General features: G+C 71.1%; 96 protein-coding genes and 6 pseudogenes (1 of these 102 running past the window's edge). 58 read left to right on the top strand and 44 right to left on the bottom strand.

What is annotated here, in order from left to right:
* Together AQI70_RS30390 and AQI70_RS30385 are read left to right on the top strand one after the other, a co-directional pair.
* On the top strand, positions 1-819 hold the 3' portion of the coding sequence (locus AQI70_RS30390; RefSeq protein ID WP_062155668.1) for an iron-siderophore ABC transporter substrate-binding protein. The gene continues 171 nt to the left of window position 1, outside the view; only the last 819 of its 990 coding nucleotides appear in the window; its start codon lies off the left edge, out of view; it ends in the stop codon at positions 817-819.
* A 4-nt stretch (positions 820-823) separates the two neighbouring features.
* A complete protein-coding gene (locus tag AQI70_RS30385; protein ID WP_062155667.1) occupies positions 824-2,890 on the top strand; it encodes an iron ABC transporter permease in 2,067 nt (688 codons plus the stop codon).
* A gap of 153 nt (positions 2,891-3,043) precedes the next feature.
* Here AQI70_RS30385 and AQI70_RS30380 read toward each other — a convergent pair whose 3' ends face one another.
* The 3 genes from AQI70_RS30380 to ctaC all read right to left on the bottom strand — a co-directional run bounded on the left by AQI70_RS30380 (position 3,044) and on the right by ctaC (position 5,204).
* The gene (locus tag AQI70_RS30380) at positions 3,044-3,766 is read right to left on the bottom strand and encodes a hotdog fold domain-containing protein (RefSeq protein ID WP_062155855.1); all 723 of its coding nucleotides are present in this window, start codon (positions 3,764-3,766) and stop codon (positions 3,044-3,046) included.
* Positions 3,767-3,880: 114 nt separating this feature from the next.
* Positions 3,881-4,093 carry a hypothetical protein gene (locus tag AQI70_RS30375; RefSeq protein WP_062155666.1) on the bottom strand — a complete coding sequence of 71 codons (213 nt, stop codon included), beginning with the start codon at positions 4,091-4,093 and terminating at the stop codon, positions 3,881-3,883.
* Between the two features lie 136 nt (positions 4,094-4,229).
* On the bottom strand, positions 4,230-5,204 hold the full coding sequence (ctaC, locus tag AQI70_RS30370; protein WP_062155665.1) for an aa3-type cytochrome oxidase subunit II: 975 nt from the start codon (positions 5,202-5,204) through the stop codon (positions 4,230-4,232).
* Between the two features lie 283 nt (positions 5,205-5,487).
* Between ctaC and AQI70_RS30365 the strand changes: the two genes are divergently transcribed.
* On the top strand, positions 5,488-5,946 hold the full coding sequence (locus tag AQI70_RS30365) for a DUF4383 domain-containing protein (protein ID WP_062155664.1): 459 nt from the start codon (positions 5,488-5,490) through the stop codon (positions 5,944-5,946).
* Positions 5,947-6,022: 76 nt separating this feature from the next.
* Here the strand turns inward: AQI70_RS30365 and AQI70_RS30360 are convergent, their stop codons facing one another.
* Positions 6,023-7,513: an FG-GAP repeat protein gene (locus AQI70_RS30360; protein WP_062155663.1), complete on the bottom strand. Its 1,491-nt coding sequence runs from the start codon at positions 7,511-7,513 to the stop codon at positions 6,023-6,025.
* Between the two features lie 312 nt (positions 7,514-7,825).
* The gene (gene katG, locus AQI70_RS30355) at positions 7,826-10,015 is read right to left on the bottom strand and encodes a catalase/peroxidase HPI (protein WP_062155662.1); all 2,190 of its coding nucleotides are present in this window, start codon (positions 10,013-10,015) and stop codon (positions 7,826-7,828) included.
* Positions 10,016-10,421: 406 nt separating this feature from the next.
* On the opposite strand from katG, the gene AQI70_RS30350 reads away from it, so the two are divergent.
* The 3 genes from AQI70_RS30350 to AQI70_RS30340 all read left to right on the top strand — a co-directional run bounded on the left by AQI70_RS30350 (position 10,422) and on the right by AQI70_RS30340 (position 12,969).
* Positions 10,422-10,910: a flavin reductase family protein gene (locus tag AQI70_RS30350; protein WP_062155661.1), complete on the top strand. Its 489-nt coding sequence runs from the start codon at positions 10,422-10,424 to the stop codon at positions 10,908-10,910.
* Positions 10,911-11,065: 155 nt separating this feature from the next.
* A complete protein-coding gene (locus AQI70_RS30345; RefSeq protein ID WP_062155660.1) occupies positions 11,066-11,806 on the top strand; it encodes a VOC family protein in 741 nt (246 codons plus the stop codon).
* A 182-nt stretch (positions 11,807-11,988) separates the two neighbouring features.
* Positions 11,989-12,969, top strand: coding sequence for an alpha/beta fold hydrolase (locus AQI70_RS30340; RefSeq protein ID WP_062155659.1), 981 nt, complete (start codon positions 11,989-11,991; stop codon positions 12,967-12,969).
* Between the two features lie 79 nt (positions 12,970-13,048).
* Here AQI70_RS30340 and AQI70_RS30335 read toward each other — a convergent pair whose 3' ends face one another.
* Positions 13,049-14,107 carry a PucR family transcriptional regulator gene (locus AQI70_RS30335; RefSeq protein ID WP_062155658.1) on the bottom strand — a complete coding sequence of 353 codons (1,059 nt, stop codon included), beginning with the start codon at positions 14,105-14,107 and terminating at the stop codon, positions 13,049-13,051.
* A gap of 249 nt (positions 14,108-14,356) precedes the next feature.
* On the opposite strand from AQI70_RS30335, the gene AQI70_RS30330 reads away from it, so the two are divergent.
* Together AQI70_RS30330 and AQI70_RS37915 are read left to right on the top strand one after the other, a co-directional pair.
* On the top strand, positions 14,357-14,785 hold the full coding sequence (locus AQI70_RS30330) for a hypothetical protein (RefSeq protein ID WP_062155657.1): 429 nt from the start codon (positions 14,357-14,359) through the stop codon (positions 14,783-14,785).
* Positions 14,786-14,889: 104 nt separating this feature from the next.
* Positions 14,890-15,174 (top strand): annotated as a pseudogene (locus AQI70_RS37915) (flotillin family protein); the annotation flags it as partial.
* Positions 15,175-15,188: 14 nt separating this feature from the next.
* Here AQI70_RS37915 and AQI70_RS30320 read toward each other — a convergent pair.
* Positions 15,189-17,108, bottom strand: a complete 1,920-nt coding sequence (locus AQI70_RS30320; RefSeq protein ID WP_062155655.1) for an NAD(P)-binding protein — start codon at positions 17,106-17,108, stop codon at positions 15,189-15,191.
* A 117-nt stretch (positions 17,109-17,225) separates the two neighbouring features.
* On the bottom strand, positions 17,226-18,467 hold the full coding sequence (locus AQI70_RS30315) for a cation:proton antiporter (protein ID WP_062155654.1): 1,242 nt from the start codon (positions 18,465-18,467) through the stop codon (positions 17,226-17,228).
* A 299-nt stretch (positions 18,468-18,766) separates the two neighbouring features.
* On the opposite strand from AQI70_RS30315, the gene AQI70_RS30310 reads away from it, so the two are divergent.
* The 3 genes and pseudogenes from AQI70_RS30310 (at position 18,767) to AQI70_RS40410 (ending at position 20,724) form a co-directional block, all read left to right on the top strand.
* A complete protein-coding gene (locus AQI70_RS30310) occupies positions 18,767-19,198 on the top strand; it encodes an effector-associated constant component EACC1 (protein ID WP_244181900.1) in 432 nt (143 codons plus the stop codon).
* A 20-nt stretch (positions 19,199-19,218) separates the two neighbouring features.
* Positions 19,219-19,875, top strand: a pseudogene (locus AQI70_RS40415) (caspase family protein); the annotation flags it as partial.
* Between the two features lie 366 nt (positions 19,876-20,241).
* Positions 20,242-20,724: a YbjN domain-containing protein gene (locus tag AQI70_RS40410; protein ID WP_062155854.1), complete on the top strand. Its 483-nt coding sequence runs from the start codon at positions 20,242-20,244 to the stop codon at positions 20,722-20,724.
* Between the two features lie 133 nt (positions 20,725-20,857).
* Here AQI70_RS40410 and exaC read toward each other — a convergent pair whose 3' ends face one another.
* The 7 genes from exaC to xylB form a co-directional block, all read right to left on the bottom strand.
* Positions 20,858-22,381 (bottom strand): acetaldehyde dehydrogenase ExaC, encoded by a 1,524-nt coding sequence (gene exaC / locus AQI70_RS30300; RefSeq protein WP_062155652.1) that lies wholly within the window; start codon positions 22,379-22,381, stop codon positions 20,858-20,860.
* A gap of 341 nt (positions 22,382-22,722) precedes the next feature.
* Positions 22,723-24,036 (bottom strand): GAF domain-containing protein, encoded by a 1,314-nt coding sequence (locus AQI70_RS30295; RefSeq protein WP_079051546.1) that lies wholly within the window; start codon positions 24,034-24,036, stop codon positions 22,723-22,725.
* A 42-nt stretch (positions 24,037-24,078) separates the two neighbouring features.
* Positions 24,079-24,717, bottom strand: a complete 639-nt coding sequence (locus tag AQI70_RS30290) for an N-acetylmuramoyl-L-alanine amidase (protein ID WP_062155650.1) — start codon at positions 24,715-24,717, stop codon at positions 24,079-24,081.
* Positions 24,718-24,757: 40 nt separating this feature from the next.
* Positions 24,758-25,768, bottom strand: a complete 1,011-nt coding sequence (locus AQI70_RS30285) for an acetamidase/formamidase family protein (RefSeq protein WP_062155649.1) — start codon at positions 25,766-25,768, stop codon at positions 24,758-24,760.
* Positions 25,765-27,261, bottom strand: a complete 1,497-nt coding sequence (locus AQI70_RS30280; RefSeq protein WP_062155648.1) for an APC family permease — start codon at positions 27,259-27,261, stop codon at positions 25,765-25,767. The genes AQI70_RS30285 and AQI70_RS30280 overlap by 4 nt, the downstream gene beginning before the upstream one ends.
* A 273-nt stretch (positions 27,262-27,534) precedes the next feature.
* Positions 27,535-28,746, bottom strand: a complete 1,212-nt coding sequence (locus tag AQI70_RS30275; RefSeq protein ID WP_062155647.1) for an ROK family transcriptional regulator — start codon at positions 28,744-28,746, stop codon at positions 27,535-27,537.
* Positions 28,747-28,761: 15 nt separating this feature from the next.
* Positions 28,762-30,207 carry a xylulokinase gene (xylB, locus tag AQI70_RS30270; protein WP_062155646.1) on the bottom strand — a complete coding sequence of 482 codons (1,446 nt, stop codon included), beginning with the start codon at positions 30,205-30,207 and terminating at the stop codon, positions 28,762-28,764.
* Positions 30,208-30,478: 271 nt separating this feature from the next.
* On the opposite strand from xylB, the gene xylA reads away from it, so the two are divergent.
* Positions 30,479-31,645 (top strand): xylose isomerase, encoded by a 1,167-nt coding sequence (gene xylA / locus AQI70_RS30265; RefSeq protein WP_062155645.1) that lies wholly within the window; start codon positions 30,479-30,481, stop codon positions 31,643-31,645.
* A 463-nt stretch (positions 31,646-32,108) separates the two neighbouring features.
* Entirely contained in the window at positions 32,109-32,378 is a 270-nt protein-coding gene (locus tag AQI70_RS30260) for a hypothetical protein (RefSeq protein WP_062155644.1), read from the top strand.
* Positions 32,379-32,408: 30 nt separating this feature from the next.
* Here AQI70_RS30260 and AQI70_RS30255 read toward each other — a convergent pair whose 3' ends face one another.
* Together AQI70_RS30255 and AQI70_RS30250 are read right to left on the bottom strand one after the other, a co-directional pair.
* Entirely contained in the window at positions 32,409-33,698 is a 1,290-nt protein-coding gene (locus AQI70_RS30255; RefSeq protein WP_062155853.1) for an SWIM zinc finger family protein, read from the bottom strand.
* Positions 33,698-36,547, bottom strand: a complete 2,850-nt coding sequence (locus AQI70_RS30250) for a DEAD/DEAH box helicase (RefSeq protein WP_062155643.1) — start codon at positions 36,545-36,547, stop codon at positions 33,698-33,700. Before AQI70_RS30250 ends, AQI70_RS30255 begins: the two co-directional genes overlap by 1 nt.
* Positions 36,548-36,838: 291 nt before the next feature.
* Here AQI70_RS30250 and AQI70_RS30245 point away from each other — a divergent pair, with 291 nt between their 5' ends.
* Positions 36,839-37,021 (top strand): hypothetical protein, encoded by a 183-nt coding sequence (locus AQI70_RS30245; protein WP_062155852.1) that lies wholly within the window; start codon positions 36,839-36,841, stop codon positions 37,019-37,021.
* 3 nt (positions 37,022-37,024) lie between these two features.
* On the opposite strand, the gene AQI70_RS30240 is transcribed toward AQI70_RS30245, so the two are convergent.
* Positions 37,025-38,419 carry a tannase/feruloyl esterase family alpha/beta hydrolase gene (locus tag AQI70_RS30240; protein ID WP_062155642.1) on the bottom strand — a complete coding sequence of 465 codons (1,395 nt, stop codon included), beginning with the start codon at positions 38,417-38,419 and terminating at the stop codon, positions 37,025-37,027.
* 248 nt (positions 38,420-38,667) lie between these two features.
* Between AQI70_RS30240 and AQI70_RS37905 the strand changes: the two are divergent.
* Together AQI70_RS37905 and AQI70_RS37900 are read left to right on the top strand one after the other, a co-directional pair.
* Positions 38,668-39,420: pseudogene (locus tag AQI70_RS37905) on the top strand (IS5 family transposase); the annotation flags it as partial.
* 530 nt (positions 39,421-39,950) lie between these two features.
* Positions 39,951-41,729, top strand: coding sequence for a reverse transcriptase/maturase family protein (locus tag AQI70_RS37900; protein WP_208607474.1), 1,779 nt, complete (start codon positions 39,951-39,953; stop codon positions 41,727-41,729).
* Positions 41,730-42,251: 522 nt separating this feature from the next.
* On the opposite strand, the gene AQI70_RS30230 is transcribed toward AQI70_RS37900, so the two are convergent.
* Complete coding sequence (locus tag AQI70_RS30230; protein ID WP_062155640.1) at positions 42,252-43,166, bottom strand: hypothetical protein; 915 nt, start codon at positions 43,164-43,166, stop codon at positions 42,252-42,254.
* 135 nt (positions 43,167-43,301) lie between these two features.
* Positions 43,302-43,598, bottom strand: coding sequence for a hypothetical protein (locus AQI70_RS30225; protein WP_062155851.1), 297 nt, complete (start codon positions 43,596-43,598; stop codon positions 43,302-43,304).
* 98 nt (positions 43,599-43,696) lie between these two features.
* On the opposite strand from AQI70_RS30225, the gene AQI70_RS30220 reads away from it, so the two are divergent.
* Positions 43,697-44,593: an oxygenase MpaB family protein gene (locus tag AQI70_RS30220; RefSeq protein WP_062155639.1), complete on the top strand. Its 897-nt coding sequence runs from the start codon at positions 43,697-43,699 to the stop codon at positions 44,591-44,593.
* Here the strand turns inward: AQI70_RS30220 and AQI70_RS37895 are convergent.
* Positions 44,579-44,713, bottom strand: a pseudogene (locus AQI70_RS37895) (PadR family transcriptional regulator); the annotation flags it as partial. The gene AQI70_RS30220 and the pseudogene AQI70_RS37895 sit on opposite strands and share 15 nt — an antisense overlap.
* Before the next feature lie 4 nt (positions 44,714-44,717).
* Between AQI70_RS37895 and AQI70_RS37890 the strand changes: the two are divergent.
* Positions 44,718-44,876, top strand: a pseudogene (locus tag AQI70_RS37890) (alpha/beta fold hydrolase); the annotation flags it as partial.
* A gap of 4 nt (positions 44,877-44,880) precedes the next feature.
* Here AQI70_RS37890 and AQI70_RS30215 read toward each other — a convergent pair.
* On the bottom strand, positions 44,881-45,480 hold the full coding sequence (locus tag AQI70_RS30215; RefSeq protein WP_062155850.1) for a class I SAM-dependent methyltransferase: 600 nt from the start codon (positions 45,478-45,480) through the stop codon (positions 44,881-44,883).
* A gap of 152 nt (positions 45,481-45,632) precedes the next feature.
* Between AQI70_RS30215 and AQI70_RS30210 the strand changes: the two genes are divergently transcribed.
* The 5 genes from AQI70_RS30210 to AQI70_RS30190 all read left to right on the top strand — a co-directional run bounded on the left by AQI70_RS30210 (position 45,633) and on the right by AQI70_RS30190 (position 50,769).
* Positions 45,633-46,406 carry an MHYT domain-containing protein gene (locus AQI70_RS30210; protein ID WP_062155638.1) on the top strand — a complete coding sequence of 258 codons (774 nt, stop codon included), beginning with the start codon at positions 45,633-45,635 and terminating at the stop codon, positions 46,404-46,406.
* A 65-nt stretch (positions 46,407-46,471) separates the two neighbouring features.
* Positions 46,472-49,132, top strand: coding sequence for a sensor histidine kinase (locus AQI70_RS30205; RefSeq protein WP_062155637.1), 2,661 nt, complete (start codon positions 46,472-46,474; stop codon positions 49,130-49,132).
* A complete protein-coding gene (locus AQI70_RS30200; protein ID WP_062155636.1) occupies positions 49,129-49,602 on the top strand; it encodes a roadblock/LC7 domain-containing protein in 474 nt (157 codons plus the stop codon). Before AQI70_RS30205 ends, AQI70_RS30200 begins: the two co-directional genes overlap by 4 nt.
* A 22-nt stretch (positions 49,603-49,624) precedes the next feature.
* Positions 49,625-50,044 carry a DUF742 domain-containing protein gene (locus AQI70_RS30195; RefSeq protein WP_062155635.1) on the top strand — a complete coding sequence of 140 codons (420 nt, stop codon included), beginning with the start codon at positions 49,625-49,627 and terminating at the stop codon, positions 50,042-50,044.
* A 119-nt stretch (positions 50,045-50,163) separates the two neighbouring features.
* Entirely contained in the window at positions 50,164-50,769 is a 606-nt protein-coding gene (locus AQI70_RS30190; RefSeq protein WP_062155634.1) for a GTP-binding protein, read from the top strand.
* A gap of 67 nt (positions 50,770-50,836) precedes the next feature.
* Here the strand turns inward: AQI70_RS30190 and AQI70_RS30185 are convergent, their stop codons facing one another.
* Entirely contained in the window at positions 50,837-51,265 is a 429-nt protein-coding gene (locus tag AQI70_RS30185) for a PPOX class F420-dependent oxidoreductase (protein ID WP_062155633.1), read from the bottom strand.
* 96 nt (positions 51,266-51,361) lie between these two features.
* Here AQI70_RS30185 and AQI70_RS30180 point away from each other — a divergent pair, with 96 nt between their 5' ends.
* The 5 genes from AQI70_RS30180 to AQI70_RS30160 all read left to right on the top strand — a co-directional run bounded on the left by AQI70_RS30180 (position 51,362) and on the right by AQI70_RS30160 (position 54,928).
* On the top strand, positions 51,362-51,775 hold the full coding sequence (locus AQI70_RS30180) for a roadblock/LC7 domain-containing protein (RefSeq protein WP_062155632.1): 414 nt from the start codon (positions 51,362-51,364) through the stop codon (positions 51,773-51,775).
* A 130-nt stretch (positions 51,776-51,905) separates the two neighbouring features.
* Positions 51,906-52,814 (top strand): DUF6397 family protein, encoded by a 909-nt coding sequence (locus AQI70_RS30175; RefSeq protein ID WP_062155631.1) that lies wholly within the window; start codon positions 51,906-51,908, stop codon positions 52,812-52,814.
* Positions 52,815-52,974: 160 nt separating this feature from the next.
* Entirely contained in the window at positions 52,975-53,205 is a 231-nt protein-coding gene (locus tag AQI70_RS30170; RefSeq protein WP_062155630.1) for a hypothetical protein, read from the top strand.
* A gap of 393 nt (positions 53,206-53,598) precedes the next feature.
* Complete coding sequence (locus AQI70_RS30165; RefSeq protein WP_062155629.1) at positions 53,599-53,931, top strand: hypothetical protein; 333 nt, start codon at positions 53,599-53,601, stop codon at positions 53,929-53,931.
* A gap of 1 nt (position 53,932) precedes the next feature.
* Entirely contained in the window at positions 53,933-54,928 is a 996-nt protein-coding gene (locus tag AQI70_RS30160) for a tyrosinase family protein (RefSeq protein WP_062155628.1), read from the top strand.
* Positions 54,929-55,397: 469 nt separating this feature from the next.
* Here AQI70_RS30160 and AQI70_RS30155 read toward each other — a convergent pair whose 3' ends face one another.
* The gene (locus AQI70_RS30155; protein ID WP_062155627.1) at positions 55,398-56,270 is read right to left on the bottom strand and encodes an acyl-CoA thioesterase; all 873 of its coding nucleotides are present in this window, start codon (positions 56,268-56,270) and stop codon (positions 55,398-55,400) included.
* A 19-nt stretch (positions 56,271-56,289) separates the two neighbouring features.
* Positions 56,290-58,803 carry a DEAD/DEAH box helicase gene (locus AQI70_RS30150; protein ID WP_062155626.1) on the bottom strand — a complete coding sequence of 838 codons (2,514 nt, stop codon included), beginning with the start codon at positions 58,801-58,803 and terminating at the stop codon, positions 56,290-56,292.
* 145 nt (positions 58,804-58,948) lie between these two features.
* Here AQI70_RS30150 and AQI70_RS30145 point away from each other — a divergent pair, with 145 nt between their 5' ends.
* A complete protein-coding gene (locus tag AQI70_RS30145) occupies positions 58,949-59,743 on the top strand; it encodes a metal-dependent hydrolase (RefSeq protein WP_004003055.1) in 795 nt (264 codons plus the stop codon).
* A gap of 66 nt (positions 59,744-59,809) precedes the next feature.
* On the opposite strand, the gene AQI70_RS30140 is transcribed toward AQI70_RS30145, so the two are convergent.
* The 4 genes from AQI70_RS30140 to AQI70_RS30125 all read right to left on the bottom strand — a co-directional run bounded on the left by AQI70_RS30140 (position 59,810) and on the right by AQI70_RS30125 (position 64,682).
* Positions 59,810-60,070, bottom strand: a complete 261-nt coding sequence (locus tag AQI70_RS30140) for a type B 50S ribosomal protein L31 (RefSeq protein WP_062155625.1) — start codon at positions 60,068-60,070, stop codon at positions 59,810-59,812.
* Between the two features lie 70 nt (positions 60,071-60,140).
* The gene (locus AQI70_RS30135) at positions 60,141-60,608 is read right to left on the bottom strand and encodes a DUF5709 domain-containing protein (protein WP_062155624.1); all 468 of its coding nucleotides are present in this window, start codon (positions 60,606-60,608) and stop codon (positions 60,141-60,143) included.
* 508 nt (positions 60,609-61,116) lie between these two features.
* The gene (locus tag AQI70_RS30130) at positions 61,117-62,898 is read right to left on the bottom strand and encodes an ABC transporter ATP-binding protein (RefSeq protein ID WP_062155623.1); all 1,782 of its coding nucleotides are present in this window, start codon (positions 62,896-62,898) and stop codon (positions 61,117-61,119) included.
* The gene (locus AQI70_RS30125) at positions 62,895-64,682 is read right to left on the bottom strand and encodes an ABC transporter transmembrane domain-containing protein (protein WP_062155621.1); all 1,788 of its coding nucleotides are present in this window, start codon (positions 64,680-64,682) and stop codon (positions 62,895-62,897) included. The genes AQI70_RS30130 and AQI70_RS30125 overlap by 4 nt, the downstream gene beginning before the upstream one ends.
* A 188-nt stretch (positions 64,683-64,870) precedes the next feature.
* Here AQI70_RS30125 and AQI70_RS30120 point away from each other — a divergent pair, with 188 nt between their 5' ends.
* The 3 genes from AQI70_RS30120 to AQI70_RS30110 all read left to right on the top strand — a co-directional run bounded on the left by AQI70_RS30120 (position 64,871) and on the right by AQI70_RS30110 (position 68,888).
* Positions 64,871-65,638 carry a L,D-transpeptidase family protein gene (locus AQI70_RS30120; RefSeq protein WP_062155619.1) on the top strand — a complete coding sequence of 256 codons (768 nt, stop codon included), beginning with the start codon at positions 64,871-64,873 and terminating at the stop codon, positions 65,636-65,638.
* 51 nt (positions 65,639-65,689) lie between these two features.
* Complete coding sequence (locus AQI70_RS30115) at positions 65,690-67,282, top strand: peptide-N4-asparagine amidase (RefSeq protein ID WP_062155617.1); 1,593 nt, start codon at positions 65,690-65,692, stop codon at positions 67,280-67,282.
* A 175-nt stretch (positions 67,283-67,457) separates the two neighbouring features.
* A complete protein-coding gene (locus AQI70_RS30110; RefSeq protein ID WP_062155615.1) occupies positions 67,458-68,888 on the top strand; it encodes a cation:dicarboxylate symporter family transporter in 1,431 nt (476 codons plus the stop codon).
* A gap of 77 nt (positions 68,889-68,965) precedes the next feature.
* On the opposite strand, the gene AQI70_RS30105 is transcribed toward AQI70_RS30110, so the two are convergent.
* A complete protein-coding gene (locus tag AQI70_RS30105) occupies positions 68,966-69,415 on the bottom strand; it encodes a MarR family winged helix-turn-helix transcriptional regulator (protein WP_062155613.1) in 450 nt (149 codons plus the stop codon).
* A 93-nt stretch (positions 69,416-69,508) separates the two neighbouring features.
* Here AQI70_RS30105 and AQI70_RS30100 point away from each other — a divergent pair, with 93 nt between their 5' ends.
* Together AQI70_RS30100 and mltG are read left to right on the top strand one after the other, a co-directional pair.
* Positions 69,509-71,311: an ABC transporter ATP-binding protein gene (locus AQI70_RS30100; protein WP_062155611.1), complete on the top strand. Its 1,803-nt coding sequence runs from the start codon at positions 69,509-69,511 to the stop codon at positions 71,309-71,311.
* 43 nt (positions 71,312-71,354) lie between these two features.
* Entirely contained in the window at positions 71,355-72,203 is an 849-nt protein-coding gene (mltG, locus tag AQI70_RS30095) for an endolytic transglycosylase MltG (RefSeq protein WP_062155609.1), read from the top strand.
* Between the two features lie 134 nt (positions 72,204-72,337).
* Here the strand turns inward: mltG and AQI70_RS30090 are convergent, their stop codons facing one another.
* Complete coding sequence (locus tag AQI70_RS30090) at positions 72,338-73,423, bottom strand: NAD(P)-binding domain-containing protein (protein ID WP_208607472.1); 1,086 nt, start codon at positions 73,421-73,423, stop codon at positions 72,338-72,340.
* A gap of 351 nt (positions 73,424-73,774) precedes the next feature.
* Between AQI70_RS30090 and AQI70_RS30085 the strand changes: the two genes are divergently transcribed.
* Positions 73,775-74,197, top strand: coding sequence for a secondary thiamine-phosphate synthase enzyme YjbQ (locus AQI70_RS30085; RefSeq protein WP_062155607.1), 423 nt, complete (start codon positions 73,775-73,777; stop codon positions 74,195-74,197).
* A 53-nt stretch (positions 74,198-74,250) separates the two neighbouring features.
* Here the strand turns inward: AQI70_RS30085 and AQI70_RS30080 are convergent, their stop codons facing one another.
* Together AQI70_RS30080 and AQI70_RS30075 are read right to left on the bottom strand one after the other, a co-directional pair.
* A complete protein-coding gene (locus AQI70_RS30080) occupies positions 74,251-74,811 on the bottom strand; it encodes a hypothetical protein (protein ID WP_244181899.1) in 561 nt (186 codons plus the stop codon).
* A gap of 237 nt (positions 74,812-75,048) precedes the next feature.
* Positions 75,049-75,246 carry a hypothetical protein gene (locus AQI70_RS30075; protein ID WP_004003070.1) on the bottom strand — a complete coding sequence of 66 codons (198 nt, stop codon included), beginning with the start codon at positions 75,244-75,246 and terminating at the stop codon, positions 75,049-75,051.
* A gap of 141 nt (positions 75,247-75,387) precedes the next feature.
* Here AQI70_RS30075 and AQI70_RS30070 point away from each other — a divergent pair, with 141 nt between their 5' ends.
* Complete coding sequence (locus AQI70_RS30070) at positions 75,388-75,792, top strand: hypothetical protein (protein ID WP_062155602.1); 405 nt, start codon at positions 75,388-75,390, stop codon at positions 75,790-75,792.
* On the opposite strand, the gene AQI70_RS30065 is transcribed toward AQI70_RS30070, so the two are convergent.
* Positions 75,779-76,249: a bifunctional DNA primase/polymerase gene (locus AQI70_RS30065; protein ID WP_062155601.1), complete on the bottom strand. Its 471-nt coding sequence runs from the start codon at positions 76,247-76,249 to the stop codon at positions 75,779-75,781. The two genes, AQI70_RS30070 and AQI70_RS30065, sit on opposite strands and share 14 nt — an antisense overlap.
* A gap of 316 nt (positions 76,250-76,565) precedes the next feature.
* Between AQI70_RS30065 and AQI70_RS30060 the strand changes: the two genes are divergently transcribed.
* The 14 genes from AQI70_RS30060 to AQI70_RS29995 all read left to right on the top strand — a co-directional run bounded on the left by AQI70_RS30060 (position 76,566) and on the right by AQI70_RS29995 (position 90,527).
* Positions 76,566-77,165, top strand: coding sequence for a DUF998 domain-containing protein (locus AQI70_RS30060; protein WP_062155848.1), 600 nt, complete (start codon positions 76,566-76,568; stop codon positions 77,163-77,165).
* Between the two features lie 56 nt (positions 77,166-77,221).
* Complete coding sequence (locus AQI70_RS30055) at positions 77,222-77,947, top strand: DUF1775 domain-containing protein (RefSeq protein WP_062155599.1); 726 nt, start codon at positions 77,222-77,224, stop codon at positions 77,945-77,947.
* Positions 77,948-78,017: 70 nt separating this feature from the next.
* Positions 78,018-78,224, top strand: a complete 207-nt coding sequence (locus tag AQI70_RS30050; RefSeq protein ID WP_062155597.1) for a hypothetical protein — start codon at positions 78,018-78,020, stop codon at positions 78,222-78,224.
* Positions 78,224-80,515: a heavy metal translocating P-type ATPase gene (locus tag AQI70_RS30045; RefSeq protein ID WP_062155595.1), complete on the top strand. Its 2,292-nt coding sequence runs from the start codon at positions 78,224-78,226 to the stop codon at positions 80,513-80,515. The genes AQI70_RS30050 and AQI70_RS30045 overlap by 1 nt, the downstream gene beginning before the upstream one ends.
* Complete coding sequence (locus AQI70_RS30040; protein WP_244181897.1) at positions 80,512-81,054, top strand: copper chaperone PCu(A)C; 543 nt, start codon at positions 80,512-80,514, stop codon at positions 81,052-81,054. The genes AQI70_RS30045 and AQI70_RS30040 overlap by 4 nt, the downstream gene beginning before the upstream one ends.
* A 156-nt stretch (positions 81,055-81,210) precedes the next feature.
* The gene (locus AQI70_RS30035) at positions 81,211-81,903 is read left to right on the top strand and encodes a hypothetical protein (protein ID WP_079051544.1); all 693 of its coding nucleotides are present in this window, start codon (positions 81,211-81,213) and stop codon (positions 81,901-81,903) included.
* A gap of 259 nt (positions 81,904-82,162) precedes the next feature.
* Entirely contained in the window at positions 82,163-82,855 is a 693-nt protein-coding gene (locus tag AQI70_RS30030; RefSeq protein ID WP_425264645.1) for a sigma-70 family RNA polymerase sigma factor, read from the top strand.
* A 113-nt stretch (positions 82,856-82,968) separates the two neighbouring features.
* Positions 82,969-84,027: an ABC transporter substrate-binding protein gene (locus tag AQI70_RS30025; RefSeq protein ID WP_062155591.1), complete on the top strand. Its 1,059-nt coding sequence runs from the start codon at positions 82,969-82,971 to the stop codon at positions 84,025-84,027.
* Positions 84,028-84,029: 2 nt separating this feature from the next.
* A complete protein-coding gene (locus AQI70_RS30020; RefSeq protein WP_062155589.1) occupies positions 84,030-85,097 on the top strand; it encodes a FecCD family ABC transporter permease in 1,068 nt (355 codons plus the stop codon).
* 19 nt (positions 85,098-85,116) lie between these two features.
* Positions 85,117-85,971, top strand: a complete 855-nt coding sequence (locus AQI70_RS30015; RefSeq protein ID WP_244181895.1) for an ABC transporter ATP-binding protein — start codon at positions 85,117-85,119, stop codon at positions 85,969-85,971.
* A gap of 19 nt (positions 85,972-85,990) precedes the next feature.
* Positions 85,991-86,215 (top strand): hypothetical protein, encoded by a 225-nt coding sequence (locus AQI70_RS30010; protein ID WP_062155587.1) that lies wholly within the window; start codon positions 85,991-85,993, stop codon positions 86,213-86,215.
* A 114-nt stretch (positions 86,216-86,329) separates the two neighbouring features.
* On the top strand, positions 86,330-88,156 hold the full coding sequence (gene asnB / locus AQI70_RS30005) for an asparagine synthase (glutamine-hydrolyzing) (RefSeq protein WP_062155585.1): 1,827 nt from the start codon (positions 86,330-86,332) through the stop codon (positions 88,154-88,156).
* Positions 88,157-88,167: 11 nt separating this feature from the next.
* Entirely contained in the window at positions 88,168-89,430 is a 1,263-nt protein-coding gene (locus tag AQI70_RS30000) for a cytochrome P450 family protein (protein WP_062155583.1), read from the top strand.
* Between the two features lie 95 nt (positions 89,431-89,525).
* Positions 89,526-90,527: an L-tyrosine/L-tryptophan isonitrile synthase family protein gene (locus tag AQI70_RS29995; protein WP_062155581.1), complete on the top strand. Its 1,002-nt coding sequence runs from the start codon at positions 89,526-89,528 to the stop codon at positions 90,525-90,527.
* Here AQI70_RS29995 and AQI70_RS29990 read toward each other — a convergent pair.
* Genes AQI70_RS29990 through AQI70_RS29980 form a run of 3 tightly spaced genes read right to left on the bottom strand, consistent with a single transcriptional unit; the run spans position 90,497 to position 93,378 of the window.
* Positions 90,497-91,504: an ABC transporter substrate-binding protein gene (locus AQI70_RS29990; protein WP_062155579.1), complete on the bottom strand. Its 1,008-nt coding sequence runs from the start codon at positions 91,502-91,504 to the stop codon at positions 90,497-90,499. The two genes, AQI70_RS29995 and AQI70_RS29990, sit on opposite strands and share 31 nt — an antisense overlap.
* A gap of 15 nt (positions 91,505-91,519) precedes the next feature.
* A complete protein-coding gene (locus tag AQI70_RS29985) occupies positions 91,520-92,302 on the bottom strand; it encodes an ABC transporter ATP-binding protein (protein WP_062155577.1) in 783 nt (260 codons plus the stop codon).
* A gap of 2 nt (positions 92,303-92,304) precedes the next feature.
* Complete coding sequence (locus tag AQI70_RS29980; protein WP_208607471.1) at positions 92,305-93,378, bottom strand: FecCD family ABC transporter permease; 1,074 nt, start codon at positions 93,376-93,378, stop codon at positions 92,305-92,307.
* A 329-nt stretch (positions 93,379-93,707) separates the two neighbouring features.
* On the opposite strand from AQI70_RS29980, the gene AQI70_RS29975 reads away from it, so the two are divergent.
* Positions 93,708-95,105 (top strand): FAD-binding oxidoreductase, encoded by a 1,398-nt coding sequence (locus AQI70_RS29975; RefSeq protein WP_208607470.1) that lies wholly within the window; start codon positions 93,708-93,710, stop codon positions 95,103-95,105.
* A 113-nt stretch (positions 95,106-95,218) separates the two neighbouring features.
* On the top strand, positions 95,219-96,661 hold the full coding sequence (locus AQI70_RS29970; protein WP_062155573.1) for a cytochrome P450: 1,443 nt from the start codon (positions 95,219-95,221) through the stop codon (positions 96,659-96,661).
* 5 nt (positions 96,662-96,666) lie between these two features.
* Here the strand turns inward: AQI70_RS29970 and AQI70_RS29965 are convergent, their stop codons facing one another.
* Positions 96,667-99,870: a family 78 glycoside hydrolase catalytic domain gene (locus AQI70_RS29965; RefSeq protein ID WP_062155571.1), complete on the bottom strand. Its 3,204-nt coding sequence runs from the start codon at positions 99,868-99,870 to the stop codon at positions 96,667-96,669.
* A gap of 361 nt (positions 99,871-100,231) precedes the next feature.
* Here AQI70_RS29965 and AQI70_RS29960 point away from each other — a divergent pair, with 361 nt between their 5' ends.
* Entirely contained in the window at positions 100,232-101,710 is a 1,479-nt protein-coding gene (locus AQI70_RS29960) for an MFS transporter (RefSeq protein ID WP_062155569.1), read from the top strand.
* 228 nt (positions 101,711-101,938) lie between these two features.
* Here the strand turns inward: AQI70_RS29960 and AQI70_RS40405 are convergent.
* Positions 101,939-102,031 (bottom strand): annotated as a pseudogene (locus AQI70_RS40405) (DUF5701 family protein); the annotation flags it as partial.
* 577 nt (positions 102,032-102,608) lie between these two features.
* Here AQI70_RS40405 and AQI70_RS29945 point away from each other — a divergent pair.
* On the top strand, positions 102,609-103,043 hold the full coding sequence (locus tag AQI70_RS29945; RefSeq protein ID WP_062155563.1) for a hypothetical protein: 435 nt from the start codon (positions 102,609-102,611) through the stop codon (positions 103,041-103,043).
* A 9-nt stretch (positions 103,044-103,052) separates the two neighbouring features.
* On the opposite strand, the gene AQI70_RS29940 is transcribed toward AQI70_RS29945, so the two are convergent.
* On the bottom strand, positions 103,053-105,062 hold the full coding sequence (locus AQI70_RS29940) for a GDSL-type esterase/lipase family protein (protein ID WP_062155561.1): 2,010 nt from the start codon (positions 105,060-105,062) through the stop codon (positions 103,053-103,055).
* Between the two features lie 228 nt (positions 105,063-105,290).
* Between AQI70_RS29940 and tgmA the strand changes: the two genes are divergently transcribed.
* The 3 genes from tgmA (at position 105,291) to AQI70_RS29925 (ending at position 107,826) form a co-directional block, all read left to right on the top strand.
* On the top strand, positions 105,291-105,482 hold the full coding sequence (gene tgmA, locus AQI70_RS29935; protein WP_004003098.1) for a putative ATP-grasp-modified RiPP: 192 nt from the start codon (positions 105,291-105,293) through the stop codon (positions 105,480-105,482).
* A 14-nt stretch (positions 105,483-105,496) separates the two neighbouring features.
* Positions 105,497-106,453: an ATP-grasp ribosomal peptide maturase gene (gene tgmB / locus AQI70_RS29930; RefSeq protein ID WP_062155559.1), complete on the top strand. Its 957-nt coding sequence runs from the start codon at positions 105,497-105,499 to the stop codon at positions 106,451-106,453.
* A gap of 146 nt (positions 106,454-106,599) precedes the next feature.
* Positions 106,600-107,826 carry a cytochrome P450 gene (locus AQI70_RS29925; RefSeq protein ID WP_062155556.1) on the top strand — a complete coding sequence of 409 codons (1,227 nt, stop codon included), beginning with the start codon at positions 106,600-106,602 and terminating at the stop codon, positions 107,824-107,826.
* 5 nt (positions 107,827-107,831) lie between these two features.
* Here the strand turns inward: AQI70_RS29925 and AQI70_RS29920 are convergent, their stop codons facing one another.
* Genes AQI70_RS29920 through AQI70_RS29905 form a run of 4 tightly spaced genes read right to left on the bottom strand, consistent with a single transcriptional unit; the run spans position 107,832 to position 112,132 of the window.
* The gene (locus AQI70_RS29920) at positions 107,832-108,701 is read right to left on the bottom strand and encodes a sugar phosphate isomerase/epimerase family protein (RefSeq protein ID WP_062155555.1); all 870 of its coding nucleotides are present in this window, start codon (positions 108,699-108,701) and stop codon (positions 107,832-107,834) included.
* Positions 108,698-109,714, bottom strand: coding sequence for a Gfo/Idh/MocA family oxidoreductase (locus tag AQI70_RS29915; protein ID WP_062155552.1), 1,017 nt, complete (start codon positions 109,712-109,714; stop codon positions 108,698-108,700). Before AQI70_RS29915 ends, AQI70_RS29920 begins: the two co-directional genes overlap by 4 nt.
* Positions 109,715-109,736: 22 nt before the next feature.
* Positions 109,737-111,161, bottom strand: coding sequence for a sugar porter family MFS transporter (locus AQI70_RS29910; protein ID WP_062155550.1), 1,425 nt, complete (start codon positions 111,159-111,161; stop codon positions 109,737-109,739).
* An 11-nt stretch (positions 111,162-111,172) separates the two neighbouring features.
* Complete coding sequence (locus AQI70_RS29905) at positions 111,173-112,132, bottom strand: TIM barrel protein (RefSeq protein ID WP_062155548.1); 960 nt, start codon at positions 112,130-112,132, stop codon at positions 111,173-111,175.
* 203 nt (positions 112,133-112,335) lie between these two features.
* Here AQI70_RS29905 and AQI70_RS29900 point away from each other — a divergent pair, with 203 nt between their 5' ends.
* On the top strand, positions 112,336-113,337 hold the full coding sequence (locus AQI70_RS29900; protein ID WP_062155545.1) for a LacI family DNA-binding transcriptional regulator: 1,002 nt from the start codon (positions 112,336-112,338) through the stop codon (positions 113,335-113,337).
* Positions 113,338-113,411: the final 74 nt, after the last annotated feature.

The following is a 113,411-nucleotide window of genomic DNA, read 5'->3' as shown; positions in this document are numbered from 1 at the left end:
AAGGTCATCGGGACCGAGTGGCACGAGGTCGAGATCCTGATATCGCTGGGCGTCGACCCGGTCGGCGTCGCCGACGTCAAGGGCTACAAGACCTGGGACACCGCGGTCCCGCTGAAGAACGAGCCCAAGGACATCGGCACCCGTGGTGAGCCGAGCATGGACACCATCGCCTCCCTGAAGCCGGACCTCATCGTCGCCAGCACCGACCTGCCGCCGGCCGCCGTGAAGCAGATGCGCAAGGTCGCCCCGGTCATCGAGGTGCGGTCCGCCGACGCCTCCGACCCCGTCGGCCAGATGAAGAAGAACGTCGACCTCATCGCCAAGGCCACCGGCACCACCGAGCGGGCCGAGAAGCTCAAGGAAGGCTTCGACGCGAAGGTCGCCGAGGGCAAGAAGGCCCTCGCCGACGCCGGTCTCGGGGGCGCCAAGTACGCCTTCGCGGACGGTTACGTCGTCTCCAACCAGGTCTCGGTCAGGCCCTTCACCAGCGGCTCGCTCATCGGCGCGGTCAGTGCGGAACTCGGCCTGAAGAACGCCTGGACGGTCAAGGGCGACAAGGACTACGGCCTCGGCTCCACCGACGTCGAGGGCCTCACCAAGCTCGGCGACGTGCAGTTCGCCTACATCGCCAACGACGGCGACAAGAGCAGCACGCCGTTCACCGAGAAGGGCGCCCTGGCCAAGGACAAGGTGTGGACGTCGCTGCCGTTCGTGAAGAAGGGCAACGTCCACCGGCTGCCCGACGGCATCTGGATGTTCGGCGGCCCCGAGTCGATGAACCAGTACATCGACGCGCTCGTCGCCGCGCTCACGAAGTAACACCATGGCCGTCACCGCAACAACCCCCGCCACCCGTCCGTCGGCGGCCACGTCCCGGACCGGCGCGGCCGCGGTGACGGCCGCTCTGGTCCTTCTCGACACGGCCCTCGCGGTCGTGGACATCACCCAGGGCACGGCCGCGGTCGGCGCCCCGGAGGTGTGGAAGGCGCTCACGGGCCGGGCCGACCCCGACGACGCCTCCGTCGTCATCGCCTCCCGGCTGCCGAGAATGACCGCCGGGCTGCTCATCGGCGCCGTCCTCGGCATGGCCGGCGCCGCCCTGCAGACGGTCAGCCGCAACGTCCTCGCCTCACCCGACACCCTCGCCGTCAACGCGGGCTCCTACCTCGCCCTCGGCCTGGTCGCCGCCACCGGCGTCTCGCTGCCGCTGCTGGCCTCCTCCGGCGTCGCCTTCGCCGGCGGCCTCACGGCAGCGGCCGTAGTGCTCGGACTGTCGGGCCTGGGCGCGGGCACCGTACGGCTCGTCCTCGCGGGCAGCGCCCTCACCCTCGGCCTCACCGCAGTCACCGAGGGCCTGCTCCTGCTGTTCCCCCAGCAGACGGAGGGCCTCTACCAGTGGAACCAGGGCAGCATCGCCCAGAACGGCTTCGGCGGAGTGCTCCAGATGGCACCCATCGCCGCCGTCGGTCTCCTCGGACTGCTGCTCCTCGCCCGCCGCGTCGACGCCCTGGCCCTCGGCGACGACGCCGCCCGCGGCGTCGGCGTGCCGGTCCGGGCCACCCGCGTCACCGCGGTCGTACTCGCCGCCCTGCTCTCCACGGCGGCCGTCACACTCGCCGGGCCCATCGGCTTCGTCGGCCTGTGCGCCCCCGCCCTCGTCCGCCCCCTCGCGCGCAGGTTCCGCGCGTTCACCCGGACCCGTTCGAGCCTGCCGGCCGTGGGGCTCACCGGCGCGGCCCTGGTGCTCGGCTCCGATGTGCTGCTGCGCGCCGTCGTGCCGGCGGACACCGCGGTCGCCGTGCCGACCGGCGTCGTCACCAGCCTCGTCGGCGCCGTCTTCCTGATCGTCATGGCCACGCGGGTCCGCGACACGGCCGGGGCCGCCCCACCCGACCGGCTGCGCATCAGAAGCAGGGCCGTCTTCCTCGTCACCACGGCCGTCCTGGTCGCCGTGCTGGTCGGCGTGACCATCGCCGCCGTACTGCTGGGCGACAGCAAGCTCCTGCTGGGCGACGTGGTCAACTGGGCCCAGGGCCGGGCCGGCCGGACCATCACCTTCGTCCTCGACACCCGGGTCCCTCGCGTGCTGGCCGCCCTCCTCGCGGGCGCGGCGCTCGCCCTGGCGGGAACGCTCGTCCAGGCCGTCACCCGCAACCCCCTCGCCGAGCCGGGCATCCTGGGCGTTTCCGGCGGCGCCGCGCTGGGCGCCGTCCTCCTCGTGACGACCGTGCCGTCCGTCGGATCGTGGAGCGTGGCCGGAGCGGCGTTCGCGGGCGCCGCGCTCAGTTCCGTCCTCGTCTTCGGGCTCGCGGCGCGGGGAGGATTCCAGCAGAACCGGCTCGTCCTCGTCGGCTTCGGCGTCGCCACCGGAGCCGCCGCCCTGATCAGCCTCCTCATCATCCTCACCGACCCCTTCAACGCGACGAAGGCGCTCACCTGGCTCTCGGGCTCCACCTACGGGCGGACCCTGCCCGACGTGGCGCCCCTCGCGGCCGTCCTCGCGGTCGGCGTGGCCGTCACGGCCCTGCGGCGGACCGAACTCGACCTCGTGTCCCTCGACGAGGACACCCCGAAGCTCCTGGGCCTCAACCTCGCCCGAGGCCGCCTCGGCTTCCTCGCCCTCGCCGTCCTGCTCAGCGCCACCGCCGTGGCCGCCGCCGGCACGATCGGCTTCGTGGGACTCGTGGCACCGCACGCGGCCCGTGCCCTCGTGGGCCGGCAGCACTCGCGGGTGGTCCCGGTCGCGGTGCTCCTCGGCGCCGTCCTCGTCTGCACCGCCGACCTCGTGGGCCGCACCGTCATCGCACCGGCCCAGCTCGGCGCCGGACTCATGACGGCGGTGATCGGTACGCCGTACTTCCTCTATCTGCTGGTGCGCAGTCGCCGTTAGGGGGATGGGGAGAGACACCGTCAGGGGATGGGGAGAGACGCCGTCAGGGGGGGTGGGGAGATACGGCACCTCGTCGCACTTCTCTTTTTTGGGGATCGTCGTCCGCGTCAGGATGCGCGCTGCGGCGCTGCGCGCGCGAGGCCAAGCGGCGGCTCAGTCGACAGGCCTGGGATCGATCCACAACGCCTCGGAGACAGCGCACAGTTCGCCCTCGGCCGTGGCGAGTGCCACGCCCGTCATGTGCTTGCGGCCGGATTCCGACAGCAGCCACGCGTACAGGACGTACGGCTCACCCGCGGCGACCGGCCGCAGAATCGTGCCCGTGAGGGCTGCGGTGACCGCGCCCGGGCGCTGGGTGCCGAGGAAGCGGCCCGCCCAGTTTCCCGGACAGTCCAGGGCGCCCCAGACCAGGTGGTTCGGGAGCAGGCCGTCCGGGTCGGCGAAAGCGCGGGACGGGACCCAGGCGGAGGCCACCAGGCCGCGCTCCGGCACCGGGGTGCAGTGCACACGCAGACCGCGGTCAGCGGTGCGCAGGCCGCAGCCGAAGCAGTCGACCACACCCGCAGGCGGCGCCGCCCGGAACCTCTCGGCCGCGGCGGCCGCCTCGTCCCAGGAGGGCGCGGCAGGCGGTTCGAGCAGCAGCTCGGAGGGGCGCGCCGCGGCGAGGGGCCGCTCGGCCTCGCCCAACTCCACGCCGCCGTCCGCGGTTTCGGCGATCCGCACGGGCACCTCGACCGGCACCGGCCCACGGAAGTCCACCCGTACCGTCGGCGCCCCGGACCTCTCCGCCAGCACACCGGCGACGTAGCCGCCGAAGGCCACCTTCGGGTAGCCGGCGTACAGCTCTGGCACCACGATCGCGTCACTCGTCGTCATGATCCCCACTTCACCACACGCCAGGTCCTCGATCGGCAGGTAAGGGAGCTCCGAGAGACGGCACGGGGTGTCGCGGTCAGGGCGCTGTCGGCTCGCTGTGCGCGCAGGCCGATGTCACCGGGCGCAGCCGACGTCCAGCACTTCGATCACCTCGCCATGGCGGGTGTACACAAGCCAGCACCAGTCACCGAACGCTGCGGCCAGATCCGAGACCTGTGTCTTCTGGTCCGCGGCCACGGCCCGGATGAGCATGATGATTTCCTCATGAACTTCGTCCGGGACCTCGAACAGCACGTTGGCAGCCCGCTGGATTATCTCCACTTTCATCTGGCCCCCTGCGGAAGCAGGAGCGGCGGGAGGAAACTCCGGTCCCCAGGATAAATCCAAAAAGCGGATACGGACTCTTGCCGCTGTTCATTCGAGGGCTCCGAAGCCCACAGAGACCGGGGCGAGCGGGACCAGGTCACAGTTTTCGCGGTTCCGCGTTCCTGGCCGGGTCGGTCAGCGCGATGCCGGCCGGCACGAAGCCGGTCTGCCCACCGTCGGCCAGCTCCTTCAGGTGCTGCCGGTAGCGCTCCGGGGAAGTGACCTTGACGTTGAAGAGCATCCGGGCGTGGTCGACGCCGCAGAGCTCGGCGCACTTCCCGCGGAAGGTGCCCTCACGGCTCGGGGTCACCTCGAAGACGTTGACGTTGTGGCCGGGGAAGACGTCCTGCTTCATCAGGAACGGAAGGACCCAGAAGGAGTGGATGACGTCCCGCGAGCTGAGGATGAAGCGGACCTTCTCGCCCTTGGGCAGCCACAGCGTCGGGCCGGGGTTGCCGTTCTGCGGATTGCGGGTGGCGGGGACGCCGACGTCGAAGACGCCCTCGGCGCCCGCGGGGAAGGCCCTGCTGAACCGGTCGGGAACGACCGCCAGGTCCGGGTCGGCTTTCGCGTCGCCCGTGTCGGCCCTGCCGTCCACGTCCTCGATGTAGTTGAATCCCCAGCTCCACTGGAAGCCGACCACGCTGATGGTGTGCGCGGGTTTCTCGGACAGTTCGAGGAGCTCGGCCTCGTCACGGGCCGTGAAATAGAAGAGCACGGACACGATGAGCAGCGGGACGATCGTGTAGAGCGCCTCGATGGGCATGTTGTACCGGGTCTGCGGGGGAATCTCGGTCTTGGTCCTGGTGCGCCGGTGGAAGATGGCCGCCCACAGGATCAGCCCCCACACCAGTGCGCCGACGGCGAGCGCGGCCGCCCACGAGCCCTGCCACAGGGAGAGGATCCGCGGCGCCTCCTCCGTGACCGGGGTGGGCATTCCCAGGCGCGGGAAATCCTGCCAGGTGTACTCGCAACCAGAAGCGGTCGCCAGGACCAGGCCCGCGGTCAGCGCCTGCAGCAGCCTGCGCGGAATCGGACGCCGCGGCGAGCGGTCACGGCCGTTGGTACGCACGTCGTGCCTTCCCGAGAATTCCGCCCGCCGGTCCGGGGCCGCTGTGGTCGTCTCACTGATCGGCCGGCTGCCGGACGCAGCGGGTGATTTCGATCTTTATGCGGACCAAACGTACTGGGGGTCGAGCAGGGAGGGCGGCCAACGCGCCGCCGACTGGACGCACCGAGACGGACTCCGCCCCGCGTGACGCGGGGCGGGCCTGACCGATAGCGAGACGGGGGCGGGGTACTCGCCACACACCGGGCGCTCGCTGTGACGCGCCTCAAGTGAGAAGGCCGGCACGATGACCACACACACGCATGCGACGAGAGGTGCCCTCCCCGCTGTGCAGCAGGCGGCGCTGCTGGTCGGGGCGGTGTTCCTGTTGGTGGGAATCCTGGGGTTCATCCCGGGCATCACCACGGACTACGACACGATGGAGTTCGCCTCGCACGACTCCGGGGCCGAACTCCTCGGGATCTTCCAGGTATCCATCCTGCACAACCTTGTCCACCTGATCTTCGGCATCGCGGGCCTGGCCATGTCCCGCACCGCCTCCGGCGCCCGTACGTTCCTGCTCGCCGGAGGCGCCGTCTACCTGGTGCTCTGGCTGTACGGCCTGATCGTCGGCCACGACAGCGACGCCAACTTCGTGCCGCTGAACACCGCCGACGACTGGCTGCACTTCGTACTGGGCGTCGGCATGATCGCACTGGGCGCGCTGCTCCCCAGCCGTCCGGCTCCCACCTCCCGAAGCATGTGACCGCCGAGCTCCGGAAAACCTCCGCGGGCGCGCGCCGCCGGTGCCGGCCCACGCCGGGATCCCCGTCGGTGTCGGATCACTCGTTGATCGCCGCGCCGAACCGCGCGTCGCCGCCCGGGGCGCGGAGCGAGCCGGCACCGTACGACCAGGATCCGGCGGCCACCGTTCCGGTGGTGGCCGCGGGAAGGACCCAGATGCCCCCGTCGGAGGTGTTCTCACCAGGCGCCGCGGCCAGCATTGCGGCGCGGCCGTCGCCGTCCGTGTCCGCGAGGCGTACCTGCCCGCCCCAGCGGTCCGCCCGCTCGACCGTGCCCGGCACGCCCGCCGAGTTCTGGTCGAAGGACTTCGCACCGGCCGCGGTCAGCCCGGCGGCCGAGCCGCGCAGCAGCCACACCGCTCCCGCGTCCGCGACGGCGCCGATGTCCTCGCCGGGTGCGCCGACAGCCAGGTCGTCGTACCCGTCTCCGTCGACGTCGGCGAGGGAGAGGTCCGCGCCGAAGCCGTCGCCGAGTTCGCCGGTGCCCGGCACGCCGCTGACGTCCTGGGTCCAGACCTGAGCCACCGTGCCGTGCTCGTCGACCCCCCGCACGCCCTCCTCGCTGCCGAAGTAGACGCCGACCACGCCGCCGGTGAGGGGCTCGTGATGGTCGTCGGGGCGGTCGGGCCGGCCGTAGACGAGGTCGTCGTAGCCGTCGTCGTTGATGTCCCCGGAGGCGGTGGCCGGGCCGCCACCCAGGTCGCGGGCGTAGGCCAGGCCGTCGGCGCCGCCCGTGTACACGGCCGACCGTCCCGTGCCGTCCTCCTCCAGGCTCTGTCCGGAGACGATCAGGTCGGCGTATCCGTCGGCGTCGTAGTTTCCCGTGGTCAGAGCCGCCGGCCGGATCGCGTCACCCCCTGGGGCGCCGGTGGTGTCCACCCGGCCGGTGCCCTTCAGGGAGCCGGTGCCGTGGGTGACCAGGTCCACGCCCCGGAGGTCGGCCACGGCGAGCACGTCGCCCGGTGTGGCGCCGGTGAACCGCGCGGCGGCGACGGCCAGGCCGAATCCGGCGTTCGCCTTCGGTGCGGCGGCCTGCAGGGTGACGCTCCGGGTGGCGCGCAGCCCCTCCGCGGAGCCGTACAGGACGGTCACCCGACCCGCGTCCACGAGGGAACCGAAGTCCTCTCCAGGCGCCGCGACGATCGCGTCGTCGTATCCGTCGGCGTCGAGGTCCCCGGTCTCCACGGTGGTGCCGAAGCCGTCGCCGGGTTCGGCACCGCCCGGGACACCTGAGGTGGCCTGACCGAAGACGGCTGTCCGGCCCCGGTGCGTACCGGTCGCGGTGCCGATGCCCTGCACCCCGCCGTACTGGACGGTGACGTAGCCCGCACCCTTGTGGCCGCCGTCGGTGCCGCCCGGAGCACCGGTGAGGACGTCGTCGTAGCCGTCGCCGTTGAAGTCGCTGTTGCGGTCACTGGCGTAGGTGCCGCCGGGTGTGCCCGCCGAGGCGGCGGGCGCGGCGGCGATACCGGCGCCGGTCAGCAGCAGGAAGGATGCGGCGGCGACGGCCGTGGAACCCCTGTGGGTCATGGTTCGTTTCCCCGTGTGTTCTTGTTCGCGGACTGTTCGGTCCTGAGTTGGATCTCCGATCTCTTTCGACAGTTGTGGCCCACCGATCAGCTGTGACAAGGCGGTGACAAAGGGGGCGACGTGGGCGAAGCGGATGCCGATGGTCTACGGCGTCGGTGGCGTGGGCGGGCCAACCGGCGAGGTCCGCGCTCGGAGTGGCCCCCTGGGTGGCGGGCACGCGTGCTGCGTGGGTGGAGTACGCGTGCCCACCACGGGAGCGCTGGGGGAGCTTTGAGCGATCCGCGTTTCACTGCCCCGGCCGGGGCGTCGGGTTCAGGCGAGGTCGAACCGGTCGAGGTTCATCACCTTGTCCCACGCGGCCACGAAGTCACGCACGAACTTGTCTCCCGCGTCCTGGGAGGCGTAGACCTCCGAGACGGCTCGGAGCTGGGAGTGTGAACCGAAGATGAGGTCGACCGCGGTGGCGGTCCACTTGACGTCGCCCGTGGCGCGATCCCGGCCTTCGAACACGTTCTCGTCCGAAGCCGACGCCTTCCACTCCGTGCCCATGTCGAGCAGGTTGACGAAGAAGTCGTTGGTCAGCGTCTCCGGCCGGTCGGTGAAGAGGCCGTGCGGGGATCGCTTGAAGCCGGTGTTCAGGACCCGCATGCCGCCGATCAGCACCGTCATCTCGGGAGCGGTCAGCGTCAGCAGGTTGGCGCGGTCCAGCAGGAGGGTCTCCGGCGACAACTTCTCTCCCGCGCGGAAGTAGTTGCGGAAGCCGTCGGCCCTGGGTTCGAGCACGGCGAACGTCTCCACGTCGGTCTGTTCCTGCGTGGCGTCGGTGCGCCCCGGTGCGAACGGGACGGTGATGTCGTAACCGGCGTTCTTCGCGGCTTGCTCGACGGCCGCGCACCCGCCCAGGACGATCAGGTCGGCGAGCGAGACCTTCGTTCCGCCGGCATGTGAGTGGTTGAAGTCCTGCCGGATCTGCTCCAGCTTCTGCAGCACCTCGGCCACCTCGGGCAGGCGGTTGACCTCCCAGTCCTTCTGCGGCGCGAGCCGAATCCGTGCCCCGTTGGCCCCGCCACGCTTGTCGGTGCCGCGGAAGCTCGCCGCCGCCGCCCAGGCGGTGATGACCAGCTGGGAGATGGACAGCCCCGAGGCGACGATCCTGCTCTTGAGGGCGGCGATGTCCGCGTCCGAGACCAGGTCGTGATCGACCTCGGGAACGGGGTCCTGCCACAGCTGCGGCTCGGGAACCCACGGGCCGAGGTAGCGCGAGACGGGGCCCATGTCGCGGTGCAGCAGCTTGTACCACGCCTTGGCGAACGCTTCCGCGAGCCTGTCCGGGTTCTCGTGGAAGCTCTTCGTGATCGGGCCGTAGACCGGATCCAGCTTCAGCGCCAGGTCCGTCGTCAGCATCATCGGAGCGTGCCTCTTCGACGGATCGTGAGCGTCGGGCACCGTGCCCTTGGCCGAGGGATCCGTGGGAGTCCACTGCTTGGCACCGGCGGGGCTTGTCGTGAGTTCCCAGTCGTAGCGGAACAGGTTGTCCAGGTACCCGTTGTCCCACCTGGTCGGCTCGGAGGTCCATGCGCCCTCCAGTCCACTGGTGAGCGTGTCGGCGCCCTTGCCGCTGCCGGATGTGTTCCGCCAGCCGAGGCCCTGCTGCTCGATGGGAGCGGCCTCGGGTTCCGGGCCGATGTACGCGGGATCGACCGCGCCATGACACTTGCCGAATGTGTGGCCGCCGACGATGAGCGCGACCGTCTCCTCATCGTTCATCGCCATGCGCCCGAATGTCTCGCGAATGTCGCGGGCGGCGGCCATCGGATCCGGGTTGCCGTTGGGCCCCTCCGGATTGACGTAGATCAGTCCCATCTGCACGGCACCGAAGGGAGTGGCGAGTTCCCTGTCGCCGCTGTAGCGCTCATCTCCGAGCCAGGTGTCCTCGGGTCCCCAGAAGATTTCCTCGGGTTCCCAGATGTCCTCTCGCCCGAATCCGAACCCGAACGTCTTGAACCCCATCGATTCCATGGCACAGTTGCCGGCGAAGACCAGCAGGTCGGCCCAGGAGATTTTCTGGCCGTACTTCTGCTTGACCGGCCAGAGCAAACGGCGCGCCTTGTCGAGGCTCGCGTTGTCCGGCCAACTGTTGAGGGGCGCAAAGCGCTGGGCGCCGCTGCCGCCACCGCCCCGGCCATCGGCGACACGGTACGTGCCCGCGGCGTGCCAACTCATCCGGATGAAGAGAGGCCCGTAGTGGCCGTAGTCGGCAGGCCACCAGTCCTGCGACGTCGTCATCACCTCGAAGACGTCCCGCTTCAGCGCGTCGAGGTCGAGCGTCGCGAACTCTTTCGCGTAGTCGAAGTCCTGGTCCATCGGATTGGAGCGGGACGAATGCTGGTGGAGAATCTGGAGGTCCAGCTGATTCGGCCACCAGTCCCGGTTTGTCCTCGGCCGAGTCGGCGTGGGGGTCGGGGAGGCGATTGCTGGGTTCTCGCTTTCGCTGCCGGACACGTACGTCCTTCTTTCTGTCTCGTTGTCTGCACGCACAACGCCGATGATTGTGATGTGTCGGCGTCCGTATGGTCGCGCACCGCACACCGCGCCGCTACGAAACACGCAGAGCACCCCCGCATAACAAAGATGCGAGTAGAAGCTGCTTTTATGCTCCCGCGTCGACTTCCGGCACAAGTCCCGGCACAAGCCGAATCCGGGTACCGGGATGTCCTGACGGCAAACCGTGTAGGAAGTGGCCGGGGACTCACGCCGACCCAGGCGCACGCCCACTGCGGACCGGATCTGAGCGGTTCGGTCGCGGGCGGCTGAGGGACCGTCCCTCGCCGCTGGGTGGCATGGACCCGCGCTCCGTGGTGAGGTGATGCCGAGAGGCGGAGCCACTGATGACGGGAGCGGCTTGGGCATGGCGGACATGGATGAGTTCGTCGGACGGCTGAACCCCGACATGTGTGTCGTCACGGCCACGGCGGGCGGCGAACGGGCCGGCTGCCTGGTCGGATTCGCCTCGCAGTGCTCCATCCGGCCGGTGCGGTTCGTCGTGTGGCTCTCGGAGGCCAACCACACCTTCCGGGTGGCACGGTCCGCGCAGGTCCTGACCGTGCACCTGCTGGCCCGGGAACAGCATGCCCTGGCCGAGTTGTTCGGCGGGCACACCGGTGACCGGGAGGACAAGTTCCAGTACGTCCGCTGGCGGGAGGGGCACGGCGGGGCCATCGTCCTTCAGGACGCGCCGGCCTGGTTCGTCGGCCGGATCGTCACGCGCGTCGGCGGCGGTGACCACATCGGCTTCGTCCTCGACCCGGTCGAGTGGGGCGAGCGCGAGGCGCACGACGGCCCGCTGCTGCGCCTTGACGACGCCCGTACGATCGCGCCCGGTCACCCGGTGGACTGACCCCGACGAGGTCATCGGGGCCCACGCCGCACTCCCGTGGCCTGCGCGCGGCTGCACTGAACCGAATGATCGGCCATCGCCGCTGGTGAGCGCGTTGATCTCTGTTTGGCGCCGGTGCGGATGCCGATGCGGAGCGGCTGCATAGGATCGCCGGCATGGCACTGCGACCCGTGATGGTGAACATAAAGGCTCTTGATGTCTCGGTGGTCGGCCGGTTCTGGGCGGAGGCGCTCGGCTGGAGCGCCTACAGCCCCGGCGTGACCGTCTACGTGGGACCCCCCGGCGGCTTGGTCTGGCCGGACCCGGTCGTCGTCGGTGTCGACGTCGTTCCCGTCCCGGAACCCAAGACGGCGACAAAGAACCGTGTGCACCTCGATCTCGCCACCACCTCCGCAGCCCATCAGGCGGAGTTGGTCGCACGCCTGAAGGCTCTCGGTGCGACGCCCGCCGACGTGGGCCAGGGCACAGTGCCGTGGACGGTCCTCGCCGACCCCGAGGGCAACGAGTTCTGCGTGCTTGAGCCTCGGGAGACCTACCGGGACACCGGGCCGATCGCCGCGGTGGTGGTCGACTGCGTGGATCCGCGTGCCATGGCCCGGTTCTGGGGCGAGGCGATGGACTGGGCCCTGCACGAGGTGACGGACGATCATGCGGTGTTGCGCTCCGCCAAGGGCGTCGGTCCGTATCTCGAGTTCCTCCGCACGCCCGACGTGAAGACCGTGCCGGACCGCGTCCATCTCGACCTGCTGCCGTACCCCGGTGACGACAAAGCAGCGGAGGTGACCCGGCTGCGGGCCCTCGGCGCCACCGACCTCGACCTCGGCCAGGGCGACGTCCCGTGGACGTGCCTGGCCGACCCGGAGGGCCACGAGTTCTGCGTCCTCGCCCTGTCCTGACGCGAGCCCTGACGACACCCCGACACGTGAACTGAGAACCGAAGGCACCCGGAGGTGCTTTGCCGAAACGGCAACAAGGCTCGTCCCCGCAGCGGCACCCCCGGCATGATCGGTACTGAGCCGCGGCCACGGCGGATCGACGGCGGCCGTGGCTCACGCAGGCCGATGGATTCGGAGGACTCATGACACTGCACGTCACGGACGTCACTCACCGCCTGGTCTCCTCCTCGGCAGGCCGGATCCACCTGGTGGAGCAGGGCACCGGGCCGCTGGTGCTGCTCGTGCACGGTTTCCCCGAGTCCTGGTACTCCTGGCGCCACCAACTGCCGGTACTGGCCGCGGCCGGATATCGCGCGGTCGCCATCGATGTCCGCGGCTACGGCCGCTCCTCCAAGCCCGCTGACACGGCCGCGTACCGGATGCTCGATCTGGTGGAGGACAACGCCGAGGTGGTGCATGCCCTGGGCGAGGAATCGGCCGTGATCGTCGGCCACGACTGGGGCGCGGCGATCGCCGCCAACTCCGCGCTGATCAAACCGGACGTCTTCCGCGCGGTGGGGCTGCTCAGCGTCCCCTACACACCCCGCGGCGGACCGCGGCCCAGTGAGGTCTTCACACAGATGGGCGGGGACGAGGAGTTCTACATCTCCTACTTCCAGCAGCCAGGCCGCGCCGAGGCCGAGATCGAGCCCGACGTGCGCGGCTGGCTCGCGGGCCTGTACGCGGCTCTGTCCGGCGACACCCAGTCCGGCCCGGACGCTCCGGACCCGCACTTCGTCAGCAAGGGCGGGATGCTGCGTGACCGGTTCCCCGCCGGCCGGCCTCCCGCCTGGCTCGGCGAGAGCGACCTGGACTTCTACGCCGGGGAGTTCGAGAGGACCGGCCTGGCCGGTGCACTGAATCGGTATCGGAACATGGATCGCGACTGGGAAGACCTCGCCGTCTTCGACGGAGCCCCCATCGTCCAGCCGTCGTTGTTCATCGGCGGCCGCCTGGACGCCTCCACCACATGGCTGGCCGACGCGATCAACGCGTACCCCGCCACGCTGCCCGGGCTGATCTCCTCGCACCTCCTCGACGACTGCGGCCACTGGATCCAGCAAGAACGCCCCGCCGAGGTCAACCAGATACTCACCGACTGGCTGGCCGCCCTGCCCGCCTGACGCACTCGGGCGGGGCCGTTCTCCTTCATCACCTCACCGCCCGGCTGCGGGCCTTGCTGCGGCATGTACGGCTGCGGGGTCAGAGCTCCTTGGCCGGCCAGTCCAGCAGCCGGGCTCCGATCACCGCGGTCTGCAGCATGTAACGGTGCGCCGCATCGGCGGGGTTGGCACCGGTGAGCTTGTGGATGCGTTCCAGCCGGTAGGTCAGGGCGCGCACGCTGAGCGAGAGGCGGCGGGCGGCCTCGGCGGCCACGCAGCCCGAGTCGAAGTAGGCGGTGAGAGTGTCGAGGAGGGGCCTGGCGCCACCGCGAGCCGTGGTGAGCGGGCCGAGGCTGTTCAGCACGAGGTCGGCCATGGCCTGCCGGTCTCGGGTCAGAACGGGGTACACGAGCAGGTCGGCAGCGTGCAGTACCGGGTTGTCAAGCTCCAGGCGCTCGGCCAGTTCCAAGGCGTTGAGCGCCTCTTCGTACGAGTGGACGACTCCGCCGGGGCCGGGCTGCGCGCGGCCGATGGCGACCCGGCCGCCATCGGTGGCTGCATGGGCCTGCTTGGCGAAGTACGCGAGAACCTCGTCCTGGTGGCCGGGGACGATGCAGAGCACCCGGCCGTCCTTGGTGGTGAGCAGGATGCTGCGGTCGCCGAAGCGGGAGATGAGGGCGCGTTCCACCTGACGGGGGACCGGGTCGCCTTCCTCGTAGGCGGTGGGCCCCTGGGCGACGGCCACGGCGTAGCTGCGGGAGAGGCGCAGGCCGAAGCGTTCGGCGCGTTCGGCCAGGCGTCCCAGGTCGCTCCGGCCGTAGAGAAGGTCGTCGATGAACTCCCGGCGGGCGGCCTCCTCCTGTCGTACGGCGTTGCGTTGGGCGCGTTCGTAGCCCTCGGAGAAGGCGTCTATGACCTGGTGTACGGCGGCCAGGGCGCTGTCGGCCGAGCCGGGCCTGTCCGGCCAGGCCGTGCGGGCGACGGTCAAGTGGGCGCTGACGAGGGCGCGCAGTCCGTGGCCGGCGTCGGCTGCCTGTTCGCCGAGCGCCCGGCGGGAGGTGAGTTCCTCCCGGGTGAGACGGCGGCCCGTGGCCGAGACCTCGGCCAGGATTTGGGCATAGCCGTCCAGATACTGCTCGGGAATCTCCCGTTCCGTCACGTCGCCCCCGGCTTTCTTGACGCGCCGATGACGGTTCCTTAGCGCTTCACCGGCATGCTGACCTTAGTGAACACTGCCGGAAACCGGCAATGCGCGGGCGTGCGCGTGCCGTGCACCATGACGTGCGGGGAGCACTGCGGGGGATTCCGGTGCCGGACACCGGCAGGCGTCCGGCACCGGAACCCTGAGCCCGCGATGCGCCACCGAGCACGGCTGACGAGCACTGCGGGCGGAGAGGGGGGCCGGTTGATGCGGACGACTCTGGCGGTCGCCACCGGCCTGCCCACGATCCTGCTCACCGCCGCCCTCGTCGTGATCGTGTGCTTCTGGCTGCTGGTCGCCGCGGGCTTCACCACGGCCGACAGCTTCGACGCGGACGTGGACCTTCGCGCGTGGGGCATGGGAGGCGTGCCCGTGACGGTCGCCGTCTCCTCGCTGACAGTTCTGGCCTGGCTGCTGAGTGTCGGCGGGACTCTCGTGCTGGTCGCGTTCACGTCGCCGGGACCCGTCACCGGACTGCTGCGCCTCATGGTGCCGGCCCTGGCACTGCTCGCGGCCTGGCGACTGACGCGCCTGTTCGTACGGCCCCTGCACCGGCTCTTTCCCGATGAACCGGGTCTGCCCGAGCTCGGCCCGGCAGGGCACCGCCACGGGGATCACCTGGATCAGGCCGCCTGACACCCGGCGCCATCGGGCCACCGCAGGCCCGCGATCACTCCCTCACGTCTCAACTCCCTTACGCCTCAACTCCCTCACGCTCCAACTCCCTTACGCCTCAAGGACGTATGCGGAAGGTCGACGTGACCTTCACCGGGCAGGTCGTGCTGCCCGTGCTGCACAAGGCCGAGGTGATGGACATCTCGGTGAAGGCCATCGAGATCACGCGGACCGGCAAGGACGGGCTGATCTGCCGGGACAACATACGCGCCGACATCCGGATCACGTTCTTCGTGAAGGTCAACAAGACCGTGGAGGACGTCATCAAGGTCGCCCAGGCCGTCGGCACCGCACGGGCGAGTGACCGGGACACGCTGCAGGGGCTGTTCCACGCGAAGTTCTCCGAGGCGCGCCTCTGCTCGGCTCAGTCCGTCCCAACGGTGCGGTCCGGGCCCGCGCCCTGCGCTCCGCTCTGTGGCTGCCGGCCGAGGAGCTCGGCCAGGCCCTGGCGGGTGGCGGCGACGACCACCCGGTCCTGGGGGCGCAGGACGTACCCCGGGTGAACGTCCCACACGAGTCCGGCAGGGCGATCGGCGTCCTCGTGTGCCGGGGTGGCAGCGAGGTCCGGGAGCCGGTCGTCCGGGGCGGCGGTGTCCATGGCGAGGACGCGCCAGGCGCCGGCCCGGAACGACTCGGCCACGGTGCATCCCTCCAGCTGCGGATGCCCGGCGACGTTCAGGGCGGCGAAGAGCAGGACGCTTCGCTCGACAGGGATGGCCCCGAGGATCTGGCGGCCCATCATGGCGCCGGCGAAGGCGGGTGCGGCGAGCGTGGAGACGCTGCGGCTGCGGGTCAGGGCCTGAGGGTGGGCGGCACGCAGAGTGCGGTACACCGCGGTGGCGAACTCGTCGTCGTACAGGCGCAGCGCGACCCGCAGGTCCGGTTTGACGGAGCGTGCGTACAGGGCCGCTTCGAGGTTCGTGGTGTCGCTGCTGGTGAGGGCGAGCAGGGCGTGCGCACGGTGGATCTTGGCGGCTTCGAGGGCGCCTTCCTGGGTGACGTCGCCGAGGACGGTGGGGACGCGGAGGCGGCGGGCCAGGGGCAGGCCGCGTGCCTCCGGGTCCTCCTCCACGCACACCACCGGGATGTCGAGTTCCCGCAGCCGGGCCAGGACACGGGTGCCGATCTTGCCGAGCCCGAGCAGGACGACATGGCCGGACAGCCCGCGGGGCGGGCGTCGCAGCGCGGAGACCGTGCGGAAGGTGCCGAGTCCCTCCAGGACGGCCGCGAGCAGGACAGGGAGCAGCAGTAGTCCGGCCAGCCCGGACAACAGTTGCAGCACCTGGCGGGCGGTGGGTTCGCCGATCGCGGGGTCACCGATCGCGAACAGGTCCAGGAGGGTGAGGTACGCGGCGTGCAGGGGGTGGTCGTCGGTGGTCAGCCAGCTCGCCACGGCAAGCCCCAGGACGCTGGCGACGAGCCCGGCCAGTGACCAGCGGAGTCGACGCGCGAACAGGGAGGCAAGCGGGAGCCCCCGGCCTGCCAGGCGTCCCGACGGGGAGGCGGCGCCGGTGTGGGCGACGGTTTCAAGGACCACCGTGCCGCGCCCCGTCGCGGCGGCGACCGCGGCCATGTCGGGCAGCAGCTCCGGCCCCTCCCGCCCGCTCGCCTCGGAGCCCTCCGCGCCCGCGGGATCAGTGGTGGTCGACGACAGGAGGGCGAGCGTGCACAGACCGGGGTCGGCCACCTCACCCCGAGCCGGTGGGGTGCGTTCCACCGCCCGTAACAGCAACCCGTCGGCCTGGACCACCTTGCTGGTGCCGGCGACCGCGGTGGCCGCCAGCGCCGGCGCCGCCGTGTCCGCGTCAGACAGCACGGTGGTGGAGGTGTCCAGAGCGTCGGGGTTCAGTCCGGGTACCGCGAGGGCGGCGGCCTGGTCGAGGAGTTCCTCCAGGTGCTGGCCGAGCTTGCGGTTGTAGAGCCTGATCACCAGGCGCAGCCGGGGGTTGAGCCGACGGGCGGCGAGGGCCGCGTGGATGTTGACCGCGTCGTCGTCATGGACCAGCGCCAGCGCGGCGGCCTCCCGCACCCCCGCTTCGGCCAGCACCGCCTCCGTGAGCTCGGGTGCTTCGAGCATCCGGGGAGCCTGTCCGCTGCCGCCGGGTGTGTCAGCCGTACGGCTCATGGCGTCCTGCACCCGGCCGAGCAGAGCGGAGGCACGCGTCGGGTTCGCGGTGCCGGTGCCGTTCGAGGCGGGAACGACCAGGGTGACCCGCTTCCGGTACACCGTCGTCAGCTCGGCCGCCAGCCGCTCGGCGAGCGCGTCGTCCCCACACACGATCATGTGTCCCGGCTGCGGAACACGACGTAGGGGCTGGGTGAGCAGAGTCATGTCGGCGCAGACCTCCAGTCGGTCGGTCGTCGGGCAGCGGGAGCGAGGTTGCCGCGTGTGCGGACCGGGTCAGGCACCTGTCTGCTGCGACTGACCGGCGGTACGCGCCGCCGGCGCACGGTCGCCGTCCGGCACCCCGGCGATGTCCTCGACGTTGAAGAGCCGGGCAATCGGCACGTCGGTCGAGCTGTGCGCGACGATCGAGAAAGCGATGCACACGGCGATGAGCGTGAACGCCTCCGCCCCCTGCGGGATCCCGGCCTGGAGCACCAGCAGCCCGTACACCACCGAGGCGAAGCCCTTCGGCCCGAACCAGGCCGCCACCAGCTTCTCCTGCCGAGTGAACGGCGTGCCGAGCAGCGACAGCAGCAGCGAGGCCGGGCGGATCAGCACGATGGCCAGGACCACTGCGACGTATCCACCGAAGGACAGGTCGCCGAACAGCTGCGGGGTCAGCAGCGCGCCGAACACCAGCAGGGCCGCGAACTTGGCCAGCTCCGCGAGCGCTTCCCCCAACGGCTCGAACGCCTCCTTCGCCTCCGGTGAGCGTGCGGTGAGAACGGCGCCGGCGGAGAACGCGGCGAGGTAGGGGTTCGCGTGCGTGAGGTGGCAGGTGGCGTAGAGGATCACGCCGATCGCCAGGGGCAGCAGCGGCTGCAGCTTGGGCTCGGCGCCCAGCAGCCGGAACCGTACGAGTTCGATCACGACGAACGGCAGGACCACACCGAAGACCAGTCCGAGGACCAGTTCGAGGGCGATCTTTCCCAGCGACGCCTCGGAGTTGCCGGAACTCGGCCCGGCCGCCGCGATCAGAATGAGGACGACCGGCAGGGCGAGCCCGTCGTTGATGCCGCTCTCCACGTTCAGCAATTGCCGCAGCTTCGACGGGACTTCCTTGCGTCCGACGATCGCGGAGGCGAACACGGGGTCGGTGGGAGCCAGTACGGCACCGACGAGGAAGGACGTCGTCCAGTCCAGCCCGACGGCATAGTGCGTGATCAGAGCCATGCCGAGGAAAGCGAGCGGCAGACCGAGCCCGAGGGCACGCGCCGGGTTGCGCCAGTTCTCCCGCAGCTTGGGAAAGGAGACGTGCATGCCGTCGGTGAACAGCACCGCGAACAGCGCGAGATCCGCCGTCACGGACACGATCTCGCTGTCCGGGGTGATGTGGACCAGCCCCAGAAACCCGTCGCTGACGAGGGCTCCGCCGACGAGGAAGAGGAAGGACGTCGAGAGCACGGTCCGGGCCGCGAGCCCTGACAGCAGCACCGCGATGAGCAGCGCCACACCGAACACCACGACGAGCACCATGATCCGGACCCCCGATCGACGAAGAGACTTCCGTCCACACCGCCGACCAGACTTCCCGGCACACCGCGGGGAACCTTACACACCCTTTACGCGGCCCTGACAGGTTCTTGACGGGCACTCTGGGGTCCCGCTGCTTGCCGGGCACCGGCAACCGGGTGGGCAGGTAGCCCGACGCGTACATGGAGGCCCGTCAGCTGAGTTCGGCATGCTTCCCCGTTCGCCATCTGGCTGCCGTCCGTTGCCGATTGACGCCACACTGTGAGGTACGGCTTCGCACAACCACCCAGGGGGACGGACGTATGCAGGACGGTGTTTCATCCGCAATCCGCCCAGCGGATCAGCGAGCGGACGATGTGATGGAGGTGCTTGTGGTCGTGGCGCCTGATCCTGAGCTGGCCCCCGAAGCAGGAGAAAGGGCGGTCCGCCGGCTGAGGGCCGAGATCGCCGAACTGGACGTCGAAGCTGTCCGCCCGGGGCCCGGCGCACCGGCTCCTGACGCTGCGAAGGGCACTGATCCCGTCACTCTCGGAGCCATCGTCGTGGCGCTGAGCGCGTCCGGCGGAGTGTTCACAGCGCTCATCGAGAGCGTACGTGACTGGCTGGGCAGATCCGCCGCGCGGCATCGTGTCTCGGTGACCATCGATGGCGACACGATCGAACTGGAGCGGGCCTCCGACGCCGAGCGGAGCGCCCTGATCGACGCGTACATCCGTCGCCACACGGGCAGCTAGCCGTGGGCCGCCGACTGGCGATGCTCATCGCCACCTACGAGTACCAGGACAGCGCCCTGCGGCAGTTGACCGCTCCCGCGCATGACGCGGAAGCCTTTGCCGCAGTGCTGAAAGACCCGGCCATCGCCGGGTTCGAAGTCACCACCCTGGTCAACCAGCCGCATCATGTCGTCGGCGAGGCCATCGGCGACTTCTACCGCAACCGGCGCCGCCACGACCTCACCCTCCTGTACTTCACCGGCCATGGCCTCAAGGACGACGACGGCCGGCTGTACCTGGCGATGTCCAACACCCGCCGCGACAGCCTGCTGTTCACAGCCCTGTCCGCCGAGCAGATCGACCAGGCCATGGAGGGCTGTGTCTCCCAGCAAAAGGTGCTGATCCTCGACTGCTGCTACAGCGGGGCGTTCCCGGCCGGCCGGATCTCCAAGGCTGACGCCGCGGTGCACGCGCTGCAGCGCTTCCAGGGCCGCGGTCGCACCGTACTGACCGCGTCGGACGCGACCCAGTACTCGTTCGAAGGCAACCGTGCGCACGGTCAGGCGGTGCAGTCGGTGTTCACCCGCTACCTGGTGGAGGGCCTACGAGACGGCAGCGCGGACCTCAACGGCGACGGCGACATCACCCTCGACGAGCTGTACGGCTACGTGCACGATCGCGTCGTCGACGAGATGCCGCAGCAGCGGCCCAAGAAGCAGGACGACGTCGAGGGCCGCATCGTCATCGCCCGGAACATCAACTGGACCCTGCCCGCCTATCTGCGCAACGGACTGCACAGCCCCATCGCCACAGACCGGCTCGCCGCACTCGACGGCCTCGCCCACCTGCATCGCATCGGCAACGACTTCGTACGCGACGCCGTCATCGAGGAGATCCGCCACCTCGCCGACGACGACAGCAAGCTCGTGTCCGCCGCCGCCACCGCGCGCTTGTCTTCCCTCGGCCCGCGAACGCCGGAGCCGCTCGACGGGACATCGTCCCAAACAGCGGCTGAGGCACCGCCTGAACCAGAACCCCGTCCCGATCTCCCGGCGCAGCCGCAAGTGGCCGCCGAAACGCCCACTCCCAACCTCGGGGTGCAGCCGCCGCAGCCGGGGCCGCCGCCCGGCTCCGTTGTCCCGGATCAGGACCTCGTGCAGCAGATCCTCGACCAGGCGGAGCTGAAGTACGTCGTCGACGACGAGGGTGACCTGGCGGCGCCGTGGGAGCAGTTCCGTACGTACTTCATGTTCCGCGGCGAGGGCGACGAGCTGGTTTTCGCGGTGCGGACGTTCTACGACCGGCCCCACACGATGGAGGAGAAGCCCCGGCTCCTGGAGTCGATCGACGACTGGAACCGCCGGACGCTGTGGCCCAAGGTGTACAGCCACACGCATGACGACGGCACCGTCCGCCTGATCGGCGAGGCGCAGATGCTGATCGGCACCGGCGTCACCCTGGAGCACTTCACTTGCTCCACGATCAGCTGGGTGCGGGCCGCCATCGAGTTCGACAAGTGGCTCGCGGAGCTTCTCGGGCTCGCGTAAAGCATGGGAACCACCCGGTGGATCGCGTGCTCGGCCGGCGCCTGGGAGTTTCGACTCGCCGCTCGCCGCTGGACGCGCCCTGAGGAGGGCGCCTGACGGTCATCTGCCCCGGTCAGGCGCCCTATTTGCACGTCTAGAAGAAGCCGAGCTTCTTCGGCGAGTACGACACCAGGAGGTTCTTCGTCTGCTGATAGTGCTCCAGCATCATCTTGTGTGTCTCTCGGCCGATCCCCGATCCCTTGTAGCCGCCGAACGCGGCGTGTGCCGGGTAGGCGTGGTAGCAGTTCGTCCACACGCGGCCCGCCTGGATGGCGCGGCCCGCGCGGTAGGCGGTGTTGGTGTCCCGCGTCCATACGCCCGCACCCAGGCCGTACAGCGTGTCGTTGGCGATCTTGATGGCGTCGTCGAAGTCGTCGAAGGACGTCACCGAGACGACCGGCCCGAAGATCTCCTCCTGGAAGATCCGCATGCGGTTGTCGCCCTCGAAGACGGTCGGCTGGACGTAGTAGCCGCCCTTCAACTCGCCGTCGTGCTCGATGCGTTCGCCGCCCGTTAGGACCCTCGCACCCTCCTGTCGGCCGATGTCCAGGTAGGAGAGGATCTTCTCCAACTGGTCGTTGGAGGCCTGCGCGCCGATCATCGTGTCCGTGTCCAGCGGGTGACCCGTCTTGATCTGCTCGGTGCGGGCGATCGCCGCCTCCATGAACTCGGCGTAGTGACCGCGCTGCACCAGCGCCCGGGACGGGCAGGTGCACACCTCGCCCTGGTTGAGCGCGAACATGGTGAAGCCCTCGAGCGCCTTGTCCCGGAAGTCGTCGTCCGTCGCCCAGACGTCGTCGAAGAAGATGTTCGGGGACTTGCCGCCGAGTTCGAGGGTGACCGGGGTGATGTTCTCCGAGGCGTACTGCATGATCAGGCGCCCGGTCGTGGTCTCACCCGTGAACGCCACTTTGGCCACCCGGGGGCTGGAGGCCAGCGGCTTGCCCGCCTCCACGCCGAAGCCGTTGACGATGTTGACCACGCCCGGCGGGAGCAGATCGGAGACCAGGCTGAGCCAGAAGTGGATGGAGGCGGGGGTCTGTTCGGCGGGCTTGAGCACGACCGCGTTGCCGGCGGCCAGCGCCGGGGCGAGCTTCCACGTCGCCATGAGGATCGGGAAGTTCCACGGGATGATCTGCGCGACCACGCCCAACGGCTCGTGGAAGTGGTACGCCACCGTGTCGTCGTCGAGCTCGCCGAGCGAGCCCTCCTGGGCGCGGATCGCGCCCGCGAAGTAGCGGAAGTGGTCGATGGCCAGCGGAATGTCGGCCGCCAGCGTCTCCCGGACCGGCTTGCCGTTCTCCCAGCTCTCGGCGACCGCCAGCTGCTCCAGGTTCGCCGCCATACGGTCGGCGATCTTGAGCAGGATGTCGGAACGCTCGGTCACCGACGTCCGGCCCCACGCGGGGGCTGCCGCGTGCGCCGCGTCGAGAGCCCGCTCCACGTCCTCCGCCGTGCCCCGCGCGATCTCGGTGAACGGCTGCCCGTTCACCGGCGACGGGTTCTCGAAGTACTGCCCCCGGACCGGCGGCACGTACTCACCGCCGATGAAGTGGTCGTAGCGCGCCTGGTAGGAGACGATCGCACCCTCGGTGCCGGGTGCCGCGTAACGGGTCATACTGCTCTGCCTCCCGAAGAAGCGCTGCCCGCCGTTGGGCAGCTCTCGGCGCGAGGCTAGGCAGGGGGACGTTGCAGACACGTTGCGCGGCCGAGGCCGGCGGCGCAGCGGCGCCGGACGGCGGGCCGCCGAGCGGCTGTAGCGCCGAGCAGCTGGTGCGCCGCCCTGGCCCGGCGTGCGGCCGGTGCCCGGACCGGCCGGGCGTGCCGCGGCACTCGCCGCTGAGCCGCGGCCGCCCCCGCAGTGCGGCGACCGGCGATGCGCTCAGTGGCCCGGCGGCGTCATGCCGCGGCTGCCGCTGCCGACTCGGGCACGCTGGCACCCAGCAGACCGAGACGCAGTCAGCGCCCTGCCCGGCGCCCCCAAGTGCCCGGTGCCGTCAGCTCTGCCTCCAGCGCGGCCAGCCGCGACCGTACCGGTGCCGTCGGGCGCACCGCGGCGAGCGCCCGCCATACGTCGAGGTCGTCCTCGCCCCACGGCGCGTGCGCCCAGTCGGCCAGCAGGTCGGGGTCGCGGCGGGCGATCAGTGCCGTACGGAGGCCGTCGGCGAGGCGACGCCTGAGCCGCACTACGGCCGGTGCCTGGGAGCCGGGCAGCAACGGGCCGGCGTATGCCATGGCCGCCGCCGTGACCGCACCGGTCTCCAGGCGCCGTTCGACGACCGCCACGTCCGACTCGACCGGCACCGTGAGCCGGTACGGCCGCGAGCCGAGCAGTCCGGGGCCGAGAAGCCGGCGCAGGCGGGCCAGTTCGGCGCGCAGCGTCACCGGCGTCACCGACTCGTCCTCGTACAGCGCGCACAGCAGCTCGTCGCCGGTCATCCCCTCCGGGTGGCGGGCCAGCAGCACCAGGATCTCGCTGTGCCGACGACTGAGCCTGACCCGGCGGCCACCGATGACCAGCTGGGCCTGGTCGCGACCCAGCGCGCACAGCTCGGGGGCGTCGGCGGCGGGCAACTGCGGAGCCAGCAGCGCCAGATGAGACTCCGCGGCGCGCGCGACCGCCTGCACGAATCCCAGGCTGTGCGGATGCGCCAGCCCGTCGCCGCCGGTGATGTCCACCGCCCCGAGCACCCGCCCGGTGCGCGGATCGTGCACCGGCGCCGCCGCACAGGTCCAGGGCTGCACCCGGCGGATGAAGTGCTCGGCCGCGAACACCTGAACCGGCCGGTCCACGGCGACCGCCGTGCCCGGAGCGTTCGTCCCCACGGCGGTCTCCGCCCAGCGCGCACCCGGCACGAAGTTCATCCGCCCCGCCCTGCGCCGCGTCGTCGGATGGCCCTCGACCCACAGCAGCCTGCCGTGCGCGTCGCACACCGCCAGCAGATGCTCGCCGTCGGCGGCGAACGTGCCCAGCAGCTCCCGGAACAGCGGCATCACCCGCGCCAGCGGATGCTCCGCGCGATAGGCGCCGAGATCTCCGTCCGCGAGCTCCACGCTCGCGGACCCGTCCGGCCCCACCCCGGCCCGCGCGGAACGCCGCCACGAGTCGGCCACCACGGCCCGCACCGGCTTCGGCACGGTGCCCACCTCGGTGAACGTCTCATGGGCACGACGCAGCACTCGTACACGCTCGGCAGGGTCGGCCCCCGGCTCCAGGGCCACCCACGGATCGCTCAACTCGGCCTCCCCGGAAGGCGATGCGGCTGGGGACATCGTCACTCCCGGTACCCGCGCGGACAACCTCTTCGACGGGGGTCACCCGAACGATGGGCGCACCGGCGCAGCCGTGCGAGCCTCAGCGGAGTTGACCAGTCGTATGTAGCGCGTCCAGTCCCAGTGCGGACCAGGATCCGTGTGGTCCGTGCCCGGCACCTCGTGGTGCCCGATGATGTGGTCCCGGTCCTTCGGGATGCCGTACCTGGCGCAGATCGCCGCCGTGAGCCGGGCCGACGTCTCGTACATGACGTCGGTGAAGTAGGCGGGCTGGTCAACCCAGCCCTCGTGCTCGATGCCGATGCTGCGCGTGTTGTGCTCCCAGTTCCCGGCGTGCCAGGCGATGTCCGCCTCGCGCACGCACTGGGAGGTGTGTCCGTCGGCCGACCGGACGACGTAGTGGGCGGACACCTGCTTCTTGGGGTTCTGGAAGACGATCAGGGTTTTGGGATAGGTGGTCTGTGTCACGTGGATGATCACCCGGTCGACGGGATGGGACAGGGGGCGGTTCGCCACCGTGTAGTTGCCGGTGCTCGCCGGCTGCCACTCGGCGAGCGGGTGGTCCGGACCCGGGACATGCGCTCCGGCCCGCGTTTCGGGCAGCAGGGCGTAGGGGACGGCGGCGAGGGCGGTGCCTTGGAGGACTCGGCGTCGGCTGAGGCGTGGTCTTGCGCGTTCCAAGAGGGGATGGCCTTTCGGTGTCGAGGTGGGTCGGGGGCGCTCAGCGCAGACTCGCTGCCGTCTCCCGCAGTCGCGTGTGCACTCCCCGGTGTGTCTCGCGGGCCGGAAGCCACTCCTTGCGGATCTTGGCCACACACGTGTAGTTGGTGTCGCACACGTTGGCCAGCGGCGACTCCACGGCCTGGGTCGCGAACTGGTACGCGTCCAGCTCACTGAAGCCGTAGTCGCGCACCAGCCACTGCACCAGGTCGAGCTGGGATATCCGGAACGCGTCCTCCAGCGGCCGGGCGGAACCCGTCGACATGATGTGCGTGTCCGACTCGATGCGCGGCCAGGGCGTGGCCAGCCCCTTGAGCAGTTCGACGATCACCACGGTGTTCATCGCGCACTCGACAGCCACCCCGCAGGTCTCGCCCTCGCCCTGCCGGGCGTGCCCGTCGCCGAGGCTGAGCAGCGCGCCCTCGACGTTCACGCCGAGATAGCAGGTGACCCCGGACCGCATCTCGGGCGTGTCCATGTTTCCGCCGTGCGCGTCGGGCACCAAGGCCGAGCGCACCTCCAGATTGGCGGGGGCCACGCCTACGGTGCCGTGCATCGGGTCCATGGGCAGCTCGGCCTCGATGTCACTGTCGTGCGCCCGGAACAACGCCGTACGACGTGTCCGGTCGAGCTGCCAGATCCAGACGGTCTCCGGCAGGGGCGGTTGCAGCGTGGCCGTGCTGTGGGTCGAGGTGAGTGCGCCGAACAGCGGGACCGTCGTCGACGCGGCCCAGTCCCGGGCCGGTTCGATCGACACGAAATGCACGGCGACCGTGTCACCCGGCTCGGCGCCCTCGATGTGGAAGGGACCGGTCTGGGGGTTCAGGAACGGGAACTCGCAGACCTCGGACACCAGGTCCTTCTCCGACCGCACCCGTCCGGCGAAGCAGTCCTCCGTGTACAGATCGAGGACCGTGCCGGGTGCGATGCGCGCCACGGGAGGGACGCCCCCGAACGTCCACGCGTACTCGCCGGGCTCGGGGCGCACGGTCAGGATCCGTGGGTCGCTCATCGCTGCACTGCTCCGTTCTGCGGAAGGCCGGTGGGGGAGGGTTCGTCGAAGTGGACACGGGCGGTCTCGGCTATGCGCCGGGGGTGCCGCCGCATCAGCACGACCAGCACCACGACCCCCGTCGCCATCCACACGCCGACCACCCATCCCGCGTACGACACGGGAGCGGTCAGCTCGGAGACGAAGTCGAAGGCGGGCAGTCCCGCCGCGGTCAGCAGCGCGGGTACGAAGGCGACGATGCCGAGGGCGGGCAGCAGCAGATGCCGTACGGGTCTGAGTGCCTCGCGCCTGCGGCGCAGGAAGTAGCCGGCACAGGCGAGGTTCACGACGATGTACACACCGATCACGACCGTGACGATCACCGTGGCCAGCAGCAGGAACGCCGTAACCGGGTCGTAGGCGAAGCCCAGCCCCAGTACGGCGCCGACCGCGACGGCGGTCTGTACGGCGATACCGGCGACGGGCGAGCGGTACTTGGGATGCAGTACGGCCAGGAAGCTGGGCAGGACGCGGATGCGGGCCAGGGCGAAGGCGGTCCGGGTGGAGACGTTGGCGCACGCGTTGGCGTTGGCGATGGCCGAGTTGACCACGGCCAGGAACACCAGCACCCAGAGCAGCCCGAACGACGCCCGGGCCACGCCCTCCCACGACGCGGCACCGGAGGCCCCGAACTCCCCGAAGCGGTCCGGCCCGTAGTACACGGTCATGGCATAGGTGGTGAGCACGTAGAACAGGCCGATGGCGAGGGCCGCGCCGAGCACCGCACGGTGCATGGTCCGGCGCGGGTTCCGCGTCTCCTCGGCCAGAGGCGCCGCGGCCTCGAACCCGGCGAAGGCGAGCACCGTGTAGACCGACCCGGCGAAGACCCCGGTGATGCCCTCGTAGCCCTCGGCGGTGTGCGAGGTCCCGAACACGGACAGCGTGTTGTCCCCGCCCGCCCTGCCGATCAGCCAGACGGCGAACACCACGAGGACGACGACCTCGAAGACCCCGAGGACCGTGCCGAACCGTGCCGACGCACGCACCCCCGCATACCCGGAGACGGCGATGATCGCGGCACCCGCCAGCGCCCACGGCCACCACAGGTCCGCCGGATACGAGGGCCATTCCTGGTGCAGGGTGCCCGCCGTCGTGAAGCCCAGCTGCAGAAGCAGCAGCGGCGGGATCAGCGCCTCGACGAAGACATAGCCCCAGCCGACGAGGAAGCCGACGGCGGGATGCAGCCCTTGCGCCACATACGTCGACACCGAGCCCGCAGCCGGTAACTCCCGCGCCAGCTCGGCGACGCACGACGCCGTGAACAGACAGGCCACCAACGCGATCAACACCGACAAGGGCAGACTTCCGCCCGCGAAGGCCGCGCCCGACGGAATGGACGCCGCGACCGCCGCGGCCGGTGCCATGGCCGTGATGCTCTGGAACAGGACCTCGCGCAACCCGATCGCATCGCGCCGCAGCCCTGCGGCGCCGGGCCCCACCGATTCCCCCGACATGTGAATCCCCCTCGTTCACGCCGATGCGCCGGCGCCGCCATGACACGACGGCTGCGCCTCGCGTGAATCACGGTACGGCGCTGGCCGGTTGGGCAGAAGAGCACGCCGGATTTCCGTGGACAGCCGCCGGACTGTGGATAACTCGCTCACTCACACGAGTGAACTCGGCCCGGAATAAGGCAGGTTCGTCAGTAATCACGCGTGTTCCTGCGCGGATTCAGGCGTGTTCCTCCGGGGGCGCCAGGCCCGCTCCTCTGCGGGTCAGCGTGTGAATTAGGCGTGTCCCGCAACCGCCGCCGGATCGTCGAGCACCGCTCGCACCACCGAGTGCGCAGCCCCCAGCAACGGTCCCTCGGGACCCAGCCGCGACACGGACACCGGACAGGCCGGACCCGCGGTGCGCCGGTCCAACTCGGCCTCCAACGACGGCAGCAGCCACGGCGCGAGCCCCGCCAGCGCACCGCCCAGGACGACACTCTCGGGGTCCAGCAGATTGACCGCGCCCGTCAGCGCGACACCGAGTGCCGTTCCCGCGTCGCGCAGGGCCCGCCGTACGTCCTCGTCGCCCTCGGCGGCACGCCCGCCGAGCAGTCCGATGCGGTCCTCGCCAGGCTCGAGCCCGGCCGCACGCAGCACCGCATCCTCACCGGCGTACTGCTCCAGACACCCGCGCCCCCCGCAAGGGCACTCGGGTCCGTCCGGCTGGACGGGCACGTGCCCCAACTCGCCCGCGAAACCTCGCGTTCCGCGCAGCAGGCCCCCGTCCACCACGACTGCCGCGCCGATGCCGATCTCCGCCGACACATGCAGGAAGTCACGCGGAGTGCCGTCGCCGAGCCAGAGCTCCGCGAGGGCGCCGAAGTTGGCCTCGTTGCCCACGGTCAGCGGGAAGTCCACGGACAGCAGATCGCCGAGGTCCGTGTCGCGCCAGTCGAGGTTCGGGGCGCGTACGACCGTACGGGCGTCGCGTGCCACCAGACCCGGCACGGCGACCGCCAGACCGGCGGGCCACAGCCCCTCACGCTCGGCCTCGGCGATGACCTGCCGTACCAGCTCGCCGAGTTCCTCGATCACCGGTTCCGGGGCGCGGCCCCGGTTCCCGCCGTACCGAACCTGCCGGGACCGCACCTCGCCGCGCAGATCGACCGCGCAGACGGCGAGATGGTCGACTCCGACCTCCGCGCCTATCCCGGCCGGGCCGTGCCCGCTGACGGCGAGCGCCGAGCCGGGACGGCCCACTCGGCCGGGCCGCTCGGGACCGAGTTCCTCGATCAGCCCCGAGCGGATCAGCTCGTCGACGAGGGTGGACACCGCAGCACGGGTCAGCCCGATGCGGGAGGCCACGGCGGCACGGGAGAGCGGACCCTCGGCGCTGACGGTGTGCATCACCCGGGCGAGGTTGCGGCGACGCATGCCCTGCTGGGTGTTGGGCAGCGCGCGCCCGGCGCCGGCCGGGTGGTGGGCCTCGTGGAGCGGTGCGGTCATGCCTGAAGTCAGTCCTCAGTGAGCTTCCGGGCTCCGCTCCAGCAGCGGGGCCGCGTCGGAGAGTACCCCGGTGATCCTGGCCAGCGTCTCCTCGTCCCGCTCCACGGCGTCGAGCACCGGCCCTCGCGTGGTGTTCCAGCGCCGGGCCACCGCGGCCGGATCCTCGCCGGTCAGCAGGCCGGCCGCCTGGGCCGCCGCGCCGAGCGCGACCAGTTCCTTGGCCTCGGGAACCTGCACCGGGCGTCCCGACAGCCGCCGTACGGTCTGCTGCCACGCCGTGCCCCGGGCGCCGCCGCCGATCAGCAGCAGCGGGGCCGAGTGGTCCGCGTCCTCGTCGAGGACCAGGTCGAGGGCGCTGAGCAGCGCGTGGACGGCACCGTCGTACGCGGCCTGCAGGAGCTGGCCGGCGGTCGTGTCGTGGCGCAGGCCGTGCAGGAGACCGGAGGCGTTCGGCAGGTTCGGGGTGCGTTCGCCGTCCAGGTACGGCAGGAGCGTGAGGCCGCTGGTGGGTTCCACGGCCTCCCGGTCGAGGCCCAGCAGGGTCGCGAGGCGGTCGACGGCGAGTGTGCAGTTCAGGGTGCAGGCCAGCGGCAGCCAGTCACCGTGCGCGTCGGCGAAGCCCGCCACCGTGCCGGTCGGGTCGGCTGGGCGCCGCTTCGACACGGCGTACACCGTGCCCGACGTGCCGAGGCTGAGCACCGGCGTCCCGGGGCGCAGCCCGAGGCCCAGCGCGGCTGCCGCGTTGTCGCCGGTGCCGGGGGCGACCAGGGTGCCCTTGGAGAACGGCAGGTCGTGGCTGTCGCGCACGGTGCCCGCGACCTCACCGGGCCGGACCACTCGGGGCAGCATGGCCGGGTCGAGCCCCACGTGCGCGAGGATCTCCTCGTCGTACGACTCCGTCCCCGACGCCCACCAGCCCGTACCGGAGGCGTCGCCGCGGTCGGTGGTGCCCTGTCCCGTGAGGCGTTCGGTGAGGTAGTCGTGGGGGAGACGTACGGCCCTGGTGGCCCGCACGGCCTCCGGCTCGTTCTCGGCCAGCCAGGCCCACTTCGTGACCGTGAAGGAGGCGGCCGGTACGGAGCCCGTGCGCTCGGCCCAGAACTTCGCGCCGCCCAGTTCTTCGATCAGACGGCGGGCCTGCGGTGCCGAGCGCACGTCGTTCCACAACAGAGCCGGACGTACCGGCTCGCCCCGGTCGTCCAGCGTGACCAGGCCGTGCTGCTGCCCGCCGATCGACACCGCGGCGGCCTCGTGCGCGGCGTCCCCGCACTGGCGCAGCGCCTCGCACAGGGCGTCCCACCACTGACGCGGGTCGCTCTCGCGGCCGGCCCCGGAGGACACGGTGTGCGGTGCCTGGCCGCTCGCGACGACCTGCCCGGTCGGCACGTCGACCACCAGCGCCTTGGTGGACTGGGTGGATGTGTCCACGCCGACGACGAGCGGACCCTCGGCTGCTGACATCGGGCTCTCCCTATTTGCGCGGCTCTACGGGAACTGACCTGCTGGTTCCAGGGTGCCCGGGCCCCGACGACCAGGTCTTCACCCTTCAAGAGGACATCTTGTCCCTTCCCAGGGACGCGTCGGCATACTAATTTGTAAATCGCCATGACGAAATAGTTGTGGCGAGTAGTCGTCGAAGCGCAGCAGTCACCAAGCGCAGTCGTCATCGGTGCAGTCGTCAGTAAGCGCAATCGTCACTAAGCGCAGTCGTCAGCAAGCAAGGAGCCGCGGCATGAGCTACCAGCCCACCCCCGAGGACAGGTTCACCTTCGGCCTGTGGACCGTCGGCTGGCAGGGACGGGACCCCTTCGGCGACGCCACCCGCCGCGCCCTCGACCCGGTCGAGACGGTGCAGCGCCTGGCCGAGCTCGGCGCCTACGGCGTCACCTTCCACGACGACGACCTGATCCCCTTCGGGTCATCGGACACCGAGCGCGAGGCACACATCAAGCGCTTCCGCGAGGCTCTCGACGCGACCGGCATGACCGTGCCGATGGCCACCACCAACCTCTTCACCCACCCCGTCTTCAAGGACGGCGCGTTCACCGCCAACGACCGCGACGTGCGCCGTTACGCTCTCCGCAAGACGATCCGCAATATCGACCTGGCGGTCGAGCTGGGTGCCAAGACGTACGTCGCCTGGGGCGGCCGGGAGGGCGCCGAGTCCGGCGCCGCCAAGGACGTACGCGTCGCCCTGGACCGCATGAAGGAGGCCTTCGACCTCCTCGGCGAGTACGTGACCTCCCAGGGCTACGACCTGCGGTTCGCGATCGAGCCCAAGCCGAACGAGCCGCGCGGCGACATCCTGCTCCCCACCGTCGGCCACGCCCTGGCGTTCATCGAGCGCCTGGAGCGCCCCGAGCTGTACGGCGTCAACCCCGAGGTCGGCCACGAGCAGATGGCCGGGCTCAACTTCCCGCACGGCATCGCCCAGGCACTGTGGGCGGGCAAGCTCTTCCACATCGACCTCAACGGCCAGTCCGGCATCAAGTACGACCAGGACCTGCGCTTCGGCGCCGGCGATCTGCGCGCCGCCTTCTGGCTGGTCGATCTCCTGGAGAGCGCCGGTTACACGGGGCCTCGCCACTTCGACTTCAAGCCGCCGCGGACCGAGGACCTCGATGGCGTGTGGGCGTCGGCGGCGGGCTGCATGCGCAACTACCTCATCCTCAAGGAGCGTTCGGCCGCCTTCCGCGCCGATGCGGAGGCCCAGGAGGCCCTGCGTGCCGCGCGCCTGGACGAACTGGCCCAGCCGACGGCTGCGGACGGCCTCAAGTCGCTGCTCGCGGACCGCACGGCCTTCGAGGACTTCGACGTCGAGGCGGCCGCCGCGCGCGGGATGGCCTTCGAGCGCCTCGACCAGCTGGCGATGGACCACCTCCTGGGCGCCCGAGGCTGAGCCCACGCGCGCGTGCCCCGCTGTCGCCGCCCTGCCGCGTGTGACCAGCCCGTCGAGGGACCTGGTCACACGCGGTACGGGTGATCGGCCGAGCTCCGCGCGGAATGTGCCGGAATCGTGCGATCCAAGGCATGGGCCGGTATCAACTCCGGCGAATGGGTCGCGCCCCGACCGGTACGAGGCGATTCTTGACGGTATGGCCACGCCGCCCGTACCTCCTCAGCCGCCGGGACAGCCGGGTGACACGCCGCGTTCGGGCGGTGGTTTCGGACCACCTCCTGAAGGCTTCGGTTCCGGCTACGGCACCCCTGCGGACTACGGCCCCCCTGCGCACTACGGCCCTCCGCCCGGAGACAGCGGCCCGCCCTCGTACGGCGGTTGGCCGCCGTCGCAACCGCCCGACGGAGGCGGTGGACCCGATGGGCCGGGGCGGCGGCGGAATCCGCTCTTCATCCTGCTCGCGGTGATCGTGGTCGTAGGAGCCGTCGCGGCCGTGGTTCTGATGGCGTCGGGGAGCGACGACTCGCCCGACGAGAATCCGCCCGCCGAGAGCAGCACGAGCAGCACGGGCAGCTCGCCGAAGCCGTCCTTCAGCATCCCGACCGAACTCCCCAGCAGGTTGCCGAGCGAACTGCCGACATCCCTGCCCTCGGGTTTCCCCACGGAGCTGCCCAGCGGCTTTCCGAGCGACCTCGAATCGCTGATCCCGTCACTCGCGGGCGAACTGCCGTAGCCACAGAACCGCTAGAACCGCTGCCCTGCGTTACGCCTGATCCTCTTCGGCCGCATGCTGTGCCGAGGCCAGCGCCGCCGCCGGATCCTGCGCGGGACCTCCCGCGGGCACCCACTGGCCTCGTTCCTTGCGGTACGGCCACCAGCGTCCGTCCCGGCCCAGGCGCAGTTGGCTCGGTGCGCCGACGACCGTCCACCGGTTGCCCTTCGCCCGCAGCGACGGCCGTTCCTCCTCGTCCCAGGCCGATTCCAGGGCGGCACGCGCGCGTGCGAGGGCCTCCGCCTCGACGGTCCACTCCTCGTCGAGCACGGACAGCGCGGCGACGCCCCCGAGGTGCCAGGCGCGTACGGCCACTGCCAGGCCCTCCCGGCCGCGTCCCGTCCCGTCGGCCAGCCGCTCCGCCACACGCGCGAGCGGGTCGCCTGCGGCGAGGCGTACCGCGTCCTGGGCCGCCGTCAACTCCGATACCGCGGCGAGCTGTTCCGGCTCCGGATCACCGTGCAGCGCGTCCGCGAGCATGCGGTGTGCTTCCGCTGCGGTCCGGGCGGCCAGGAACTCCAGGGCGGCCGGGTCGACGCCGTGCGCGGGAGGTGTCTCGGTGTCGAGGGACGGCGGCACTCCCGGCTCGGCCGGCAGCTCCGGCAGGGCGGGCAGCGGCGGCAGGATGTCGCCGGTCGCGTACGCCTCCGCGGCGTCCACTCCCTCCGGCTCGGACGCGGACGGTTCGGACGGTGCGTCGGCGGATGCGGCGCTGCGGGCCTGTACGGCGTCCAGGAGGTCGCGTTCGCCCCGTCCACGCATCAGCAGCAGGACGAACGGGTCCTGGTCCAGAAGCCGTCCCACCTGATAGCAGAGGGCCGCTGTGTGCCCGCAGTGGTCCCAGGCACCGCAGCCGCACTCGGGCTCCAGATCACCCATGCCCGGCAGCAGTTCGATGCCCGTGGCGGCCGCGTCCTCCACCAGGTGCGGCGGCATCTCCCGGTCCAGCAGCGCCGCGACATGCCCGGCACGCTCGACGGTCATGTCCAGGAAGCGGTCCCACTGTTGTGCGGACAGCTCCTCCAGCAGCACGTCGGCCCGGTACGCCGTACGGTCGCGGCCCTGCACGACTGCCGTGATGCGCCCCGGGCGCACCGACACCGCACCGACCGCTCCCGCGCGCGCGAGCCTGCGGCCGGCCTTGAGCTGCGCCGAGTCCAGCGCCGTCTCCTCCAGCGCCTTCAGCCAGGCCTGGCCCCACCACGTCTGTGCGAACCCCTGCCCGCGCGCGGGCGGCAGCGCTGCGAACGTGCGCTCCAGGTCACCGTCGTGTCGAGTCATCACGCGCCCCCTCGCAGTTCCACCAGATCGGCCAGCTCCTTGTCCGTCAGCTCGGTGAGCGCCGCCTCGCCGGCGCCGAGCACCGCGTCGGCTAGCTCCCGCTTGCGGCTCAGCATGTCGGCGATACGGTCCTCGATGGTTCCCTCGGCGATCAGCCGGTGCACCTGGACGGGCCGGGTCTGGCCGATCCGGTACGCGCGGTCGGTGGCCTGCGCCTCGACGGCGGGGTTCCACCAGCGGTCGTAGTGCACGACATGTTCGGCGCGGGTGAGATTCAGGCCCGTGCCCGCGGCCTTCAACGACAGCAGGAAGACGGGCACTTCACCGTCCTGGAAGCGCCCCACCAGGGCCTCGCGCTCGGCCACGGGGGTCCCGCCGTGCAGGAACTGGGAGGGCACGCCGCGCGACGCCAGATGCTGTTCGATGAGGCGCCCCATGCGCACGTACTGGGTGAAGACCAGGGCGCCGGCCCCCTCGGAGAGGATGGTGTCGAGCAGTTCGTCCAGCAGCTCCAGCTTGCCCGAGCGTCCCGCGATCCTCGGACGCTCCTCCTTGAGGAACTGCGCCGGGTGGTTGCAGATCTGCTTCAGGCCCGTCAGGAGCTTCACGATCAGGCCGCGCCGCGCCATGCTGTCGGCGCCGGCGATCTCCGCCAGCGTCTCGCGGACCACGGCCTCGTACAGACCCGCCTGTTCCGTGGTGAGGGACACGGCACGATCGGTCTCCGTTTTCGGCGGCAGCTCCGGCGCGATCCCCGGATCCGACTTGCGCCGGCGCAGCAGGAACGGGCGTACGAGTCGGGCCAGGCGCTCGGCGGCGGCCGGGTCCTGGCCGCCCTCGACAGCCTGCGCGTAACGCGCGCGGAAGGTGCCGAGGCGGCCCAGCAGGCCGGGCGTCGTCCAGTCGAGGATCGCCCACAGTTCCGACAGGTTGTTCTCGACGGGGGTGCCGGTGAGCGCCACGCGCGCGCGGGCGCCGAGGGAGCGCAGGGCCCGCGCGGTCGCCGAGTACGGGTTCTTCACGTGCTGGGCCTCGTCCGCCACGACCATGCCCCACGTCACCTCGGCGAGCCGGCGCGCGTCCAGGCGCATCGTGCCGTACGTCGTGAGCACGAACTCTCCGTCCGCCACGGCGTCCAGGTCGCGCCGTGGTCCGTGGAAGCGGCGCACGCGCGTGCCGGGCGCGAACTTCTCGATCTCGCGTTGCCAGTTGCCCATCAGGGACGTCGGACACACGACCAGCGTCGGACCGGCGGACGCGGCGTCGGACTGCCGGTGCAGATGCAGCGCGATGAGCGTGATCGTCTTGCCGAGGCCCATGTCGTCGGCCAGACAGCAGCCCAGGCCCAGGGACGTCATCCGGGCCAGCCAACTCAGGCCCCGCCGCTGGTAGTCCCGCAGCGTGGCCGCCAGCGCGGCGGGCTGGCCCACCGGCTCCTGCCCCTCGGGGTCCGCGAGCCGCTCGCGCAGCGCCGCCAGCCAGCCCGTGGGCCGGACCTCGACCTGGCGGCCGTCCACTTCTGTGGAGCCGGTCAGCGCGGCGCCGAGCGCGTCGATGGGCGTGACCTTGCGGTCCTGCTGCGCACGCGCGCGGCGCACCTCCCGAGGATCGACGAGGACCCACTGGTCGCGCAGTCGCACCACGGGGCGGTTCGCCTCCGCGAGACGGTCCAGCTCCTCGCGCGTGAGCCGCCGGTCGCCCAGTGCGAACGACCAGTTGAAGGCGAGCAGCGCGTCGGCGGAGAGGAACGCCGGCGTGTCCGAGGTGACCCTGCCGGGCGTGGACTCGTCGTCCGGCGGGCCGATCACCGCCCGGGCGGTCAGTTCGCGGGCCAGTTCCTTGGGCCAGTGCACATCGACCCCCGCCCCGGCGAGGGCTCGTGCGCCCTCTCCCAGGAGGTCGGTCACCTCCTCGTCAGCGAGCTCCACGGCGTTCGGTACGGCCGCCGAGAGCAGCGGAGTGAGCGGGTTCCAGGCCCGGGCGGCCCGGCGAAGCGCCAGCAGGGCGTCCATCCGCGCGCGTGGGCCGAAGGCGCCGGAACCCGCCCACACGTCGCCGGCGTCCGCGACCAGAGTCGGATCACTCACGCTGTGCACCTGCAGCACCGCCCGGAACGACAGCGCCGCATCGTCCTGCGTCGCCGTGGCGAGGCCGGCGACCTCCAGCCGCAGCGAGAGCCGTACGCCCGCGTCGTGGCCCGCGGCCACATCGGCGGCCCAGGTCCGCTGGCCGGGCAGGTGCTGCGGCTCCTGCGCCGCGTAGGCGGGCCCACCCGTCACGAGCGCCGCCGCGGGGGAGCGGGGGAGCGTGTCGGCGACCGCGTCCAGGAAGGCCCGCAGCAGCCGCTCCGGGTCCGGCAGCCTCAGCGGCTCCACGCTCTCCAGAGGTACGGCGTGCGCCTCGGGCGGCATGGCGGCGGCCAGGGCGCGGATGCGTTCGACGTCCTCCGTTCGCAGGGGTCCGGCGCGCCAGGCGTCGTGGTCGTTCGCCGAGAGGCCGGGCAACAGCAGCCCCCGAGCCATGAGTTGCAGGCCGAGCAGGGCGGCGGTGCCCCAGAAGACGCCCGCTCGGGGCGCCTGCGGGGAGGTACGCGCGCGCGTGAGCACCGGCAGCGCGGCGCGCACCGGGAGCAGAACCGCCGGCACGCTCACCAGCTCGACACCGTCGTCGCCGGGCAGGGCGACGGTCAGCTCCTCCAGGGATCCGGAAGCGACGAGCGGAACGGCGTCGCCATCGGCTCGCCAGAATGCGATCCGGCCGGCGCGGGCCGGATCACCGGGCAGGAAAACGGCCCGGCAGCGGGCCAGTTCGGAGATCTCGGACGGTGTTGCCTCGGGAAGCCTCGGCACAGCTCTGCAGCACTCCTCAAATTTGACTACTCGCGTCGAGTGGTCGAGGGTACAGCACTCGAACGGCTCACCGACATCTCCGTGCCGTGACATGGGTCACTCTCCGGTCGGTGTGGGTATCTCCCTCGTGCGGAGCCCCGGTGCGCCGACCGCACCCAGGCCGCCACCCGGCCTCCGTGACCAGTAGGGGCCGCACTCAGGGTCGTCTCAGGGTCGTGGTTCGGAACCGCTGGAAGCGCGGGCCCGTTTTCAGGACAGAGAGCGGCAGTGGCCGCGAAGGAGGCGACGCACATGTCGAAGAACGCGAAGATCGCCGCGGGAGGTGTGGCGGCCGGACTCATCCTGCTGATATGGCTGCCCTGGTGGGCCGCGCTCCTGATAGTCCTGGGAGTCCCGGCCGTCGCCTACCTCACGCTCGACCCGGCCCAGCGGCGCAGGCTGCGCCGAGTAACCCGCAAGGAACTCGGCCGCTGATGATCACCTGGCCGCCGGTGCGACAGGGGCGGACAACGCGCAGGAGTTGAGTACATCGCCGTTCGCGGGCCGGTCGACGGTACGGTCCGCGGGCGGTCGAGTGCCCCGCTCCACCCATGAGACCAGCGCATCGAACGCCGACCGGTAGCAGGGCAGGATCGGCCGGAGCCGGTCCGGATGGGTGTCGTACAGCCCGTCGACATGCGTGCCGCCCGCGATCGTGAAGTAGCGGTGGAGCGGGCCGCGTCCGCTCGCGTCGATCATGCGCGCGTACACGTCCGAATCGGCGGCCTTGGGCAGCAGCGTGTCCAGATCGCCGTGCAGCGTGATCAGTGGTCTGCCGATGCGCCCGGTCAGCGCCACACGGGCAACGGCGCGGTGGACGGACGCCGGGCGCGACGCGTAGTCGTAGGCGGCATCGGAGGCGCACGGTGCCAGGATCCGCTCCGGCGTCGTACCGGCGGACGGGCCGGGACAGCCGGGGTCGTATGCCGGGTCGAACTCGGCGCGGTAGATCTTCTGTGTGACTCCCCAGTAAGCCTGCTCGTGATAGGGCCAGAGGAACTCGGAACCACGCGCGAAGCCGACCGCGTACAGGTCCTCGTCCCGGGCGGAGCCGAGCACGCGTGCCACTGCCGTGGGCAAGGAGGTGAGCAGGTTGGGGCCCTCCGCGGTCCACAGGGCGCCCTCCCAGTCCACGCCTCCGTCGTACAGCTCGGGATGGTTCTCCAGCTGCCAGCGCGTGAGATATCCGCCGTTGGACAGGCCGGTCATGTACGTACGCCGGGGAGCGTGCCCGTAGCGCTGGGCCACCGCCTTGCGCGCGGCCCTGGTGAGCTGAGTGGTCCGCGCGTTCCACTCGGCTACGGCGTCACCGGGCCGTTTGCCGTCGCGGTAGAAGTCGGCACCGTTGTTGCCCTTGTCGGTCGCGGCGTAGGCGTAACCCAGCGCCAGCACCTGATCGGAGATCGCCGTGTCCGTTGCGTACTGTCTGCGGGTGCCGGGGGCTCCGGTGACGACCAGTCCGCCGTTCCAGCGGTCCGGCAGCCGGATCACGAATTGCGCGTCGTGCCGCCAGCCGTGCGTGGCGTTGAAGCGGGAGGAGTCCGGGAAGTAGCCGTCGATCTGAATCCCGGAAACACCGGCCGGTGTCCGGGTGCCGAGTGCCGTCAGCCCTGTCTGGTCAGCCATGTCGGTGTAGGGCGTCCCCGCGAGGCCCGTCGTGGTCAGATCCGGGAGGCAGGCGCTCTGCTGGAAGGCCGCCCCCGGTACCCGTACGCCTCGCTGACCGGCGCAGTGATCCCCGCCTCCTGCCGTGGCTGAAGCAGGAGCCGGCCAGCTGAGGGCGGCGGCCAGCAGTGGGGCGACGACGAACGGAATGCCTCGGGACGGGCGCATGACAGCCTCCTGGGGAGAGGGGAGACGGAGGGCAGGGGCGAGAGGGTGGAGCCGTGAAGGCTGCCTCATGGTGCGGGCCTGGGCTCGTGTCATCCATGGGTTGGGGCCACATGGAACGCCGCAGCCGAATGGGGCCCCGAGACAGGCGCCGGCCACGCCTCTCCCCGCGAGTGGGTATCGGGCGCGAAGCCCTCAGGACGACAGGTGGCTAGGCCGTGTCTCTTGATGGATTCGTCAGTTAGTCGGATGTGTCTGTCCGGTTAGTAATCACCGATGGGATGTGGGCTCGGATCGAGCCGTTGATGCCACCAGATCCAGTCCGTGGACGACGGTGGGCCGACGACCGCCGCACTTTGGAGGCCATCGCCATGGAAGTACCGCACCTGTTCGCCCTGGCGTGACCTTCCTGAAGAACTGGGTTCGTTCCAGACAGCCCACAAACGCCTGCTCCGGTGGGCTGTCGACGGCACGTGGGAACGGATCTTCAGAGCCGTCCTCTCTGCGGCGGACGCCCGTGACGACATCGGCTGGACCGTATCGGTGGACTCCACTATCTGCCGGGCTCACCAGCACGCAGCAGGCGCGGGAAAGAAGGGGCAGCCGGCCGGGCCGAGCCCGCAGCCCACGCGCTCGGACGCTCCCGTGGCGGCCTGAGCACGAAAGTCCACCTGGCCAGCGACGACCGAGCCCGACCCCTCGCCCTCATCGTGACGGCAGGCCAGGCCGGGGACGCACCCGCCTTCGCAGCCGTCATGGGCCGAATCCGGGTCCCTCGGCCCGGTCCCGGAAGGCCCAGAACGCGACCCGGGGCAGTCCTCGCGGACCGGGCCTACTCCTCCCGCGCGATCCGCGGACATCTCCGTCGTCGCGGCATCCGGGCAGTCATCCCGCAGCCTGCTGACCAGATCGGTCACCGCGTGCGGCGCGGGCGAGGCGGTGGCCGACCGCCAGGCTTCGACCTGGAGACCTACAAGCAGCGGAACACCGTCGAGCGGTGCATGTGCGCCACGAGGCGCCTTGTTGTATCCCCGGCTCAGCCGGGAGGAATTGGAGGGATATTCCTGGGCCTGATGGCTCACCTGGATCCGAAAGGTGATGGGGACCAGAGCATGCCAGAGAATCAGCGACCGGGCTCAGTTGCCAGGGACGGTGCGCTGAGGGGCCCGCGTGATAAGGCGAAAGCTGGATTGCCTAAATCCCAATCTCCAGTCGATGAAAGTTCGCATCCATCGGAAAGGCTACTGAAACCGATGCCATGTCCTGTGACGGCTTTGATGCATGGCCGACATACCTTCCGCGGCATGGGGCGATGTCCAGTGAGGACATTGAAGGAGATGAGTGGGGCGCCTACGTCACGCTATGACGTACAACAAGGACGAACGTGGGATCGCCTACGGGGTGCGAACCCTAGGGCGACGGAGTGCCCGTAGTAGTCGCAGGGGTAACGACCTGCCAAGGAGAGCGGGAAAACCACTCGCAGGGCGAAGGGGCACAGGTGACTGGATGCGAATGAGACCGGGAGGTATGCGAAATGCAGAGTGCCGACACGGTGTTAGGCATCCTTCGTGAGCGCGGCAGACGTGGTCTGCCGTGTAATGAGCTGTATCGGCAAATGTTCAACCCGCAGTTGTACCTGGTGGCTTACGGCCGCATCTACTCCAATAAAGGAGCGATGACGCCGGGAGTCTCGCAAGAAACCGTGGACGGCATGTCGCTGGGCAAGGTGAGTCGCATCATCGATGCGATGCGTCACGAGCGCTACCGGTTCTGCCCAGTAAAGCGAGTCAACATTCCCAAGAAGAATGGGAAGACTCGGCCGCTTGGACTGCCGACCTGGTCGGACAAGCTCGTCGGCGAGGTGATGCGTCTCCTTCTGGAGGCATACTTCGAGCCGCAGTTCTCCGACCGGTCCCATGGGTTCCGACCCAAACGGGGCTGTCACACCGCCTTGACGGAGGTGGGCAATACCTGGACGGGTACGACCTGGTTCATCGAAGGTGATATTTCTGACTGCTTCGGTTCGATCGACCATCAAGTCGTTATCGAGACGCTGGCGGAACGGATTCACGATGGCCGGTTTCTTCGACTCGTGCGCAACATGCTTGAGGCCGGTTACATGGAGGACTGGGCCTGGGGAGCCACGCTCAGCGGGGCACCTCAAGGCGGAGTACTCTCTCCGCTGCTGTCCAATATTTACCTGCACCGACTGGACAGCTTTGTCGAGAAGGTTCTGATTCCGCACAACACCCGAGGGCGAAGCAGGGCACGCAACCCTGCCTACCTGGAGGTGGTCAACGCGATCGCGCGCGCTCGCAGGCGGGGAGATCGGGCCGAAGTCCGGTCACTTCGCAAGCAGCAGCGCAGTATCCCCAGCGTGGATCCGAATGATCCGGGCTTCCGGAGACTGCGCTATGTGCGATACGCCGATGACACCCTTCTTGGGTTCATCGGGCCGAGATCCGAGGCCGAGGAGATCAAACGGCGTCTCGCGGTATTCCTTCGTGAAGACCTCAAGTTGGAATTATCGCCAGAGAAGACACTGATCACCCATGCCCGTAAGGGCGCGGCATCGTTCCTCGGATACGAGATCACCGTGCAACACAACGATAGGCAGGCAACCCGAGGCCGCAGGACGGCTAACGGTTCGATTGCTTTACGCGTGCCAGCAAAGGTGATCCGAGACAAGGCAGCCCCATACCTCAGCCGCGGAAAACCCGCGCACCGGCCCCAACTCCTGAACGATGACGACTACACCATCGTCAACGTCTACGGGGCCGAATATCGGGGCATCGTCCAGTACTACCTCCTGGCCGGCAATGTATGTCGATTGCATCGGCTGCGTTGGGCCATGGAAACCTCGTTGCTCAAGACACTGGCAGCGAAGCATGGCTCGACGGTGTCCAAGATGGCGGCCCGCTACAAGGCCAAGATCGAGACACCGAATGGGCCCCGCACATGCTTCGAAGCCAAGGTCCCCCGCAGCACAGGTAGGAAGCCACTGGTCGCACGATTCGGCGGAATCTCACTGACGCGACAGAAGGCAGCGGTCCTCACGGATCGTCAAGCGGCCAACCCCCACCCCAGAAAGGAACTGGTTACCCGGCTCTTGAAGGGGAAGTGCGAGCTATGCGGGACGTCGGAAGACGTGCGGGTGCACCACATCCGAAAACTCGCTGACCTCGACAGGGTAGAACCGCCTACCGAATGGCATCAGGTCATGGTGAAGAAACGGCGCAAGACTCTGGTTGTCTGCATCGGCTGCCATGACACGATCCACTCAGGAAAGCCAACCAGTAGCGTCACGAAATAGGTCACTGGAGAGCCCGTTACGGGGAAACTCGTACGGCGGGTTCGGAGGGGGGCCGTGCGGAAAAGGGCCTGCACATGGCAGGTACCTCGTCGCGCGGCCTACCCAACCAACCGCTTCAAGCAGTGGCGCGGCCTGGCCATGCGAACGGACAAACTTGCCATTTCCGCCTCCCCCGTCGTTCGTATCCCTCAGGACCGACCAAAGAGACAGGCCCTAGGCGCGCCCGACTGTTTGCGAGGTCGAGAGGAGGAGGAACACCATGGCGGACGCCGCCCACGGATGAGGAGGCCCAGCGACGCCACGGGGTCGCCGACGGCTTCGCACACAAGGCGCCGCGGGCGCCGTGTGGACGGCCCCGGACTCGCCGATGCCCCCGACCTGCCCGACGCCCTCGACGCCCGCGTGGCTCTGGCCCCGCCTTCCAGGCAGGCCGGGGTGTGGTCGGCGCGCTCCTGACACGGCGGCCGTGCGGGATGCCAGCCGGTCCCGCCGGGCCCCGCCCCGGGCGGCCCGGCGCATGGTTCAGCTGGGGCGTACGGCCATCTTGTCGAGCGCTTCCAGCAGCCCGGGCAGTTCCGGGCCGCGGCCCACCGGCAGGACCTCGCCGGGTTCGTCGTCGAGGAGGACGAACGCGATGTCGTCGGTCCTGGCGACGAGCGACCAGCCGGGGCCGTCCGCGCGCAGGGTCCGGGCATCGCCGGGCGCGAAGGACGACCGGACGCGGCCGAGGGGCGGCGGGGAGTCCACATAGGCGCGGGCCTCGGCGAGGACCCGCCGGATGCCGCTGTGGCCGCGCTGGTTCTCGCCCACCGCGGCCGTTCCGCCGTGTCCCTCGCCCTGCCCCTGCCCTTGGTCTTCGCCCTGCCCCTGCTCCTGCCCGTGCCCCTCACCCGCGTCCGCGGTCTCGGCGGCCTCCGACGCGCCGCCCGGCGTCGCGAAGTCCGCGTCGTCGATCTGCTCCCGCCACACGGCCCACTGCAGCGCGATCTCGTCGGCGCCCAGGCGCCGCTGAGCCGGCCCCCACACGCTCGTGTCCGGTGGCGCCAGCGGCGGACCGTCCGCGATCTCGGGGTCGGGATCGTGCGGCGGGGGCACATTGGGAGCGGCCACGGCGACCGCCAGGGGCCAGCCGGGCAGGGCGGCCACGACCGAACGTTCGTCGGGTGACAGGTCGTACTCCATGCCGCAGTCCCAGGACGCGATGGCGACGGCGACCAGGGAGACGTCGTCGACGACGACCGTCCACCGGGCGCCGTCGCCGTCCTGGCCGAGTACCAGGCCGTACCCGTCGGCGAGCGGCGCGAGGCCCAGCGCCGCGCAGGCCTCCGGATAGTCGTCGCCCAGCACGCTCGGGAACTTCGCCGGCGTCAGCAGCACCGCCGTGAGCACGTAGAGCGCATCGTCCGCGGCGACGGCCTCCTCATCCGTCCCGGCCATCCCAGCCTCCCCATCGGTTCGTCCATCGGCGCGCACCCTAGTGCGCCCGGAAGCCGCTTGTCACGACTTCCAGTCGCACGCGGAGCTGCAGTTTCCCGGCCGGACGGGGCGAATCGACCACGATCGCCCGGGGTGTCAGGCCGCGGGGAGCCCGAGGAGCTCCCGAGCGACGGTCTGCGGCGACTCGTCGCGCTCCCGGGCCAGCGCGATGACCGCCCGGCACGCCAGCTCGCTCACCCCGAACGACAGCGCCTCCGGAGACACCCAGCCGGCGGCCTCGTCGATCTGCTCCTGGTCGTCCTCCGCGCGGGCCGACACATACACGGCGGCAGCCTCGAACAGATTGTGTGTCCGCCTGTCCTTGCCCGTGTCCGGCTCCGCGCGCACGGCATTGAGGAATCTCGCACACGACTTGCGCACCATGCCCCACATCCTGAGCACCTTCCCCCTCGTCGGCTGACCCGATTGATCATCCATCTTTCCCTACTCAACGTAGAGTTGAAGCCTTGGCGGCAGAAGGGGGCAGCGCGGTGAAGCGCTTCGAGCGGCTTGAGCAGATCCGGCGGATGGACCCGCTCCGCGAGGCCTCGGAGATCTACCGGCTCAGTGCGGCGTACGAATTCCCCTGGGACTTCACCCGGGCGCTGGAGCTGGCCCTCTACCGCACATACGCCGTACCCGCCATCGGCCGGCTGCTCGCCGAGACGGCAGAGCTCACGGAGCGGGCGCAGAAGCGTTACGACGACACCTCGCTGCTCCTGGACGCCGTCGTCGAGCACGGCTTCGACAGCCAGCAGGGCCGTACCGCGATCCGCCGCATCAACCAGATGCACCGCAGCTACGACATCAGCAACGACGACATGCGGTACGTCCTGTGCACGTTCGTCGTGATGCCCAAACGATGGATCGACGCCTACGGCTGGCGCAGGCTCTCGCGGCACGAGATCGTCGCCTCCGCCGTCCACTACCGCACGCTCGGCCGGCACATGGGCATCAGGGACATTCCGGAGTCCTACGAGGAGTCCGAGGCCTGTCTCGACGCCTATGAGGAGACCCACTTCGGCTGGGACGAAGGCGCGCGGCGGGTTTCGGACGCGACGCTCGACCTGATGGCCTCCTGGTATCCGCGCCCCCTCGCCCCCCTCCTGCGCACCTCGACCCTGGCCCTGCTCGACGAAGCGCTGCTGCGGACGTTCCGCTACCCGTCGCCGAACGCCGCCACCCGTGCACTCGTGCGGCGCGCGGTACGCGCGCGTGGACGTGTGGTGCGTCTGTTGCCGCCGCGCCGGGCACCGCACTTCGCGCGGCAGAACTGGGAGATCAAGGGCTACCCGAGCGGCTACCGGCTCGAAGAACTCGGCACCCGCCCCGTTCCCGGCGTCCGCGGCTGCCCCGTGCGGCACATCGACCGGTCAGCCGTCGAGTGAGGCGATCGTCTGGCGCAGCCAGGTGAGTTCGGCCCGGGAGGCGGCCCGCGCGATGGTCAGGACGCCGCGCGGGAAGGGATCGTCCAGCTCCTCGGGGCGCAGTGGCTGGTCACCGTCGTAGACGCGTGGTTCGGAGCCGGTCGTGCGCGACATCCTCGAAGGGCTGCCGATGGACCGTGTGTACCTTCAGGGCGTGCGCGTGGTGACCGTGCGCGGCGCCGGCCACAACGTCATGTTCGATCATCCCTACGCCTTCGTGGCGGCCGTCGCCGGGCAGGACTGACACATCACGACTCCCGTACGGCCAGCGCCAGGAAGCGGTCGTCCTCGTCGACGTACGACGTCATGCGCCACCCGGAACCGGCCAGCAGCGGCCGGAGGTTGGGCTCGGCCCGCAGGTCGGCCGGGGTGATCTGCCGACCCTGGCGTGCCGCGAGCGCCGCCCTGCCGATCGGATGGAACAGCGCGAGCATGCCGCCGGGGCGTACCACCCGGGCCAACTCCCGCAGGTTCTCGGCGGGGTGGGGCAGATGTGCGACGAGGCCGGCCGCGAAGACGGCGTCGAGCGACTCCGACCGCAACGGCAGGGCGGCCACGTCGGCGAGCAGCAACTGCCCGTCACCGTCGCGTCCGGCCCGTACGGCGGCCTCCAGCATGGCCGGGGTCAGATCGGCCCCCAGGACCACTCCCGAGGGCCCCACAGCGGCACGCAGCGGGGGCAGGGCCCGTCCCGTGCCGCAACCCGCGTCCAGCACGCGATCCCCCGCACGCAGCCCGAGCTCGGCCACCGCGGCCGCGTAGGCGGGCCCGTCGTCGGGGAACCGGCTGTCCCAGTCGGCGGCGCGGGCCGTGAAGAACTCCTGCACATGTGTGTGGTCGTCGCTCATGTTCCGCATGATCCCTCACCGGCACGGATGACGCCGCTGTGCACATGTTCGAGCGTGACGCGATCGTTCCGCTGCATCTCTGTGTCATATTCCAACAGCTTTCGAAATGCGCCCCCGTTGTGCGCCCGTGCCCCGGCTAGCGTCCCGGGGCCATGGGACACCTGGACCACGCCGCCCTCGGCTGGCTGACCCCCGTGCTGTCGTACGTGATGGCCTGCACAGGCGCAGCGCTGGGTCTGCGCTGCACCGTCCGCGCGCTCGGCGCCACGGGCCGCTCGCGCCGCAACTGGCTCGTCACCGCGGCCTCGGCGATCGGCACCGGCATCTGGACCATGCACTTCGTGGCCATGCTGGGCTTCAGCGTCAGCGGCACCGACATCCGCTACGACGTGCCGCTCACCATCGTGAGCCTCCTCGTCGCCATGACCGTCGTCTGCGCAGGCGTCTTCGCCGTCGGTTACGGCCGTGACCGGACCCGCGCGCTCTTCGTCGGCGGGCTCACCACCGGGCTCGGGGTCGCGAGCATGCATTACCTGGGCATGGCCGCCGTACGACTCCACGGCGACGTCAGCTACGACCCCGCCCTCGTCGCACTCTCGGTCCTGATCGCCGTCGTCGCGGCGACGGCCGCCCTGTGGGCGGCGCTCAACATCAAGTCGCCCGTCGCCGTCACTCTCGCCTCCCTCATCATGGGCGCGGCGGTCAGCAGCATGCACTACACGGGGATGTTCGCGGTCGGCGTGGACGTCACGCCCTCCGGCGAGGTTCTGCCCGGGGCCACGGCGATGCAGTTCATCTTCCCCCTCGCCGTCGGCCTCGGGTCCTACCTCTTCCTGACCTCGGCCTTCGTCGCCCTGTCGCCCACGACGGGGGAGCGCGCGGCATCCGCGTCGGCCCAGCGGCCGGTCGAGAGCGCCGGCGGCTAGCGGCGGGTCCCGGCCCGCGCGACCCGGGACGGCACGCCCCCGAACCACTTCCGAGCGAGGAGGCCATGCGTACACCCCGTAGGACCACCGCAGCCGGCGCCCAGCCGCCGTCACCGCCCCCCGTGCGCGGCCGCCGCGCCCACGCCGGACCCCCGGCCGACGAAGGCCCGGCAGAGCCCCCGGCCGCGGCGGCGGACGTTCCACCCGGGCCCGCGGAGCGCTGGCGCGTCCGGCCACGCACCGTCCGCGCCAAGATCGTCTGCCTGTTGATGGTGCCGGTCGTCTCGCTGCTGGCCCTGTGGGCCCACGCCACCGTCAGCACCGCGCAGGACGTCTCCAGACTGCGTCAGCTGCAGCGCGTCGACTCCGAGATCAGGTCGCCCGTCGCGGCCGCCGTCGCCGCCCTCCAGGCCGAACGTGCGGCCGCGGTACGCCATGCGACCCGCCCGTCCGCCGACCGGAGCGGTTACCGCAAGCTCGCGGAAGCCACGGACCGGGCGGTGGCGCGGCTGCGGCTCGGCGACCACCACACCGTCGCCGACAGCGAGGAACTCCCCGCCGGAGTCGCCCGGCGACTGGAGGCCTTCGTCTCCGGCGCCGAGCAACTGAGCTCCGTACGGACCGCCGTTCTCGACCGGCGCTCGGACTGGGACGAGACGTACGGGCGGTACACGAAGACCATCGCGACCGCGTTCTCGGTGGGCGGCGCGCTCACCGGCATCCAGGACGCCGAGCTCGGCTCCGACGCGCGCGTGCTGCTCGAATTCGCTCGCGCGGGGGAGGCGTTGGCCCAGGAGGACGTGCTGCTGGACAGCGCTCGCCTCGCCAGGCGCCTCGACGGAGAGCGGCTGCGGCTGTTCAGCGGCGCCGTGGGTACCCGCCGTGCCCTCACCGAGTCCACCGCCGACCTGAGCGGCCCGGAACGCGCAGCCTGGCGGCGCGTGGGCGGCGACGGCGCCTATGAGACCCTGGCCGCCGTCGAGGACAAGGTGCTCGTCACGGCTCCAGGCGTACGGGCGATCGACGCGGCGGCGGAAGCCAGCTGGAGCAAGGCGCACGCACGCGTGCAGGCCGGAATGCGGACGATCGAGCAGGACGTCGGGCGCGGCGTCGCGGATCGCGCCGACCCCTTCACCCGCGGCCTGCTCACCCCGGCCGGTGCCGCCGTCCTCTTCGGCCTCGCCGCGGTCGCCGCCTCCCTCGTGATCTCCGTACGCATCGGCCGCGGCCTCGTCATCGAGCTGGTGAGCCTGCGCAACACCGCTCTGGAGATCGCCCGGCGCAAACTCCCCGAGGCGATGCGGAAGCTGCGCTCCGGCGAGGAGATCGACATCCAGGCCGAGGCCCCGCCCGGGCCGCCCGCCGAGGACGAGACCGGGCAGGTCGGCGAAGCCCTGAGCACCGTCCACCGCGCCGCGCTGAGGGCCGCCGTGGAGCGCGCCGAGCTCGCCAGCGGCATCTCCGGCGTCTTCGTCAACCTCGCCCGCCGCAGCCAGGCCCTCGTGCACCGCCAGCTGAGCCTGCTGGACAGCATGGAACGGCGCTCCGAGGACCCGAACGAACTCAGCGACCTCTTCCGGCTCGACCACCTGACCACCCGCATGCGACGCCACGCCGAGAGCCTGATCATCCTCTCCGGAGCGGCACCCGGCCGCGCCTGGCGGATGCCGGTCTCCCTGACCGATGTGGTCCGCGCGGCCGTCTCCGAAATCGAGGACTACGCGCGCGTGGAGGTACGACAACTCCCCGAGGCGTCGGTCCTCGGCGCCGCCGTCGCCGACCTCACCCACCTGCTGGCCGAGCTCGTCGAGAACGCCGCCCAGTTCTCGCCTCCCCACACGCGCGTGCGCATCACCGGCGAGCCCGTGGGCAACGGCTATGCCGTCGAGGTCGAGGACCGTGGCCTCGGCATGGGCAAGGAGACCCTGGCCGAGGCCAACCGGCGCATCGAGCAGTCGGAGGCGCTCGACCTGTTCGACAGCGACCGGCTCGGCCTCTTCGTGGTCAGCAGGCTCGCGTCCCGGCACGGCATCAAGGTGCATCTGCGGACCTCGCCCTACGGCGGCACCACCGCGGTCGTCCTGCTGCCCACGGCCCTGTTGCACAGCGCCACGGCGGAACGTTCCCCCGGCCAGCCGGCGGACAACGAGGGGCCGGCCGAACGCGAGTACGCGCGCGTGCCCGTCGCCGACCGGCGTCAGGAGTCCCTCTACGCTGCAGCCGATTGGCGCAAGGAATCCCTCCACGCGGCAGCCGATCTACGCCAGGGGTCCGTCCACGCGGCACCCGACCGGCGCCAGGCGTCCCTCCACGCGGCAGCCGACCCCCGCCAGGAGTCCGTCCACGCGGCAGCCGACCGTCCCGCGCTGGTGGCCCCCGCACCGGCAGGCCCGGGTGATCCCGCGGTGGGCCCCACGACCGACACCTCACCCGGAGTCACCACCTTGCGACTGCACCGTCCCCCGGACGACTCCGAAGCCTCCGACGACCTCCCGCGCCGCGTACGGCAGGCGAGTCTCGCACCCCAACTGCGCGCCGGACGCCCCGAGGATCCGGCGGGGACGACCGTCCCCCGCGACGACGAGCGGCGCACCCCCGAACTCGTCAGGGACCGCATGGCGGCCTACCGCGACGGCTGGACGCGCGGCGGCGGCAGGCAGCCCGGCCGCGGAGCCGTTTCCGATTCCACAGTGCGCAGTGACAGCAGCGAAGGAGACCCCGCATGATCCAGGATCCGAGCATGAGGGCCGGCATGGGAGTCCCCCCGCTCGAGCGAAGCCGAGAGTGGGGGAGGTCCGGCGAACTCGACTGGCTGCTGGACGACTTGGTGCTGCGGGTGAGCGAGGTGCGGCACGCCGTGGTGCTCTCCAACGACGGACTCGCGGTGGGCGCGTCCACCGACCTCCGACGAGAGGACGCCGAGCACCTCGCCGCGGTCGCCTCCGGCTTCCACAGCCTGGCCAAGGGCGCGGGCCGGCACTTCGGCGCCGGCGGGGTGCGTCAGACCATGGTCGAGATGGACGACGCCTTCCTGTTCGTGGCCGCCGCGGGCGACGGCTCCTGTCTCGCGGTCCTCACCGCCGTGACCGCCGACATCGGACTGGTGGCCTACGAGATGGCACGGCTGGTCAAACGCGTCGGAGAGCACCTCCACACGCCGACGCGCGCCGCCGCGCGGCCACCCGCCGCGGGATGAGCCGGAAAGGCGGTCCGCGTACATGACCAAGGAGACGACGGGCGCCGGCGCCCCGCGCGAGCCGGGCAGCCAGTGGTACGACAGAGAGGCCGGGCCCCTCGTCCGCCCGTACGCCATGACCGGCGGACGCACCAGGCCCGGCCCCACCGGGGTGCGCTTCGACCTGATCGCCCTCGTCACGCTGGACTCCGCCGCGCCCGGAGCCGACGACGACACCGCACTCGGGCCGGAACACCGGGCCCTCGTCGAGCTGTGCCGTACGGAGACCCAGTCGGTCGCGGAACTCGCCGCGGGCGCCGATCTGCCCGTGGGGGTCGTCAGAGTGCTCCTCGGTGACCTCCTGGAACTGGGCTGCGTCACCGTCAGCCGTCCGGTACCGCCCGCGCAACTTCCTGACGAGCGCATTCTGCGCGAGGTGATCGAAGGATTGCGGGCGCTGTAGATGACGCTTCAGAACCGGCCAAAAGCGGTCCGATCCCACGAAGGGGACCCGCAGTTGTCATGATGCTGACTTCGCACACCGACGTCGACCGATGCCGGCACTCCCGAGAGAAGTGATCGATGCAATCCGAGCACTCCGACGCCTCCGGTGGCGAGACGGCCGCCCTGGCGTTGAAGATACTTGTCGCCGGCGGATTCGGCGTGGGCAAGACCACCCTGGTGGGCGCGGTCAGCGAGATCAGGCCGCTGCGCACCGAGGAACTGCTCAGCGAGGCCGGCCAGTTGGTCGACGACACCGGCGGTGTGGACCAGAAGGTCACCACGACCGTCGCCATGGACTTCGGGCGCATCACCATTCGGTCCGGCCTGTCCCTCTACCTGTTCGGCACGCCGGGTCAGGACCGCTTCTGGTTCCTGTGGGACGAGTTGTCGCAGGGAGCCCTGGGCGCGGTGGTCCTCGCGGACACCCGGCGCCTGGAGGACTGCTTCCCCGCGGTGGACTACTTCGAGCACCGGCACATCCCGTTCGTCGTGGCCGTCAACTGCTTCGCGGGCGCCCGGACGTACGGCGCCCACGACGTCTCACGCGCCCTGGACCTGGACCGGGGAACGCCCGTGGTGCTGTGCGACGCGCGGGACCGCGACTCGGGGAAGGAGGTGCTCATCCGACTCGTCGAGTACGCCGGGCGGATGCACACCGCCCGGCTTCTCGACTCGGTGAGCTGACCGGTTTCAGCCCGTCGGCCTCAGGTGCCGACCGGCGTTCGGACCGCTGTCAGCGTTCGGACCACTGTCAGTCCGAGACGGCCTTCTGTGCCAGTACCTTGTCGATCTTGACGCGGACGAGGAGTTCCCCCGGGACACCGTTGCGGGCCCCGAACTCCTCCGCGCGCTCTTCGCCCATGTACCGCGCCCCGATTCGACCGGCCCAGTGCCTGAGTTCCTCGAGCTCCTCCGAAATCCGGGCGCTGCCCTGCAGTATCACGAACGCGTACGGGGGCTGGTCATCGTCCACGCACAGCGCCACACGGCCGTCACGGGCCAGATTGCGGCCCTTCACGCTCGACTTGCCGGTGTTGAACACCACCTCGTCGCCGTCGAGCACGAACCAGATCGGTGCCACATGCGGACTCCCGTCGGCTCGTACGGTCGACAGCTTTCCGGTGCGAGTGCCGTGCGAGACGAACGCCCGCCATTCCTCATCGGTCATCTTCTTCGCCATGCCCCCATCCTCCTTGCCTGCGGGCCGGATTGTCGTGAAGGGTGGCCAAGAGACCCTCCGGTGCAGGGGGAGACATCTACACGGGGAGACCGGATCATGGCGCAGAACCAGGGACTTGGCTGGCTGCTGGACGACCTGACCGAGCGCGTCGATCATGTGCGGCACGCGTTGGTGCTGTCCAACGACGGTCTGGTGACGGGTGCGAGCACGGGACTGCGGCGCGAGGACGCCGAGCACCTCGCGGCCGTGTCGTCCGGGCTGCACAGCCTGGCCAAGGGCTCGGGACGGCACTTCCGCGCGGGCAGAGTGCGTCAGACGATGGTGGAGTTCGACGACGCCGTGTTGTTCGTCACCGCGGCGGGCACCGGCAGCTGTCTGTGCGTGCTCAGCGGCGCGGAAGCCGACATCGGGCAGATCGCCTACGAGATGACCCTGCTCGTCAACCGAGTCGGCGAGCACCTCGACGTGGACGCCCGCCAGCCCGAGCGGGCTCCGAACACAGACCTCTGACCTGCTGATTCGTCGGCCCCCGGCAAGTTATCCACAGGCTCGCCACGAGATCCGCCCGACCGGCTACGGTTTCTGTCACGGCGAGCGCACACAGCGTGAGCGACAACTGACTCCACGGGGGAGACCGACCATGTCAGGCGACACCATCACCCAACCCCACCACCCCTCCTGCGCGCCGAGTCGAGCGGCTCGGGAACTGGGGCTCAAGCGAGGCGAGTTGGACCTCGCCGTCCATCTCGGGCTCATCCGCACCGTGCCCGACGAGGGAGGCGGGGGCAGGCGAGTCCTCCGCTCCGAGATCGAACGAATGAGCTCGGAGGCCGGGTTCCCCGACACGTTGCGGGAGCGGGTGAAGGTTGCGGGCACGACGCAGGGCGCGGACCTCATGCACGTGTCCGCCGGCAGGTTCACGCGCCTGGCACGCCTGGGCCTGGTCGTGCCGGTGAAGTGGTACCTCAACCGCTACCGAGCCGTTGTCTGGCTCTATCTGGCCGAGGAGCTGAAGCAGGTCGCCGCCGACGAGAACAACGCCCCACTGCTGAACGCCCGTCGTATGCCCGAGGCGCTGCGCGCCATGCTGGACACCGGCGTGGATCTGCGGCCGCGGAACTGGCGCGGACGCCACCGGGGCTTCCTGCTGCGACTGGCCGAGGACCCGTGGGAGAGCGCCGGCGCACTGGCCGCCTTCCTCGATCCCGTTCACATCGCGGAAATCGTCCCCGACCCCTATGAACGCTCCCATCTCAACCGCTTCCGGCCGGGGCCGCCGACGTCCGGCGCACCGGGTTCGCCCTCCGCGCACCTCGCCGAGAGGCTCATGACGGCGGACGACCCGGACGAGATCAGTCTGCTGCGCGCCGATCTGACGGCAGTCCTGGAAGAAGCGCGCGACAGGCGGCCGGCGCCCCGTCCCGCGACGCGTCGAGTCCCGGCCCCGGCACATCCGGTGCTACCCGGTCCAGCCCGGCCCGAGGAGTCGGAACCGCCACGCGGCCTGCTGAGCTGGCTGCGGCGCAGAGCGCGAGGAGGGGCATGTTGAAGGAGGAGGGGCATGTTGAAGAGAGAGGCGTCTTGACCCGATGGACGATCGGGTCCCGGCCCTCGCCTGCGCCCCGGCCCCCTATCGGGCTATCAGCGCTTTTGCCGCAGAGGCCCCTGAACGAGGCTCGAAGCATCGACCCCGCTTGCAGGAGGCAATCATGCGCATGCGCTCAGTTCTCGCCGCAGTCACCCTCACCGCAGCCATCCTCATCGGGGGCACCGGCACGGCCGCTGCCCAGTCACAACCCCTGACCAACGGACGCTGTCTCGTCGACAGCCTCCTCAGCAATGCCGTTATCGGCCTCATCCTTCCCCTGCCCAGCCCTGATCCGCAGCTCGAGGCTGTCGACCCCTGCAACACGATCGTCAACAACGGCAGCCTCCAGTAGCTGTAGCCGGGCTTCCGCACCCTGGCCCTCATGGGGCCAGGGAGTCGACCAACCTGACGCCCAGCCACCTCACCGCCCACCAGACCGTTCCCGACGCGGTGGCCGACGCCTGCGGCGAAGCGCCACCAGAAGCGGGCAGCCGAGCCCGAGCACCTCTGTTGGCAACGTGAGAACAGATGTGATCAACACGAGCGCGGTCGACTCGTACTCGAAGGGCGCCGGCTGTCTGCTGTCGTCGCTCCGCATGGACCTGTACGACTGCCGCGGACCACGAAAAAGGCGCCAGCCTTCCTACCTCGCCCCCGGCCCACCGACCTGGGCATGGGGCGTCACATGATTGCCGGACAGGTCCTATCAGATGCGGAAGGTCGGATTCGGCAGGATGGTGGACGTATGGATCGAGCCATCGAGCCCACGGAACTGACTGCCGCTGCCGCGCCAGAGCGGCTCGGCGAGTATCTGGCCGGGCTGGCCCCGCCCCACACACACCACGACCACGGTCCAGCGAAGACCGTCCGTACGACGGAGTTCGAGGGGCACCGGATCGTGGTCACGACCACGTACGAGGTCACCGTGGACGGAAAGCCGTTGAACGTACAACTCCACGTGGACGACGACGGCACACTGTCCTGCCACGGTCTGCCCAGCTACCAGTTCGCCTCGGCGCTGGACAGCATCCGGGCTCTGATCGCCAACTTCCCCGAGGACTTCGAGGGAGGCGAATGAGATGGCGGTAGTCCGCAAGAACATCCTGACCGACGCGACCGCGCGGGACGACTACGTCCGCGGTGTGGGCCTGCTGAAGCGGGAGCCGAGTGGGCACACCACCGCGGAGCTCGGCATCCCGGGACCGACCAACCCGGTCAGCACCTACGACCTGTTCGTGGTCTGGCACATCCGGGCGATGATGAAGCCAGTTCCGCCGAGCGGGGACCACCGAGTGCGGAACGCGGCCCACCGTGGGCCGATCTTCCTGCCCTGGCATCGGGTGATGCTCGCCGCCCTGGAGGCGAACCTGCAACGGGTGCTCCAGAAACCGCAGTTCGCGCTGCCGTACTGGGACTGGGCGGCTGACGGGGAGCTCGGCGCGCCGGCCGGTGCGAAAATCTGGAAGGACACGTACATGGGCGGACAGGGCGACCCCGTCGCCGATGGCCCCTTCCGCTACGACCCGGCCGATCCGGACACATTCACCATCCGCCTGCGCAGTGACAGCAACGGAAAAATCCTGCAGACCGAACGCGGACTGAGGAGGATCTTCGGGCAGGGCCCGCCGATCGGCTCGCCGACCATGCCGACCAGCACGGAGCAGAAAGAGGCCCTCGCCTTCGATCCAGGTACCGCCGATCCGGTGGACCGGTACGACAGCTCCCCCTTCCACGTCTCCTCGGAAGGGTTCCGCAGCCGGCTCGAAGGCTTCGCGCCGCGGAACAACAAGCCCCATCTGCACAACCAGGTCCACATGTGGGTGGGAGGTGACATGGGGCCCGCCCACTCGCCCAACGACCCGGTGTTCTTCCTGCACCACTGCAACGTGGACCGGATCTGGGAGGGCTGGATGGACCGCTACGGCCGCCTCTACGCGCCCGACATGAGCTTCCCCGCGGCCGTCTACGAGGGGCACCGGATCGACGATCCGATCGTCTCTCCGCTCGGCCCCAGCGCCACGCCGCGGAAGGTCATGGACATGTCCACCTTGTACGTGTACGACGTGAAGCCCTAGGTGTGCATCTGCCGGAGCTGCCCGTCCCGCTTCCCCACCTCTTCACTGCGCACTGACCCCGTGGACGCCTGTATCGACACCGCCGCGGAGGCTGCCTCGTTGAGGCATCGATCTGCCGAGAACTACAGCCCTTTGGGCATGTGGTCGGTCCAGTTCAGGTCGTACATCGCGGCCGGCGGGCGCGTCGTCGCCGTAGGCCCGAACGTCCTGTGGTCCCTGGGTTCGCCTTCGCGGAGGCGCTGATCCATGTAGTGGATGGCGATGGCGGCGTCCATCGTGCAGAGCAGGCGGACTGGCTCGGCAACTGCCTCACCCGCAGTTGAGACGATCCTGCGGTGACAGGTGTGATCACGGCGTCGGAGCCCGTGTCCCCGCCGCTGAGGGGGCCGAGAGACCTCGCAGCATCCGGCCCCCCGGCGAGCCACGCGCGGGCCCCGAGCTGACCCGGCGGAGCGGTAATAGGCCCAGTTCAGCCCAGCCGGCGGAAGAGTCCTTCCTGTACGACGGACACGACCAGTCGGCCCTCGCGGTCGTAGATCCGGCCGCGTGCCAGGCCGCGGCCGCTCACGGCGATCGGGGACTCCTGGTCGTACAGCAGCCATTCGTCCGCTCGGAACGGCCGGTGGAACCACATGGCGTGGTCCAGTGACGCCATGTCGAAGCCCCGGGGGCCCCACAGGGGTTCGACCGGGATGCGGACGGCGTCCAGGAGGGTCATGTCGCTGGCGTAGGTCAGGGCGCAGGTGTGCACCAGCGGGTCGTCGCCCAGGGGCCCGACCGCTCGCATCCACACCGCGCTGCGCGGTTCGGCGCCCTTGACCTCCTCTTCGGTCCAGCGGAGCCGGTCCACATAGCGGATGTCGAAGGGCTGGCGGCGGGCCATCCGCTCCAACTGCTCGGGCAGCGTGCCCAGATGCTCCCGGATCTCGTCGGTGACCGTCGGCAGCGACTCCGGGTCGGGGACCTTGCGGGCCGGCGGCAGCTGGTGCTCGAAGCTCCCTTCCTCAGGCTTGTGGAAGGAGGCGGTGAGATTGAAGATCGTGCGGCCCTGCTGCACGGCGGTGACCCGGCGGGTGGTGAACGACCTGCCGTCCCGGACCCGCTCGACCTGGTACACGATCGGCACGCCCGGCTGCCCCGGGCGCAGGAAGTACGCGTGCAGCGAGTGCACCGGGCGGTCGCCGTCCGTGGTGCGCCCGGCGGCGACCAGCGCCTGGCCCGCCACCTGGCCGCCGAAGACCCGCTGCAGTGACTCCTGCGGGCTGCGGCCACGGAAGATGTTGACCTCGATCTGCTCCAGGTCGAGCAGGTCGACGAGCCTCTCGGCCGGGTTCGTCGTCATGGGTGGGATTCTCCTGTGCTCACAGCTGGCCTACGTCGGTGACGCGGACCACCGCGCGGCCCTCCGCGTCGGAGGCGGCGAGGTCGATCTCCGCGCTGATGCCCCAGTCGTGGTCGCCGTTCGGGTCGTCGAAGATCTGGCGGACGCGCCACAGACGGTTCGCCGGCTCCTCATCGATCACCAGCAGCTTGGGCCCGCGGGCGTTGGGTCCGGTGCCGAGGTCCTCGTACTCGTCCCAGTACTTGTCCATCGCCTCGCCCCACGCCTCGGCGTCCCAGCCGGACTCGGCGTCCATCTCACCCAACTCCTCGACCTGGTCGAGGGCGGCGAGCTCGACACGGCGGAACATGGCGTTGCGGACGAGGACGCGGAAGGCGCGTGCGTTGGTGGTGACGGGCTTGACCTCGTCGGCCTTCTCCTGGGCCTCCTCGGCGGTCATCTCCTCCGGGTTGGCGAGCTGTTCCCACTCGTCGAGCAGGCTGGAGTCGACCTGGCGCACCGTTTCGCCGAGCCACTCGATCAGATCCTGCAGGTCCTCGGACTTGAGGTCGTCCGGGATGTTGTGGTCGAGGGCCTTGTAGGCGCTGGCGAGGTAGCGCAGCACGATGCCCTCGGTGCGGGCCAGCTCGTAGAAGGACACCAATTCCGTGAAGGACATGGCCCGCTCGTACATGTCCCGGATGACGGACTTCGGCGACAGCGGGTGGTCGCCGACCCAGGGGTGGCTCTTGCGGTAGGTGTTGTACGCGTGGAAGAGCAGCTCCTCCAGGGGCTTCGGGTAGGTGATGTCCTGGAGGCGCTCCATGCGCTCCTCGTACTCGACGCCGTCCGCCTTCATCGCGGCGACGGCCTCGCCCTTGGCCTTGTTCTGCTGGGCGACGAGGATCTGCCGGGGGTCGTCCAGCGTGGACTCGACGACGGACACCATGTCCAGCGCGTAGGACGGCGACTCGGGGTCGAGCAGCTCGAACGCGGCCAGCGCGAAGGTGGACAGCGGCTGGTTGAGCGCGAAGTCCTGCTGGAGGTCGACGGTGAGACGGACGATGCGGCCGCTGGCGTCCGGCTCGTCGAGCTTCTCGACGATGCCGCCGTCCAGCAGCGAGCGGTAGATAGCGATCGCGCGCCGGATGTGCCGCAGCTGCTGCTTGCGCGGCTCGTGGTTGTCCTCCAGCAGATGGCGCATCGCCTCGAAGGCGTTGCCGGGCCGGGCGATCACCGACAGGAGCATGGTGTGGGTCACCCGGAAGCGGGACGTCAGCGGCTCCGGTTCGGAGGCGATGAGTTTCTCGAAGGTGTTCTCCGTCCAGCCGACGAAACCCTCGGGCGCCTTCTTGCGGACGACCTTCCGGCGCTTCTTCGGGTCGTCACCGGCCTTGGCGAGTGCCTTCTCGTTCTCGATGACGTGCTCGGGTGCCTGCGCCACGACGTAGCCCGCCGTGTCGAAGCCCGCCCTCCCGGCGCGGCCGGCGATCTGGTGGAACTCGCGGGCGCGCAGGGTCCGCACACGGCTGCCGTCGTACTTGGTGAGGGCCGTGAACAGCACCGTGCGGATGGGCACGTTGACGCCCACCCCGAGCGTGTCGGTGCCGCAGATGACCTTCAGCAGGCCGGCCTGCGCGAGCTTCTCCACCAGACGCCGGTACTTGGGCAGCATGCCGGCGTGATGGACCCCGATGCCGTGCCGCACATAACGGGAGAGGTTGCGGCCGAACTTGGTGGTGAAGCGGAAGTTGCCGATCAGCTCGGCGATCTGGTCCTTCTCCTCGCGCGAGCACATGTTGATGCTCATCAGCGCCTGCGCCCGCTCGACGGCCTGCGCCTGCGTGAAGTGCACGATGTAGACCGGTGCCTGCTTGGTGTCCAGCAGCTCGGTCAGCGTCTCGGTGAGCGGGGACAGCCGGTAGTCGTAGGAGAGCGGCACCGGACGGGTCGCCGAGCGCACCACCGAGGTCGGGCGGCCGGTGCGCCGGGTGAGGTCCTTCTCGAACATCGAGACGTCACCGAGCGTCGCCGACATCAGGATGAACTGTGCCTGGGGCAGCTCCAGGATGGGGATCTGCCAGGCCCAGCCGCGGTCCGCCTCCGCGTAGAAGTGGAACTCGTCCATCACGACCTGGCCGACGTCCGCCTGCTTGCCGTCGCGCAGCGCGATCGACGCCAGTACCTCGGCGGTGCAGCAGATGACGGGGGCGTCGGCGTTGACGGACGCGTCGCCGGTCAGCATGCCGACGTTCTCGGTGCCGAAGAGCTTGCACAGCTCGAAGAACTTCTCCGAGACCAGCGCCTTGATCGGAGCGGTGTAGAAGGTGACCTCGTCCCGGGCCAGCGCGGCGAAGTGGGCGCCCGCGGCGATCATGCTCTTGCCGGAGCCGGTGGGCGTCGACACGATCACGTTCGCCCCGGAGACCACCTCGATCAGCGCCTCCTCCTGGTGGGGGTAGAGAGTGAGACCTCGCTCCTCGGCCCACGACTCGAAGGCTTCGTAGAGGGCGTCGGGGTCGGCGGTCGGCGGCAGCTGATCGATGAGGGTCACCCACCCATCTTGCCTGCCCTCCACCCCCATAGGGGAATCGGCTGCAGGTACGAAGATCGCGAACGCTACGCTGTGTCGCCGGCGACAGGTCAACGAACCCGGTCAACTGGACAGCGGCACACGAGGAATGGGGCGGGCAACACCGATGATGGGACCAGCACACTCACTGTCGGGCGCCGCCGCCTGGCTGGGCGTCGGAGCGGCCGCCGCGGCAGCCGGGCACGGAATGCCCTGGCCCGTCCTGCTGTCCGGCGCTCTGATCTGCGCCGGTGCCGCGCTCGCCCCGGACCTCGACCACAAGGCGGCCACGATCTCCCGGGCCTTCGGGCCGCTCTCGCGCTGGCTGTGCGAGATCGTCGACAAGCTGTCGTACGCCGTCTACAAGGCGACGAAGAAGCAGGGCGACCCGCGTCGCTCCGGCGGACACCGCACCCTCACGCACACCTGGCTGTGGGCCGTCATGATCGGCGGGGGCGCCTCGGTCCTGGCGATCACCGGCGGACGCTGGGCGGTGCTGGCGATCCTGTTCGCGCACATGGTCCTGGCCATCGAGGGCCTGCTGTGGCGGGCGACCCGGGGCTCCAGCAGCGACGTCCTGGTGTGGCTGCTGGCGGCGACCAGCGCGTGGATCCTCGCGGGCGTGCTGGACAAGCCGGGCAACGGCTCGGACTGGCTGTTCACGGCGCCGGGCCAGGAGTACCTGTGGCTGGGGCTGCCGATTGTGCTGGGCGCGCTGGTGCACGACATCGGGGACGCGCTGACGGTCTCCGGCTGCCCGATACTCTGGCCGATACCCCTGGGCAACAAGCGCTGGTACCCGGTGGGCCCGCCGAAGGCCATGCGTTTCCGGGCGGGCAGCTGGGTCGAGCTCAAGGTGCTGATGCCGGCGTTCATGCTGCTCGGGGGAGTGGGCTGTGCGGCGGCGCTGAACGTCATCTGACAACGTCATCCATCTGACAACGTCATCCGAGAACGTCATCCGAGAACGTCATCCGAGGGGCGGCCATCAGCCGCCCTGACCACCCCCGCCGCCGTAGCGCCGCTCGAATGCGGCGACCCGGCCCTCCGAGTCGACCGTGCGTGCCTTGCCCGCGTAGAAGGGGTGGCTCTCCGAGGAGATCTCCACGTCCACGACCGGGTAGGTCCGGCCGTCGTCCCACTCGATGGTCTGGTCGCTGGTCGTGGTGGACCGGGTCAGGAAGGCGTAACCGGCGGCCCGGTCGCGGAAGACGACGGGGTGGTAGTCGGGGTGCGTGTCCTGCTGCATGCCTGCTCCTCGTACGGCGCCGGTGTACGGCATGGGTGGTCTCGCCGCCGGCCTGGCCGGGACAGCGGGGTCAGCCCGACAGGGCGTCCTCGTCGACGATGTGCATGGCGGCCTCCTCGGCCGAGGCCGCCGCGCCGTCGATGCCCACGTCCGTGGCGACCAGGGCGCTCTCCTCGTCCTCGTGGGCGCCTTCGTCGGGGGCCACGAGCCGGCCGGAGCGCATGGCGCCGACCTCGTTGTCCAGCAGCTCGCCGTCGACGTCGTGGTCGCCGATGCCGTCGCCGTCCGGCACGGCGAGATCCGGCTGCTCCTCGGCGAGCCGCTGGTCCAGCGTCTCACCCGCCTGGCGCTCGGCCGCCGTCACCCCGACGTGCTCCACCGCCCACGGTCTCTCCGGAGGGGACCAGCCCCGGTCCAGGGGATCGTCCACACCGTCGTACTCCAGGGTGTCCTCCGCGTCGAGCAGCCCCGTGTCCTCCCGCTGATCGGATGCGTCGGGCTGATAGACGTCGTCTCCCCATCCGTCGGCGCTGTTCACGGGTACCTCCAGGTGGTGGGGACGGGCCCGTCTCACCGCGGTCGGTGGCCGGGCCGCCGCGGCACGGGGCACAGGCTGCCCCCCGGGGCGAACCGCGTCGTCCCGGGCGCTCCCCGAACCGGTGCCGCTTTCCAGCCTTCCACCCCTTTTCGCCCCCGCGCAACGGCACGGAGGCGTGGACACATCCCGGTTGCGAGGGCCGCCCGCGTCCCCGTCCCACCGGGCCCTCGGCCCGGGGCGGGCCACGCCCTCTTGCGTGTGGCCCCGAGGCAGGCCGCGCCCTCCCACGTGGGGCGGGGTCCCACCCCCGCCGCGCAGCCGACGCGGGTGCAGGCGGCGTACGGTCGAAGGGGCGCGCTACTCCAGGCGGTCGAGGACGTGAGCGTCGAGGCCGAACGGCACACCGGGCAGGGGCGAGGTGGGGCAGGAGGCCGGCGGCAGGCCCCTGCCCAGACGGGACGCCCGCCCGCGCGCTCCTCGACGTACGGGAGACCGTGGACCACACCCTCTACCCGTGCCAGGACCGCCACAGCGCCGCATACGCCCCGTCCGCCGCGACCAGCTCGTCATGGCTGCCCAGCTCGCTGATCCGGCCGTTCTCGACGACGGCGATGACGTCGGCGTCGTGCGCGGTGTGCAGCCGGTGCGCGATGGCGACCACCGTGCGGCCGTCCAGGACGCGGGCCAGGGACCGCTCCAGGTGACGGGCCGCGCGGGGGTCGAGGAGCGAGGTCGCCTCGTCCAGGACCAGCGTGTGCGGGTCGGCCAGGACCAGGCGGGCCAGCGCGATCTGCTGGGCCTGGGCCGGAGTGAGCGAGAACCCGCCCGAGCCGACCTCGGTGTCCAGGCCCTCGTCCAGTGCCCGCGCCCATCCGTCCGCGTCGACCGCGCCCAGCGCCGCCCACAGCTCGGCGTCCGTCGCCTTCGTGTCGGCCAGCAGCAGGTTGTCGCGCAGGGAGCCCACGAAGACGTGGTGCTCCTGGTTGACGAGGGCCACGTGGGAGCGGACCCGTTCGGCGGTCATCCGGGACAGTTCGGCACCGCCGAGGGTGATCCGGCCGTCCCGGGGCGCGTAGATGCCCGCGAGCAGCCTGCCCAGCGTCGACTTGCCCGCGCCCGAGGGGCCGACCAGCGCCAGCCGGGTGCCCGGGGCAACCTCCAGGGACACCTTGCGCAGCACGTCCACGCCCTCGCGGTAGCCGAAGTGGACCCGCTCGGCGAGCACGTCCCGGCCATCGGGGGCGAGGGTCTCCTCCCCGGCGTCCGGCTCGATGTCCCGGACCCCGACCAGCCGGGCCAGGGACACCTGGGCCACCTGGAGCTCGTCGTACCAGCGCAGGATCAGGTTCACCGGGTCGACGAGCATCTGCGCGATCAGCGCACCCGTCGTCAGCTGACCGACCCCGATCCAGCCCTGCAGGACGAACACCCCGCCCAGCATCAGGACCGAGCCGAGGACCGTCACATGGACCAGGTTGATGACCGGGAAGAGCACCGACCGCAGCCACAGCGTGTAGCGCTCCCATGCCGTCCACTGCTTGATCCGCAGCTCGGACAGCTCGACGCGCCGACCGCCCAGGCGGTGGGCCTCGACGGTGCGTCCGGCGTCCACGGTCTCGGCGAGGGCGGCGGCCACCGCGGCGTACCCGGCGGCTTCCGAGCGGTAGCCGGCCGGCGCCCGCTTGAAGTACCAGCGGCAGCCGAGCACCAGCAGCGGCACGGCGACCAGCACGGCGGGTGCCAGCGGGGGCGCCATGACGACGAGCCCGCCGAGCAGCAGCCCGGCCCACATCACGCCGATGGTCAGCTGCGGCACCGCCTCACGCATGGCGTTGGCGAGCCGGTCGATGTCCGTGGTGATACGGGACAGCAGGTCACCGGTACCGGCGCGCTCCAGGACACCCGGGGGCAGCCGGACCGACCGTACGAGGAAGTCCTCGCGCAGGTCGGCCAGCATCCGCTCGCCGAGCATCGCGCCGCGCAGCCGTACCTGCCGTACGAAGGCGGCCTGGACGAGCAGGGCGACGAGGAACAGGGCGGCGGTGCGCTCCAGATGGAACTCCCGGACCCCGTCCGAGACCCGCTCGACGAGGTCGCCCAGCAGCCACGGGCCCACCATCGAGGCGAGGGTGGCGGCGGTGTTGACGGTGACGAGGAGCAGGAAGGCACGCCGGTGCCGGCGCAGGAGTTCGGCCACGTAGGCGCGTACGGTGGCGGGGGCGCCGACGGGCAGGGTGCTCGCCGTAGTCGGTGCCGCCGGGTCGTACGCCGGTGGCGCCACGCCGATCATGCGGTCTCCTCGATCTCTTCCAGTTCCTGCAACTCGCCGTCCAGGGCGGCCTCTTCATCGGTCTCCCGGGTCACCACGGCCCGGTAGCGGGGTTCCTTGTGCAGCAGGTCGCGGTGCACGCCGACCGCCGTGACCTCGCCCTCGTGCACCAGGACGACGCGGTCCGCACGGTCCAGGAGCAGCGGCGAGGAGGTGAACATCACCGTCGTGCGCCCCGTCCGCAACTGCCGTACGCCCTCCGCGACGCGCGCCTCGGTGTGCGAGTCGACGGCGGACGTCGGCTCGTCCAGGACGAGCACCTCGGGGTCGGTGACCAGCGATCGGGCCAGCGCCAGTCGCTGCCGCTGGCCGCCCGACAGGGACCGCCCGCGTTCGGTGATCCGGGCGTCCAACGGGTCCGCCGCGTCCAACGAGCCCTGCACCAGGGCCTCCAGGACGTCCCCGCACTGGGCCGCCGCCAGCGCCTCGGCCGCGTCGACGTCGCCCGAGGCGGGCACGTCCAGCAGTTCGCGGAGGGTGCCCGACAGCAGCACCGGGTCCTTGTCCTGGACCAGGACGGCCGTACGGGCGGAGTCCAGCGGCAGTTCGTCGAGCGGCACACCGCCCAGCAGCACCGATGTGCCGCCCTCCGCGGGGTGTCCGCCGAGTCGTTCCGCCAGCCGCCCCGCCGCGTCCGGGTCGCCGCACACCACGGCGGTGAGCCGGCCGGAGGGGGCGAGCAGACCGGTCGCCGGGTCGTACAGGTCTCCGGTGGGCACGTCGGCGGCCCGCGATCCGTCGGTGTTGGTGGCCCGTTGCAGCGACAGCACGCGCGCGGCCCGTTTGGCCGACGGGCGTGAGAAGGAGTACGCCATGGCGATCTCCTCGAAGTGCCGCAGCGGATAGGTCAGGACCATCACCGAGCTGTAGACGGTGACGAGTTCGCCGACGCCGATCCGGCCCTCGCGGGCCAGGTGGAGGCCGTACCAGACGACCCCGATCAGCAGCAGTCCCGGCATCAGCACCTGGACGGCGGAGATCAGGGACCACATCCGGGCGCTGCGCACGGCCGCGTGGCGTACTTCCTGCGAGGCGCGGCGGTAGCGGTCGAGGAAGAGCTCCTCGCCGCCGATGCCGCGCAGGACGCGCAGGCCGGCGACGGTGTCCGAGGCCAGCTCGGTGGCCCGGCCCGCCTTCTCGCGCTGGAAGTCGGCGCGCCGGGTGGCGGGCGGCAGCAGCGGCAGCACGGCGACGGCCAGGACGGGCAGGCCGACGGCGACGACGACGCCGAGCGCGGGCTCGTAGACGACCAGGCCGACGCAGACCAGCACGACGGTCAGCGCCGCCGCGGTGAACCGCGACCAGGCCTCCACGAACCAGCCGATCTTCTCGACGTCACCCGTGGAGACGGCCACCACCTCGCCGGCGGCGACCCGCCGGGTCAGCGCCGAGCCCAACTGCGCGGCCTTGCGGGCCAGCAGCTGCTGGACCCGGGCGGCCGCGCTGATCCAGTTGGTGACGGCGGCGCGGTGCAGGAAGGTGTCGCCGATCGCCGTACCGGCGCCGCACAGGGCCATCAGTCCGCCCGCGAGGGCGAGTCGCGCGCCGGAGCGGTCGACGACGGCCTGGACGGCGAACCCGACGCAGAACGGCTGGGCGGAGACGGACACGAAGTGCAGCAGCCCCCAGGCGAGGGACTTGAGCTGTCCGCCCAGCTGGTTCCTGAAGAGCCACCACAGGAATCGGGGACCTGAGCGTGCGTCCGGTACGCCCGGGTCGGGATACGGAAGGTCTTGAATCTGCATGACGTCCCAGTGGCTCGTGTCAGCGGGGAGAGGGGATGGGGGACCGGTCGTTGAGCGGGTGCGAGCGGCCGCGCACGGCGGCAGCAAACCGTGACAGGTTCGCGTCGGAGCGTGGCAGGACGCAAACGGTTTTCCGGCCGGGGGCAAGGATCCGGCTGCCGCGGTGAAAGCGGTGCGACCATGGCGTCATGCGAGGCGGTGGAGTACGGCGTGCGACAGCCGCGGCGGCGGCCCTCGGATTCCTCCTGACGGCCCTTGCCGCGTGCGGCGGCACCGGGCACGGAAGCGGCGCGGGGCAGGCAGGCGGCGCGGACGGGGGAAAGGGCGACTCCGAAAGGGGCACGCACACGCGCCGGGCCGCTGCGGACCCGACCCGTGTCCCCGGCGTCGGCGACCGCTGGCAACGACGCATCCCCGCCGACTCCCGCCAGGTCGTGGCGGTCTATGGCGACGGCAAGGACTCCCCGAACTCCACGGTCGTGCTCTACATCAGGCACGGCGCCACCTGGGAGCGCACCCGCAGCTGGCCCGCGCACAACGGCAGGAAGGGCTGGACCGCCGACCACCACCAGGGCGACAACCGCAGCCCCGTAGGGGTGTTCACGCTCAGCGACGCGGGCGGCGTACGCCAGGACCCCGGGGCCAAGTTGCCGTACACCCGGTCGGCGGCCTTCGCGGCGCCGCGGTGGTGGGCGAAGCCGTACTGGCACGACTTCGACTACGTCATCGCCATCGACTACAACCGCGTGCCGGGCACCCCGCCCAACGACCCCACCCGTCCGCAGGGCGCTGACAAGGGCGGTGGCATCTGGTTGCACATGGACCACGGCAGCGGTACGTCGGCCTGCGTCAGTCTGTCCGAATCGGCGATGGAGTACCTGCTGCGCACGCTCGATCCGGACCGGCGTCCTGTCGTGGTGATGGGGGACAGGGCGGACCTGAAACGCTCGCGCTGACGCGGGAGGCCTCATTGCGGAGGATGCCCGACTCCCCGTAGAACACCGGCCATGAAGAGACGGATCGTCATGTCCATGCTCGCCGGAGCAACCCTCCTGGCGAGCTCGCTCCTCGGGGCGACCCCCGCCCGATCGGCCGAGGTGCCCGCCGAGTTCGGCACCGACTGGCACGACCCCCGCACCGCCGCCCCGCCCGTCGCCAAGCCCTCCGGCAAGTCCTGCCAAGTCACCGTCGCCGAGGCGCAGTTCCGCGACTTCACCCCGTACAAGGGCACCTACACCCCGCCCGAAGGCTGCGGCGACCGGTGGAACAAGGTCGTGCTGCGGCTGGACGGCAAGGTCAAGGGACGCCAGTACGACCGGCTCGGCCATCTGCAGCTAGGCGGTGTCGAGATCTTCCGTACGTCTACTCCGCAGCCGTCACCGGACGGCATCGAGTGGTCGGTGGAGAAGGACGTCACGCGTTACAGCGACACCCTCCGCCGCAGCCAGGACGTCGAGATGCTCATCGGGAACGTCGTCGACGACACGTACACCGGAATCATCGACGTCAAGGTCACGCTGACGTTCTACGCCGGCCGCAGCCCCGCCACGACCCCCGACCGTGTCCTCGCCCTCCAGGACGGCACGCTCACCACCCCGCGCAACAGCGAACGCATCGTCGCCGAGGTGTACGCCACCGGCTCGGGCGGCGGGTGCGAGGAGTACTGGTATCTGTCGGTGCCCGGCCCGGCGCCCTACTCCTGCCAGGCCGACGGCGGCCCGTACCGCGAGGTGCAGATCAGGGTCGACGGCCGGCTCGCCGGAATCGCCACGCCGTTCCCGCACGTGTGGACGGGCGGCTGGTCCAACCCCTTCCTCTGGTACGTCATTCCGGGACCGCGTGCCTTCGACATCAAGCCGATCGAATACGACCTGACACCCTTCGCCGGCATCCTCAACGACGGCCGCCCGCACCGCGTCGAGGTCTCCGTCGTCGGCGTCCCCGAGGGGCAGAGCGGCTGGAGCGCGCCCGTGAACGTCCTCGTCCGGCAGGACGCGCGGCGCGCGCACGTCACCGGGAAGATCACCGTGCACAAGGCCGACGACCTCGCCAACTCCTCGACGTACACGCCCGGTTCCGAGCATCGGGTGGTCACCGAGGGTGGTCATCGGCTGACCGTCGCCGGTTACGTCGACACCTCGCACGGCCGGGTGACGACCACCGTGCGCCGGTCGCTCACCACCGACTCCACGCACCGCTGGACCGACGGCGAGAACCTGGACGCGCTGGACGCCACCTGGACGGACGACGAGTCCCTCATCGTCGACGGCCCCGGACCGGCCCGCACGACGCGTACGCAGCGGACGTACACGATGGACGGCACCACCACGTTGGGCGCGGACGACCGGCTGCGCACCGTGCTGACCCTCGGTGACCGTGCGGCGGTTGTCACGGCGTACGGCGGGCGGCGCACGGCGTGGTCGAGGCTCGACGACACCTACTCGGGCGATGCCACCTGGACGGTGAACGTGCCGCGCGACCAGCGGCACGCGGTCGGCACGACGAGCGAGCGCTACCGGCTGCACGGCTCGGACGGCTGCTACGACCGCTCCCTCACCAGCGTCCAAGGGGTGCTCACCGAGGATCGCGGCGGCTGCTGAAACCGGTGGTGTGCGACGCGTCGTGTGAGGCGTGATTTACCTGGATGCAACACGGCGGTCTTGTGCGGGACCAACATCACCCGCAAAGTGATCGGCACGGAATCCGCTTTCCGTATGGCAGAAGTCCCCCCGTCGCCCATGGGCTTCTGTATGCCGCCGTCCCCAAGGAGTTCCCGTGCCGCCGTCCGAACCGTCCCTGCCGCGACGCGTCGCACGCATGCTGCGTACCTCTCTCTTCGCGCAGGTCGCCTGCGCCCTCGTTCTCGGAATCGTCGTCGGGAAGCTGTGGCCCGGCTTCGGCGCGGATCTCCAGCCGCTCGGCGACGGTTTCATCCGGCTCATCAAGACGATCATCTCCCCGCTCGTGTTCTGCGTGGTGGTCGTCGGCATCGCCAAGGCCGGCGATCTGAAGGCGTTCGGCCGGATCGGGCTCAAGGCCCTGATCTGGTTCGAGGTGGCGAGCACCCTCGCGCTGCTCATCGGGCTTCTCGCCGCCAACGTCGTCCAGCCCGGGTCGGGGATGAACGTCGACCCGTCCTCGCTCAACGCCTCGGCGGTCGACGCCAAGACGGACGGTGGGCACCTGCCCTCGACGACCGAGTTCGTGCTGAACGCCATCCCCACCTCCTTCATCGGCGCCTTCGCCGAGAACTCCCTGCTCCAGGTGCTCCTTCTCGCCTGTCTGGTGGGTGCGGCGCTACTGCACCTCGGCCACACCAAGGTGCCGCAGGTGCTGCCCGCCATCGAGCAGGCGCAGGAGATCATCTTCGCGATCGTCGGCTTCGTCATGCGGCTGGCCCCGATCGCGGTGTTCGGCGCGATGGCCGTCCTGATCGGCAACTACGGGCTCGGCGTGATTGAGACGTACGCCAAGCTGATCATCCTGTGCTACGCGGCCGCCGCGTTCTTTATCGCGCTGCTCGCCGTCGCCCTGAAGGTGGTCACCGGGCTCAGCCTCTGGAAGTTCCTCCGCTACATCCGTGAGGAGATGCTGCTCGCGCTCGGCACCGCGTCCACCGAGTCGGTCCTGCCGCGGGTGATGCAGAAGCTGCGCAAGGCCGGCGCCCGCGACGACGCCGTGGGCCTGGTGCTGCCCACGGGCTACTCCTTCAACCTCGACGGCGCCTCCCTCTACCTGTCCATCGGCACGCTGTTCATCGCCCAGGCCGTGGGCGTCGACCTCAGCTTCGGCCAGCAGGTCACCGTGATCCTGGTCCTGATGCTGACCAGCAAGGGCATGGCGGGCATCCCCGGCTCGGCCTTCCTCGCCCTGTCCGCGACCGCCTCCTCGCTGGGTGCCATCCCGGCCGGAGCCGTGGCCCTGCTGCTGGGCGTGGACCGCATCATGGACTCGATGCGCGTCGTCACCAACCTGCTCGGCAACTGTGTCGCCGTCTTCGCCGTCTCGCGCTGGGAGGGCGCGCTGGACCGGGAGCGGGCGAAGAGGGTCCTGGACGGCGAGATCGTGGTCGCGGAGGAGGACGAGGAGCCGGCGAAGGCGGAGTTGAAGAAGCCCGAGGCGCCGAAGCCCGAGGCGCCGAAGTCCGAAGGGCCGGTCGCCGTCCCTGTTCGGACGGCCAAGGAGACCGCCTCCGAGGCCGGTTGAGCGCAAGAGTCGTACAGGCCGCGGCCACCACTCCACACTGCTGGAGTGGTGGCCGCGGCCTGTACGACGTTCACCGCTCAGCAGCGCCGATCGGCGCCCCCGTCGATCAGCGTGTCCAGCAACTCGCCGAGGGTCGCGCGCTGTTCGTCCGTCAGCGGTGCCAGGATCTCCTCCGCCGCCGACCGTCGCGCTCCGTGCAGCTCCCGCAGGGCCCCCCGCCCGTCGTCGGTGAGCTCGATCCGGATCACCCGCCGGTTCGTGGGATCCGGCACCCGCCGTACCTTCCCGCTCGCCTCCAGCCCGTCGACCAGTGTCGTCACGGCACGCGGGACGACCTCCAGGCGCTCGGCGAGATCGGCCATCCGGGGCGGCGAGCCGTAGTGCGCGAGTGTGCGCAGCAGGCGGGACTGGGCCGGGGTGATGCCCAGACCGCACTGTTGCAGGTGCTGTTTCTGGATGCGGTGGACCCGGCGGGTGAAGCGCAGCAGCTGCTCGGCGAGCGGGCCGTCGGGATCGGGGGTGGTCATGCGGGAACAATATCAGGACCATGTTCATTGTGAGCATAGGTAACAATGAGCTAAGCTCCGTCAGTCCGCATCACACACCTCCCGTAGGAGCCCATGCACCCCGACCACGAACCCTCCTGGACGCCACCCGCCGCCGAGCAGGAACAGCCCCGGCAGGTGCGCCGCATCCTGAGACTCTTCCGTCCCTACCGCGGACGCCTCGCCGTCGTCGGCCTGCTCGTCGGCGCCTCCTCCCTGGTCGGCGTCGCCACGCCCTTCCTCCTCAAGGCGATCCTCGACGTGGCGATCCCCGAGGGCCGCACCGGCCTGCTCAGCCTGCTCGCGCTGGGCATGATCCTCAGCGCCGTCCTCACCAGCGTCTTCGGAGTGCTGCAGACCCTGATCTCCACGACGGTCGGCCAGCGCGTGATGCACGACCTGCGCACCGCGGTCTACGGCCGCCTCCAGCGCATGTCGCTCGCCTTCTTCACCCGCACCCGCACCGGCGAGGTCCAGTCCCGCATCGCCAACGACATCGGCGGCATGCAGGCCACCGTCACCTCCACCGCGACCTCCCTGGTCTCCAATGCCACCAGCGTGATCGCCACGATCGTCGCGATGGTCGCCCTCGACTGGCGCCTGACCGTCGTCTCGCTGCTCCTGCTGCCGGTCTTCGTGTGGATCAGCCGCCGGGTCGGCAACGAACGCAAGAAGATCACCACCCAGCGCCAGAAGCAGATGGCCGCGATGGCCGCCACGGTCACCGAGTCGCTCTCGGTCAGCGGCATCCTGCTCGGCCGCACGATGGGCCGTTCCGACTCGCTCACCAAGGCCTTCGCCGACGAGTCCGAGCAACTGGTCGACCTCGAAGTCAGGTCGAACATGGCCGGCCGCTGGCGCATGGCCGTCATCACCATCGTCATGGCCGCCATGCCCGCCTTCATCTACTGGACCGCGGGAATGGCCCTCCAACTCGGCGGCCCCCAGGTCTCCATCGGCACCATCGTCGCCTTCGTCTCCCTTCAGCAGGGTCTGTTCCGCCCGGCGGTGAGCCTGTTGTCCACCGGCGTCCAGATCCAGACCTCGCTCGCGCTCTTCCAGCGGATCTTCGAGTACCTCGACCTGCCCATCGACATCACCGAGCGGGAGAACCCCGTCCGCCTCGAAACCATCCAGGGCGAGGTCCGGTTCGAGAACGTCGAGTTCCGGTACGACGGCAAGAGCGGCGCCATCCTCGACGGCATCGACCTCACCGTCCCGGCGGGCGGCAGCCTCGCGGTCGTCGGCCCGACCGGCGCCGGAAAGTCCACGCTCGGCCATCTCGTGCCGCGGCTGTACGACGTGACGGGCGGCCGGGTCACCCTCGACGGGGTCGACGTGCGCGACCTCGACTTCGACACCCTCGCCCGCGCGGTCGGCGTCGTCTCGCAGGAGACGTACCTCTTTCATGCCTCGGTCGCCGACAACCTGCGCTTCGCCAAGCCGGACGCCACCGACGAGGAGTTGCACGCGGCGGCGAAGGCGGCCCAGATCCACGACCACATCGCCGCCCTGCCCGACGGCTACGACACGATCGTCGGCGAACGCGGCCACCGCTTCTCGGGCGGTGAGAAACAGCGCCTGGCCATCGCCCGTACGATCCTGCGCGATCCGCCGGTCCTCATCCTCGACGAGGCGACCAGCGCCCTGGACACCCGTACCGAACACGCCGTCCAGCAGGCCATCGACGCCCTGTCCGCCAACCGCACCACGCTCACCATCGCCCACCGCCTGTCCACCGTTCGGGGCGCTGACCAGATCGTGGTCCTCGACGCGGGGCGGGTGGCGGAACGGGGGACGCACGAGGAGCTGTTGGAGCGGGAGGGGCGGTATGCGGCGCTGGTCCGCCGGGACGCCCAACTGGAGCCGACGGGGTGACGATATGCCAGGTTTGTAAGCATGTGCGGGTTACCGTTCCCGCATGCACCTGAACACTCCGTCACGGAACACGATTCGACTGACGCGCCGGGGCCGTATCGCTCTCATCGCCGCCGGCGCCGTCGTGGCCGGCACCGCCGTGGCGGTGCCGCTGCTGAGCATGGACGAGGAGGAGGCGAAGCCCACCTCGCTGGTGATTCCGGAGGGCTGGCGCGCCGGCCAGGTCTACGCCGCCGTCGACAAGGCCCTCGCCCTGCCGCCCGGATCCACCAAGAAGTCCCTGGGCAAGCTCGACCTCAAGCTGCCGGACGACGCCGAGGGCAACCCCGAGGGCTATCTCTTCCCGGCCACGTATCCGCTGGAAAAGGACGGCAAGAGGGCGACGCCGGAGTCCCTGTTGTCGGCCATGGTCGACACCGCCAACCAGAAGTTCAGCGGCGCTCCCGTCGCCGCAGGCGCGCAGCGCAACGCGCTGAACGTCTATCAGGCGGTCACCGTCGCGAGCATCGTCCAGGCCGAGGCCGCCACCAAGGCCGACATGGGCAAGGTGGCCCGGGTCATCTTCAACCGGCTCGAACGCGGCATGCCGCTGCAGATGGACTCCACCATCAACTACGCGCTGAACCGCTCCACGATCAGGACGACCGAGGCCGACACGCGGATCGAGAGCCCCTACAACTCGTACCAGCGCATGGGCCTGCCGCCCACGCCGATCGCCAACCCGGGCGAGGAGGCGATGCGCGCCGCGATCAGTCCGACCCCGGGCGACTGGCTGTACTTCGTCACCGTCAAGCCGGGCGACACCCGCTTCACGGCCGACTACGCCGAACACCAGCGCAACGTGGCCGAGTTCAACGCTCAGCAGAAGGCGAGCCCGAAGACCGCGACATGATCCGGCGGCCCATCGGGGTGGCGCTCCGGCAACGCCCTCAAGGGACGCGGGGAACCGCGCGACCAGCCTGGACGGCGCCGCAGACGACCGACGACGTAGCGCGGCACCACCCGGCGGCCCGACCCGGCGGAGCGCTACGCCGCGACCGACTCCTCGGCCAGCAACCGCCTGATGTCCCGTACGGCCGCGCGCCCGGCCCGGTTGGCGCCGATCGTGCTGGCTGAGGGGCCGTAGCCGACCAGGTGGAGCCGGGGATCGGCGACCGCGCGCGTCCCCTCCACCCGGATTCCGCCGCCCGGCTCGCGCAGGCGCAGCGCGGCCAAGTGATCGATGGCGGCCCGGAAGCCGGTCGCCCACAGGATGACGTCGGCGTTCACATGTCGCCCGTCGTTCCACTCCACCCCGTCCGGGGTGATCCGGTCGAACATGGGCCGCCGGTCCAGAACCCCGTCGGCCAGGCCCTGCCGGACGGCGTCGTTCAGAGGCAGTCCCGTGACGGAGACGACGCTCTTCGGCGGCAGACCCTGCCGGACCCGCTCCTCGACGAGCGCGACCGCCGCCCGGCCCGCCCCCTCGTCGAACGGCCCCTCGCGGAAGACGGGCGGACGCCGGGTGACCCATGTCGTGGCGGCCGCGTACCGGGCGATCTCCAGCAGATGCTGGATGCCCGAGATCCCGCCGCCCACCACGACGACCCGCTGCCCGGCGAACTCCTCCGGACCGGGGTACTGGGCGGTGTGCAACTGCCGCCCCCGGAACGTCTCCTGACCGGGGTAGCGCGGCCAGAAGGGCCGGTCCCAGGTGCCGGTCGAGTTGATCAGCGCCCGCGTCGCCCAGGTCCCGGCCGAGCTCTCGACGAGCAGCCGCCCGTCAGGGCCCTCGCGTACGGCGCGTACGTCGACGGGGCGCCGGACGCGCAGGTCGAAGGTGCGCTCGTAGCGGTCGAAGTACTCGGTGATGACCTCGGACGACGGCCGCCCCGGATCGGCGTCGGTCAGCTCCATGCCGGGCAGCGAGTGCATCCCGTTCACCTTGCCGTATGTCAAGGACGGCCACCGGAACTGCCAGGCACCCCCCGGGCCGGGGGAGTGGTCGAGCACGACGAAGTCGCGGTCGGGCTCGAAACTGTTGCGTCGCAGGTGATAGGCGCTGGACAGTCCGGCCTGTCCGGCGCCTATGACGACTACGTCGACTTCCTCGCCCACCTCGATATTGTTCACGCTTCTACTAACTGCCGAGGTGGCGAGGATCTTCCCCGAGGCGCCCGGAGATCAGCGCCCGCCCGCGACAAGCAGCGGGCGTCAAGACCGGGCGGGTCCGCGGAGAAAGCACAGGGGAAAAGAGAAGGCGGGCGTCAGCAGCCGCGGCGACACGCGGCGGAGGCCACCCGCAGCAGGTCGATGTGACCGTGCGTGGTGAGCAGGGCTGAAGCAACATGCCACGGAAAGTCGCCAGATGGCGCGGCGACGGTCAACGGCGTCTCGTGAAGCGGACCTGGCGTGTCACCGCCCGACCACCCCCTGGCCGCCCCCTCGCCTGTGGAGCCCGGCGGATGGGCGAGGATGGAAGGCATGTCAGACGCCTTCACCACCCGAGTTCTGAACATCGCCTCCGGCTCCGCGGAGCGGGTCGTGGACCTCACCCGCGACTGCGAGGCCTTCCTGCGGGAGGCGGCCGGGGGCCGCGACGGCCTGCTGAACGTCTTCGTGCCGCACGCGACGGCCGGCGTCGCCATCATCGAGACGGGCGCCGGCAGCGACGACGACCTCCTGACCGCCCTGCACACCCTCCTCCCCGCCGACGACCGCTGGCAGCACCGCCACGGCAGCCCCGGCCACGGCCGCGACCACGTCCTCCCGGCCATCGTCCCGCCGCACGCGACGCTGCCCGTGCTGGGCGGGCGGCTGGAGCTCGGCACATGGCAGTCCGTGTGCCTCGTGGACACCAACAAGGACAACCCCAACCGGCAGGTACGACTGAGCTTCCTGGGCTGAGCGGGCGCGCGAGCGGGGCGGGGCCGGGGTGGGCTCCGGGGCGGGCGGGCCGGTCACCGGCGTACGCCTGCCCCCGCCGCGCACTGGCGCACCATCCGCGGATCGCTGCCCGGCATCTCGTCCGGTGCCGTCCGGCCGTGTGCCGCGGGCGCGCAGCGGCCCTGGAGGCGGGACAGTTCGCTCGCGCAGCGCTGCAGGGCCACTTCCAGGACCTCCGGCATGTTCAGGGTGCCGGTGCCGTCCGGCGGGACGAGCCAGCGCAGCGCGCCCCAGCGGCAGTGCGGGGCGGGAGCGGTGATCCATGTTCCGGCGCCGAGAAGGCGCACACCGGTGCCGATCCACAGGGTCTGCGGCTCCGGGGGCAGCAGGAATCCCACGCGACGGCGCCGGGCGTCCAGCAGACAGGGGCCGGGATCGAGCGGCGTCAGCTCCTCCATGAGGTCGGCGACGCGCAGCCCGAGCTCCTCCGGCACGATCAGCACGTCCCAGAACCTTCCGGCCTCCAGGAGCGTGACGCCGGTACTGCCGTTCTGCCACTCGTGTTTACAGGCGCCGGGATCCTCCGACGCTGCGGCCAGCCACTCCATTGACCTCGTCCACTCCGTGAGTGCCATAAAGAGCCTCCCTGTGGTGCGCCGACGACCGACACGGCCGCCGTGCGGCCGTCCGTCCCTCATCACCCCGGATGACCGGTTGATGCATCAGTGCACCGGGTGCCAGGTACGGCGGCCATACGGCCGGAGTTCAATTCCCCGTATGGGGCGAGCGCCCGCGCACCAAACAGGCAGATATATGCGGAGCGCGCGCCCCCGAGCCGGCCTGCGCAGGCCCGCACCGGGGGCGGGTCCGCCTCACCAGTCGTCGCCGTCGTACGGGGCTCCTGAGACGTAGGGGTCATACCGTCGTCCCTGTGGCCTGGACGGCTGTGCCGTCGGCGGCAGGGTCGACGCGCCCAGCGCGGCGCACCACGGGCAGTCGGCGGGGTCCTCGGTGTCGTCGTCGGCGTTCCGGAAGCTCGGGAAGAAGGCGACGTCGTGTCGGCCGTCCATGGCAAGCGGCTCCTGTCTCGATCGAGGGCGGACGTGTGGGTCGAGCACGTCATGGGGCCATTTGGGGGATGGGCTCACTCGACTGGGTGGTGGCAGGGGCGGCCGGCGTACCACCGGCGCACACCTCGGCGTTGCCCCGGCATGGACAGCACTGAGCCGGCGCGGCGTGTCCTCGGAAGCGATGCCGCACCCCTGTCGTACGTCGTACCGGTCACCGGCGTTCGGGGCCAGCCGTCGATCTATGCGGCGCTGGTCGCGGAGTGGCACGCCAAGGGCCGTGCGGTTCCAGGGCGCCGTGACCCCTGGTGGGAGCCCGGTGTCGGCGCCGACGGCCAAGGGCGGGCCGTCACCTTCCGGGCGGTCGGCCCGTTCACCGGCCTGACGCGGGCCGCTGACGCCGAACCGACCGGCGGGCGGCGCGTCGAGGCGACCGAGCGCGTGCCGGCCGTCGTCGTCCCCCGGGGCCTTTCCGGGCCGGTACGCGTGTGGGAGTGGAGCGGGAGCAGCGGACGCGTCAGCGTGGTCGATCCGCTCAGGACCGACTGACGCGCGCGAGGGCGGCGCAGGCGCCGTCGGCCTCGCGCAACGCCAGCTCCATGACGTCCGGGTCGTACAGGGCGCCGGTCCCGTCGGGTGGCAGCAGCCATTCCAGGCGCCACCCGGCGCACCGGTGGGGCGGCGGTACGGCGACCCATGAGCCCCTGCCGACATGGCGCACACCGGGTCCGATCCATTCGCCGGCCGGATCGGGCGGGAGGAAGAAGCCCACTCTGCGCGCCCCGCAGTTCACCAGGACGGGGCCCGACGCCCGCCGCCGCGTACGTCTCAGGTGTGCCAGGGCGCTCAGGCCCAGCTGCTCGGGGACGCTGAGCACGTCCCAGAGCCGCCCGGCCTCCAGCAGGACCGCGTCCGCGCCCTGGTCCCACTGCCGTTTGCACGACCGAGGATCCGTGGCGGCGGCGGCGAGCCACTCGACGGCCTGCTTCCCCATGGTGCCCTGCATGTCCTACCCCCAGCACTCGCGGCTCTGCCGGCACCGGCGTGGGCAGGGCGAAGCAGCCCTGGGACCTCGCTGACCACGCCGGCCCGTTCAGGGCCATTCATGCTGGTGGATATTTCTATGTGCCGGAAGGGGTGGCGTGGGCTGGCGCAGGCTGGCGCTTCCGGCCGGGATGTTCGAACGCCGCATGACTGGTCGAGGGGTCGCGCCCCATACCGGTGTCCTTGTGTGCACGGGGGTTTGACGGCGAGGGATCCGGGATCCGGTTGGCGGTGTGTACGTCACAGTTGAGGCGATTCGGTCGCTCTACGGTTGCTTGATGCGACTCGTGCCTGGGTGGGCCTTGCTCTCGTCGGGCTGCGCGCCTGTGGCGCTGATCGGCGGCTGGACGTTCGCGGCGTCGCTGGAAGGGCCCGCATACGACCCCGCCACACAGACGATCAGCGTGCTCGCGGCCTACGGCGCTGCGGGATTCTGGGTGATGACCGCGGCGCTGGCCGCCCTGGGCGTCTGCCACGTGCTCACCGCCCTGGGGCTGCGGCCGGCCGCGCTGCCCGGGCGCGCGGCGCTGGGCGCCGGAGGAGTCGCGGCGTTGGTGGTGGCGCTGATCCCGCCGCCGAGCAGTGGGGGCTCCCTGCGCCACGGTTCGGTCGCCGCGGTCGCCTTCGTCCTGCTTGCGGTGTGGCCGGTGCTGGCCGCCGATCGCCGCGGCGCCGCACCCTGGGGGCTCCGGCCCGTCCCCTCACTCACGGCGACCGCTCTCATGGTCGTCGGCGCGGCCTGGTTCATGATCGAAATGCATCAGGGCGGTGCCGCCGGTGTCGCCGAACGCCTTGTGACGGCCCTTCAGTCCCTGTGGCCCTTCGTCGTGGTCGCCTCCTGCCTCCTCCATCGTCACCACGAGGGCCCCTCGCGTTGAGACTGTCATCTGCGCTTGAATGCAGCGACCACACCCCCGGTACGAGGGAGTCACACGTGCCCCGCCCCACCCTGACCCGCGTCCTGCGCCGTACCGGCGCCCTCACCGCGGTCGCCTGCACGGCCGCCGTGGCCTTCGCGGGACCGGCCGCGGCGCACGCCGAGGTCGAGGCGGAGGGCGCTCGGGCGCTCGACCGGAACGTCGCGCTCACCTTCACCGCGGAGTCGGAGTCCGGATCGGCGGGGATCAGCGAGCTGGAGGTGATCCTGCCCGAGGGCATCACCCCGGACGACATCACCTACAAGGAGGGCCCCGAGGGCTGGAAGCTCGCCCCCACCGGTCGTGGCTACACGGTGTCCGGGCCGAAGCTCCCGGTCGGGCAGGACGCCGAGTACGTCGTCACCGTACGGCAGTTGCCCGACGCCGAGACGCTCGTCTTCAAGACCCTCCAGACCTACAGTGACGGCCGGGTGGACCGCTGGATCGAACTGGACGAGGACAGCGGCGGCGACGGCCACGGGCACGGCCATCCCGCGCCCCGGCTGGAACTGAAGCCCGCCGCACCCGGCGCGAAGACCGTGAGCCCCACTCCCACCGAGGAGCCCACGACGCCCGCACCGTCGACCCGCGCACCGTCCACCCCCTCGGCGGAGGCCGCGACCGACGCCACGGAGGGCGACGACGGCCTGCCGATCGCCCTGCCGCTCGGCATTGGCGCGGCCGTCGTCGTGCTCGGCGCCGGGGCGTGGTGGCTCAGGAGCCGTCGCGGCGGGGCCTCCTGAGAGGACGGCCGGGAACTCCCTGCCCTGCGCGCCCGACTCCTGTAGCGGTACATGCGTCAGGAGGCCGTTGATGAAAGAACCCCCACTCGTGCCGCCCGCCCTCTGCGGGTTCCTGCTGCTGCTCGCCCTGATCTTCACGGTGTCGTACGCCGTCGGAGCCGCCGCCGGTCCCGTCGCGCCCGGCATGCACCGCCCGACGACGAGCGGCGGCGACGGCGGCGGCAGGGACACAGGGGACATGCGGGACATGGACATGCGGCACGGGAGCGGCGGCTGATGGCCATCGAACCGGCACCCCCGGTGACCGTCACCGACCTGACCGTCGGCGGGATGACCTGCGCGGCCTGTGTCCGCCGGGTGGAGAAGAAACTCGCCAGGCTGGAGGGCGTGACCGCCACGGTCAATCTGGCCACCGGACGCGCCCGGGTCAGCCATCCGCCGGACCTCCGCCCGGAGGAACTCGTGGCGACGGTGGAACAGGCCGGATACACGGCCGCGCTGCCCGCGCCGCCCAGGAAGCGGGAGCGCCCGGCCGAGGAGGGGTCCGAGGGCGTCCGGCGGGAGCGGGACCGGCTGCTGGTCACCGCGCTGCTCGCGGTGCCGGTGCTCGTGCTGTCCATGGTGCCCGCCTGGCAGTTCCGCAACTGGCAGTGGCTCTGCTTCGTGCTGGCCGCGCCGGTCGCCGTGTGGAGCGCGCGGCCGTTCCATCTGCGGGCCCTGCGCGGGCTGCGGCACTCGACGGCGACCATGGACACCCTGGTGTCCCTGGGCGTGGTGGCGTCGTTCTCCTGGTCGGCGTACGCGCTGTTCCTGGGCGGCGCGGGCGCGCCCGGGATGCGGATGCCGTTCAGCCTGCTGCCCTCCGCCCCGGACGGTGTCGCGCACCTGTACCTCGAAGCGGCCGTCGGCGTCCCGCTGTTCGTGCTGGCCGGCCGGTTCCTGGAGGCCCGGGCGCGCCGCGGCACCGGCGCTGCGCTGCGCTCGCTGGCGCGGCTGGCCGTCAGGGAAGTGTCGGTACGCGACGGCGGCACCGAACGCCTTGTCCCCGTCGAGGAGTTGACGGTCGGCCGGGTCTTCGTCGTGCGGCCCGGCGAGCGCATCGCCACCGACGGCGAGGTGGTGGAGGGCAACTCCGCCGTGGACCTGTCGCTGGTCACCGGGGAGAGCGAGCCCGTCGAGGCCGGGCCGGGCTCGGCGGTGGTGGGCGGTGCCGTCAACGCGGGCGGGCTGCTGCTCGTCCGGGCCACGGCCGTGGGCGCGGACACGCAGCTCGCGCGGATCACACGGCTGGTGACGGAGGCCCAGGCCGGGAAGGCGCGGGCGCAGCGGCTGGCCGACGCCGTGGCCGGGGTGTTCGTGCCCGTGGTGCTGGCGCTGGCCGTCACCGTGCTCGGGTTCTGGCTCGGCGCCGGGGCGGATCCGCAGGCGGCGATCACCGCGTGTGTGGCCGTACTGGTCGTGGCGTGCCCCTGCGCGCTGGGCCTGGCGACCCCGACGGCGCTGATGGCCGCCACCGGGCGCGGCGCCCAGCTCGGCGTCCTGGTCCGGGGCCCACAGGCCCTGGAGGGGCTCCAGCACATCGACACGGTCGTCCTCGACAAGACCGGCACGCTCACCTCCGGGCACATGAGCGTCACCCGTGTCACGGCCGTGCCCGGCGGGCTCGGCGCGGAAGCCGTGCTGCGCCTGGCCGGGGCGGTGGAGCAGGGCTCGGAGCACCCGCTGGGCCGCGCGGTCGTCGCGTACGCCCGCCGGACCCTGTCCGGGCAGGGGCCGTTGCCCGAAGTGCGTGACTTCCACGCGGAAGCGGGCCGGGGTGTGCGCGGCCGGGTCGGGGGCAGGCTGGTCGAAGTCCTGGCTCCGGAGGGTGAGTTGCCCACGGAACTGGCGGACGCGCTCCGGGCGGCGGAGGCTGCCGCCCATACGCCGGTCCTCGTCCGTGTCGACGGGGCGGCGGAGGCGCTGATCGGGATCGGGGACGTCGTACGCCCCGGCAGCTATCGGGCCGTGGACCGGCTGCGGCGCCTCGGCGTGCACCCTGTGCTCGCCACCGGGGACCGCGAGGCGCCGGCCCGCGCGGTCGCCGCTGCGCTCGGCATCGAGGAGGTGCACGCGCGCTGCACACCCGAGGACAAGGGCGACCTCGTACGGCGGCTGAGGGAGCGGGGCCGCCGGGTCGCGGTCGTCGGCGACGGCGTCAACGATGCGGCGGCGCTGGCCGGAGCCGACCTCGGGATCGCCATGGGCACCGGCACGGACGTCGCGATCGGGGCCGCCGACGTCACCCTGGTGCGCGGCGACATCGAGGCCCTGGCGGACGCGGTACGGCTCGCCCGGCGCACCCTGGGCACGATCCGCGTCAATCTGCTGTGGGCCTTCGGCTACAACGTGGTGACCGTGCCGCTCGCCATGGTCGGGCTGCTCAACCCCATGGTCGCGGCGGTCGCCATGTCGGTGAGCTCCCTGCTCGTGGTGGGCAACAGCCTGCGGCTGCGGGCCTGGCAGCCGGCGCCCGCCCGGGGCCGTCAGGGCGTCGCCCACCGAGACCAGGAGGGCCGTACCCGATGACCGTACCCATGGCCCGGCGAGAGGGCGATCGCCGGCCCCGGCGTCCCGCCGGCCGCCGAGTCGCCGACGGACTGCTCGCCGTGCTCGCACCGGTCGCCGCGTGCGCCGTCGCACTCGGCGTCCTGACCACCTGGGTGACCTCCGGGGCCGCGGGCAGCCCGGCGCGGATCGCGGTCACCGACGGGCGGGTCTTCCTGCCCTACGGCGACGTCCGGGACACCGCCGCGTTCTTCCGGATCACCAACTCCGGGGGCGCCGACGACCGGCTTCTGAAAGTGACGTCGACCGCGGGCGGCGGCGCCGCGACGCTGAGCCGCCACCGCATGAGCGGCGGCCGGGCGGCGTACGCGCAGCCGGTCGACTCGGTCCGCGTCCCGGCCGGTGGCGGCCTCGCGATGTCCCCGTACGGCCTGGACGTGACACTGTGGGCGCAGCCGGGGTGGCGGACGGGCGACCTCGTACCGTTCACGCTGCACTTCGAGCACGGAGGGCGGATCGAGGTGCCGGCGGTGGTCGTCCGCCCCGGCGAGCACGCGTGAGGGCGGCCCCACACCTCACTTGTCGGTGGGTACGCGCGCCGGGTTCCCCTGTGTCGGTGTGTCCTGTATCACTCTGCTGGGCTTGAGTGCGGGACGGGGGTGCTGTGCGTACCCAGCCGTGACGAGCGGGCCCGGGATGCGAGGATGAGGGCCGTCATGACTGTTGGGTGGTGTGTGCGCGCGATCCGGGCCGCGGTGTTCGCGGTCGTCTGTGTGCTGCTCGCCGCCCTCGGCCATGTGCTGATGTCGGGCGCGGCCGTCGCGTGGTGGACGATGGCGGCCGGCGCGGTCCTGACGGGCGGCGCCGGCTGGTGTCTGGCCGGCCGGGAGCGCGGACTCCCGCTGGTCGTGTCCGTCGTGGTCGTCGCCCAGGGCGGGCTGCACGCCGCCTTCGAGCTCGCACAGTCCTCCTCGGCACGCGCCGGCCACGACATGAGCTCCATGGCCCACCACACCGGCTCCATGGATGCCATGGGTGCCGTGGACATGGGTGCCCTGGGTTCCATGGGCATGGGGCACATGAGCGTCGGGCACATGGGCGTGGGCCACATGACGATGGGCCATGACATGACCGGCACGTCGTCGTACGGCATGTTCGCCGCCCACACCCTCGCCGCGCTGCTGTGCGGCCTGTGGCTGGGCCACGGGGAGCGGGCCGCGTTCCGCATCCTGCGGGCCGTCGCCGGATGGTTGGCCGCCCCGCTGCGGCTGTCGCTCGCCCTGCCCGCACCGCCGCACCGCCCGCGTCTCCGGCCGCGTCGCGGCCGGTCCGACCGGGCGCCGCGGCTGCTGCCGCTCGTTCACACCATCACCTCTCGGGGGCCTCCGGCGGGCACCGCTGTCGTCTGAGACAGCCGGTTCCCCGAGGCCGTACGGACACGGACGCCGACTCGTCGGCGGCCGCACGGGCGTCGAGTCGTGAGTCGACGGCGCCGACCGTGCCTCGGGCCTCGGCCGTACCCGCCGTACGGCCGTATCCCGCAACCCCGGACACCTCCGGCACGGTGTGCCGCACGTCTCGCGTGCCCCGGTGGCCGGCGGCGACGCCGTCGTGCCGCCGTCGTGCCCTCCGCCGTGCCGGAGTCCGGACTACCCGAGAAGGACTCAGGTGATCACTCCTGCCCTGCCCTCCTCACGCCCGACAGGCGTGAGAGACACGAAGGCGGACAAGACCTCCCGTACGGCTTCCTGCGACGAGTCCACGACCGCGTGGGCGCTCGCCGCGCGGGGCGGTGACCCGGACGCCGCCGACCGTTTCGTCCGCTCGCTGCATCGCGACGTCGTGCGGTACGTGGCGCATCTCTCCGCCGATCCGCAGGCCGCCGACGACCTGGCACAGGACACGTTCCTGCGGGCGCTCGGCAGCCTGCACCGGTTCGAGGGCCGCTCCTCGGCCCGCGCGTGGCTGCTGTCCATCGCCCGCCGCGCGGTGATCGACAGTCACCGGTACGCCGCGGCCCGGCCACGGATGTGCGACACCGACGACTGGACGCTCCTGGCGGAGCGCGCCCAGCCGACCGGCCTGCCCGGCTTCGACGACGGCATCGCCCTGCTCGACCTGCTGGAGACGTTGCCCGACGAGCGCCGCGAGGCGTTCGTCCTGACCCAGCTGGTGGGCCTGCCCTATGCGGAGGCGGCCGAGATGAGCGACTGCCCCGTCGGTACGGTCCGTTCACGCGTCGCCCGCGCCCGGGCGACCCTCGTCGAGCTGCTGACCGAGGCCGAGATCGGGGCCGAGATCGGGGCCGAGATCGGGGCCGGGGCCGCGGTCGTGGCCGAACCGGCCGCTGTCGCCGCCTGACCGGGAACCCGGTGTCGGTTCACCCTGCCGGGAACCGACACCGGGTCCGCCCCGACTACTGGATCGGGCGGTGGGGATCCGCCCGTGCATCCAGTGGATCTTGGGGAGTTTCGATGCGTTCTCGTGCGGGGCGGGCCACCACGGCCGCGGTGCTCGGTGGCCTGCTGGCGGCGGGCTGCGGCAGCACGGACAGCGGTGCGGCGAGCCCCGCCGCCAGGGGCGGCTCGGCCGGTCACCCGGTCACTGTCACCGACTGCGCGGGCGCGAGGACCACCTTCACCGCGCCCCCGCGGAACATCGTCACCAGCAACGCCTCCAGCCTGGAACTCCTGCTCCGGCTGGGTGCCGGGGACAAGGTGATCGGCACCGGCTTCCCGCCCGGCAAGGGCACGCTGCCGGCCGAACTCGACGCGCAGGCGCAGCGGGTGAAGGTCCTCGGCGAGACCGTGATCCCCAAGGAGAAGCTCCTCGGTTCCGGCGCCGACCTGTACATCGACACCTTCGCCTCGATGAACATGGGCGGCGGCATGGGGGACACGCCGACCGAGGAGGTCAGGGCGGCGGCCATCAAGCACATCTACCTGAAGTCCACGGCCTGCGCCGCCATGAGCAAGAGACCGGTCACCGACCTGTCCGCCGTCGAGGACGACATCCTCTCGCTCGGCGCCGTCACGGGCACGAGGGCGAAGGCCGAGGAACTCGTCGGCGGGATGAGGAAGAAGGTGGACGCCGTACAGCGGGCCGTCGGCGGCATCCCCGAGAGCGAGCGGCCGACGTACTTCTTCTTCGACTACGACGCCGGGACCAAGCAGCCCATGGCCGTCTGCAACCGTCAGGTCGCCAACGCGGTCATCGGCCTCGCCGGGGCCCGCAACGTCTTCGCCGACTGCGACGGCGACTACCAGCAGGTCGGCTGGGAGGACGTGATCGCGAAGAACCCGGACTGGATCCAGCTGGGTGTGCGCGAGCGCGGCAGCGAGGCCGCGAACAGGAAGGCGTTCGACGAGGCGGAGAAGTGGCTGCGGTCCAACCCGGCGACCAGGGGCCTGAAGGCGGTCGAGGAGGGACACTTTCTGCGCATCGGCTCCGAGCGGACCACCATCGCCGGGGTCGAGAACGCCGACACGGTCGAGCGGATCGCCAGGACGCTGCACCCCGGCAAGGTCCGCTGACCATGACCTCCCTGCTGTCGCGGAGCGAAGCGGCTCCGCGGGCACGCACGCTGCCCGCCGGGCCCCTGGCGTCGGTACTGGGCGTCCTGCTGCTCGTCGCGCTGACGGCCGCCGTGGCCTGGGGCTCGACGTCCGTCCCAGCCGGCGACGTGTGGAGCGTGGTGGGGCGGCGGCTGGCCGGCGAGGCGCCGCGGCCCGGCACGAACGACCTGATCGTGTGGCAACTGCGCGTGCCACGCGCCCTGCTGGCCGCGCTCGTCGGCGCCGGGCTCGGACTCGTCGGTACGGCGGTCCAGGCACTGGTGCGCAATCCGCTGGCCGACCCGTACCTCCTGGGCATCTCCAACGGCGCCTCCCTGGGCGCGGTCGCCGCGATCGTGCTCGGGCTAGGGGCCGGTGGGGCGCTCGGACTCGGGCTGTCCGGGGCGGCCTTCGCCGGAGCCCTGGCCACCTTCGCGCTGGTGTGGACCGTGGCCCGGCGGGGCGGCGGATTCGCGCCGCTGCGGCTGGTGCTGGCCGGGGTGGCGATCGGGCAGTTCCTGTCCGGGTTCACCAGCTACCTGGTGCTCCGGGCCGGCGACGAGCAGCAGACCCGCAGCGTGCTGTTCTGGCTCATGGGCAGCCTCAGCGGCGCGAACTGGGAACTGCTGGCCGTACCGGCGGTCGCGGTACCGGCCGGGTGGCTGTGCCTGCAGGCGCGCGCCCGGGGACTGAACGCCCTGCTGATGGGCGACGAGTCCGCGGCCGGGCTCGGCATCGACGTCACCCGTCTGCGCCGGGAACTGTTCACCGTGACCAGCGTGCTGACCGGTGTCCTGGTGGCCGTCTCCGGCGCGATCGCCTTCGTCGCGCTGATGGTGCCGCACGTCTGCCGTCTGGTCGTCGGCGGCGACCACCGGCGTCTGCTGCCGGTCTCCGCGCTGTTCGGGGCGCTGCTGCTGGTGGTCGTCGACATCGTCTGCCGTACCGCGATGGACACCCAGGAACTGCCCGTCGGCGTGGTCACCGCGCTCATCGGGGCCCCGGCCCTGCTGTATCTGCTGGACCGGCGGCTGGGGAGCGGCAGTTGAGGATCCGGGGGAGCGCGACATGAGGATCGACATCGAGGACCTGCACGTCACCTACGCCGGCCGTACGGTCGTCGCGGGCGCCGGGCTGATCGCGGCCGAGGGCGAGATCACCGGCCTCGTCGGGCCGAACGGCAGCGGCAAGTCCACGCTTCTGCGCACCGTCTACCGGCACCTGAGACCGGCCGCCGGCCGGGTCCTGCTGTCCGGCACCGATCTGCGCCGGCTGAGCCCCGCCGAGGCGGCCCGGCATGTCGCCGCCCTCCCGCAGGAGCGGGGCGGCGACTTCGAGCTGACCGTCCGCGAGGTCGTCGCCATGGGCCGTACGCCGTACAAGCGGGCCTTCGCCGGGGAGGACGCCACCGACCGGGACGTCGTCGCCCGCGCCCTGGCGGACGTCGGCATGGCGCGGCACGCCGGGCGCCGCTTCACCGAACTGTCCGGCGGCGAACGCCAACGCGTCCTGCTGGCCCGCGCCTTCGCCCAGCAACCGGACGTCCTCGTCCTGGACGAGCCCACCAACCACCTCGACATCCGGCACCAGGTCGAACTGCTCGCCCTGCTCCGGGCGCAGCGCCGTACCACCCTGGTGTCGCTGCACGACCTCAACGCCGCGGCCTCCGTCTGCGACCGGCTGCACGTCCTGCACGACGGCCGTGTGGTCGCCTCCGGTCCGCCGCGCGAGGTGCTGCGACCCGCCCTGCTGGCGGAGGTGTTCGGCGTCCGGGCGTGCGTCGTGGACCATCCCCTGACCGGCGATCCGCTGATCGCCTTCGACCACCGTGCCCCCGAGCCGGACGGGCCGGATGTCCCCCTGTCGGCCCCCGAGCAGTGCTCGGGGCTGGTCCCGGGCGGTCACACCGGTGAACGCCCATGATCGAGAGAGGTTGTGAATCATGATCGACATCGCAGGCATGGAAGGCCTGGACCCGGTGGCGACCTTCTGCGGCAACTGCGACTGCGGCTGTCCGCAACTGTTCGTCGACCCGGCCGCCCCGGACGAGCGCCGGGTGGTCCTCACCGACGACTTCGGGCAGCGGGTGCAGATGAGCGTCGACCAGTTCTCGTCGCTGGTCGCGGATGCCAAGTCCGGCAAGTTGGACGGCGTCCTCACGCCCTGACGCCCTACTGGGGGCTGAGTCGGAACTCCTCACCTGCTCGGCCAAGTCCGAGAACTCAGCCCCCGGTGGCCCCCCGACCTGACCACTGACCAGCGACCGAGGAGTCGTACCCGCATGTGCGGAATCACCGGTTGGGCGTCCTTCCACCACGCCGCCCGCACCCGGACACCGGTCATCGAGGCCATGACCGCCACCCTCGCCTCCCGTGGCCCCGACGCGGGCGGCGTGTGGCTCGGTGAGCGTGCCGCGATCGGCCACCGTCGGCTGGCGGTCACGGATCTCGCGGGCGGCGTCCAGCCGATGACCGACCGGGTCGACACACCGACGGCGGTGCTCAGTTACAGCGGTGAGGTCTACAACCACCACGAGCTGCGCGCCGAACTCAGGGGCCGGGGGCACGTGTTCCGCACCCGCAGTGACACCGAGGTCGTGCTGCGCGCCTACGCCGAGTGGGGTGACGGTCTCGCCGATCACCTGGACGGCATGTTCGCCTTCGCCGTCTGGGACGAGCGCGCCGAGCGGCTGCTCCTCGTCCGTGACCGGCTCGGCGTCAAACCGCTCTTCTGGGCCGCCGTCGACGGAGGCCTGGCCTTCGCCTCCGAGCCCAAGGCCCTCTTCGAGCACCCGGAGATACGGCCCCGGGTGGACGCGGACGGGCTGCGGGAGGCGTACAGCCTGCTGTTCAACACCGGGCCGACGGTGTGGTCCGGCGTGCGGGAGGTCGAGCCGGGAAGCCTGCTCGTCCTCGACCGGGACGGCATCCGCGAACGCCGCTACTGGCAACTGGCCGCCGGTGCGCACGAGGACGACCGGGACGCGACCGTGGACCGAATCCACACCCTGGTCAGCCGGGCCGCCCGCGGCCAGTCGGAGGCCGACGTCCCGCTGTGCAGCCTGCTGTCCGGAGGCATCGACTCCACCGTCCTGACCGCCCTGCTCGCCGACCAGCTCCGCCTGCGCGAGGGCCCCGACGCCCGCCTGCGCTCCTACGCCGTCGACTACAGCGACCAGGCCGAGCGGTTCACCGGAGACGTCCTGCGCACCGGCCACGACACCCCGTACGCCGCCGACGCGGGCGCGTTCATCGGCACCGACCACAGCACGGTCGTACTGGACCCGCGGGCGCTGCTCGACCCCGAGCACCGCAAGGCCGTGGTCGTGGCCCGCGACTCGCCGATCGGCGTCGGCGACATGGACACCTCGCTGTACCTGCTGTTCGGGGAGATACGGCGGCACTCCACCGTCGCCCTGTCCGGTGAGGCCGCCGACGAGGTCTTCGGCGGCTACCCCTGGTTCCACAGCCCCGGGGCCCTGGCCGCCGGCACCTTCCCCTGGCTGCTGGTCACCGGCGACGAGGCCGCCATGCCGCTCGCCCCCGAACTCGGCCTGAATATCGGCGAGTTCCGTGAGGACACCTACCGCAGTGCCCTGGCCGCCGTACCCCACCTCGACGGCGAGACCCCGACCGAGCACCGACAGCGCGAGATGCAGCATCTGTCTCTGACCCGCTGGCTGCGCCAACTCCTGCACCGCAAGGACCGGTTGAGCATGGCCCAGGGCCTGGAGGTCCGGGTGCCCTACTGCGACCACCGGCTCGTCCAGTACGCCTTCGACGTGCCCTGGGCGCTGAAGAGCTTCGACGGCCGGGAGAAGAGCCTGCTGCGCGCCGCCGGAAAGGGATGGGCCCCCGACGCGGTCCTGCGGCGCCCCAAGAACCACTACCCGGCCACCCATCACCCCGACTACAACCGCGGCCTGCAGGACCTGGCCCGCGACGCGCTGTCCGTCGAGCGGGTCCGGGCGCTGGCCGACGAGACCCGCGTCAAAACCTGCCTGGACACCCCGCCCGAGCAGCTGGGTTGGGGCCACCGCCTGCGCCTCGAACGCGTCGTCGACCTCGCCCTGTGGCTGGACCACTACCAGCCCGAGCTCGCCCTCTAGGAGCCCCACGCATGACCACCCAGGAACCCCGGCCGGCCGTGGACGCGGAGTCGCCCACCGACCCCGTCCCGTTGATGGGCTGCCCGTACAAGAGCAACCCCTATCCGCTCTACGAGCGACTGCGCGAGGCCGGCCCGGTGCACCGCGTCCTCTTCCCCAGCGGAGTCCAGGCGTGGCTCGTCACCGGCTACGAGGCCGCGCACTCCGCGCTGAACGACGACCGCCTCGGCAAGAGCCACGACCGGGGCAACGACCGCTGGCGCGCCCGCGCCTCGATCATGCCCGAACCCCAGCACTCCCAGCTCCAGGTCCACCTCCTCCACCAGGACCCGCCGAAGCACACCCGCATGCGGCGCTTCGTGACGGACGCCTTCACCCCGCGCCGGATCGAGCGACTGCGGCCGCGTTTCCAGGAGCTGGCCGACGCCCTCGTCGACGCCCTCCCCGAGACCGGCCCCGCCGACCTGGTCACCGGCTTCGCCGCCCGCTTCCCCTTCCAGGTCCTCGCCGAAGTCATCGGGCTGCCGGGGGAGTCGGCCGCGCGCTTCGACCGCGACTGGGGCAAGGTCGTCCAGCCGGTCGGCCCGACGGACCCGGGGCGGTCCCGGTACGAAGCCCGGCTGCACGGTCTGCAGAGCTACATCGCCGAGGTCGTCGCCCACAAACGCGAGCACCGGGACGACGACCTGCTCAGCCATCTCGTGGCGGCCCGTGACCGGCGGGAGCTGACGCAGGAAGAGCTGGATTCGATGATCTTCCAGCTGCTGGTCGCCGGGCAGGAGCCCGTCACGAACCAGCTCACGACGGCCATGGTCGCCCTGTTCCGCCACCCCGGCCAGCTCGCCCGGCTGCGCGCCGACCTCGGCCTCCTGCCCCGCGCGGTGGAGGAACTCCTGCGCTACGACAGCGCCTTCGAGCTGACCACCTGGCGGTTCTTCGACCGGGACAGCGACCTGCACGGCACCGAGGTCCCGGCCGGTGACTCCGTGATCGTCTCCCTGTGCGCGGCCAACCGCGACCCGCGCCGCTTCGCCGACCCCGACATGCTCGACCTGGACCGCTCGCCCAACCCCCACCTCGCCTTCGGCCACGGCATCCACTTCTGCCCCGGCGCCGCCCTCGCCCGCGCCGAGCTGCAGATCGCGTTGGGCACCCTGCTGACCCGGCTCCCCGGCCTGCACCTCGCCGTCCGGGACGAGGACATCCAGTGGATCCCGGCCGTCCTGGGCCGCGGCACCGACCACCTGCCCGTCGGCTACGACCGACGGCTGTGAGGCCGGCCCGCCAGCAGCCCCCGCCCCCTGACCGACAGCGCCTGGCCCCACCGAGGCGCCGGCCGCCCTGCCCCCACGCACACCGGAGAAACGCCATGCCGCTGACGACCGCACCGGACACCCTGCCCCAGACCACCGGCGCGGCGATCCTGAATCTGCTCCTGCCGCACCACCGCACGACCGACGAGGCCCCCGTCTCCGTCCCCGTCCCGGTCCCCGTCCCAGCCTCGGCCGAGGCGTTCCCGCATCAGCTGCGCCGGATCACCGACTTCGTCCGTGTGGGCGCCCCCATTGTCTTCACCCTGCCCGGCTTCCCCTGCAAGTCACCCAACCCCGCCAAGACCCTGGGCCACCTCCCCGACATGGGCGAACGCCTCTCCCTCACCTTCCTCGACACCCTGTGCGCCAGGATCGAGAGGATCCACCCGCCCGGCGCCCGGGTCGTCATCTGCTCCGACGGCCATGTCTTCGGCGACCTGATCCGCGTCCCCGACGACCGCATCGACGCCTACTCCGACGAACTGCGCGCGCTCATACGGCAGTCGGACCTGCACCGGCTCTCCGTCTTCGACCTGAGAGACGTCCTCGGCGACCTCCCGCCCGACGCCGGGCGCGCGCACGTCCACGACCGCTACGCCCCCACCCTGGACGCCCTGCGCGCCGAGGTCCGCACCGACGCGACCGCTCTCGCCCTGTACCGGGGCATCACGCGCTTCCTCGTCGAGGACACCGCCGGGTTCACCGGCACCCGCTCCGCCCTGCAACGCCAGTGCCGCGGGCGGGCGTACGGCGTCATCCAGCGCAGCCGCGCCTGGGGCGCCCTGATCGCCGACCACCACCCGAGCGCCGTACGGCTGTCCATCCACCCGCACCCGGCCGGTGCCGCCAAGTTCGGCATCCGTCTCCTCGACGCCCCCGACGTCTGGACCACCCCCTGGCACTCCGCGGCCCTGCGCGAGCCCGACGGCACCTGGACCCTCATGCCCCGTGCCCGGGCCGCGCGGCTCGGCCGCCTGGTGCACCGCGACGGCAGACCGAGCCACTTCGAGCGGTCAACCGCCGACGGTCACCGCTCCTTCGCCACCGTCCGCAGATAGGCGCCGAGCCGGGCGACGGCCGACGGGTTGCGGGGGCTCTCGACCAGGTCGACGTAGTCGAGGACGAAGATCCGCTTGTTCCGGACGGCGGAGACGTCGCGCAGCGGCGCGTAGGAGAGCAGGAACTTCCTCTTCTGCTCGGCGCTCACGTCCCCGTAGTCGCAGATCACGATGACGTCCGGGTCCCGCCGTACGACGCTCTCCCAGCCCACGGTGGTCCAGGAGTCCTGGACGTCGTGCATGACGTTGGTCCCGCCGGCCTCGCTGATGATCTGCTCGGGCGCGGCGTAACGGCCCGAGGTGAACGGCTGGTCCTGCCCGCTGTCGTACAGGAACACCTTCGGCCGGTCGGCGCCCGTGGGTGCCTTCGCCCGCACCTCGGCGATCTGCTTCCTGAAACCGGCGATCAGCGTGGCGGCCCGCTGCTCGACGCCGAACAGCTTCCCGAGGTTGGTGAGGTCGGCGTACAGGGCGTCCAGCGGCGGCATGATGCCGCGTGCGGACTCGGTACGGCCGTTGCGGCAGGACTCGGTGAGGACGTACGAGGCGATGCCGAGCTTCTTCAGCGCCTCGGGGGTGAAGCCGCTGTCCTCGCGGAAGCCGTAGTTCCAGCCGGCGAAGACGAGATCGGCGTCGGCGTCGAGGGCGTTCTCCTTGGTGAGCTGGTCCTTCGACAGCCACTTCACCTTGTCGTAGCCGTCCTTCCACGGCACGCCGGTCAGATCGCCCTTGTCGTCGGGCATGGCGAACCCGGCCATGCGGTCCTCCAGACCCAGGGCGAACATCAGCTCGGTGATGCCGACGTCATTGGTGACGACGCGCTCGGGGACCTTGTCGTACGTGACCTTGCGGCCGCAGTTGGTGAGCGTGACCGCCGAGTTCCCGTCCGTCTGGGCGGACGGCTGCACGGTGGCGCCGCAGCCGGAGAGGGCGGCGGTGGCCGTGAGACAGAGGGCGGTGGCGAGGAGCTTGCGCATGGGGGTTAGGGGTCCTTACGTGGTCGGCTGGAACGTCTTGGGCGGGAGAAGGTCGAAGAGCAGCTGCACGGCGCCGGTCTCCGGATGCCGTACCGGATGCGCGCGGACCCCGAACACCTCGGCCAGCAGGGCGGGTTGCAGGACGTCGTGTGGGGCGCCCGAGGCGACGGCCCGGCCGCCGGCGATGACGTACAGCACGTCGCAGTGCGCGGCGGCCAGGTTGAGGTCGTGCAGAGCGGCCAGCACGGTCAGGCCGCCGGCCCGCACCAGGGACAGCACGTCCAACTGGTGGGCGATGTCGAGGTGGTTGGTCGGCTCGTCCAGGACGAGGACCCTCGGTTGCTGGGCGAGCGCACGGGCGATGAGCACACGCTGCTTCTCGCCGCCCGACAGCGCGAGGAACCCGCGGTCGGCGAGGTGGGCGACGCCGGTGCGGTTCATGGCCGCCGCGCAGATCTCCCTGTCCGACGCGGCCGTACGGTCCCGGTGCGGCAGCCGCCCCATGGCCACGACCTCGGCGACCGTGAAGTCGAACTCGGCCGACGACTCCTGCGGCAGTGCGGCGAGCACCCGGGCCGCGGCCCGCGGCGCCATGGCGTGCACGTCGTCCCCGTCGAGCCGCACCACACCCCCGGCCGGCCGCAGCGCCCGGTACACACAGCGCAGCAACGTGGACTTGCCGCTGCCGTTCGGGCCGACCAGCCCGACGAACTGCCCGCTGTCCGCGGTGAGTCGGATGTCTTCGACCAGCCGCGCCCCGGCGGTCTCGACCGTGACGTCCTCGATGTCGAGTCGCATGCTCACCGGCCTCCGAACGCGTAGCCGCCGCGCCGCATCAGCAGCAGGAAGGCGGGCACGCCGACGACGGCGGTGATCACTCCGACGGGCAGTTCGGCGGGGGTGAGGAGGAGCCGGGAGAGCAGGTCCGCCCACACCAGCAGCACGGCCCCGGCGAGCGGCGCCACGGCCAGCACCCTCCGGTGATCGGCGCCGACCAGCATGCGTACGACATGCGGCACCATCAGCCCGACGAACCCGATGGCTCCGCTGACGGCGACCACCGTCCCGGTGACGGCGGCGGTGACCAGGAACAACTCCCTGCGCAGCCGCGCCGGTCGGACGCCGAGCGCGGCCGACGTCTCGTCCCCCATCGCGAGGGCGTTGAGCGCCTCGGCCCGCAGCCGCAGCCACGCCCAGCCGGCCGCCACGGTCACCGCGGCGAGCGGCACCTGGGCCCAGGTCGCCCCGCCCAGGCTGCCCAGCAGCCACATCATCGCCGACCGGGCCGCCTCGCCGCGGGCCGCGCCGAACACCATGACGGTGGTGACGGCCTCGAAGCCGTACGCCAGGGCCGTCCCGGTCAGGACCAGCCGCAGCGGGGTGAGCCCGTGCGGCGACCGCGCCACGGCGTACACCAGGGCCATGGCCGCGAGTGCCGACCCGAAGGCCGACAGGGACAGCGCCCACACCCCCAGCCCGGCGAACGCGCCCAGCAGGATCACGGCGTTGGCGCCCACCGCGGCGCCCGAGGAGATGCCCAGCACGAACGGATCGGCGAGCGCGTTGCGCACCATCGCCTGCACGGCCACCCCGACGGCCGCGAGCCCGGCCCCGACGACGGCGCCGAGCACGACGCGCGGCAGCCGTATCTCCCAGACGATGGCGTACGCGGAGACGTCCCCGGCCTCGATGGTTCCGCCGGTCAGCCCCGCCCTGAGCAGCCGGAGGACTTCGGCCCACCCGATCCCGGCGGCGCCCAGCCCCACGCCGCACACGACGGAGACGAGCAGCAGCAGGGCCAGCCCGAGGACGAGCGGTGGCACGGGTACGCGTGACGCACCCGATCGCGGTAGCGGTGTCGGACTTCGGTGCACGGGACGGCGGTCCTTCGCCTGGGGCCGCCTGCGGACATCGGTCAGGGAGACAGCCCGTACGACCGTGCCGGCCGCGCGGTCCCCTCTCGCAGTCCACGGCGAGCAGTCAACGGGTCGCACCCACCACGGGCAATCGGGCTCGCGCGACGGACCACAGGTCCTCCACGCACACCGTTGCGGGTCAGCGCCGGACTCTCACCGGACTTCCCCCGCGGGAGGCCCGGGGAGCGTAACAGACGGGCGTTCCGCGCCGACGTGCGGCTGCCGACGGCCGGGTGAAGACTGAGAGGTGGCGGGGCCGCTCCGCCCTGCCGGAGAGGGGTCCGGACATGGGCGGCATCAACGGAACGGCCCTGGAGGGCCTGCGCGAGGCACTGCGGGGACCCGTCATCACCGCGCGGGACCCCGGCTACGACGAGGCCCGCAGCATCTACAACGCCATGATCGACCGGCGCCCCGCGGCCGTCGCGCGGTGCGCCGACGTGGCGGACGTACGCACGGTGGTCTCGTTCGCCAAGGACGCCGGGGTGGAGCTCGCGGTGCGCGGCGGCGGGCACAGCGGTCCCGGGCTGTGCCTGGTCGACGACGGGCTCGTCCTCGACCTGTCGCCGATGCGCTGGGTGCGGGTGGAACCGGGCACGCGGACCGCACAGGTGGGCGGCGGCTGTCGGATGGGGGATCTGGACCACGCGACCCACACGTTCGGCCTGGGCGTACCGTCCGGCGTCGTGTCGACCACGGGCGTCGGCGGTCTCACCCTCGGCGGCGGACACGGTCACCTGAGCCGGCGGTACGGCCTGACGATCGACAACCTGCTCTCCGCCGACGTCGTCCTCGCCGACGGAACGTTCGTCACCGCGTCACGGGAGGAACACCCGGACCTGTTCTGGGCGCTGCGCGGCGGCGGCGGGAACTTCGGCGTGGTCACGTCGTTCACGTTCCGGCTGCACCCGGTGGGCTCGGTCGGGGTCGCGGTGACGGTGTGGCCGGTCGACCGCATGCCGCAAGTGCTGCGCTGGTACCGGGAGTTCCTGCCCGCCGCGCCGCACGACCTCAACGGCTTCTTCGCCGTGTTCGTCATCCCGCCCGGACCGCCGTTCCCCGAGCCGATCCACGGGCAGAAGATGTGCGGTGTCGTCTGGTGCCACACCGGTGACCTGGCGGCCGGCCGCCTGGGGCAGATGCTCACGGCGGTGAACGAACCGGCGCCGCCCGCCTTCCACTTCACGGCGCCCATGCCCTACCCCGCCCTGCAGGGCATGTTCGACGCGCTGATCCCGAAGGGCCTGCAGTGGTACTGGCGCGGCGACTTCTTCGACACGATCTCCGACGCCGCGGTCGAAGTGCACCACAAGCACGGCGGGAACATCCCCACCGAGCTGTCGCTGATGCATCTGTATCCGGTGGACGGCGAGGTCCATCAGGTGGACACCGACGACACGGCCTGGGCCTACCGGGACGCCATCTGGTCCGGAGTGATCGCCGGGGTCGACCCGGACCCCGCCAACGCCGAACTGATCCGGCAGTGGTGCGTCGAGTACTGGAGCGACCTGCACCCGCACTCCATGGGCGGCTCCTACGTCAACTTCATCGGCGACGCGCAGAGCGGGGACCGCCTGCGGTCCACCTACCGCGGCCACTACGACCGGCTGACCGCGATCAAGCACACCTACGACCCGTACAACTTCTTCCACGCCAACCAGAACATCCCGCCGGGCACCGCCTGACGTCCGCCGGACCCGTCGTGAGCCCGCGAAGCCGCCTGGGGTAGGGTCACCGGCGTTGTCGGCTACTCACTGGTAGTGCACCGGTGCGGGGAGTACGGGAGGGCGGCAGGGCGATGGAATCGCAGTGGGGCGAGAGCGGATCCGTGGGCGTCGACGGCACCCGCCTGGCGGACACGGCCCCCGAACCGCTGCTGACCCGCGACTACGAGACGCGCCCCTCGCTCGTGTACGAGCGGCTGAGGCAGCGGCACGGAGCCGTCGCGCCGGTCGACCTGCTGGGTGTGCCCGCCTGGCTGGTCCTCGGCTACCGCGAGGCGCTGCAGGTACTCCAGGACGACGACGCCTGGCCGAAGGGGCTGGAGAACTGGCGGGCCCGCTCGGCGGGCGAAGTGCCCGCCGACTGGCCGCTCGGGCCCTCCCTGGAGGTCAACCACGTACTCATCCAGGGCGGTTCCGGATACGGGCGGTTGCGGACGGCGTGGGACGCCGCGCTCAAACCCTTCCAGGACCCCGGCCACCCCCAGGCCAAGCGGCTGAAGGCGGCCGTCACCGCCTACGCCGACGAACTGATCACTCTGATCGGGCAGGGCGGCGGCACCGGCGTCGCGGACCTGTCCGCGCAGTTCTCCCGTCCGCTGCCGCTGATGGTGGCCAGCCATCTGCTCGGCTTCCCCGGCTCCCAGGGCGACGACGCGCTGATGGACATGTGGCGGGTGCTGGACGCGGGTCCGGACGCGGAGCCCGCCCTGGAACGGCTGCTCGCGACACTCGCCGAACTGGCGGCCGCGAAACTCGACAAGCCGGGCGACGACTTCCCCTCCCACCTGCTGGCCGCGCACCCCGGCCTCTCCCTCGACGAACTGGCCCGTGAGCTGTTCATGCTGCTCGGCATGACCTCCGACCACGTCGGCATCCTCATGTCCAACACCGTGGTCGAGGTCATCTCCGGCGACGGTGACGGCGGCGTGCGGGCCAGCCTGTCCGCGGGGATGATCAGGGAGACCATGAACCGGGTGGTCATGCGCAAGCCGCCGCTGGTGAACTTCGTGCCGCGCTTCGCCGCCAGGGACACTCCGCTCGGCAACTACACGATCCGGGCGGGCGATCCGGTGTGGGTCTCCTCCGCCGCCGCGCACGCCGACCCGCTCTTCGCCGACCATGTGGCGGCCGGCAGCACGATCAGCACCCGGGCACACCTGTCCTGGGGCGCGGGCCGCCGCCAGTGCCCGGCACGCGAGCTCGCGTCGACGGTCGCGGCGGTCGGCGTGGGCCGGCTGTTCGAGCGCTTCTCCCACCTCGATCTGGCCCTCCCGGCCGACCAACTGCCGTGGCGCTCCTCGCCGTTCATGCGCGGTCTGCGCTCACTGCCCGTACGGTACGAACTCGCCCCGGTGCCCCGGCAGTCGGCCGAGCAGCCGCCGGCATCCGCCTCCGCACCGCGGACCGCCGATCCGGACGCCGATCCGGACGCCGAGGCGGTGCTGCCCGCCCCGGCCGCCCGGCAGCGCTCCTCGCTGTGGCGCTATCTGACGGGCCTGATCCGCTCCGGTCGCTGACCTCGTCACGAGGACACGCGCTCGACCTCGGCCGTACCCGAGCCGACGGGACCGATCCGCAGCACCGTGCCCGTGAGATCGGTGAACGGCCTGACCGCGACGCTTCCTTGGCCGCCGGGCGCCGTAGCCGTCACACGGTACGCCGACGGATCGGCGTCCCCGATCTCCACCTCCAGCACGGCACGGGAGTTCGGCGGCACGCCCACCCGTACCGTGTGCGCGGCCCCGGAGCGGCGGACGGTCACCGACACGGGCCCGCGCAGGGAGGGCACCGTGCCCTCTGCCGCCGCCAGCTGACCCGTCCTCGGGCGGATCAGGAACTCCGCCGCGCCGGGCTTGCTGACCTGCACGCCGAGGATGTGCCGGGCGACCGCGCCCGCGGGGGCGGAGGCCCAGGCGTGCGAGAAGGTCATGTTGGACTTCAGGGACGGGTCCCACGCCTCGGTGACGACGGTCGCCTTCAGCGCGTCCAGCATGTGCAGCCAGGAGTTGGTGGCCGAGGACGTGAGCAGGGCCAGCGCGGCGTCCGCGCGGCCCAGGCGGAAGAGCGCGTCGAGGAGGAACTGCGCGCCGTACACGCTCACCTTCATGCCGCCCGCGGCGAGGGTGTCGCCGAGCCGGGCCCGGACCTCGTCGCCGAGGGCGTCCGCGACGCCGAGCGCGACGGGGAAGGCGGTGGCGTGCTGGGCGCTGTGGCTGGTGCCCACGCCGTCGAGGAACCGGCCGGCCGAGGCGTCGAGCAGGGTGCCGCGCATGGCCGCGGCCAGCGTGTCGGCGCGGCCCCGCAGGGCCTTGGCGTCCTCCGATCTCCCCAGGGCCTCGGCGCACTTGGCGAGCGCGTCGAACGCCGCGTACTGGAAGGCGTTGACGACGGTGTTGACGTTGGTGAAGACGTATCCGTCGCGGCTGGCGGCCGGCCAGTCGACGAGGTCACCCAGGTTCTGGCTGGTGCTGCCGGGTGCCTTGCGGACCAGTCCCTGGGCGTCCAGGTAGGCGGTGAGGTTCTTCGCGGCGAGCAGGTCGTAGTCCTTGGCGAGCTGCCGGTCGTCGCCGGTGGCGAGGTAGTCCTCCCACGCGGAGATCGCGCACATCAGCCGGTACTCGGTGGGCCAGGTGCCCTTGCGGACCAGGTAGTCGTTGGACCAGCGGGCCAGGGCGTAGGAGCGCTGGACGCCGTACTCGGACAGCTGGTTGATCAGGGCGTCGCCCTCGTACGGGCCGCGCTCACGGGTCGGGGTGTCCACGTACACGTCGCCGCGGGTGGCCTCGATGGAGTAGCGGCACAGCTCCCAGACGCGGTCGAGGTCGGGGTCGGAGCTGCGGAAGGAGGCCTGCGCGTCGTCCCAGTCGAGCCGCCAGGCGCGGCCGGTGACGACGGCCTTCGACAGGTCCACGGAGGTGCGCAGCTCGGCCCAGCGGAAGCCGCGGTAGCCCCAGTGCTCGAAGCGCTGAGCGCCGTTGCGCAGGGTCCACACCTCCCGGTAGGTGTTGGTGGCGCGCAACTGGTGGCGGACGGTCCCGTCGGCGTTCAGCTCCTCGCCGAGCCGCACCTCGACGGTGTCGCCCGCGCTGCCGGTGACCTCCAGGGCGAGCCCGCCGACGATCTCCCGGCCGAGGTCGACCAGCCAGCGCCCGTCGGCGACCTCGGTGACGGACGCGGGGGCGACGTCGTGCAGCCGGACCGGCTCGATCAGCGCCGGGGTCAGCCCGCTGACGGCGGGGCGGACGCGCGCCGCGTGCCAGCCGTCGTCGTCGAAGCCCGGCTCCGTCCAGCCGACGGGCTCCCGGCGCAGGTCCCAGTACTCCTGCGGGACGGTGAAGTAGCTGCTGCCCGCGCTGCCCTTGGCGGGCAGCAGCCCTGCCTGGCGGCGCGCCTTCCAGTGGTCGCCGGAGGCGATGGTGGCCCGGCTGCCGTCCGCGTACGTGATCTCCAGCTGGGCCAGGAACTTCTGCTCCGAGGTGGTCCAGCACAGCGCGGCCAGCGCGTTCTTCCGGCCGCCTGCGCGCAGGGTGGGCGTGATGTCGAACGCCTGGTAGGCGGTCCCGGCACCGGCGCGCACGGAGGCGTGGCCGACCACGGTGCCGTTGCTCCAGACCTTGGCCACGTACTGACGGGCCGGATCGGGCGAGGTGGCCGCCACATAGAGGACGGCCGCGGCCATGTCCTTGCCCGCGTCCGTGTCGTACTCGTGCCGCAGCAGTGCCCAGGTGTCGTCGGCGCCGTAGGAGGAGAGCGAGGAGGCGCCGGCGGGGAAGGTGAGCGTGCCGCCGGAGACGGTGCCGGCGGAGAAGGTGCCCTTGTCGGAGGCGAAGTCGTCGTCGAGCAGGACGGTGCCGTCGGCGGCTGTGAAGGTGACCCGGTCGTAGACCTGGGACTCGCTCAGGCCGTTGCGCAGACCGATGTTGCCGGAGGCGTGGCGGGTGTCGGTGGTGGTGTCGACGACGGTGCCGTTCACGGTGGTGGTGAAGGTGGCGCCGGTCATGGTGACGGAGAAGTCGAGCCACTCGCCGGTGGCGACCGCGAAGGGCAGCCGTACCTCGCCGAGGACCGTGTAGGTGCCGCCCACGCAGATGTGCTTGCGCAGCACTCCGGGGCTGCCGGCGCGCAGCTGCCACAGGTAGTTGTTGGCCGTGTTCGCGGCGCGGAACCACAGCCCCGCGGCCACGTTGGTGATCTTCAGACGGGTGCTGAGGGTGCCGTCGGTCATGACCGGTCCGGCCGGCACCCAGATCGGCTCGGCCTCCCACTCGTCCTCGACCGAGGTGGCCAGCAGCACGGGCCGCGACCAGGCGGACCGCTTCTCGCCCCAGCTGCGGACCCGCCACCAGTAGGCGGTACGGGGCTCCAGGGGCGGCCCGCCGTACGGTACGGCGGTGGAGTCGGCGGAGTCCTGCCGGCCGGAGTCCCAGACCAGCCGGTCCGCCTCGAAGCCGCCCGGCGTGGCGGCCAGCTGCAGCTGGTAGGCCCGCTGGACCGTGCCGGCCCCGAAGTCCGGCATCTGCCAGCTGAACCGGGGGCGCTGTCCGGCGCTCGTGCCCAGCGCCTGCGGCAGCAGATCCGCCAGCATCCCGCTCGGCGCGGGCGGCTGCCCCGCGGGGGCGGCGGCCGGCTGGGCGGCGGCGAGGGCCCGGGGGCCGGTCAGGACGACGGAGGCGGCCGTGACTCCGCCCAGCTGGAGAAGTCTTCGCCGCGACAAGTCCCAGGACATGGTGCACCCTCGGTTCGTGAAAGGTTTCAAGCCGATTGCCCGGAGGTTATGGTTCCGCGTCTGATGCGGTCAATGGTCTGAGCGAGATGAAGTCCACGAGGGATTGAAACGATTTAGCCACCGCCTTCTGGAGGCGGTCGTGCCGTGGACCTGGCCGCCGCCGTGATCGACTGGAGGTCACTCCAACGGCGGCGTACGGTCGAATGGTGACGCGCACCGGCCACTGGCCCTCGCCCGAGGGTGCGATGCGAAGCCACTGACCCTCGCCCGAGGGCGCGACGCGATGAGCAACCCCGAGCCCGCACACGAAGCGCGGACCACCAGCCCGGAGCAGAGGCCGGGCGATGGCCGGGGCAGCGGTATGGCGCTGTTCGTCATCGCGTCCTGTCAGCTGATGGTGGTGCTCGACATCACCATCGTGAACATCGCCCTGCCGGACATCCAGCGTTCGCTCGACTTCTCCACCACGAGCCTGTCCTGGGTGGTCAACGCCTACACCCTCACCTTCGGCGGACTGCTGCTGCTCGGCGGCAGGATGGGCGACATCCTCGGCAGACGGCGCGTGTTCATCTTCGGCGTACTGCTCTTCGTCCTCGCCTCCCTACTGGGCGGACTGTCCCAGAACTCCTGGCAACTCCTCGCCGCCCGCGCCCTGCAAGGCGTCGGCGGCGCCATCGCGTCCCCGACCTCCCTCGCCCTGATCAGTACGACCTTCCGTGAAGGGCCCGAACGCAACCGGGCGTTCGGCGTCTTCGCCGCGGTCTCGGCGGGCGGCGGCGCGATCGGGCTGCTGGCCGGCGGAATGCTCGTCGAGTGGCTCAACTGGCGCTGGGTGCTGTTCGTCAACGTGCCCATCGGGCTGCTCATCGTGCTCGCCACCCCGCGCTGGATCCGGGAGTCCGAGCGCCACCCCGGGCACTTCGACCTGACGGGCGCGCTGACGTCCACCGTCGGCATGGTGCTGCTGGTCTACGGGTTCATCCGGGCCGCGCAGGACGGCTGGCGGGACCCGCTCACGCTCGCCGCGTTCGCGGCGGCCGTCGTCGTGCTCTTGCTGTTCATCCTGGTCGAGCGGCGCTCCCGGCAGCCGATCACGCCCCTGCACATGTTCGCGGACCGCAACCGGGCGGGCACCTACGGCATGATGCTGAGCCTCGCCGCCGCGATCTTCGGCATGTTCTTCTTCCTCACCCTGTTCGTGCAGAACGTGCTGGACTTCAGCCCGCTCCAGGCCGGGCTGGCCTTCCTGCCGGTGAGCGCGGTGATCGCGGTGGGCGCGGGGCTCGCCTCCCAACTCCTGCCGAAGTACGGGCCCAAACCCTTCATGGTGACGGGCGCCATCCTGGCCGCCACGGGCCTGGCCTGGCTGACCCTGACCGACGTCCACTCCACCTACGCGGGCAGCATCCTCGGCCCGATCCTCGTCTTCAGCCTCGGCATGGGCATGGAGTTCGTGTCCCTGACCCTGATGGCGCTGTCCAACGTGGCCACCCACGAGACGGGCGCCGCCTCCGGACTCCTCAACGCCACCCAGCAGGTGGGCGGTTCCCTGGGACTGTCCATCCTGGTCACGATGTTCGGCACGGCCAGCAACAACGAGGCCGACAAGCAGATCCCCGCGTTCCTGGCCCAGGCGACCCCCGCCGAGCGGCTGCGCTTCGAACGCACCGGCCGGCTCCCGCCGCCCTACGCCGACGAGATCCTCACCGCGGGGGTCTCCTCCGCCTTCATCGTGGCGGCGATCTTCACCGCGATCGCCGCGGTGATCGCCCTCCTCGTCATCCAGGTCCGTCCCTCCGACCTGGAGCGGCTTCAGGGCGGTGGGATGCCGACGCCCTGAGGTGTTCGGGAGCCGTCCGGCTCGGCCGGCCGTTTCACGGAGCAGCGGCCCCCGCGGCCGGTGTGCTTCCAGGGCACCGCCCGGCCGCGAGCCCGAGGCGAGGCGGGGCGGATTCCTCTGCTTCCGGTACGCGAGGCGATCCGCCCGCCAGGCGGCAGTCGCTCCGGTGCGGCGGTCGCCGGCTGGGGCCATGCCGAGCCAGGTGCGCGGGTTTCCCTCCCAGCACCAGCACAGTTCGGGGGCCTTCTGGCTGATCCAGGGGGCCGGGACGCGGCGGTCGCCGCTCCGGGAACCGCCGAGCGAGAAGCACTTGTTCTTCACCAGCACCCGCGCGAAGTGGGTGACGAGGGCGATGCCTCCTCGGCGGGGCGAGTGCGCGGGTGACGACCAGCACGAAGGGCACGCGGTCCGACTCGGGGTCGTACTCCGTGTCCGCCGCCGTCAGGGCGGTGGCGCGCAGGGGGGGGGCGAGCAGGGCGGCGAACTGCTCCGGGGCGAGACCGGACAGCAGGAGGAGCACCGCGCCCGGTAGGAGCGGACCTGGGGGCGCCCAGCGCGATGACAAGGGCCGCCTCCTCGTAGGCGACGCGCCGTGCCAGTCGTCCGGCGAGCCGGCCGGAGGTGACGACCGCCCCGGTGGCGAGGGCGCGGTACCTGCCGATGACGAGGCGCTCCGGGCCGTGGGCGTACGGCACGCGCTCGTGCTCCGGCAGGGGATGCAGCACCCTGGGGTCGGGAATCGTGGACATGGTCCTCACCCTTCCCGACCAGCCAACGGTGATCAACGACGGGTTCGGGAACGATCCATAACCCCTGGCTCGTCGAGTGCGGGCGTGCCCGGCGGCCGGATCGGTCCGGTGACGGCCCGGCCGAGCCGGTGCGGTCCTATGATCGGCCCATGGATGCCGCCGGCCGGGACGCCCAGCGCTTGCTCGTCGCCCTCTGGCGCGCCGCGAAGCGGCTGAGGAGCATGGCGTACGAACTCTTCCTGGAGCACCAACCCGACCTGACCTGGCGGGAGTTCGCCCTGTACGGCGCGACGCCCGGCATGCAGGCCCTGGGCGTGACCCTCGGGCTCGGCGACGGCCGCGAGATGTTCTGCACCCTGACCGTTCGCATGTCGCCGGAGGCCTTCTCCGCCGAGGCGGACATCGCCGTGGACGCTCCGGACGACGAGGAGAACGGCGGATACCACTGTCCGTTCGAGATCCCGGAGACACACGTGGACTCGCTCGACGCGTGCCTCCGGTTGATCGAGGACCAGGTGGACCGGCTGACCGCGTCCTGCCCGCGCCTGCTGCGCGAGCTCCGGTCGGTTCCCTCCCGGGGCTGACCGGTCCGGTCAGCCGCCCATTCGCGCCGCGATGATCGGTGCGAGGCGGTCGGCGATGACGCGATGGCCCTTGTCGTTGGGGTGGACGGAGTCCGTCAGGTCGCCGGAGCCCAGCCAGCCCGTCGTGTCGACGAAGGAGACCCGGGTGTCGCCGCCGTCGGTGACGGCCTTGACTGCCGCCTGGGTCTGGGGGACGTACCGGCCGCGGAAGGTCTCCAGGGCGAAGATCCAGGCCCGGGGGTAGGCGGCGCGGGCCTTGCGCAGCAGGCTGGTGTACGCCGACTGGAACTGCGTGGAACTCACCCCGTGCCCCACGTCGTTGGTGCCCAGGTTGATGACGACGGCGTCCGCCTGGTAGCGGGAGAAGTCCCAGTCGGGCGTGGGGGCGTTGGGGTTGAGCCTGGTGAACTGCCTCTCCAGGCCCACACAACCGTCGGCCGTGGCGACCAGGCAGGCGCCGCCCTGGGCGATCTGGGTGTGCTCGGTGCCGAGCCGTTCGCCGATCAGCCAGCCGTACGCGGTACGGGCGTTCTGCGAGGTCGTGGTCCCCACGGTGATCGAGTCGCCGACGAACTCGATCAGCTTGGCCGGAGCCGGCGGTGCGAACGTGGTCGCGCCGCTGTCGAGGACCAGCCCCTGGAACACCGCGTCGCCGCGGTACGAGCCCGCGACCACCTGGTAGTTGACCTGGAGTGTGTGGTTGCCGGAGGACAGCGGCGACGGGGTCAGGTCCACGGTGCCCTTGACGTCGTCGTAGAACTTCACGGGCCCGTTGTCGATCCGCGCCCAGAAGTCGATCGTGTTGCGCTGCTTGAGCTTGACCGTACGGCCGGTGAACCCGACCCGGTAGTACGCGCCCGCCCAGTAGGGGGTGTAGAGCGTGCTGGAGCTCTTGGTGTCCCAGCGGCCGACGAACTTGATGTTGGGGTCGCCGGGCTGGCCGGGCGCGGCGGCTCGCGTGGACCCGGGGGCGGCGGTGCGCAGCCGGTCCGCGATGACGGGCGCCAGCCGGTTCGCGAACTTGGTGTGGCCCGCCTCGTTGGGGTGGCCGTTGCCGTCCTCGTAGTCGGTGCCGTCGGTGAGCCAGCCCGTGGTGTCGACGTAGTGCACCCTGCTGTCGCCGGAGCCGTTGCGGGCGCTGACGGCGGCCTTGGTCTCGGCGACATAGCGCTTCTTGAGCGTCTGCACCGCGAACAGGTGCGCCTGCGGGTACCTGGCGCGCAGGTCGCTCAGGAACTTGGTGTACGCGGCCTGGAAGGCGGAGCCGGAGACGCCGTGGCCGATGTCGTTGGTGCCGAGATTGACGACGACCGCGTTCGCCCGGTAGCGGGTGAAGTCCCAGTTCTGGTCGCCGGTGCTGCCCAGCCTGAAGAACTGGCTGCTCAGACCCGTGCATCCGGACCGGGCGACGAGACAGTAGCCGGCGCGGGCGATCCGGGTGTGCCGCATCCCCAGCCGCTCGCCGGTCTTCCAGGCGTACGAGTCGAGCGCCAGCCGGTCGGTGAGGGCGCCGGCGGTGATGGAGTCGCCGACGAACTCGATGAGGGAGGCGGGGGTGCTCGGGCTGACCGTGCGGGCGCCGGAGTCCAGCACGAGGCCCTGGAAGACGGTGTCGCCCGAGCGGTAGGAGATCCGCAGGGTGTGGGTGCCGGCGGCCAGCGGCTGCGGAGTGAGGTTCACCGTGCCGCGTACGCCCGCGTGGAAGACGTCGGGTCCGCCGTCGATGCTCGCGTAGAAGTTGACGGCGTCCCTGGCCCTGACCTTCACCGTGGTGCCGGTGAAGGCCGTCTGGAGATACGCGCCGGACCAGTGGGGCACGGCGGCGGTGCCCGAACTCGTGTCCCAGCGGCCCACGTAGACGATGTTGGGGTCGGACACCGAGCCGTCGCCGGGCGCGGCCTGCGCCGGGGAACTGCCCATCCAGGACAGCAGGCACGCGACGAGAACGGCGGTGAGGAGGGCGGGCAAGCCGCGTCTGGCTCGGCGCGGCGCGATGAGGTCGTGGGGGGTGATCTGCATGGGGATCCCTTTCGCGGGTGGGGTGGGAGCGCTCCCAGAGGCAGCCTTTCGAGAGAAGCAATGAAACGGTTCAACGTCAAGGGGTCGAGCAGGGGCGGCTGTTGAGTGCCGCGCTCGATACGGAGCGTGATGTGACGACCTTCACCTCGATGTGGCGGAAAGTGATGAATTCCTTACGCAAGGAGCGCGTAAGGGACGGTAATTGCAGGCAACGTGTGGAGGTTTCGCGTGCGACCGTTCACCCTCAACTACGCCCTTCCCCAAGGGCTTGCGAACGCGGTGACGCCGTATCACTTCGACCCGGCCCGTCAGCTGAACGTGCTGCCCGACGGCCGCCCCGCGGTCAGTGACCCGGAACTCCTGCTCGCCGCCGGAACGACGACGTCCACCGCCGGTTCCGCGACCCACTTCGACGACTGACGATCCGTGAGCGAATGACCGTACTGATCCTCACGTCCGAGGAGGACGTGACAGCCGACATGGTGGTGGCCCGCCTGCACGAGACGGGCACCCCCGTGATGCGGCTCGACCCCGCCGATCTGCCGGGCAAGGCCGTACTGTCCGCCGACTTCGCCCACGGCGACTTCGACGGCCACCTGTCCGTCAACGGGCATGTGCTCAGCATGGGAGGCCTGCGTTCGGTATGGGTGCGCAGGCCCGGCGAACCGGCCGCGCACGCGTCCCACCCCTCACCCTGGCTGACCGCCGAGACCCGTCAGGCGCTGTACGGGATGCTCTACTCCGCCGCCACCCGGTGGATGAACCACCCCCGCAACGCCGACCAGGCCCGGCTGAAGCCATGGCAGTTGCGGGTCGCCCACCTGAGCGGGTTCGCCGTACCGCCGACCGTCTTCACCACCGCGCCCCGCGTGGCGCAGCAGTTCGCGCGGGAGCACGGGGACGTGGTGGTGAAGTCCGCCTCGGGGCCGCCGCCCGGAGAACCGGGGCTTGCCCTGCCCACCACCCTGATCGGGCCCGACGCGGACTTCTCCGGCGTCGCGGCCGGGCCCGCCCTGCTCCAGCGGTACATAGCCAAGCGGGCGGACATCCGGCTGACCTGCGTCGGCACCCGGCTGTTCGCGGCGCGCAAGACCGCCGAACCCGGCCAGGTGGACGGACGCTACGGCGACACCGGGCACTCCTGGGAGCCCGTCCCGGTCCCCGACCGCATCGGCAAGTCGGCGCACGAGTACGTCCGTCTCGCCGGACTCGCGTACGCCGCCTTCGACTTCGCCGAGGACGAGGACGGCATCTGGTGGTTCCTGGAGTGCAACCAGAGCGGCCAGTTCGGCTTCGTCGAGCTGGAGACCGGGCAGCCGGTCTCGGAGGCGGTCGCCCAGTGGCTGGCCCAGCGCGGGCCGGACCGCCGCACGCCCGAGAGCCGCCGGTGACGCGGGGGAGTGAGCCGAAGCCGAGGGCTTGTGGGGCCGTCGAAGAACTGCCTGGACTACGTTGAGGAGGCCCGGACCGACCTGCGTCCACGAGCCTCAACCGGGCCCGGGCGAGCGGGAGTCGGCGGATCACGGGAGGAAACGGGATGACCACACGGCGGACGATCGCCCCGGAAGAGCTCGGCACGCTGGACCTGGCCGATCCGCGGCTGCACGCCGAGAGCGATCTGTCCGCCGTATGGCACCACTTGAGGGAACACCAGCCGGTCCACTGGAACCCGGCGACCGACACGGCCCCCGGCTTCTGGGTGGTGACCCGGCACGCCGACGTCACCTCCGTGTACCGCGACAGCGCACGCTTCACCTCCGAGGGCGGCAACGTCCTGGAGACCCTGCTCGCCGGCGGCGACTCCGGGGCCGGCCGGATGCTCGCCACCACCGACGGCGAGAAGCACGCCGGGCTGCGCCGCCTTCTGATGTCCGCGTTCTCGCCGCGCGCCCTGGAGCCGATCGTCGAGAGCGTGCGGCGCACGGTGACCCGGCTGCTGCGGGACGCGCTGGAGAAGGGCACCTGCGACTTCGCCGCCGACGTCGCCGCCGGAGTACCCCTGGGCGCCATCTGCGACCTGCTGGGCGTACCCGACCGGGACCGGGCCCACGTGCTGAGCCTGACCTCCTCGGCGCTGGGCTCGCACGACGCCGACAGTACGCCGGTCGACGCGTGGATCGCCAGGAACGAGATCCTGCTCTACTTCGCGGGCCTCGCCCGCGACCGGCGCCACAGCGGCCACGCGGACGTCATCGCGCTGCTCGCGGGCAGTGAGGTGAACGGGCTGCCGCTGGACGACGACGAGATCATGCTCAACTGCTACAGCCTGATCCTCGGCGGCGACGAGACGGCCCGCCTGTCCATGGCCGGCGCCGCCCTCGCCCTCGTGGAACACCCAGGCCAGTGGCGGTCCCTCAAGCGGGGCGAGGCCGGCATCGCCACCGCCGTCGAGGAGATCCTGCGCTGGACGACCCCCGCCCTGCACGCCGGACGCACCGCGACGACCGATACCGAGGTCGGCGGCCGGCCGATCGCGGCGGGGGAGATCGTCACCGTCTGGAACGCCTCCGCCAACCGCGACGAGCGGATCTTCGACGCACCCGGCGAACTGCGCCTGGACCGCACTCCCAACAAGCACGTCACCTTCGCCTACGGCCCCCACTTCTGCCTCGGCGCCCATCTCGCCCGGGCCGAGATCGGGGCCGTACTGGCCGGGCTGCGCGACCTCGTGGCGGAGATGGAGCAGACCGGCCCGGCCAAGCCGGTCTACTCCAACTTCCTCAGCGGCATCGGCACACTGCCGCTCGCCCTGAAGCCCGCGTGAACCCCTTACGCGGCCAGCTCCTTGCGGATGCGGTCCAGCATGAACGCGGAGGACTCCAGGGCCCGCTCCTCCCAGGCGAAGACGCAGGCCGTGGCCACGCCGTCGAAGTCCAGCTCGCGCAGCGTGCCGAAGAACGCGTCCCAGTCGACCTCGCCCTGCCCGATGTCCAGGTGCTGGTGGATCCGGGCCGGGGTGCCGGGCGGGTTGAGGATGTAGCGCAGGCCGGACGAGCCCTTGTGGTTGAAGGAGTCCGCGATGTGCACATGCTGGAGCTTGTCGCCCGCGTAGCGCATCATCGCGGCGATGTCGGCTCCGACCTCCGCGGCACCGGAGAGGTGGAAGGAGTGCGGGGCGCAGTAGAGGTAGTTCACCCAGGGCTTGTTGATCGCACGGACCAGGTCGACCGCGGGGGTGTTCTCCTCGCAGAAGTCGTCCGGGTGCGCCTCCAGGTTCAGAGCGATGCCTTCGCGCTCGAACACCGGGAGCAGTTCCTCCATCGACCGCCAGAAGGCCGCCTCGCTCTCGGCGGCTCGCTCGGGGCGGCCGTTGAACTCCGAGTTCATCAGCGGACACCCGAGGTCGACGGTGATCTCGATCATCCGCTTCCAGTAGCGCACGGCCGCCTGCCGTTCCGTCTCGTCCGGCGAGGACCACTTGTACAGCGGCAGCACGGAGGACAGCTGGACGCCGTGCGTGCGCAGGGCGTTCTTCAGCTGGGCGATCCGCTCGTCGTCGGCACGCGGGTGCAGGAAGAACGGCATGAAGTCGTCGCGGGGTGACAACTCGATGTACTCGTAGCCGAGTTCGGCGACCGTGCGCACCATCTCGTCGATGGGGAGCGCGCGGAGCATGTACGGGTCGAGGGCGATCTTCATGCGGTGCCTCCGTAGAGGGTCGGGCGGGGCTTGAGGTCGGTGGCGACGACGCGGCCGGACTCCAGGGCCTCGACGGTCGCGCTGGTGATGACGGTGGCGGCGTAGCCGTCCCACGCCGAAGGGCCGGTGGGTTCCGTACCGGCGGCGAGGTTCGCGATCCACTCGCGGAACTCGGTGTCGAAGGCGTCCGCGAAGCGGCCCACCCAGTCGGTGAGCACCGTGGTGCTGTGCTGTCCCGCCGTGCGCACGGCGACCGACGACGGGTCGGGCAGCCGTACCAGACCCTCCTCGCCGACCGCCTCGCACTGGATGTCGTAGCCGTACTGGCAGTTGACGAAGACCTCCAGATCGATGCGCACGCCCTTGGCGGTCTCGAAGAGCATGATCTGCGGGTCCTTCAGATGCGCGAACCGCTTGCTCGTGGCGCGCGGGGTGACCACCTGGGTGGAGACGATCTCGTCGTCGAGCAGCCAGCGCAGCACGTCCACCTCGTGCACCGCGGTGTCCAGAGCGGCCATGGCGGAGGTGTACGACTCCGGGACGGTCGGGTTGCGGTGGGCGCAGTGCACGATCAGCGGCTCACCGATGCCTCCGGCGTCGATGACCTGCTTCATCTGCCGGTATCCGGCGTCGTAGCGGCGCATGAAGCCGACCTGGACCAGTCGGCGGCCGTGTGCGGTCTCCGCCTCGATGATCTTCAGACAGTCCTCGGCGGTCGTGGCCAGCGGCTTCTCGCAGAACACCGGCTTCCCGGCCGCTATCGCGTTCAGCACGTGCTCTGCATGCGTCGGGCCCCAGGACGTCACGAGGACGGCGTCGACGTCGTCCGCCGCGATGAGGGCCGCACCGTCGGGCAGCACCCGGGCACCGGCCGGCGCCGCCGCCTCCTCGGCGCGGGCGGCGTCGATGTCGGTGACCGCGGTGACACGGGCACCGGTGACGGTGTGGGTGAGGCGCCGGATGTGCTCCTTGCCGATCCAGCCGGCGCCGATGACGCCTACACGTACGGTCATTTTCTTTCCTTAGAACAGAGGGTCAGGAGAAGCGCGCCCGGAGTTCGGCTTCGAGGGTTTCGAGCGAGCGGCCCTTCGTCTCGGGGACGTAGAGCTTCACGAAGGTGAGCGAGAAGACACCCGCCACCACGAACAGGAAGAACGTGTTGGAGACCCCGATGCCGGAGACCAGCGACGGGAAGACCAGTCCGATCACGAAGTTGGTCAGCCACAGCACGACGGCCGCGACGCCCATGCCGAAGCCGCGCATCCGCATCGGGAAGATCTCCGACAGCATCAGCCAGGTCACCGGCGAGATCGCGCCCTGCTGGAAGGCGAGGAAGGTGACGGTCATGGCCAGCACGGCGTAGGCCCGTCCGTCACCGGACGGCAGCGTCAGGGAGAAGACGCCGATCAGCAACAGGGCGGCGGTCGTGCCGAGCTGACCGGTCATCAGCATCGGGCGGCGCGGCACGCGGCCCAGCAGCCAGATGCCGACGAAGGTGGCCAGCACCGAGATCACGCCGTTGGCGATGTTCGCGGTCAGGGCGCTGTCCGAGGCGAAGCCCGCGTCGGTGAGGATCTCGGTGCCGTAGTACATGATCGTGTTGACGCCGGTGATCTGCTGCACGATGGCGATGCCGAAGCCGACGAACATGAGCTTGCGCACCCACGGGGTGGCCTTCATGTCCTGCCAGCCGCCGAGCTTCTCCCGCTCCTCCTTGACGGCGAGCGCGGACACCTCCGCGAGCTCGGCCTCGGCCCGCTGCCGGGACCTGACCTGCTTGAGGACCTCCAGGGCCTCGTTGAAGCGGGTCTTGGAGGCGAGCCAGCGCGGGCTCTCCGGCATGACCAGCATGCCGAACCAGAGCACCACGGCCGGGAGGGTGGCGATGACCAGCATCCAGCGCCACACGCCGCCGGACTCCCCGCCCACCTGGGCGATGATCGCGTTGGAGGTGAAGGCGAGCAACTGGCCGGTGACGATCATGAGTTCGTTACGGGTGACCAGTGCGCCGCGCCGCTCGGCGGGGGAGACCTCCGCGAGGTAGACCGGCACCGTCACCGAGGCGCCGCCCACCGCGAGGCCGAGCACGAACCGGGCGACGATCATGACGGCGGTCGTCGGCGCGAGCGTGCAGCCCAGCGCGCCGACGAAGAACAGCACCGCGAGCGCGAGGATCGTCCGGCGCCGTCCGCGCGCGTCGGACAGCCGGCCGCCGGTCACCGCGCCCAGCGCGGCCCCGAGGAGCAGCGAACTGGTGACCATGCCCTCGGTGACCGGGGTGAGACCCAGGTCGTCGGTCATGTAGGGCAGGGCGCCGTTGATGACGCCGGTGTCATAGCCGAAGAGCAGTCCGCCGAAGGTGGCGATGACGGTGATGATCCGCAGCCTGCGGGACACCGCCGGCGGGGCGTCGTCCGTGACGGCGGCGGAGGCCTGTGTCGCGTCGTCCCTGACGTCCATGGGCCGTCTCCTTATCGGTCCAGAGCCGTGAGCTTCGGGCGTCGGGTTCCCGTCAGGCCGCAGCCGGCCAGGTGTTCACGGGTGCTGACGGCGATGGGCAGCGGCACCTCGGGCGCGCAGGGGTACAGGTCCTGTTCGACGATGACGAACAACTCGGCGTCCAGCCGGGCGAGTTCGGCCACCACGTCGGCCGGGTTGGGCACCCCCGCGGGTGGCGACACGCACACCCCGCGCTTGACGGCTTCCCCGAAGGAGAGGTTCTCGGCGGCGACCTGGGCGAGGATCTCCGGGTCCATCTGCTTGATGTGGACGTAGCCGACGCGTTCGCCGAAGCGGCGGATGAGGTCGAGGTTGTCGCCGCCGCCGTAGGCGACGTGTCCGGTGTCCAGGCAGAGGTTGGTGTAGCGGCTGTCGGATTCGTTGAGCAGGCGCTCGATCTCTGCTTGCGTCTGGATGTGGCTGTCGGCGTGCGGGTGGATGACCAGGCGTACGTCGTACTCGTCGAGGAGGAGCCTGCCGAGCCGGTCGGCGGCCTTGCCGAAGCCCGCCCACTGCTCGGCGGTCAGTTCGGGCGCCTCGGTGTATGCGCCGGTCTTCTCGTCGCGGTACATGGGCGGGATGAGGACCAGGTGGTGGGCGCCCGCGGCGGCGGTCAGCGCGGCGACCTGCCGGACGTGTGCGAGCATCCCGTCCCAGGCCTCGGGGCGGTGCAGGGCGCCGAAGGCGGTGCCGCCGGAGACCTTGAGCCCGCGTGCGGCGAGTTCCTCGGCGAGGTGGGCGGGGTCGGTGGGGAGATAGCCGTACGGGCCCAGCTCCAGCCACTCGTACCCCGCCGCGGCGAGTTCGTCGAGGAAGCGGGTGTAGGGGACCTGGTGGTCGTCCTCGGGGAACCAGACGCCCCAGGAGTCGGGGGCGGAGCCCAGGCACAGGTTGCCCGCGGTGGTGCGGAGCGGGGTTGGCGCCGTTGCCATGACGTGTCCTTCGGGGAGGGGACGGAAGTCAGTGGACGATTGTTCTGTCGCGCTCTACTAGAGCGCTCTAGTCCGAGTACGATGACCCTGGTCCAAATGTCATGTCAATAGCTTGTTGCTGGGAGATTTCGAGACCCCGCTAAGGTGAGCGGCGTCGAAGGGTGGGTGCACAGGTGGATGGATCGGGCAGGCAGCGGCCGACGATGGCGGACGTCGCCGAGAAGGCGGGCGTGTCCCGGGCGCTCGTCTCGATCGTCTTCCGCAACCAGCCGGGCGCGAGCCAGGAGACCCGCGAGCGGGTCCTGCGGGTCGCCGACGAGATCGGCTACCGCCCCGACAGCGCGGCCCGGCTGCTCGCCCGCGGGCGCAGCCGCACGCTCGGCGTGATGTTCACCGTCCACCAGACCTTCCACACGGACCTCATCGCGGGCATCTACCCGGAGGCCGAGCGGCTCGGCTACGACGTCCTGCTCTCCGCCGCCGCGTACGGCCGCAGCGAGGAGAAGGCGATCGAGGCGCTGCTCGGCCACCGCTGCGAGGCGGTGATCCTGCTCGGCCCCGACGCGGAGTCCGCCTACCTCGACGAGCTCGGACACCGCACCGTCACCGTCTCGGTCAGCCGCCGCGTGCCCCACGCGCGCGTGGACTTCGTGCACAGCGCCGAGGGCAAGGGCGTACGGCAGGCCATGGACCACCTCGTGGAGCTGGGCCACCGCCGGATCGTGCACATCGACGGCGGGCGCGGCCCCGGCTCGGCCGAGCGGCGGCGCGCCTACCGGGCCGCGATGCGCAGGCACGGTCTGGAGTCCGACGTGCGGGTGATCCCCGGTGCGCACACCGAGGAGTCGGGCATCGAGACGGGCCGTCTCCTGCTGGCGGAACGGGACCGGGGGCGGCCCCTGCCGACGGCGGTTCTCGCGGGCAACGACCGCTGTGCGATGGGCCTGTTGATGACCCTGACGCGGGCCGGCGTCGAGGTCCCGCGCGATGTGTCGGTCGTCGGCTACGACGACAGCCATCTCTCCCATCTGATGCCGATCGGCCTGACCACCGTCCGTCAGGACGCGGTCCTCATGGCCGAGCACGCGGTCCGCTTCGCCGTGGACCGGCTGGAGGACCGGGGACTGGAGCCGCGCGAGGCCGTGCTCGACCCCAAGCTCGTCGTCCGGGGCACCAGCGGGCCGGCCCCGCGGGAGCCGGCCTGACGACAGGCGGCGGGGTCGGCCGTGCCCCGTCGCGGCCACGACCGACCCCGCCTGTCCATGTGCGCGCCTAGCGC

Source organism: Streptomyces curacoi, assembly GCF_001513975.1.
Taxonomy (GTDB): domain Bacteria; phylum Actinomycetota; class Actinomycetes; order Streptomycetales; family Streptomycetaceae; genus Streptomyces; species Streptomyces curacoi.
Note: the sequence above shows the minus strand (reverse complement) of the source record. Positions and strands in the feature narration are given on the sequence as shown.

Excerpts from the sequence above, each read along its gene's own strand:
- AQI70_RS30385 (WP_062155667.1), top strand. The coding sequence starts at position 824 with ATGGCCGTCACCGCAACAACCCCCGCCACCCGTCCGTCGGCGGCCACG.
- AQI70_RS30380 (WP_062155855.1), bottom strand. The coding sequence starts at position 3,766 with ATGACGACGAGTGACGCGATCGTGGTGCCAGAGCTGTACGCCGGCTAC.
- AQI70_RS30375 (WP_062155666.1), bottom strand. The coding sequence starts at position 4,093 with ATGAAAGTGGAGATAATCCAGCGGGCTGCCAACGTGCTGTTCGAGGTC.
- AQI70_RS30365 (WP_062155664.1), top strand. The coding sequence starts at position 5,488 with ATGACCACACACACGCATGCGACGAGAGGTGCCCTCCCCGCTGTGCAG.
- AQI70_RS30360 (WP_062155663.1), bottom strand. The coding sequence starts at position 7,513 with ATGACCCACAGGGGTTCCACGGCCGTCGCCGCCGCATCCTTCCTGCTG.
- AQI70_RS30350 (WP_062155661.1), top strand. The coding sequence starts at position 10,422 with ATGGCGGACATGGATGAGTTCGTCGGACGGCTGAACCCCGACATGTGT.
- AQI70_RS30345 (WP_062155660.1), top strand. The coding sequence starts at position 11,066 with ATGGCACTGCGACCCGTGATGGTGAACATAAAGGCTCTTGATGTCTCG.
- AQI70_RS30340 (WP_062155659.1), top strand. The coding sequence starts at position 11,989 with ATGACACTGCACGTCACGGACGTCACTCACCGCCTGGTCTCCTCCTCG.
- AQI70_RS30330 (WP_062155657.1), top strand. The coding sequence starts at position 14,357 with ATGCGGACGACTCTGGCGGTCGCCACCGGCCTGCCCACGATCCTGCTC.
- AQI70_RS30320 (WP_062155655.1), bottom strand. The coding sequence starts at position 17,108 with ATGATCGTGTGTGGGGACGACGCGCTCGCCGAGCGGCTGGCGGCCGAG.
- AQI70_RS30315 (WP_062155654.1), bottom strand. The coding sequence starts at position 18,467 with ATGGTGCTCGTCGTGGTGTTCGGTGTGGCGCTGCTCATCGCGGTGCTG.
- AQI70_RS30310 (WP_244181900.1), top strand. The coding sequence starts at position 18,767 with ATGCAGGACGGTGTTTCATCCGCAATCCGCCCAGCGGATCAGCGAGCG.
- exaC (WP_062155652.1), bottom strand. The coding sequence starts at position 22,381 with ATGACCCGTTACGCGGCACCCGGCACCGAGGGTGCGATCGTCTCCTAC.
- AQI70_RS30295 (WP_079051546.1), bottom strand. The coding sequence starts at position 24,036 with ATGTCCCCAGCCGCATCGCCTTCCGGGGAGGCCGAGTTGAGCGATCCG.
- AQI70_RS30285 (WP_062155649.1), bottom strand. The coding sequence starts at position 25,768 with ATGAGCGACCCACGGATCCTGACCGTGCGCCCCGAGCCCGGCGAGTAC.
- AQI70_RS30280 (WP_062155648.1), bottom strand. The coding sequence starts at position 27,261 with ATGTCGGGGGAATCGGTGGGGCCCGGCGCCGCAGGGCTGCGGCGCGAT.
- AQI70_RS30275 (WP_062155647.1), bottom strand. The coding sequence starts at position 28,746 with ATGACCGCACCGCTCCACGAGGCCCACCACCCGGCCGGCGCCGGGCGC.
- xylB (WP_062155646.1), bottom strand. The coding sequence starts at position 30,207 with ATGTCAGCAGCCGAGGGTCCGCTCGTCGTCGGCGTGGACACATCCACC.
- xylA (WP_062155645.1), top strand. The coding sequence starts at position 30,479 with ATGAGCTACCAGCCCACCCCCGAGGACAGGTTCACCTTCGGCCTGTGG.
- AQI70_RS30255 (WP_062155853.1), bottom strand. The coding sequence starts at position 33,698 with ATGACTCGACACGACGGTGACCTGGAGCGCACGTTCGCAGCGCTGCCG.
- AQI70_RS30245 (WP_062155852.1), top strand. The coding sequence starts at position 36,839 with ATGTCGAAGAACGCGAAGATCGCCGCGGGAGGTGTGGCGGCCGGACTC.
- AQI70_RS30240 (WP_062155642.1), bottom strand. The coding sequence starts at position 38,419 with ATGCGCCCGTCCCGAGGCATTCCGTTCGTCGTCGCCCCACTGCTGGCC.
- AQI70_RS37900 (WP_208607474.1), top strand. The coding sequence starts at position 39,951 with ATGCAGAGTGCCGACACGGTGTTAGGCATCCTTCGTGAGCGCGGCAGA.
- AQI70_RS30230 (WP_062155640.1), bottom strand. The coding sequence starts at position 43,166 with ATGGCCGGGACGGATGAGGAGGCCGTCGCCGCGGACGATGCGCTCTAC.
- AQI70_RS30225 (WP_062155851.1), bottom strand. The coding sequence starts at position 43,598 with ATGTGGGGCATGGTGCGCAAGTCGTGTGCGAGATTCCTCAATGCCGTG.
- AQI70_RS30215 (WP_062155850.1), bottom strand. The coding sequence starts at position 45,480 with ATGAGCGACGACCACACACATGTGCAGGAGTTCTTCACGGCCCGCGCC.
- AQI70_RS30210 (WP_062155638.1), top strand. The coding sequence starts at position 45,633 with ATGGGACACCTGGACCACGCCGCCCTCGGCTGGCTGACCCCCGTGCTG.
- AQI70_RS30205 (WP_062155637.1), top strand. The coding sequence starts at position 46,472 with ATGCGTACACCCCGTAGGACCACCGCAGCCGGCGCCCAGCCGCCGTCA.
- AQI70_RS30200 (WP_062155636.1), top strand. The coding sequence starts at position 49,129 with ATGATCCAGGATCCGAGCATGAGGGCCGGCATGGGAGTCCCCCCGCTC.
- AQI70_RS30195 (WP_062155635.1), top strand. The coding sequence starts at position 49,625 with ATGACCAAGGAGACGACGGGCGCCGGCGCCCCGCGCGAGCCGGGCAGC.
- AQI70_RS30190 (WP_062155634.1), top strand. The coding sequence starts at position 50,164 with ATGCAATCCGAGCACTCCGACGCCTCCGGTGGCGAGACGGCCGCCCTG.
- AQI70_RS30185 (WP_062155633.1), bottom strand. The coding sequence starts at position 51,265 with ATGGCGAAGAAGATGACCGATGAGGAATGGCGGGCGTTCGTCTCGCAC.
- AQI70_RS30180 (WP_062155632.1), top strand. The coding sequence starts at position 51,362 with ATGGCGCAGAACCAGGGACTTGGCTGGCTGCTGGACGACCTGACCGAG.
- AQI70_RS30175 (WP_062155631.1), top strand. The coding sequence starts at position 51,906 with ATGTCAGGCGACACCATCACCCAACCCCACCACCCCTCCTGCGCGCCG.
- AQI70_RS30170 (WP_062155630.1), top strand. The coding sequence starts at position 52,975 with ATGCGCATGCGCTCAGTTCTCGCCGCAGTCACCCTCACCGCAGCCATC.
- AQI70_RS30165 (WP_062155629.1), top strand. The coding sequence starts at position 53,599 with ATGGATCGAGCCATCGAGCCCACGGAACTGACTGCCGCTGCCGCGCCA.
- AQI70_RS30160 (WP_062155628.1), top strand. The coding sequence starts at position 53,933 with ATGGCGGTAGTCCGCAAGAACATCCTGACCGACGCGACCGCGCGGGAC.
- AQI70_RS30155 (WP_062155627.1), bottom strand. The coding sequence starts at position 56,270 with ATGACGACGAACCCGGCCGAGAGGCTCGTCGACCTGCTCGACCTGGAG.
- AQI70_RS30145 (WP_004003055.1), top strand. The coding sequence starts at position 58,949 with ATGATGGGACCAGCACACTCACTGTCGGGCGCCGCCGCCTGGCTGGGC.
- AQI70_RS30140 (WP_062155625.1), bottom strand. The coding sequence starts at position 60,070 with ATGCAGCAGGACACGCACCCCGACTACCACCCCGTCGTCTTCCGCGAC.
- AQI70_RS30130 (WP_062155623.1), bottom strand. The coding sequence starts at position 62,898 with ATGATCGGCGTGGCGCCACCGGCGTACGACCCGGCGGCACCGACTACG.
- AQI70_RS30125 (WP_062155621.1), bottom strand. The coding sequence starts at position 64,682 with ATGCAGATTCAAGACCTTCCGTATCCCGACCCGGGCGTACCGGACGCA.
- AQI70_RS30120 (WP_062155619.1), top strand. The coding sequence starts at position 64,871 with ATGCGAGGCGGTGGAGTACGGCGTGCGACAGCCGCGGCGGCGGCCCTC.
- AQI70_RS30115 (WP_062155617.1), top strand. The coding sequence starts at position 65,690 with ATGAAGAGACGGATCGTCATGTCCATGCTCGCCGGAGCAACCCTCCTG.
- AQI70_RS30105 (WP_062155613.1), bottom strand. The coding sequence starts at position 69,415 with ATGACCACCCCCGATCCCGACGGCCCGCTCGCCGAGCAGCTGCTGCGC.
- AQI70_RS30100 (WP_062155611.1), top strand. The coding sequence starts at position 69,509 with ATGCACCCCGACCACGAACCCTCCTGGACGCCACCCGCCGCCGAGCAG.
- mltG (WP_062155609.1), top strand. The coding sequence starts at position 71,355 with ATGCACCTGAACACTCCGTCACGGAACACGATTCGACTGACGCGCCGG.
- AQI70_RS30085 (WP_062155607.1), top strand. The coding sequence starts at position 73,775 with ATGTCAGACGCCTTCACCACCCGAGTTCTGAACATCGCCTCCGGCTCC.
- AQI70_RS30080 (WP_244181899.1), bottom strand. The coding sequence starts at position 74,811 with ATGGCACTCACGGAGTGGACGAGGTCAATGGAGTGGCTGGCCGCAGCG.
- AQI70_RS30075 (WP_004003070.1), bottom strand. The coding sequence starts at position 75,246 with ATGGACGGCCGACACGACGTCGCCTTCTTCCCGAGCTTCCGGAACGCC.
- AQI70_RS30070 (WP_062155602.1), top strand. The coding sequence starts at position 75,388 with ATGGACAGCACTGAGCCGGCGCGGCGTGTCCTCGGAAGCGATGCCGCA.
- AQI70_RS30065 (WP_062155601.1), bottom strand. The coding sequence starts at position 76,249 with ATGCAGGGCACCATGGGGAAGCAGGCCGTCGAGTGGCTCGCCGCCGCC.
- AQI70_RS30060 (WP_062155848.1), top strand. The coding sequence starts at position 76,566 with ATGCGACTCGTGCCTGGGTGGGCCTTGCTCTCGTCGGGCTGCGCGCCT.
- AQI70_RS30050 (WP_062155597.1), top strand. The coding sequence starts at position 78,018 with ATGAAAGAACCCCCACTCGTGCCGCCCGCCCTCTGCGGGTTCCTGCTG.
- AQI70_RS30045 (WP_062155595.1), top strand. The coding sequence starts at position 78,224 with ATGGCCATCGAACCGGCACCCCCGGTGACCGTCACCGACCTGACCGTC.
- AQI70_RS30040 (WP_244181897.1), top strand. The coding sequence starts at position 80,512 with ATGACCGTACCCATGGCCCGGCGAGAGGGCGATCGCCGGCCCCGGCGT.
- AQI70_RS30035 (WP_079051544.1), top strand. The coding sequence starts at position 81,211 with ATGACTGTTGGGTGGTGTGTGCGCGCGATCCGGGCCGCGGTGTTCGCG.
- AQI70_RS30025 (WP_062155591.1), top strand. The coding sequence starts at position 82,969 with ATGCGTTCTCGTGCGGGGCGGGCCACCACGGCCGCGGTGCTCGGTGGC.
- AQI70_RS30020 (WP_062155589.1), top strand. The coding sequence starts at position 84,030 with ATGACCTCCCTGCTGTCGCGGAGCGAAGCGGCTCCGCGGGCACGCACG.
- AQI70_RS30015 (WP_244181895.1), top strand. The coding sequence starts at position 85,117 with ATGAGGATCGACATCGAGGACCTGCACGTCACCTACGCCGGCCGTACG.
- AQI70_RS30010 (WP_062155587.1), top strand. The coding sequence starts at position 85,991 with ATGATCGACATCGCAGGCATGGAAGGCCTGGACCCGGTGGCGACCTTC.
- asnB (WP_062155585.1), top strand. The coding sequence starts at position 86,330 with ATGTGCGGAATCACCGGTTGGGCGTCCTTCCACCACGCCGCCCGCACC.
- AQI70_RS30000 (WP_062155583.1), top strand. The coding sequence starts at position 88,168 with ATGACCACCCAGGAACCCCGGCCGGCCGTGGACGCGGAGTCGCCCACC.
- AQI70_RS29995 (WP_062155581.1), top strand. The coding sequence starts at position 89,526 with ATGCCGCTGACGACCGCACCGGACACCCTGCCCCAGACCACCGGCGCG.
- AQI70_RS29990 (WP_062155579.1), bottom strand. The coding sequence starts at position 91,504 with ATGCGCAAGCTCCTCGCCACCGCCCTCTGTCTCACGGCCACCGCCGCC.
- AQI70_RS29985 (WP_062155577.1), bottom strand. The coding sequence starts at position 92,302 with ATGCGACTCGACATCGAGGACGTCACGGTCGAGACCGCCGGGGCGCGG.
- AQI70_RS29975 (WP_208607470.1), top strand. The coding sequence starts at position 93,708 with ATGGGCGGCATCAACGGAACGGCCCTGGAGGGCCTGCGCGAGGCACTG.
- AQI70_RS29970 (WP_062155573.1), top strand. The coding sequence starts at position 95,219 with ATGGAATCGCAGTGGGGCGAGAGCGGATCCGTGGGCGTCGACGGCACC.
- AQI70_RS29965 (WP_062155571.1), bottom strand. The coding sequence starts at position 99,870 with ATGTCCTGGGACTTGTCGCGGCGAAGACTTCTCCAGCTGGGCGGAGTC.
- AQI70_RS29960 (WP_062155569.1), top strand. The coding sequence starts at position 100,232 with ATGGCGCTGTTCGTCATCGCGTCCTGTCAGCTGATGGTGGTGCTCGAC.
- AQI70_RS29945 (WP_062155563.1), top strand. The coding sequence starts at position 102,609 with ATGGATGCCGCCGGCCGGGACGCCCAGCGCTTGCTCGTCGCCCTCTGG.
- AQI70_RS29940 (WP_062155561.1), bottom strand. The coding sequence starts at position 105,062 with ATGCAGATCACCCCCCACGACCTCATCGCGCCGCGCCGAGCCAGACGC.
- tgmB (WP_062155559.1), top strand. The coding sequence starts at position 105,497 with ATGACCGTACTGATCCTCACGTCCGAGGAGGACGTGACAGCCGACATG.
- AQI70_RS29925 (WP_062155556.1), top strand. The coding sequence starts at position 106,600 with ATGACCACACGGCGGACGATCGCCCCGGAAGAGCTCGGCACGCTGGAC.
- AQI70_RS29920 (WP_062155555.1), bottom strand. The coding sequence starts at position 108,701 with ATGAAGATCGCCCTCGACCCGTACATGCTCCGCGCGCTCCCCATCGAC.
- AQI70_RS29915 (WP_062155552.1), bottom strand. The coding sequence starts at position 109,714 with ATGACCGTACGTGTAGGCGTCATCGGCGCCGGCTGGATCGGCAAGGAG.
- AQI70_RS29910 (WP_062155550.1), bottom strand. The coding sequence starts at position 111,161 with ATGGACGTCAGGGACGACGCGACACAGGCCTCCGCCGCCGTCACGGAC.
- AQI70_RS29905 (WP_062155548.1), bottom strand. The coding sequence starts at position 112,132 with ATGGCAACGGCGCCAACCCCGCTCCGCACCACCGCGGGCAACCTGTGC.
- AQI70_RS29900 (WP_062155545.1), top strand. The coding sequence starts at position 112,336 with ATGGCGGACGTCGCCGAGAAGGCGGGCGTGTCCCGGGCGCTCGTCTCG.